A 115,343-nucleotide genomic window follows, 5' to 3' on the forward strand; every position below is an offset into this window, starting at 1 on the left:
CCGGGCGGGGTGCCGGGATAGCCTCGGGGACACGGTATCTCTGACTCAGTCAACCATCGGGGTCCAGCCATGACCGTCCAGGACATCCGCGCCTTCAACCGCTTCTACACCAACCTCATCGGCGCCCTCGACTACGGCCGCCACCTCTACGCCCCGTACACCCTCACCGAGGCCCGGGTGCTCTACGAGCTGGCGCACGCCGCCGACACCGACGCGGCCGACCTGCGGTCCGATCTCGCGCTGGACGCCGGGTACTTGAGCCGGATCCTCAACAAATTCGAGGAGGCCGGACTGATCGAGCGCGCGCCCTCGGACAAGGACCCGCGGCGGCGGCGCGTGTCCCTCACCACGGGCGGCCGGGCCGCCGCCGAGCTGCTGGACGAGCGGGCCCGCGAATCGGTCGGCTCGCTGCTGGGCGCCGTCGACCCGGGCGCGCGGGCCCGCCTCGCCGAGGCCATGGGCACCATCCGCACGATCCTCGGCGACGGGCACGCCCCCGAGGGCTCCGGCGAGGTCGTGCTGCGCGAGCCGCGCCCCGGCGACCTGGGCTGGATCGTGCAGCGCAACGCGGCCCTGTACGCGGCCGAGTACGGCTTCAACGCCGACTACGAGGGGCTCGTCGCCCGGATCGTCGCCGACTACGCCGAGGACCACGACCCGCACCTGGAGCGGACCTGGATCGCCGAGCGGGCCGGGCGGCCGGTGGGCTGCGTGATGTGCGTACGGGACGACGCCCCGGGCACCGCGCGGCTGCGGCTGCTGCTCGTCGAACCGGAGGCCCGCGGGCTCGGCGTCGGCGACCGGCTGGTCACCGCCGTCACCGACTTCGCGCGCGGGGTCGGCTACCGGGAGCTCGTCCTGTGGACCAACGACGTGCTGTCCGCCGCCCGCCGCATCTACCGGCGGCACGGCTTCGTCCTCACCGCCGAGAAACCGCACCGCTCCTTCGGCAAGGACCTGGTCGGCCAGGACTGGCGGCTGGACCTGCACGCGACCGGTGAGTGAGAAGTAGGTTGGTGAGCATGAAGTTCGCCTTCTCCACCCTCGGGGTCCCCGGTCTGCCGGTGCCCGACGTGCTGGCGCTCGCCACGGCCCACGGCTACCACGGCGTGGAGCTGCGCGCCCACCCCGAGGAGCCGGTGCATCCCGGCCTCGGCCCGGCCGCGCGCGCCGACGTGGCCGCCGACTTCGAGGCGGCCGGGGTGGAGGTGCTGGGTGTCGCCGGGTACGCGCGCCTCGCGGCGCCCGGCGAGGACGCCCCGGTCCTCGACGAGACGCGCCAACTCCTCCAGCTCGCCCACGACCTGGGCGCCTCCTGCGTGCGGGTCTTCCCGGGCGCCGACCCGGACCTGCCGGCCGCCGAGTCCGACGCGATCGCCGCCCGGCGGCTCGGCACCCTCGCCGAGGACGCCTCCGCGCTCGGTGTACGGGTCCTCCTGGAGACCCACGACTCGCACCGCACCGGCGCCGCCGCGATCCGGATCCTCGGTCCCGTCGGCCACCGCATGGTCGGCTCGCTCTGGGACGTCATGCACACCTGGCTGGGCGGCGAGCAGCCCGCCGAGAGCTACGCGGCGCTCGCCCCGCACCTCGGCTACGTCCAGGTCAAGGACATCGCCTCGGCCGAGGACACCACCCCGCTGCCGCTCGGCGCCGGGGTCCTGCCTCTGTCCGAGTGCGTCGAGGTGCTCTCCCGGCACGGCTGGGACGGTTGGCTGTGCTGGGAGTACGAGAAGCGCTGGTACGAGGCGGCGGCCCCGCTGCCCGGACTGCTGGCGGCGGGGCGCGACCACCTGGCGCGGCTGCTCAACGAGTCGGCCTGAGCCCGGGTCCCGCCGCCGCGCTCACGCGCCGGCGGCCGGGATCCCCCACCCCGCTGCCAGCTCCCCGAACGCCTGGTGGAAGCCCGGGAAGGTCTTCTTCACGCACCCCGGGTCGTCGAAGGAGACGCCGGGCGTGCGCAGGCCGGTCACCGCGAAGGACATCACGACGCGGTGGTCGCCGAAGGTCTTGATCTCGGCCGGGGCGGGCGTGCCGGGCCGGATCTCGATCCAGTCGTCCCCCGTGACGGCCTCGATCCCCAGCCGGCGCAGGTTCTCCGCGCAGGCGTCCAGCCGGTCGCACTCCTTCACCCGGGTGTTGGCCACGTCCTCGATGCGGACGGGGCCGTCGGCGAAGGGGGCGATGGCCGCGAGGGTCGGCATGGTGTCGGAGATGTCCCGCATGGCGACGGTGAGACCGCGGAGCGTGCCGGTGCCGCGCACGGTCGTCCGGTCCTCGGCGATCTCGACGTCCGCGCCCATCCGCCGCAGCACGTCCACGAAGCCCAGGTCGCCCTGGAGGGCGCCCCGGCCGAGCCCCGGCACGGTGACCTCGCGGCCCGTCGCGGCCGCCGCGGCGAAGAAGTAGCTCGCGGTGGAGGCGTCGGGCTCGATCGCGTAGGTGGTGGCCCGGTAGCCGCCGGACGGGACGACGAAGACCTCGCCCTCGCGCGCCACCTCCACCCCGAACGAGCGCATCATCGCGATCGTGATCTCCACGTAGGGCGCGGACACCAGGTCCGTCACCCGGATCCGCAGGCCCCTGCGGGTGAGCGGGCCGAGCAGCAGCAGCGCGGTCAGGTACTGCGAGGACTGCCCGGCGTCGAGCGTCACCTCGCCGCCCTCGACCCCGGCCGCCTCGATGCGCAGCGGGTGGTGGCCCTCCGCCTCTTCGTGGCGCAGGTCGACACCGAGGTCGCGCAGGGCGCGGGTGAGCGGGGCGAGGGGGCGGCGGCGCATCTGCTCGGAGGCGTCGAAGCGGTAGCTGCCGTGGCCGGCCGCGGCGAGGGTGGGCAGGAAGCGGGCGGTGGTGGCGCCGTCCCGGCAGTAGACCTCGGCCTCCGGCAGCGCGGGGCCCTGCGGGCGGCCGTCCACCTGCCAGGTCTCGGGAGTACGGCCGACGCGGTAGCCGAGCCGGGCGAGGCCCTCGGCGAAGCCCTCGGTGTCGTCGGAGCGGAGGGGGCGGACGAGGGTGGTGACTCCGTCGGCGGCGGCCGCGAGGAAGAGGGCGCGGGCGGTGACGGATTTGGAACCGGGGATCGCGACGAGGGGCATGCCGCCATGATCGCCGGTCGGCGGTCTCGGGTGGGGTGTGTTTCCAATGGGTGGAACAGGTGGTTCGGTGCGCGCGGGCCGGTGGGGGCTTGTCGCGCAGTTCCCCGCGCCCCTGAAGGGGCGCTTCAGCTGGGCGGCGTCACATTCGTCGCGTCAGTCCGTCTTCTCCCGACTTCCGGGAAATACCGGCCGTCCGGGAACCCGCCCCCTCCCCCGCCCGTCCAACCCGCAGGCTGCCGGAAGAGTCTCCGTGGTGTGGTGTCGGTCCTCGCTGCTGGCTGCGAGAGCCGGCCTACCCTCTCCGCCGCACCACGGCCGTCGGCCCGCCGCCATCGACGTGCCCCCCTCCAATGCGCCGATGGCGGCCCCTTTCCGGTTACCGTGCATTCCCCACCAAAAGGAGCGCACGTGCCCTCCAGACGCACCGTTCTCGCCGCTACCGCGGGCGTCACCGCGGGACTGGCCGTCGGCACCGGCGCGGACGCCTTCGGCGCCGGCGACACGAACTCCGACGACAGGAGGCTCCAGGCGATCGTCGCGCGGATGACGATCGAGGAGAAGGTCGGGCAGCTGTTCGTGGTGCGGTTCTACGGGCACTCGGCCACCGACCCCGACCAGGCCGACGTCGACGCCAACCTCAAGGAGATCGGCGTCCGCACCGCCGCCGAGCTGATCGGGAAGTACCGCGTCGGCGGGATCATCTACTTCACCTGGACGCACAACACCCGGGACCCGCAACAGATCGCCGAGCTGTCGAACGGGATCCAGCGGGCCTCGCTGACGCAGCCGCGCGGCCTGCCCGTCCTGATCGCCACCGACCAGGAGCACGGCGCCGTCTGCCGGATCGGCAGGCCCGCCACCCTCTTCCCCGGCGCCATGGCGATGGGGGCGGGCGGCTCCCGGACCGACGCCCGCACCCTCGGCCGGATCTCCGGCGCGGAGCTGCGCGCGATGGGCGTCCGGCAGGACTACTCCCCGGACGCCGACGTCAACGTGAACCCGGCCAACCCGATCATCGGCGTACGGTCCTTCGGGGCCGGTCCGGACGCGGTCGGGGACCTGGTCGCCGCCGAGGTGCAGGGGTACCGGGACGCGGGCGTGGCGGCCACCGTCAAGCACTTCCCGGGGCACGGCGACACCGCCGTCGACAGCCACACCGGCTTCCCGGTGATCACGCACAGCCGGGAGCTGTGGGAGAAGCTGGACGCGGTCCCGTTCCGGGCGGCGATCGCGGCCGGGGTGGACTCGGTCATGACCGCGCACATCCAGTTCCCGGCCCTGGACGGCTCCGGCGACCCGGCGACCCTCTCGCAGCCCGTCCTCACCGGCATCCTGCGCGGCGAACTCGGCTACGACGGCGTCGTGGTGACCGACTCCCTCGGCATGGCGGGGGTCCGCACGGAGTACGGCGACGACCGGGTGCCCGTGCTCGCCCTGAAGGCCGGCGTGGACCAGCTCCTCGACCCGCCCCACCTGGACGTCGCCTGGAACGCCGTCCTGAAGGCCGTACGGGACGGCGAGCTGACCGAGGCCCGGCTGGACGAGTCGGTCCTGCGGATCCTGCGGCTGAAGTCCCGGCTGGGGCTGCTCGACCGGCCGTACGTCAACACGAAGGACGTCGGCCGGGTGGTCGGCGCGGCCCGGCACCTCGCCGCCGCCGACCGGATCGCCGAGCGCACCACCACGCTGCTGGTCAACGAGGGCGGGCTGCTTCCGCTCTCGCCCCGCACGCACGGCACGGTGCTGGTCGTCGGCGCCGACCCGGCCTCCCCGTCCGGTACGACGGGACCGCCGACCGGAGTGCTCGCCGCCGCCCTCACCGAACTGGGCTTCGCCGCGACCGCGTCGGCCACGGGCCTGGACCCGTCCGCCGCCGACGTCGACAGGGCGGTCGCGGCGGCGCGGGGAGCGGACGCGGTGGTCGTCGGGACGTACAACGTGACGGCGGGCGGCGGACAGCAGCGGCTGGTGGAACGGCTGGTCGCGACCGGCGTCCCGGTGGTGGCGGTGGCGGTGCGCAATCCCTACGATGTCGCCCGACTCCCCTCCCTGAAGGCCTGCTTGGCGACCTACTCGTGGACCGACGTCGAACTGCGGGCCGCGGCACGGGTGATCGCGGGCCGGGTGGCACCGCACGGCAGGCTGCCGGTGCCGGTGCAGCGGGCGGACGATCCGGCGCAGGTGCTGTATCCGATCGGCCACGGGCTGACGTATTAGACGTACGCCACAGAACCGGGCGTAACGCCCCCAACAGGCGGAAAGCCTCCCGTACAGCTGACGCGAACCGTGATCGCGGGCCACGCTGGCAGGGGGGTCGCTATGCGGAGCAGGCGTTTTGCGGGGGTTCTGGTGACGCTGGCCGTCGTGCTGTTGCCGGCCGGCTGCCGGACGTCGTCGTCCGGGGCGCCGGCGGGCAGCGCGCGGTCGACGGCGAGCCCGACGCCGTCCGGGTACGGCACGCAGTTCCTCGCGGTCGACGAGTGCAGCTCGTTCGGGACCGCCAGCTTCACCGAGGTGCCCTGCTCCGGTGAACGCGCGGCGGCCCGGGTGATCGCCCGGTACGACGGCGCCGTGGCCGACGGGCCGCTGTGCCCGGCCACCACCGACTTCGTGCTGCACATCGGCGCCCAGCGCACGGGCCGCGGCGAGAACGGCGACGGAACGATCCCGCAGGGCTACGCCTGCATGCGCAACCTGGAGCCGCCGCACCCCGGCGACCCCGGCGGGGGCGGCGGGCCGCGCACCATCGTCGGCGACTGCGTCTACAACTCGGGCCGCGGCCAGGTCCGGGAGACCACCTGCGACGGCTCGGGGAAGCGGAAGCCGCAGTACCGGGTGGTGCGGGCGGTGACCTCGCGGGACGCCTGCCCGGCGTCGACCGCCCTGTACGTCCAGCTGGGCGGGGAGCATCCGGTGGGCTGCGCCCGCCGCGTGTGAACGCTCCTTGCCGGCCCCGGGTTCGACCCCGGGCGGCCCCGCCGGATCCTGGCGCCTGGTCAGACGTGCACCGGGAACGCCGCCTGGAAGGCCAGCCGGGGGGCCGCGGCCGCCCCGAGCCGGGTGAGCAGGTCGTCGAGCGCGAGGTACTCCTCCCAGGGCTCCCGCCGCGTCTCGTCCGCCAGCGCCCGGACGACCCGGTCCTCGAGGCCGGGGACGCGCTTGTCCTTCCACACCTTGTCGGCCGTGCTGACCAGGAGGTCCTCCAGCGTCACCGCGGGGTCGTCCCAGTCGGCGTGGGTGGCGGCGAACCGGGCCAGTGCGGGCGGGAAGCCGCGGCTCAGCAGCAGGTCACGGCCGGCCGCCTCGTGGGCCGAGCCGGGTCCGGCGAGTTCCTCGGGGTGGCGGACCTTGCCCACGTCGTGGGTCGCCGCGCCGAAGAGGACGGCGTCGGGGTCCACGGGCAGGTCCGGGTACCGGTCCCGCACCCAGTCCACCAGGTCGGCCGCGACGTCGTGGACCGCACGCAGGTGCGCCGCCAGCCGGGGCGGGGCGCTCAGCGAACGCAGCAGTTCCGCCACCACGGGCGGCAACGGCCGCAGCGGGGGCTCGCCGGGAGCGTCCAGGGCACGTGCCAGGAAATCCGTGGGCGTCGCGGTCATCCCGGAGACGTTACCGGCACCCTGCCCGCATCACCATGACTCGGCCTGCCGGAACAGCGCGACCGCCTCGGCGAGGAACCAGACGCAGAACACCAGGCACGCACCCCACAGCCCCCACAGGACCCGGCGGACCTCTCGCCTCATGCGCACGGCCGGATCATCACCCTCAGCACAGGATCCAGCCCGAGCTCACCGAACTCCGCCCGACCGTGCCCCGTACCCACACGCACCGGTGCCCGGCGTGGACCGTGACCGGGCCCGCGCGGTGGCTGTACCGGCCCTTGTCCACGACCGGGCGGTTGCCGCGGGCCTGGACGCTGACGGACATCGTCCGCCTGCCGCCGGACTCCCTGGGGAGGGTGATCGCGCAGACGTAGCCGCCCTGCCGGTAGACGTGCACGGTACCGGTGGCGAAGGACAGGGTCCGCACCTCGCGTCCGGCGCAGTCCGCGGCCGTCACGGCCTGGGCCTCCGCCGGTGCCACGAGCGCGAGCACCCCGGACGCGGCCAGCACGGCCACGCCGAGCGCCAGCCGCCGGCGTATCGCACCACTGTCCACAGTCGTCCCCTCCCGTACCGCAGCTGTGCACCAACCATGACCGTACTGATGTACGGACGCCCGACATATGTCGGATGGTTGCACGGCCGTCAGGCACGCGAGGTCAGCGGGTCGCGCCCACCGGCTCCTCCGGTTCCTCTTCCTCGGGCCGGCCGATGAAGGTGCGCCACAGTTCGGCGTACCGGCCGCCGAGGGCGAGGAGTTCGTCGTGGGTGCCGTCCTCGGCGACCCGGCCGTGGTCCATGACCACCACCCGGTCGGCGCGGGCCGCGGTGGTCAGCCGATGGGCGACCACCAGGGTCGTACGACGGCCCGTCAGGCGGTCGGTGGCCAGGTTGACCTGGGCCTCGGTGGCCAGGTCCAGGGCCGCCGTCGCCTCGTCGAGGAGCAGCACGTCGGGGTCGACCAGCTCGGCGCGGGCGAGGGCGATCAGCTGGCGCTGGCCCGCGGAGAGGTTGCGGCCCCGCTCGGCCACCTCGTGGAGGTAGCCGTTGTCGAGGGTGGCGATCATCTCGTGGGCGCCGACCGCCCGGGCCGCCGCCTCCACCTGGGCGTCGGTCGCGTCCGGGCGGCCGTAGGCGATGGCGTCCCGGACGGTCCCCGGGAAGAGGTACGCCTCCTGCGGGACGACCCCGAGCCGGTGCCGGTACGAGGTGAGGTCGAGGTCGCGCAGATCGGTGCCGTCGACCGTGACCCGGCCGCCCGTCGGGTCGTAGAACCGCGCGACCAGCTTGACCAGGGTCGACTTGCCGGCGCCGGTCTCGCCGACGAAGGCCACGGTCTGCCCGGCGGGGATGGCCAGGTCGATGCCGTCCAGGGCCGCGTCGCCCTCGTCGGCGGCGCCGTACGCGAAGCGCACGTCCTCGAAGGCGATGTCGCCGTGCAGGGAACCGACGTCCCGAGGCCTGTCCGCCGCCTCCGTGGACGTCGGCTCGCGCAGGAGTTCCTGGATGCGGCCGAGGGAGACGGTCGCCTGCTGGTAGCCGTCGAAGACCTGGGAGAGCTGCTGGACGGGGGCGAAGAACAGGTCGATGTAGAGCAGGTAGGCGACCAGCGCGCCGGTGGTGAGGGTGGCCGCCTCCACCCGGTGGGCGCCCGCCATCAGCACGCTCGCCGCGGCCACCGACGACAGCAGCTGGACGAACGGGAAGTAGACCGATATCAGCAACTGGCCCCGGATACGGGCCTTGCGGTAGCTCTCGCTGCGTTCGGTGAAGCGGCGGCCGCTGTCCCGTTCGCGCCGGAAGGCCTGCACGATCCGCAGGCCCGACACCGACTCCTGGAGGTCGGCGTTGACCACCGACACGCGCTCACGGGCGAGTTCGTACGCCTTCACGCTCGCCCGGCGGAAGAAGAAGGTCGCGACGATCAGCGGGGGCAGGGTGACGAAGACGACCAGCGCGAGCTGTACGTCGATCACCAGCAGGGCGACCATGATGCCGAAGAAGGTGACGACGGAGACGAAGGCGGTGACCAGGCCCGTCTGGAGGAAGGTGGACAGCGCGTCCACGTCCGTGGTCATCCTCGTCATGATCCGGCCGGTCAGCTCCCGCTCGTAGTAGTCGAGTCCGAGCCGCTGGAGCTGGGCGAAGATCTTCAGGCGCAGGGAGTAGAGGACCCGTTCGCCGGTACGGCCGGTCATCCGGGTCTCGCCGATCTGCGCCGCCCACTGGGCGAGCACCGCGAACAGGCCGAGCAGCGCGGCCGCCCAGACCGCGCCGAGCGCCATCCTGCTGACGCCCTGGTCGATGCCGTGCCGGATCAGGACCGGGAGCAGCAGGCCCATGCCGGCGTCCACGGCGACCAGCCCGAGGCTGACCAGCAGGGGCGCGCCGAAGCCGCGGAGCAGTCGGCGCAGGCCGTAGGAGTCCTCGGGGCGTACCGCGCCGGCCTCGTCGATGTCGGGGGTGTCGGTGGCCGGGGGCAGCGCCTCGACCTGGGCGAGGAGTTCGGGGGTGGCGGGGGTGCCGGCCAGGGCGAGGTCGCGGGGCGTGCGGTCGCCGGTCCACAGCCGCGGGGTCACGCCCCGCTCGGCGTCGAACTCGGCGTCCAGCTCGTCCCGTACGGAGGTGTCCTCGCGCGGTTCGAGGGGCAGCGCGTGGCCCGGGGAGACCCCGCCCAGCTCGTCGGGGTCGGTGAGGAGCCGCCGGTACAGGGCGGACCGCTGCTGGAGCTCCTCGTCGGTGCCGATGTCGGCGAGCCGGCCGCCGTCGAGGACGGCGATGCGGTCGGCGAGGTTGAGGGTGGAGCGGCGGTGCGCGATCAGGAGGGTGGTACGGCCCCGCATCACGTGGGCGAGGGCCTCGTGGATCTCGTGCTCCACGCGGGCGTCGACGGCCGAGGTGGCGTCGTCGAGGACGAGCAGGCGGGGGTCGGTGAGCAGGGCGCGGGCGAGGGCGACGCGCTGGCGCTGGCCGCCGGAGAGGGTGAGGCCCTGCTCGCCGACCTTGGTGTCGTAGCCGTCGGGCAGCTCGGCGATGAACCGGTCGGCCTGGGCGGCGCGGGAGGCGGCGCGGATCTCGTCCTCGGTCGCGTCGGGACGGCCGTACGCGATGTTGTTGCGGACCGTGTCCGAGAAGAGGAACGAGTCCTCCGGGACCAGGCCGATCGCGGCCCGCAGCGAGTCGTGGGTCAGCTCGCGGACGTCGTGGCCGCCGATCAGGACGGCGCCGTGGGTGACGTCGTAGAAGCGGGGCAGGAGGAGGGAGACCGTGGACTTGCCGGAGCCGGAGGAGCCGACGACGGCGAGGGTCTCGCCCGGCCGGATCTCGAAGCTGAGCCCGCTCAGGACCGGGCGCTCATGGTCGTAGCCGAAGGACACGTCGTCGAACTCGACGGTCGCGGGCGCGTCGGCCGGGAGGGTCTTCGTGCCCTCCGTCATGGTGGGCCGGGTGTCGATCAGCTCCAGGACGCGCTCGGTGCCGGCGCGGGCCTGCTGGCCGACGGTGAGGACCACGGCGAGCATCCGGACCGGGCCGACCAGCTGGGCGAGGTAGGAGGAGAAGGCGACGAAGGTGCCGAGGGTGATGTGGCCCCGGACGGCGAGCCAGCCGCCGAGCGCCAGCATGGCGACCTGGCCGAGGGCCGGGACGGCCTGCAGGGCCGGGGTGAATCTGCTGTTCAGCCGTATCGTGCGCAGCCGCCCGGCGAAGAGCCGGCGCCCGACCTCCTTCAGCTTCCCGGTCTCCTGCTCCTCCTGCCCGAACCCCTTCACCACGCGGACGCCGCTCACCGCGCCGTCGACCACCCCGGCCACGGCGGCGGCCTGGGCCTGGGCGTACCAGGTGGCGGGGTGCAGCTTGCTGCGGCTGCGCTTGGCGATCCAGTAGAGGGCCGGGGCGACGGCGAGGGCGACCAGGGTGAGCGGCGGCGACAGCCAGGCCATGATCGCGAGGGAGATGACGAAGAGCAGGACGTTGCCGATGGTCATCGGCAGCATGAAGAGGAGGCCCTGGATCAGCTGGAGGTCGCTGGTGGCCCTGCCCACCACCTGGCCCGTGGACAGCTCGTCCTGCCGCCGTCCGTCGAGCCGGGTGAGGGTGTCGTACATCTCGGTCCGCAGGTCGTGCTGGACGTCGAGGGCGAGCCGGCCGCCGTAGTAGCGGCGGACGAAGGTGGCCGCGTAGACGAGGACGGCCGCGCCGATCAGGGCACCGGCCCAGGGCCCCATGGACCGGCTGTGGTCGCCGATCACGTCGTCGATGATCACCTTGGTGATCAGGGGTACGACGGCCAGCACGGCCATGCCGGCCAGCGAGGACGCGAGCGCGAGCACGACGTCCCTGGGATGCCGCCAGGCGTACCCTGCCAGCCTGCGCGCCCAGCCGCCCTGCCGCTGCTCCCCCTGTTGCGCTGCCACGCGGGTGCCCTCCGTTCGCCCTGTTCTTCCGCATGGCCACAACACGGAACGAAGCGGATTTCATCCCTCCGCAACAAATCCGGGGCGGCGGGCAGGACGGCGGGAGGGTTCCGGGACGGCCGTCCCCGTTCGCGGAATCCCGGCGCAGGCACCAGGATGCGTGCTCAGGGGATCGTGGCGGTGCCGGCCACCGCAGGAGGTCCGCATGGCGAGGTTGCTGTCCGTCAACGTGGGCATGCCCGCGGACGTCTCCTGGCAGGGCAGGACCGTCCGCACCGGGGCGTGGAAGTCCCCCGTACCCGGCAGCCGCATGGTGCGGCGGCTGAACGTCGACGGCGACGGTCAGGGCGACCTGGCCGGGCACGGCGGCGAGATCCGGGCCGTCCTCGTCTACCAGCTGGAGTCCTACCGGTACTGGCGCCGGCAGCTCGGCCGCGACGACCTGGCCTTCGGGATGTTCGGGGAGAACTTCACCGTCGAGGGCCTGCCCGACGACGAGGTGTGCATCGGCGACCGGTACCGCATCGGCGAAGCCGAGTTCGAGGTGACCCAGCCCCGCGTCACCTGCTACCGCGTCGGCATGCGCCTGGGCGAGCCCGCCATGGCCTCCCTCCTGGTCGCCCACCACCGTCCGGGCTTCTACCTGCGGGTGATCACCGAGGGGCGGGTCCGGGCCGGTGACGGGATCACCCGTACCCGCCGGGGCCCGGGAGAACTGAGCGTCGCCGACACCGACGCGCTGCTCTACCTGCCCGGCCGCGACCCGGCGAAGCTGCGCACCGCCCTGGACATCCCCGCCCTCAGCCCCGGCTGGCAGCAGTCCTTCCGCGAACTCGCCGCGGCCGGGCAGTCCGGTCCCGGGGCGGGGACAGGGGCAGGGGCGGGGACAGGGGCAGGGGCGGGGACAGGGGTGGGGGCGGGGCCGCCGGGCTTCAGGCCCTTCCGTGTCGCCCGGATCGTCCCCGAGACCCCCGACGTCTCCTCGGTCCACCTCGGCACCACCGACGGCTCGGCCCTGCCCGAGGCCCGCCCCGGCCAGTACCTCTCCCTCCGCCTCGCCGTCGACGGCACCGCCCGCGCCGTACGCAGCTACTCCCTGTCCGCCGCCCCCACGGAGAGCACCTACCGCATCAGCGTCAAGCACGAGCCCCACGGGACGGTCAGCGGCTACATCCACACCCGGCTCCGCGCCGGGGACCTCGTGGACGTCGCCGGCCCGCGCGGAACGTTCGTGCTCGAAGAGGGCAGCGGTCCGGTCGCCCTGCTCTCGGCGGGCATCGGCGTCACTCCGGTGCTCGCCATGCTCCACCGGCTGGCAGCCGTACGGGACCCACGCCCGGTCTGGTGGGTCCACACCGCCCGCGACCGCGCCCACCACGCCTTCGCCGACGAGGCCCACGCCCTCCTGGCGCGGCTCCCGCACGCCCACGAGCACATCCACTACACCGCCGGGACCCCCCGCCCCGACGGCCACCGCGTCACCCCCGGCCGTCCGACCGCCGCCTCGCTGACCGCCCTGGGCATCCCCGCCGACGCCGACGCCTACCTGTGCGGCCCGACCGCCTTCATGGACGACCTCTCCGGCCACCTGCGCGCGCTCGGCCTGCGCCCCGAGCGGATCCGCACGGAGCGGTTCGGCGCGCTCGCCGCGGTCAACCCCGGCGTCGCCCCCACCGCCGCGGTGCACCCGCACCAGCCACCCGGCCCACCGGGCACCGGCCCCCTCGTCACCTTCACCCGCACCGGCGTCACCACCCCGTGGTCCCCGGCCCGCGCCTCGCTCCTCGAACTCGCCGAAGCCTGCGACATCCCCACCCGCTGGTCCTGCCGCACCGGCGTCTGCCACACCTGCGTCACCCCACTCCTGACCGGCGACGTCACCTACACCACCCCACCCCTCGAACTCCCCGAGCCCGGCACGGTCCTGGTCTGCTGCAGCACACCGGTCGGCGAGGTGGTCCTCGATCTCTAGGAGGCGGCTCCCACGGCCGCGACGAACGGGCGCCATGCGGCGGGCGCGAAGATCACGGCGGGGCCGTGGGAGTGCTTGGAGTCCCGGACGGGGATGCCGCAGGGGTGGGCGTCGAGGACTTCCGATACGGCCCGGTGAGTCATGGTGCCTGTACTCCCTCGCCTGGTGGCCCGGATGCGGGAGGCGCCGGCCGACGTGCCGCGGATCGCCGAGAGCCGGCGCCAGGGCGCGTACCGAGTCGCCGGTCAGCCCGTGGGCAGGCCGATCCGGTCGCGTTCGAGCACGGAGCGCAGCTCCGAGAAGACCTGTGCGACGACCGGTCCCGAGGGGCCGCCGAGGACGTCCGCGGTCAGCTCGGCCAGTGTGCGGGTGAAGGTCGCCTCCGCCGCCCCGACGAGTTGCAGGCCTCCGGCGGTCAGGTCCAGCAGTGACGAGCGGCGATCCGACGGATTGGTTCGCCGTACGACCCACGCCTGCTTCTCCAGGCGGTCGATGCCCTTGCTGGTCGCGCCGATCCCGATGGCGAATTCGGTGGCGAGGTCCGCCACCCGGGACCCGGGGTGGTCGCGCAGGAAGCACAGGAACTCGAACTGCGAGGTGAAGATCCCGTGTTCCTCGCGAAGGCGTTCGTTCAGCGCGTTGTAGAGCCGTGTCTCGCAGCGGACGAGATCGGCGAAGAAGCCCGGGAGGTCGATCGGGCCACGGCTCGACTTATATGCCATGGCATGTATTCTAACCTAGATGCCCAGGCATATAGTTCTTTGGCATGTACTTGCGATGGAGGCGACCATGAGCAGGCAACAGCGCGCGGAGATCGACGCGAGGGCCCGACGGCCTCGGCCGGAGAGTCCCCGGTCGGTGGAGGAGCTCCGCGCCGGGTTCAGGGCGATGATGGGGGAAATGACCGTCCCGGCCGGGATCCGCACCCGGACCGCGACGCTCGGCGGTCGGCCCGCGGTGCTCGTCGAGCCGGCCGGCACTCCGAAGGCCGGGACGATCCTCTACTTTCACGGCGGCTCCTACGTGGTCGGTTCACCGGAGACGGCGATGTCGCTGACGGGGAACCTGGTGACCAGAACCGGGTTCAGGGCGCTCTCGCTGGACTACCGGCTTGCACCGGAGCACCCGTTCCCTGCCGCGATCGAGGACGGGCTGAGCGCCTACCGCGCGCTTCTCGACAGCGGCGAGGACCCTTCGGCGATCGCGTTCGCCGGCGACTCGGCCGGCGGCGGCCTCACTGTCACCACCTGCCTCGCCGCCCGCGACGCGGGCCTGCCCATGCCCGCCGCGATCGTGGCGTTCTCCCCGGGACTCGACGGGACCCGGACGGGCGAGAGCATGGACACCAAGGCGGGCGCCGACCCGTTCTTCACGCGTGAGGGCATGGAACACACCGGAGCCATGTACAGCGCGGGACAGGACCCCCACCAGCCCCTGCTCAGCCCCGCCACCCTCGCCGACCTGACCGGCTTCCCCCCGATGCTGCTGCAGGCGGGCACCAACGAAATGCTCCTGGACGACTCCACACGCATGGCCGCGCGCGCGAGGGACGCCGGAGTCGACGTCGTCCTGGACATCACCGCCGACGTCCCGCATGTCTTCCAGGCGTTCACCGGCGTCCTGGACGAAGCCGACCAGGCACTGGACCGCGCCGCACTCTTCCTCAGCCAGCACATCCGCACCGGGGACACGGCACGCACGCCGGCAGCCTGAAGCGGGTCAGGCCGCCGAGGTCCGCCTCGCCGCCGGCCTGTGCGGGCAATCGAGAGGGTGCTCCCTCCCTTTCGGCGCCTTCGTCACCGTCGACGACGGCATCGTCGGACTGGTGCCCTTCGGAGAGGTCCACGGCAGAAGATCCGAGCGGCGGCCGATCAGCTGAGACCGAAGGTCAGGGCGTCCTAGGGCAGGGCCGGAGCCGGGCGGCCGGGCTCGGTGTGCCGGTCCTGCCGGTTCGCCTCGGCGGCGAACGGTCCGCCACGTTCCCGGAACATGGCCACCGCCCGCTCGCGGACTCCCTCGACGGCCCGGTGACCGGCATCGCTCACCACCCCGAGCCGACGGCCGTGGTCGTCCTCGTCCTCGTACTTCCACTCCCACCACGACGGGTCGGGCGTGAGCGGACCCGGTCAGTCGCGGGACACGTCCTGACGTCCGACGGTGATCGCCCACCGGACGCCCGCCGTCGCGGTCACCTGCACCGTGCCCGGCGTGTGGGGGCGCGTCCCGCCGCCGTTCATGTTCGTCTCGTTGTCGATGGTGTTGACCTGGCCGGCGACACAGTCGAACGGGAAGTTGAAGCCGAGCGGTTCGACGGTGACGGTCAGTTTCCCCTTGCCCTCGCAGTTCACCTGGACGGACAGGATGCCGCTGCCGACACCGCCCTTGATGTCCAACTCCCGGCCCCCGGTGGCGTTCGCCGCCCGGGCGACGACCTCACCGTCGGTGAACGGCGGCGCCTTGGTGACGGAGTTGTCCCACGGCTCGGTGACGGAGGCCGGCGTCGCCGACGCGGGTGCGGGCGCGGGCGACGAGGTCGCGGCAGCGGGTGCGGCGTCGGCGGGGTCGCCACTGCAACCGGCGGCGGCGAACAGCGCGGCCATGGCTGCGGCTGTCGCCCCTGCCCGCACACTCGGGTTTCTCATGGGCCCCATCCTCGGACACGGGTGGGAGCGGACGGAGTCCGTCCAGGTGACGGTTCCTTAAAGCCCTGACCGTTCGTACAACCATTCGTGCGAATCCGCGTGTCAACGGGGGTATGACTCACAGACGAAGGAGAGGGCTGGTCGCCACCGCGCTCGGCACCGGGTTTCTCATAGCCGGCGTGGCCGTCGCCGCGCCCGCCTCGGCCGCCGCGCCCGCCGTCAGCTGCACGTCGGCCAAGGCGGCTCTCGCCACGAAGCTGAAGAACGACATCACCGCGGCCATCGCGAACCGCAAGGGGACGATCGCCGTCGGCCTGTACGACCGTTCGACGAAGACGACCTGCACCCTGCGCTCCACCACGCACTACGACTCGGCCAGCACGGTCAAGGTGACCGTCCTCGCCACGCTGCTGTGGGACGCGAAGAAGCACAACCGGTATCTGACCACCACCGAGCAGACGCTCGCCAAGGCCATGATCACCAAGTCGGACAACGACGCGACCACCAAGCTGTGGAAGCAGCTCGGCCTGACGAAGATCAAGGGCTTCCTGAGCGCCGCCGGGATGACGCAGACCACGCCGGGCGCCAACGGCTACTGGGGCCTGACCCAGATCGACGTGCACGACGAGCAGCGGCTGCTCGCGCTCGTCACCACCAAGAACACCGTGCTCAGCGACAATTCGCGGGCCTACATCCTGAAGCTGATGGGGCAGGTCATCTCGTCCCAGCGGTGGGGCACCCCGTACGGCGCCCCGTCCGGTGTCGCCGTGCACGTCAAGAACGGCTGGCTGCAGCGCGCCACGCACGGCTGGCGGGTGCACAGCCTCGGCACGTTCACCGGTGGCGGCCACGACTACCAGATGACCGTGCTGACGCAGGACAACAGCACCATGAGCTACGGCATCAACACCATCCAGGCCGTCGCGAAGGTCGTCCACAAGGACCTCGCGGCCTCCTGAGGCGGTCACCCGGACCCGGGGCGGCGCGGCGGCCCGCGTACCGAAGTGCGGTCCCGGCGGCCGGACATCGACCCTTTCCTTCACGGGGCGGTCTCCACCCCGTCACCGATCCCCCCTACGGTGACCGCCATGCGCCTGCGAACCGTACTCGCCACCTTCACCGCCGGCCTGGCGGCGGCCACCTGCCTGTCCGCCGCCGGGTCCGCCAACGCCGTCGCGAGCGGCACCGACGCGACCAACACCGCTTCCGCACACGCGTGTTCGTCCTCGGTCTCGCTCGACAGCTTCTCCGACGCCCTCGACAAGACGACCTTCGGCGGCTACTTCGTCGGCAACCTCTCCGCGCTCGCCGTGGACAAGGACGGCTCCCTGGCCGCCCTCGCCGACCGGTCGTACCTCTTCGACCTGGACGCGAAGACGCTCGCGCCGAAGAAGGTCGTCGGGCTCGCCGACGAGAACGGTGCCGCACTCGACTCCGAGGGCCTGGTCGTGGACCGGGACGGCACCCGCCTGATCACCTCCGAGACCGAGCCGTCCGTCCGCCGCTACTCGGCGGACGGCAGGATCCTGGACCGCCTCCCGGTGCCGTCGTCGCTGCTCGTGTCCCCGGCCGGACGGGCCACCACCAACCAGACCTTCGAGGGCCTGACCCTGCTCAACGGCGGCCGCACCCTGCTGGCGTCGATGGAGTACGCCATCGCCGGCGACACCGCCGGGATCGTCCGCTTCCAGACCTGGACGCGGACGAAGGACGACCACTTCAGGCTGTCGGCCCAGTACGCCTACCGCACCGACGACCCGATCCTCGGCGTCCCCGAGGTGCAGGCGCTGCCCGACGGCCGGCTCCTCGTCCTGGAGCGCGGCTTCACCTCCGGCGTCGGCAACACCGTCCGCCTGTTCCTGGCCGACCCCCGGCACGCCACGGACACCAGCGGCATCGAGAACCTCACCGGGCAGGCCGGCGTACGGCTGGTGAAGAAGACCCTGCTCACGGACATCGCGAGCTGCCCGTCGCTGGGTGCCACGGCCAAGCAGCCGCAGCCCAACCCGCTCCTCGACAACATCGAGGGCATGGTCGTCACCGGCCGCTCGAAGGGCGCGTACAAGGTCCTCCTGGTCAGCGACGACAACCAGAACGCCGTTCAGACGACGCGGTTCTACTACCTGCGGGTTCGCACCTGACAGAGGCTGCCCGGCCGATCGCACGGCGCGGGCCCGGCACCATACGGGCCCACGCCTGCGAGGCCGTCAGGCACCGGCGATCACGGTGAGGTTGTGCACCAGGATGCCCTTCACCAGGCGAAGCTTCGCGAGCTGGGCGTGACGTACCGCCCTTTCCCGGGCCAGTTCGGCGACACGTTCCTCGAATGCCCTCTGGGCCGCCTGGCTCGGCACATGTACCTCCACATCGAGCAGCCTGGCCGGATTCACCGAGTTCACAAGGCGCAGGCCGCCATCCGACCGTGCCACTGTGTAGACGCGTTCCTGGGCTTCGGGCAGCATCAGCCACGCGACCAGGTAATCGGCGGACAGCCGGTCGGCGTCGGGCCTGATGCACAGGACGCTGGGACCGTAGGTCGCCTGCCCGCGTTCGCCTCGCCATACGGCGGCACGGAAGGTCCGTCCGGTCGCGTCGGCAGGAGCGAACAGGACGTCCCCCGGGCGCAGTGCAGTGGGTGGCCTTTCCTTATCCCGTGCGGGTCCGGATTCAGCGGTTCGCCAGCCGGGCAACGCGACGGCACGTTCGGTCAGGTCGGCCGCACGGAGGACTGGTACCCCAGGGCGGCTCTCCGCGCTGGTGGCGAAGCCGGACCGTACCGAGTCGACCACCTCCCGCAACGGTCTGCGCGGCGCCTGGACCGGTCCGTCGGAGCTGACTGCCGTGAGCAGCGCGAGCAGTTCGTCGACATCCAGTTTGGCGAGTTCCCCTTCGACTTCCTTCTCGGCCTCGATCAGGGAGTGGACCACATCGGCGATCGCGTTCCGGTCGGTGAGGAGGTGTACGCCGTCCGCCATGACCTCCCATGCGCTCCGCCGGGACCAGGGGTAACTCGGGGTCGGAACGGCGTCCGCCGACCCCTTCAGCTGCTGCTCGATCTCCCGGAAGGAGAGCCCGTACTTCTCCCACCAGTTCTCGTAGGCACGGACCAGTTCCCGCCGCCGGTTCCGCAGAAGATCGTCGAGTTTGCTCCGCAGCCCGCCGCGAAGGATGTCGAGTACCGCCCCGCGCTCCTGGTGACCGGCGGCCAGGGCGGTACGGGCACTCGCGAGGCGCGCCTGTGCACTGTCTTCGAGGCCCTTGACCAAGGCGGTGGTCCTCGTACGTTCACGTTTCCACTGAGCCAGTGCCGCTCGCTGTTCCTCCTCCGCAGCCGCCGTCTCAGCGGTGGAAGAGCCACTGCCGCTCTCGCCGTCGTCCTGACCGGCGTCGGCCGGCCGGGCCTTGAGCTCCTGCCGGCGCTCGTCGAGTTCGGTCATCCGCGCGTCCGCCGCCGCCAGTTCCGCCAGGAAGTCCGGGGCGATGGCGGCCACGAGCTTGTGCCGGTAGGCCGCACGCCGCTCCCCCGCCGTCGGCGGGCGTGGCCGACCGGTCCTCGGGTCGAGTTCGGGCGCGAGCTGTGTCTCGACGTCCGCGAGCCAGCCGTCGAGTACCCCCGCGAACCCTCTCTCGGCGAGCGCCAACAGGTCGTATCTGGCCTCGCGCCACCACTCGGTCACTGCGCCCGCAAGGGCAGACCCGTCGACGAGGCCGACATCGCCGAGGTGTGCCACGAAGGACTCGACCAGCGACTCCCGTGCAGCCCACAAGGCCGCCCTGCGCTGAGACGGCAGCTTGCCCGTCGGTCCCCCGGCAGCCGTGGCCAGACCCTCCAGGCGCGGGGCCTCCGCCTCCCACCACTCGGTGAAGGCCACGCCGAACCGGTGCTCGCGGGGGCGGGCCAGGTCAGCGAACCAATCGGTGTCCGGCCGCTGCGTCTTCGGCAAGAAGTCGACGTACTCCGGGTCGGCGGGTATGCGTTCGTCGAAGAGGTCGGCCGGCGCTATCCCATAGGCGTCGAGCAGTTCCCGCTTCGCCTCGATCTCCGCGCGTGGCACACCGCCCGTCAGATGCGCCCGCACGTCCTGCGGCTCCGGAGGCGGCGTGTTGTCCACGTAACGGCGGACGGTGAGGTTGTCGTCGTTCTCCCGCAGTTCCTCGCGACCGACCAGGCGTGAGAAGCCGGGAACCTCCGCGAACTCATGGAAGACAGACGTGATCTTCTCGGACTGCTCGTCCAGCAGCACGTTCTGCGCGCGCTCCGCGAGGAATTCGCGATCCGCGTTGATGAACAGAACCTTGCCCGCCCGCGCCGCGTCCTTCTTTCCGGGCGGGCGCAGCACCAGGACGCAGACGGGAATGCCGGTGCTGTGGAAGAGGTTTGGTGCGAGGCCGATCACCGCCTCGATCGTGTCGTCGTCGAGCAGCTTCGTTCGGATCGCCCGTTCCCCGCCGCCGCGGAACAGCACACCGTGCGGCATGACCGTGACGACCATGCCGCCCCGGCCCTCCCGGCGGGTCTCCCACAGCATGTGCTGGACGAACATCAGGTCCGCCTTGCCGCGCTCGCCCGCCACCCCGTACGTCGTGCGCTCCTCCCGGTACGCCAGATCGCTCAGCGAGTAGTCCATGGAGAACGGCGGGTTGCTGAGCACTCCGTCGAACCGGTCCACGTCCGACACCGGTACATGTGCCGGTGCGGTGAGCGTGTCCCCAGTGCGAAGGTCGAAGCGGTGCACGCCGTGGAGGACCAGGTTCACCGTCGCCGTCGCCGCGGAGCCGCTGTTGGCGTCCTGGCCGGCGAAGAACATGTCCGAGGCGTCACCACCGTGCTCCTCCACGTACTCCTTGGCGGAGACGAGCATGCCGCCCGAGCCGACACACGGGTCGTAGATTCGCGTGCCCGGCTCGGGTCGCAACAGGTCCACCATCATGCGGACCACCGGGCGCGGTGTGTAGAACTCGCCGCCGGAGCGGCCTCCCGAGTCCGCGAACGCCTTGATGAGGTACTCGTACGCGGCACCGATCAGGTCGGGGAACTCGAAGTCACGGGTGCTCAGCCGCACACGGTCGAAGTGTCCGATGAGCGACTTCAGCCGTTGATCGGCACGTTCGGCCGAAGACCCACCGAGGCCGCCGACCCGGCGGAAGTCGAGATGGCTGAACAGGCCGTGGAGTTCGGGGTTCTGGCCCTCCAGCGCCCGCAGAGCCGGACGCAGTCGGCCCTCGGCGATATCGTGCGTGGCCGAGGATATCTCCGGCCAGCGGGCGACCTTCGGTACGAAGAGGACCTCGCGTTCGTGGTACGCCGACTCCTGTTCGAGGAAGTCGGCCAGCGACTCCCCGCTGAGGCCCAGCTCTCCGGCCGCGTACGCCTTGATCTCCTCACGCACCACGTCGAACTCGTCGTTGGCTCCCTTCAGGAACAACAGGCCGACGATGTAGTCCTTGTTCTGGGAGGCGTCCGTCGCATCCCGGACGATGTCGGCGGCGGCGAAGAGGTGCCGCTCCAACTGCGCGAGCGTGAGCTTGGCCACGAACGGCTCCCTACAGCCTGAAGTGATGTCAGTACGAGGTGATTCCGAGTCCCTGTTCCACGAATTCGTGGACATCGGTGTACGGGTCCCGGTTGACGAGCGCCACATGGTCGCCGTGCTGCGCGTTCATCTGAAGGGCGTGTTTCCTGGCCTCCGGATAACGCCCGGTGACCTGGTGAGGCAGCACTAGTTTGATGTCAGCCTTGTCCTTCGGGTCCCTGGCGAAGGGCAGCCGCGCCACAACCTGCCCGCAGGCCCCGCCGAACGTGCCGTTGACCGCTTTGTGGTGCAGCAGACGCCAGACCTCGAAGCACGGATGAGAGAAGGCGACCTTCACCCCTCCGTCGCGCGCCTGCTTCAACGCGGTCTCGATGCCTTCGTGCTGGTCCCGGTCGAAGAGGCACCAGACCTGCGGCCAGTACTTCTTCTCCAGGCCGCTGCGCTTGGCCGCGCGCTGCTCGCGGTCCATCAACTCGACCGCCGCCTCCACCAGTTTGAGAGGCTTGCGCCGGGAGCCGGGGGCGTTGTGATTCGCGATCCGCACGTCGACGTCCGACGCGTACTCCTTGATGACGTCGATGTACGAGGGTTCCGTGACCAGCCCTTCGCAGAAGACGTGGACGATCCTCTTGCGTCGTCCGCGACTCTGTGTGGGCCCCAGCGATTCCTTCCCCCTGGCCTTCCTCATCAGCGCTGCCCCGCCTCGGGCCCGTCCTGTTCCCGGTCGGCGAGCAGACGCCGGGCGATCTGGCCTTCCAGCAGGGACGGAACCGCACCGAAGGCCCCCGCCAGGTACGACTTCATCAGGTCCTCCTCCCTCCCCGGGGACGCCGTTGTCAGTGGATACAGCTGGGTCGACCCATCCGCGCCCTTCTCCGTCAGCCATACCTGGCCGGGATCGAGCAGCCGTCCGCCGCTCGGGGTGGTGAGGACCGTCGGGTCGTGCGACGTGAAGACCAGCTGGGCGCCGTTGGGGTTCGCGTACGGGTCGTGGAAGAGTCGGACGACTTCGGCGGCGAAGCGCGGATGCAGGCTGGCGTCCAGTTCGTCGACGAGCAGGACAGCACCCTCGTCGAGCGCCAGGAGCAGCGGTCCCAGGAGGGCGAACCAGGAGCGGGTGCCGAGGGATTCGGTCTGCCAGTCAAGGGCGGCCTCCCCTGCGGCCGAGCGGTGGACGAGTCTGACGGTCGACCGGCCTCTGCCTTCGTCCACGAGTACCGTACCGGTGATGCCGAGGTCGGCCACGCGCAGGAGGTCCTCGATGCGGCGCGCTCGGGCACCGGAGAGCTGCTCGCGGGTGAACGCTTCACGCTTGTCCCGGTCGACCACCGGATCGATCAGCCACAGGTTGCGGCGGAACCAGTGGAAGAGAGGCGACAGCTGCGAATGGTTGTCGGTGCCCGCGGTGGAGAGCAAGAGTGCGTTGGGGCGGGTGCGCCGGGTGAGCTGTGCACGGTCCTTGACCCGGTTGCCCGGCCAGTCGTACGCCTCGGCGCGGGAGGCGTCCCGGTCCAGCCAGACCTGTCGGTGCCCGCGCGGGTAACTGTGCAGCCATTCCGCTTCGACGCGGCTGCCGCCCAGCTCGAATCCGTATGTCCAGCGGACCCCGTCCAGAAGGAGGTCCACTTCGAAAAAACTCGGTTCCTCGTTCCCTTTGGGGTCCAGTGCGAAGACCGAGCGCGGAACGCCGTCGTACGAGGCCCAGTGAGCATAAGAGTCGAGTACCGCGCTCCGCATGTCCACGAGCGCCGCGAGCACGTTCGACTTGCCCGAGGCGTTGGCGCCGAAGATTCCGATCAACGGGAAGACACCGATTGACCGGCCGCCTGTCAGGCGCACGGGGCGGGCGGGAAACGGCTCCTCGTCGTCGGGCGGCACGGAGTCCTCGGGCGTCACGAAGGACAGCTCCTGCTCGTCGCGCAGGGACCGCACGTTCGCGACACGGAACCTAAGCAGCACATTGTCCTCCTCTCCTGTCTCAGAGTAGTCGCCTTGTCCGACAGACTTCCCCGTCCGACCGTCCCGGCCTCGGGGAACATATCCGGTGCAGCCGGTACCGCGTGGCCGAACGAGTGATCGCGGCGCGACGGAGCGGCCGTTCGCAGCCGACTACGTCGTTGCGCGCACCGGCCGCCCTCTTACCGACATCTCATCCACCCACAGCCTGCGCCCAGGATCGGCACAGCCCTCGCCCATCGGCCGCCCGCATGGTGGGGTGGTGACATCTGCCACCGATCCCACCCCCCACCCGCCCGTGTCCCCCGACTGGGGCCCGCCCACGGCGACCCCCGCGGCGGCCCCTGCGGCCCCCCTGCCGGCCAAGGCGCCGCGCTGGTCGCTCCCCGCGCTGATCGCGATCCTGATCGTGGCGGCGGTGCTCTACTCCTGGAACCTCTCCGGTTCCGACATGAACACCTTCTACAGCGGCGCGATCTGGGCCGGCACGAAGAGCTGGAAGGCCTGGTTCTTCGGCTCGCTGGACCCCGGCAACTTCCTGACCGTCGACAAACCGCCGTTCGCGCTCATGGTCATGGGCCTGTCCTGCCGCATCTTCGGCTTCGGCACCTGGCAGATGATGGCGCCCGAGGTCGTGGTCGCGCTCGCCACGATCTGGATCCTGCACTCCACCGTGAAGCGGGTGTGGGGACACGGCGCGGCGACCGTCGCCGCGCTGGTGCTGGCGCTCACCCCCATCACCGTCGCCATCAACCGCGACAACAACCCGGACACCCTCCTCGTCTTCCTCATGGTGTCGGGCGCGGCGCTCGCGTTCCGCGCCACCCGTGACGAGAAGCTGCTCCCCCTGCTCGGCTCGGCGGCGTGCTTCGGTCTCGCCTTCAACACCAAGCTGCTCGCGGGCTGGATCGCGCTCCCCGCCGTCTTCGCGCTCTACCTGTACGCGTCGAAGGCCACCTGGGCGAAGCGCGCCGTCAACCTGGCCCTCGCCGCGGTCGTGCTGGCCGTCTCCAGCTTCTGGTGGGCGATCGCCGTCTCCCTGGTCCCGGCCTCCGACCGGCCGTACATCGGCGGCTCCACGGACGGCTCCGCCTGGGACCTGATCATGGGGTACGACGGTCTCGGCCGCGTCTTCGGCGGCGAGGGCAACGGCGGGGGCGGAGGCGGCGGGGGCGGCGGCTTCTCCGGCTCCGCGGGCCTCGGCCGGATGTTCAACGACATCCTCGGCGGCCAGATCTCCTGGCTGCTCCCGTTCTCCGCGATCGCGCTGATCGGCGGCCTGGTGCTGTGCGGCCGCGCCCCGCGCACCGACCTGAGGCGGATGGCGCTGGTCCTCTGGGGCGGCTGGACCCTGCTGCACTACGTGATCTTCGCGACCGCGCAGGGCACCATGCACCCGTACTACACGACCGCGCTCGCCCCGGGCATCGCGGTGCTGTGCGGCGGTGGTGGCGCGATGCTGCTGGAGGCGTTCCGCGCCGACAAGCGGTGGATCTGGGTCCTCCCGGCCGCCTTCGGCGTCACCGGCATCTGGGCGATCGTGCTGCTGCGCCGCGCCTCCGGCTGGAACACCTGGCTGTGGCCGGCGATCGGCGTGCTGACCGTGGCCGGCATCGCGGGCATGATCTTCTTCCGCTCCGGCAACAAGGCCCGCCTGCTGGCGGCCTCGCTGGCGGCGGCCGTGGTCGCGGCGCTCGCGGGTCCGACGGCGTACGCGGCGACCCTGCCGTTCGGCAGCGCCAGCGGCGGCGGCATGCGCGGCGGTACGAACCCGACCGCGGGCCCCTCGACGGGCAGCGGCTTCGGCGGCGGGCCGGGCGGTGGCAGCGGCAACCGGGGCGGTTTCCCGGGCGGCGGCGAACTGCCGGGCGGCACCCAGCAGGGCGGCCAGGGCGGGCAGAACACCGAGGCCGGCGGCGGCTTCCCGGGCGGCGCCAACGGCGAGGCGCCGAGCGGCGGTTCGGGCGGCGGCTTCCCCGGCGGCGGCAACGGCCAGATGACGCCGGGCGGCGGCACCGGCGAACTGCCGAGCGGCGGCTTCGGCGGCGGCGAGGCTCCCGGCGGCACGGGCACCGGCACCGGCACCGGCACCGGCTCCGGCTCCGGCACCACTCAGCCCGGCGGCCGCACGGGCGGCGGCGGCTTCGGCGGTGGCGGCATGGGCGGCAGCGTGAGCAGCGACCTGATCGCCTACCTGAAGAAGCACAAGGACGGCGCCACCTGGCTGCTCGCGGTCTCCAACTCCCAGTCCGCCGCGCAGATCGAGCTGAGCTCGAACGAAGCCGTCATCTCCATGTGGGGCTTCACCGGCCAGGACAACGCGATGACCGTCGCCAAGCTCAAGGAGCTGGTGAAGGCGGGCAAGCTGCACTACATCCAGCTCGGCGGCGGCATGGGCGGCGGCCAGGGCGGCACCGACAGCCTCAGCTCCCAGGTCACCTCCTGGGTGGAGAAGAACGGCACGGCGGTGAAGGAGAGCGCGTACAGCAAGAGCTCCGGTTCGAGCTCCTCCTCGACGAGCTCCTCCTCGAACTCGTCGTCGGGCTCGGCCTCTTCGACGCAGTCGACCACGTCGTCCCTCTACCGGCTGGACCCGTCGGACGTCAGCTGACGCACCGGCAGCACCGAGGCCCCCGACCGCACGGTCGGGGGCCTCTTTTTACGTCGCGTTCACCTGCGCGTCCTCATGTTCATGTCACCCTCCTTCTTGCCGCCTCGTCAACCCGCGTAGATGGGAAACTCTTTATGCTGGCGACACACATCCGGCGCTGGAAGTCGGTGGCCCTGGCGACCGCAGCCGTCCTGGTGGGCCTCACCGCCCCCGCGCTGACGGCGACCCCGGCCGCCGCGACCACGACCGCGTACGACTCGACGTACTACAAGAACGCGATCGGCAAGACGGGGACGAGCCTCAAGTCGTCCCTGCACACGATCATCAGCGCGAACGTCACCAAGCTGTCGTACTCGGCCCTCTGGGACGCCCTGAAGAAGACCGACCAGGACCCGAACAACAGCAGCAACGTGATCCTGCTGTACTCGGGCATCTCGCGCAGCAAGTCCCTCAACGGCGGGGACAGCGGCGACTGGAACCGCGAGCACGTGTGGGCGATCTCGCACGGCGACCTCACCACGTCCACCGGCCCCGGCACGGACCTGCACCACATCCGTCCCGAGGACGTGGCGGTCAACGGCAAGCGCGGCAACCTCGACTTCGACGAGGGCGGCTCCACCTTCACCAACAGCGGCGGCAGCAAGGTCGACTCGGACTCCTTCGAGCCGCGCGACGCGGTCAAGGGCGACGTGGCCCGCATGATCCTGTACATGGCCGTCCGCTACGAGGGCGACGACGGGTTCGCGAACCTGGAGCCCGACGACAAGGTCAACAACGGCTCCACCCCGTACATCGGCAAGCTGTCCGTCCTCAAGCAGTGGAACGACGAGGACCCGCCGGACGCCTTCGAGGAGAACCGCAACCAGGTCATCTACGACACCTACCAGCACAACCGGAACCCGTTCATCGACCACCCGGAGTGGGTGGACGCGATCTGGTAAGGGAGCCGGTCGTACTACTTACCTCACACAGGTGAAGTCGATCTTGGGCTCGGGCGTGTCCGCGTGACCGCCCAGCAGCATGGGGACGTCCCGGCAGTTCCGCCGGGGCGTCCCCGACTCCTTTTCCGGAGACTCCCGTGCAGCTTCGTACCTGGTCCCTCGCCGCCGCCCTCGCCCTGACCGCACTCGTCCTCCCCGCCCAGAGCGCCTCCGCACACGCGGCCGCCGCCCCGTCCTGCCCCGACGGCTCGGTCTGCTTCTGGAGCGGCGAGGGCTTCGGCGGCGACTACTGGGAGTGGACTGCCCGCAGCGGCTACCGCGACATGCCGCCCAACCTCCACGACAACGTGGGCTCCTTCGTCGCCTCCACCCGCGCCTGCTTCGTCAACTGGTCACCGACCGAGAAGCGCGACGTCTTCAACGGCGACTGGCGCTCCCAGTACCGCGGCGACTTCGGCGGGCGGATCGACGGGGTGGGGGCGGGGGCCTGTTAGTCCACTAGTCCGCCAGGTGCGTCGGCGCGAACATCCGCAGCAGGGCGGGGAGTACGACGACCGAGGGGCCCGGTGCCGCGAGGGCCTTCGCCAGGTCCGTCTCCAGGGTCTCCGGGGTCGTGCGGATCCCCGGGACGCCGAAGGACTCGGCGAGGGCCACGTAGTCGGGGCGGGTCAGTTCCGTCGCCGTGGGCTCGCCGAAGGCGTCGGTCATGTACTCGCGGAGGATGCCGTAGCCGCCGTCGTCGACGATGAGCCAGGTGACCGGGAGGCCGTGCTGGATCGCGGTCGCCAGTTCGGCGATGGAGTAGAGGGCGCCGCCGTCGCCGGAGACGGCGAGCACCGGGCGGCTCGGGTCGGCGGCGGCCGCGCCGAGGGCCGCCGGGAAGCCGTAGCCGAGACCGCCGGCGCCCTGGGCGGAGTGCATGAGGTTCGGGGCCTGGGCGTCGAACGCCGACCAGGCCCAGTACGCCAGGATCGTCATGTCCCAGAAGGACGGGGAACCGGCGGGCAGGGCGCGGCGGACCGAGGCCAGCACCTCCTGTTCCAGGGTGAGTTCCTGGGCGGCGATGCGGGCGGCGACCCGGTCGAGCACGGTCCGTACCCGCTCCGGGGCCGACGCGTCCTCGCGCGGGGTCACCGTCTCCAGGAGCGCCTGGAGCGCGAGCCGGGCGTCCGCATGGATGCCGAGGGCCGGGTGGTTGGACTCCAGTTTGCCGAGGTCCGCCTCGATCTGGATCACCCGGCCGCGCGGCTCGAACGTGTGGTAGTTGGAGGAGAGTTCGCCCAGGCCCGAGCCGACGACGAGCAGGACGTCGGCGTCCTCCAGGAAGTCCGTGGTGTGGCGGTCCTCCAGCCAGGACTGGAGGGAGAGCGGGTGGTGCCAGGGGAACGCGCCCTTGCCGCCGAAGGTGGTGACGACCGGGGCGTTCAGCGTCTCGGCCAGCTGCCGCAGCTTGCCGGAGGCGTCCGCGCGCACCACCCCGCCGCCCGCGATGACCGCCGGGCGGACGGCGCGCGACAGCAGATCGGCCGCCACCGCGGTCAGTTCGGGGCGTGGCGGGAGTTCGTCGGGGGTCGCGTCGACCGCGGTCACCACGGGCAGCGCGGTCCCCGCGAGGAGCACGTCCTGCGGGATCTCCACCCACACCGGGCCGTGCGGGGCGGTCAGCGCCGACTTCCAGGCGGCCGCGAGCGCGGACGGGATCTGCGACTGGGTGCGGACGGTGTGGACCGACTTCACCACGCCCCGGAACGAGGCCGCCTGGTCCGGGAGTTCGTGCAGGTAGCCGTGGCGGCCGCCGCCGAGGCCCGCGGTCGGGACCTGGCTGCTGATGGCCAGCACCGGGGCGGATGCCGAGGCCGCCTCGTGCAGCGCGGCCAGTGAGGTGAGCGCGCCGGGGCCGGTGGAGAGGAGCAGCGGGGCCGCCTCGCCGGTGATCCTGCCGTAGGCGTCCGCCGCGAAGCCCGCGTTGTTCTCCACCCGCAGGCCGACATAGCGCAGCGAGGAGCGGCGCAGGGCGTCGAACATGCCGAGGGCGTGCTGGCCGGGCAGCCCGAAGACGGTGGTCGCGCCGAGCCCGGCCAGGGTCTCCACGACCAGGTCTCCGCCGTTGCGGCCGGCGGGCGGGTTGAGGGCTGCGGCCGTCTGCGCCTCGGTCGGGCGGAGCACCAGGTCGTGGTCGTGGGTCACTTCGCGCGCGCCTCGGCAATCTGTCGGGTCATGATCGTGGTCAGTTCGTACGCCGTGTGCGAGGCCGCCACCGAGGTGATCTCGGCGTGGTCGTACGCGGGTGCCACCTCGACGACGTCCGCCGAGACGAGGTGGCAGGAGGAGAGTCCGCGCAGGATCTCCAGGAGTTCCCTGGACGTCATACCACCCGCCTCGGGCGTGCCGGTGCCCGGGGCGTGAGCGGGGTCCAGACAGTCGATGTCGATCGAGATGTAGAGGGGCCGGTCGCCGATGCGCTGACGGAGCTGGTCGGCCACCTCGTCGGCGCCCCGGCGGTAGATGTCCGCCGAGGTCACGATGCCGAAGCCCATCTTCTCGTCGTCGGTGAGGTCCTGCTTGCCGTACAGGGGCCCGCGGGTGCCGACGTGCGAGAGGGCGGAGGTGTCCAGGATGCCCTCCTCCACCGCCCGCCGGAACGGGGTGCCGTGCGTGTACTCGGCGCCGAAGTAGGTGTCCCAGGTGTCGAGGTGGGCGTCGAAGTGGAGCAGCGCGACCGGCCCGTGCTTCTTGGCGACGCTCCGCAGCAGCGGCAGCGCGATGGTGTGGTCGCCGCCGAGGGTCATCAGGCGCGCGCCCGTGCCGAGCAGTTCGTCCGCGGCCGCCTCGACGGTCTCGACCGCCTCGTTGATGTTGAACGGGTTGACGGCGATGTCACCGCCGTCCGCGACCTGGGCGAGGGCGAAGGGGGAGGCGTCCTGCGCGGGGTTGTAGGGGCGCAGCAGCCGGGACGCCTCGCGGATGGCATTGCCGCCGAAGCGGGCGCCCGGCCGGTAGGAGACGCCCGAGTCGAACGGCACGCCCACCACGGCCACGTCGGCGCGGCCGACCTCGTCGAGGCGGGGCAGCCGGGCGAAGGTCGCGGGACCGGCGTACCGCGGTATGCGGGAGGAGTCGACGGGGCCGCGGGGCGTCTCGTTGCTGCTCATGGGGGGCTGCCTTCTTTCCTACGCTTCATCGCGTACGTACCGCTATGCACTGCTTCTGTGACGACTCTACTGGTGGGCCGGGACCGGTTCGGACGCGAGTTCGGGGGCACCGCGGCCCGCGAGCCGTTCCCGCCAGGTGGCCAGCACGGCCGCGTCGGTCGGCCTCGTCGCCAGGGAGACGGCGACGTACGCGACGAGGGAGGAGAGCAGGCCGTAGTAGACGGGTTCGTTGGCGAGGATGCCGTAGCCCGCCATCAGGCCGACCACCGCGAGGCCGCCGACGGTCACGGCGGCGAGGGCGCCCTGGACCGTGCCGCGCTTCCAGAGCAGTCCGCCGAGGATCGGGACGAGGAGGCCGCCGACGAGCAGGTTGTAGGCGACGGTCAGCGCCTCCACGACGTCGTTGAGGGCGATGGCCGTGCCGATCACCCCGACCCCCATGACCAGGATGAAGACCCGGTTGCCCCGCACCTCGTCGTGATCACCGGTCCTCGTCCTGCCCCGCAGCCGCGACCAGATGTCGTTGTTGGCGACGGTCGCGCAGGCGATCAGCGCGCCGGAGGAGGTCGACATCACGGCGGCGAGCGCGGCGGCCAGCACCAGCCCCCGCACCCCGACGGGGAGTTCGTCCTTGACGATGGTCGCGAAGGCGTCGTCCGGGCTGCCCAGCTTCGGGTACAGCACCTTGGCCGCCGTCCCGATCACCGCACCCGCGAGGGCGTAGACCAGGCAGTAGGTGCCGGCCACCGTGCCGCCCCACTTCGCCGTCCGGTCGCCGCGCGCCGTGAACACCCGCTGCCAGATGTCCTGTCCGATGAGCATGCCGAAGGTATAGATCAGCACGTACGTGAAGATGGTCTCGCCGCCGATGCCCAGCGGGTCGAAGTAGGAGGTCGGCAGCTTGGCCCTCATCGCGCCGAAGCCGCCCGCCTTCACGACGGCGATGGGCAGCAGGAGCAGCAGCACGCCGATCGTCTTCACCACGAACTGGACCATGTCGGTCAGGGTGATCGACCACATGCCGCCGAGCGTCGAGTAGGCGACGACGATCGAGCCGCCCAGGACGATCGCGACCGTCCGGTTCATGTCGAAGAGGACGTCGAAGATCGTGGCGTACGCGATGGTCGAGGTGACGGCGAGCATGAGCGTGTACGCCCACATCACGACACCCGAGATCACGCCCGCCCGGCCGCCGTACCGGAGGTCCAGCATCTCGGAGACGGTGTACACCCTGAGGCGGGCGATCCGGGCGGAGAAGAAGACGGAGAGGGCGAGCAGGCCCAGGCCGATGGTGAAGACCATCCAGGCGCCGGACAGCCCGTACTGGTACCCCAGTCCGACTCCGCCGATGGTGGACGCGCCGCCGAGGACGATCGCGGCCATGGTGCCGGAGTACATGGCGGGCCCGAGCCGGCGCCCGGCCACCAGGAACTCGCTCTTCGACCTGGCCCGGCGCATGCCCCACCAGCCCATGGCCAGCATTCCGGCGAGATAGAGGACGATCACGGTGTAGTCGACGGCCACAGGGCCCTCCTTCGCTGGGGATCTCGCCGGCGGGTGACGTGCCTCGACACTAGGTGGCCGCAATGCGGCTGCGAAGTGTACGTTTCATCCATTCGAGCCGTACGGGATGGAGGAAGCGCACACCATGCCGGATCCCGCGGTCCCGCCCACGCCCCCTGTGCCCCTCGCCGCCCTCCTGGCCCGTGAGGACCTCGCCCTGCGCCGGATCGCCGGGCCCGCCGACCCCTCCCTCGTCATCCACGCGGCGCACACCTCGGAGATGGCCGACCCGTACCCGTACCTGCTGGGCGGCGAGCTGCTGCTGACGGCGGGCGTGCACATCCCCGACGCGGCGGGGTCGGGCACCTACTTCGACAACTACGTCTCGCGGATCGTCGCGGCGGGCGGCGCCGCCCTCGGCTTCGGACTGGCCCCCGTGCACGACACGGTCCCGCGGGCCCTGATCGAAGCGTGCGACACCTACGGCCTCCCGCTCCTGGAGGTCCCGCCGCAGACCCCCTTCACCGCCGTCGCCCGCGCGGTCTGGCAGCTGCTGGCCCAGGCCCGCCTGGCCGAACTGCGCCGTGTCACGGAGGCCCAGCAGAGCCTGGCCGCCGCCGCGGCCCGCCCCGACCCGGTGCCGTCGGTCCTGCGGCAACTGGCCCAGCGGGTCGGCGGCTGGACCGCGCTGTACGGCCCGGAGGGCACGGAGACCGCGTCGGCGGGCCGGCGGCCGGAGCCACCGGTGACCGCCTCCCTGGCCGAGCTCGCGGAGGTGGTCCGCCCCTCCGGCCCCGGCACCCCCACCTCCGCCACCCACGCCACCGCCGGCACCCACCTCGCGGCCTACACCCTCAGCACCGGCTTCGTCCTCGGCGTGGCCACCCCGGCCCGCGAACCGGGCGACCACACCATCGCCTCGGTGGCCACGGTCCTCCTCACCCTCCTCACCGGCGAACAGCAGAGCGGCTCGGGAGCGGCCAGGACCTCGGCCCTCGTACGGCTCCTGCTGGGCGGCACGGCGGAGGAGGTGGCACCCCTGCTGGGCGGGAGCGACACCTGGTTCGTCGTATACGCCTCGCACAACGGCCAACGTGACCGTGCCGACCTTCTTGCAGGGGCGCGGGGAACTGCGCGACCAGCCACGGTCCACCCGCACCCGCCGGACCTCCTGGCCGCCACCGCACTGGGCGCCGCACTGGGCTCAGCTCTCATCGACCCCGTAGGGGAAAACGTACGCGTCCTCCTCCCCGCCGACCGGGAACCCGATCCACAGCCCGGCTGGACCCTCGGCGTCAGCGCTCCCGTACCCGCACAGCAGCTGGCCCTCGCCGGCACCCAAGCGGCCCGCGCAATGGCCCGCGCCCGGGCGACCCGCACCCCCCTGTCGAGGCACGGCACCCACCCCGGCCTGGCCGAACTGGTCCCGGAGGAAGAGGCGCAGGCCCACGCCCGCGCCCTCCTCGCCCCTCTCGCCGAACACCCCGCCCTCACCGAGACCCTGCGCACCTGGCTCTCCCTGCACGGCAGTTGGGACCGTACGGCGGTCGCCCTGGCCGTGCACCGCAACACCGTGCGGCAGCGCATCGCCCGCTCCGCGGAGCTCCTGCACGCCGAACTCGACGACCCGGACGTCCGGATGGAGCTGTGGTTCGCCCTCCGCCAGGAGTGAGTGACGCACGTCCCAGCGGGCGATACGCAGGGCGAACGCCCAGCGCCCTGCCCCACAATGGAGCCATGCCGATACCCGGGACGCCCAGCCGCGCCGAGCTCGTAGAGCACCTTGTGAAGACCCGTATCGCGGGCGATGTCGCCACCCCCCGCGAGAACAACCTGCTCCACTACCGCAAGCTGGCCAACGGCGAGCGCAACTGGTGGCTGGGACTGGAACTCGGCGACCGCTGGACCGACGAGCAGGACGTGCTGGCCGTGATGGCCGAGCGGGTCGGGGTGAACGACGACCCCGAGTACCGGTACGGCCAGGACACCATCGACCCCGAGCTGACCGTGGACGGCCTGAACCGGCTGGCGGCGCGGCTGCGCAAGGCGGCCGAGGGCAGGCAGCGGGTGCTGTTCGCGACCGGTCACCCGGGCGGCCTGCTGGACGTGCACCGGGCGACCGCGGCCGCGCTGCGCGGCGCCGGCTGCGAGATCGCGGTCATCCCGGACGGGCTGCAGACGGACGAGGGGTACGTCATGCAGTTCGCCGACGTGGCCGTCCTCGAACACGGGGCGACGCTGTGGCACACGCACTCCGGGGAGCCGATGAAGGCGATCCTGGGCGGTCTGGAGCGCGCGGGGCGGCCGCAGCCCGACCTGGTCGTCGCCGACCACGGCTGGGCCGGCTACGCGGCGCAGGTGGGCCTGGACTCGGTCGGGTACGCGGACTGCAACGACCCGGCGCTGTTCCTCGCCGAGTCGGAGGGCACCCTCCAGGTGGCCGTGCCGCTCGACGACCACGTGCTCAGCCCCCGCTACTACGACCCGATGACCGCGTACCTGCTGGCCGAGGCGGGGCTGGCCTGACGGACCGATGTGCGGCCCCCGGAAGCGGGAGCCGCACATCGTGGCCTGGTCCTAGACCCTGAATCCCTGGTGTGTTGACGCTGGTGGCTCAGAACCCCAGCCCGCCGAAGCCGAGGCCTCCGAAGCCACCGATGCCGCCGATGCCGCCGAACCCGGCGGTGTAGCCGACGCCGACGACAGGGACGACCGCGACGGGGACGACCGCGACAGTGGTGGGGTAGTACCCGTACCCGTAGCCGCCGTATCCGTAGCGGCAGTTGTTGAAGCCGCCGCCCCGGAAGCCGCTGCAGCCGCCGAAGCCGCCGCCACCGGTGACGATGGACTGGTGAGTGGAGGCGGGGGCCGCCGAGGCGGTACCCGCGGCGCCGATCGCGGTTCCACCGGCCAGCAGCAGGCCGGCGGCGGATATCGCGGCGATGCGCCTCGCGCGCTGTACTCGCATGGGAAATACCTTTCTGCCGGACTTACGTCCGCTACGCGGCACGTCCGCTATGCGGCACATGCACTGTGCGGCATTTCACTCATAGAGCTTAAATCCGGATGAGAAGGACGGCATGTCAGGGTGGTCACCGTTCGTGATCCCCCCAGCTCACCGGCCCCGAACCCGGCCCCGAACCCGGCTCCGCGGCCGGCTCCGTGGCGGGCCCCGGAGTCGGGTCCAGGTACACCCGGCCGATCGCCGGGAACGCCGCCCGCAGCCGCTGCTCGGCCCGCTCGCAGGCCCACTCGACCTCGGCCGCCGTCGACACGTCCCGGAAGTCCACCTTGGCCGCGACCAGCGCCTCCTCCGGGCCCTGCACCAGCGTGGTCAGCTCCAGTACGGCCACGATGTGCTCGGACTCCAGCAGCTCCGCCCGGATCCGCTCCCGCACGGGCTTCGGCAGCGGCCGCCCGATGAGCAGCTCGGCGTTGGACCGGCCCAGCACCCAGGCGACGTACAGCAGGAGCAGGCCGATGAGGAGGGAGGCGAGGCCGTCCCAGGCGCCGGAGCCGGTGAGCTGGCCGCCGAGCAGGCCGCCGGCCGCGAGCACCAGCCCGACGAGCGCGGCCGAGTCCTCCATCACCACGGCCTTCACGGCGGTGTCGGGGGTGTGCCGCAGGTACAGCTTGAACGGTGCCTTGAAGCGGGCCGCCGCCCCGCGCGCCTGCCTGAGCCCCGTGCGCAGCGAGAAGCCCTCCAGTACGAAGGCGACGGCGAGCACGACGTACGACACCAGCGGGTCGCCGGGCTTCTCCCCCACGGCCAGGGTGTGGATGCCGTCGTAGAGGGAGAAGACCGCGCCGCCGACGAAGGTGGCGACGGCGGCGAGCATGGCCCAGATGTACCGCTCGGGGCCGTAGCCGAGGGGGTGCTCCTCGTCGGCGGGCTTCTCGCTGCGCTTGAGGGCGGTGAGCAGCAGCAGCTCGGTGACGGTGTCGGCGACCGAGTGCGCCGCCTCGGAGAGCATCGCGCTGGAGCCGCTGACGACTCCGGCGACCGCCTTGGCGAGCGCGATCCCGAGGTTGGCGACGGCGGCGACGATCACCGTGACGGTGCTCTCGCCGCCGCCCTGCCCGGTCTGTTCGAGGTGTTCGGCTTGGGCCATGCCCCAGTTCTACCTGGGGACGCGGACCACACCCTCCTGGATCACGGAAATGGCGAGTGAACCGTCCCGGGTGTAGATCCGGGCCTGGCCGAGCCCGCGGCCGCCGTGCGCGGACGGCGACTCCTGGTCGTAGAGCAGCCACTCGTCGGCGCGGAACGGCCGGTGGAACCACATGGCGTGGTCGAGCGAGGCGCCCACCACGTCCCCGACCGCCCAGCCGCCGCGGCCGTGCGCGAGCAGGACGGAGTCGAGGAGGGTCATGTCGGAGACGTAGGTCGCGAGGACGACGTGCAGCAGGGGGTCGTCGTCGAGCTTGCCGTTCGTCCGGAACCACACCTGGCTGTGCGGCTCGCGCGGCTCACCGTACTTGCCGAACGGCGGCTCCTCGACGTAGCGCAGGTCGATCGCCTCGCGGGCCTCGAGGAACTTCTCCACGACGGCCGGGTCGAGGTGTCCGTAGTCGCGGAAGCGGTCCGCCGAGGTGGGCAGGGTCGCCGGGTCGGGCGCGGCGGGCATCGGGGCCTGGTGGTCGAGGCCCTCCTCGTCCAGCTGGAAGGAGGCCGACAGGGCGAAGATCGGGCGGCCGTGCTGGACGGCGACCGCGCGCCGGGTGGTGAAGGAGCGGCCGTCGCGGATGCGCTCGACGGTGTAGACGATGGGCGCGCCCGGGTCGCCGGGGCGCAGGAAGTACGCGTGCAGCGAGTGGGCGTGCCGGTCCGCCGGGACGGTACGCCCGGCGGCGACCAGCGCCTGGGCCGCGACCTGTCCGCCGAAGACGCGCGGGACGACGGCGGACCGGGACTGGCCGCGGAAGATGTTCTCCTCGATCTGCTCCAGGTCGAGCAGGTCGAGGAGATCACTTAGTGCCTGGTTCATGGCACCTTTTCTACTGGCGGGTTGTTGCGGCAGGCCTACAGGCCCATGTCCTTCGCGATGATCGTCTTCATGATCTCGCTGGTGCCACCGTAGATGCGGTTGACGCGGTTGTCCGCGTACAGGCGGGCGATCGGGTACTCGTTCATGAAGCCGTAGCCGCCGTGCAGCTGGAGGCAGCGGTCGATCACGCGGTGCGCGACCTCGGTGGTGAACAGCTTGGCGCTGGCGGCCTCGGCGGGGGTCAGCTCGCCGGCGTCCAGGGCCTCCGTGGCGCGGTCGACGACGGCCTCGGCGGCGTCCACCTCGGCCTGGCAGGCGGCCAGCTCGAACTTGGTGTTCTGGAAGGCGGCGACGGGCTGGCCGAAGACGACGCGCTCCTGCACGTACTGCTTGGCGAACCGGACGGCGGCCTTGGCCTGCGCGTAGGCGCCGAAGGCGATGCCCCAGCGCTCGGAGGCGAGGTTGTGGCCGAGGTAGTAGAAGCCCTTGTTCTCCTCGCCGAGCAGGTCCTCGGCCGGCACCTTCACGTCGACGAACGCCAGCTCGGCGGTGTCGGAGGTCTTGAGCCCCAGCTTGTCGAGCTTGCGCCCGACCGAGTAGCCCTCGGCCTTCGTGTCCACGACGAAGAGGGAGATCCCGTGCCGGCGGTCTTCCTTCGTGGGCGCGGAGGTCCGGGCGCAGACGATCATCCGGTCGGCGTGCACGCCACCCGTGATGAAGGTCTTGGCGCCGTTGAGGACGTAGTGCGTGCCGTCCTCGCTGAGCTTGGCGGTGGTCTTCATGCCCGCGAGGTCGGAGCCGGTGCCCGGCTCGGTCATCGCGATCGCCCACATCTCCTCGCCGGAGACGAACTTCGGCAGGTACCGCTTCTTCTGCTCGTCGGTGGCGAGCAGCTTTATGTAGGGCAGGCCGAGCAGCACGTGCACGCCGGAACCGCCGAAGGCGACGCCCGCACGGGCCGTCTCCTCGTACAGGACGGCCTCGAACTTGTAGGAGTCGATGCCGGCGCCGCCGTACTCCTCGTCGACGCGGATGCCGAAGACGCCGAGCTCGGCGAGCTTGTAGTAGAAGTCACGGGGGGCCTGGCCAGCGGCGAACCACTCGTCGTACACGGGTACGACCTCGGCCTCGATGAAGGCGCGGATGGTCTCCCGGAACGCCTCGTGATCCTCGTCGAACAACGTACGGCGCACGGCCGCCACCTCCACGGACTTCGGCATGTCTAAGCGCTTGCTCAGACACCAAGGTACCGGCGGGTAGGCGACGGGTCCAGGGTGGGAAGGGGAGCGAGGGGGGTAACGCTCGTCACGCCCCCATCCACCCGGGGGGAATCCACCTCACCCCTCACCTCACCGCCCACCAAAAATCCCGCCGCGACGGCGATCGGCCACGACGGCGCGGACCGGCGGCGCCGAACCGACCCCAGGCAGCTCGGCAGGCGCGGCGGGGGCGGGAGCGGCAAGGCGCCGCCGTTCCCCCGCCCCCGCCCTCACTCCTCCCCCGCCGCCGCCCCGAACGCCCCCCTCGCCATCCGGTGGAGCAGGATCGCTGTCGCGCCGCGGCCCGGCAGGGAACCCGGTCGGCCCAAATGCGGGGTGGAGTTCAGGAGGCCGAAGACCGAGTGGACCGCGGAGCGCGCCGCGGGCTCGGGGAGCGCCGGGTAGACGCCGCGGAGGACCTCCACCCAGAGTTCGACGTACTGGCGCTGGAGCTGCCGCACCAGCTTGCGGTCGCTGTCGCGCAAGCGGTCCAGCTCCCGGTCGTGCAGGGTGATCAGTGGACGGTCGTCGAGGGCGAAGTCGATGTGGCCCTCGATGAGGGAGTCCAGGACCGCCGAGGGCCCGGTGTCCCCGTCGGCCTCGGCCAGGCGGCGCTTGGCCCCCGTCAGCAGCTGCCCGCTGATCCCCACCAGCAGCTCCGCGAGCATCGCGTCCTTGCCCGCGAAGTGCCGGTAGAGGCCGGGCCCGCTGATGCCGACCGCGGCCCCTATCTCGTCCACCCCGACACCGTGGAACCCGCGCTCGGCGAACAGCCGGGCGGCCTCCTTGAGGATCTGCTCGCGGCGGGTCGGGGCGTCGGTTCTCGTGACCATGAAGGCAATTCTAGACAGGGAGGTTAGCGCTCGTTAACCTGAAGGCAATGCGTTAACGCTCATTAACAAAGTGAGGGGATCGCGGCATGGACCAGGCACCGGAGCTGACGAGCGCGGCGGACCCCGCGTCGGAGGCCTTTCGGGCCAACGAGGAGGCGCACCGCGTCCTCGTCGAGGAGCTGCGCGCCAAGCTCGCCGCGGCCGCGCTGGGCGGCGGCGAGAAGGCGCGCGCCCGGCACACCGCGCGGGGCAAGCTGCTGCCCCGGGACCGGGTGGACACCCTCCTCGACCCCGGCTCCCCGTTCCTGGAGCTGGCTCCCCTGGCCGCCGAGGGGATGTACGACGGAGCGGCCCCGGCCGCCGGCGTGATCGCCGGGATCGGGCGGGTCAGCGGGCGCGAGTGCGTGATCGTCGCCAACGACGCCACGGTCAAGGGCGGCACGTACTACCCGATGACCGTGAAGAAGCACCTGCGGGCGCAGGAGGTGGCCCTCGACAACCGGCTGCCCTGCGTCTACCTGGTCGACTCCGGCGGCGCCTTCCTGCCCATGCAGGACGAGGTCTTCCCGGACCGCGACCACTTCGGGCGGATCTTCTACAACCAGGCCCGGATGTCGGGGGCGGGGATCCCGCAGATCGCCGCCGTCCTCGGCTCGTGCACCGCGGGCGGCGCGTACGTCCCGGCGATGAGCGACGAGGCGGTCATCGTCCGGAACCAGGGGACGATCTTCCTCGGCGGCCCCCCGCTGGTGAAGGCCGCCACCGGCGAGGTCGTCACCGCCGAGGAGCTGGGCGGCGGCGAGGTCCACTCCCGGGTCTCCGGTGTCACCGACCACCTCGCCGAGGACGACGCGCACGCCCTCAGGATCGTCCGGAACATCGTCGCCACCCTCCCCGCCCGGCGCTCCCTGCCCTGGGAGGTCACCCCGGCCGCCGAGCCCAAGGCCGACCCGTACGGCCTCTACGGCGCCGTCCCCGTCGACTCCCGCACCCCCTACGACGTCCGCGAGATCATCGCCCGGGTCGTCGACGGTTCGCGCTTCGCGGAGTTCAAGAGCGAGTTCGGGCAGACCCTGGTCACCGGCTTCGCCCGGATCCACGGCCACCCGGTCGGCATCGTCGCCAACAACGGCATCCTCTTCTCCGAGTCCGCCCAGAAGGGCGCCCACTTCATCGAGCTGTGCGACCAGCGCGGCATCCCGCTGGTCTTCCTGCAGAACATCTCCGGCTTCATGGTCGGCAAGGACTACGAGGCCGGCGGCATCGCCAAGCACGGCGCGAAGATGGTCACGGCGGTGGCCTGCACACGGGTGCCGAAGCTGACCGTCGTCGTCGGCGGTTCGTACGGCGCGGGCAACTACTCCATGTGCGGCAGGGCCTACTCCCCCCGCTTCCTGTGGATGTGGCCCAACGCCAAGATCTCGGTGATGGGCGGCGAGCAGGCCGCCAGCGTGCTGGCCACGGTCAAACGGGACCAGCTGGAGGCGCGGGGCGAGTCGTGGCCCGCCGACGAGGAAGAGGCCTTCAAGGCGCCCGTCCGCGCCCAGTACGAGCGCCAGGGCAACGCCTACTACGCGACCGCCCGCCTCTGGGACGACGGGGTCATCGACCCGCTCGACACCCGGCAGGTGCTGGGACTGGCCCTGACGGCCTGTGGCAACGCGCCGCTGGGTGACCCCCAGTTCGGCGTCTTCCGGATGTGAGGAGGGGACTCGTGTTCGACACCGTACTCGTGGCCAACCGGGGCGAGATCGCCGTCCGGGTCATCCGTACGCTGCGCTCGCTGGGCGTCCGCTCGGTGGCCGTGTACTCCGACGCCGACGCCGACGCCCGGCATGTCCGGGAGGCCGACACGGCGGTCCGGATCGGTCCGGCGCCGGCGGGCGAGAGCTATCTGTCCGTGGCGCGGCTGCTGGCGGCGGCCGCGGTGAGCGGTGCCCAGGCGGTCCACCCCGGGTACGGCTTCCTCGCCGAGAACGCCGCCTTCGCGCGGGCGTGCGAGGAGGCCGGGCTGGCCTTCATCGGCCCGCCCGCGGACGCGATCGCGCTGATGGGCGACAAGATCCGGGCCAAGGAGACGGTGGCGGCGGCCGGAGTGCCGGTGGTGCCCGGCGGCCGTGACCCCGAACTGGCCGACGCGGCACGCGAACTGGGCGCCCCCGTGCTCCTCAAGCCCTCCGCCGGCGGCGGCGGCAAGGGCATGCGGCTGGTGCGCGACCTGACCCTCCTGGACGAGGAGATCGCGGCCGCCCGCCGCGAGGCCCGCGCCTCCTTCGGCGACGACACCCTCCTCGTCGAGCGGTGGATCGACCGCCCCCGGCACATCGAGATCCAGGTCCTGGCCGACGGCCACGGCAACGTCGTCCACCTCGGCGAGCGCGAGTGCTCGCTCCAGCGCCGGCACCAGAAGGTGATCGAGGAGGCGCCGTCGGTCCTGCTCGACGAGGCGACCCGGGCGGCGATGGGCGAGGCCGCGGTACAGGCGGCGCGCTCGTGCGGGTACGTCGGCGCGGGCACGGTGGAGTTCATCGTGCCGGGCGGCGACCCTTCGTCGTACTACTTCATGGAGATGAACACCCGCCTCCAGGTGGAGCACCCGGTCACCGAGCTGGTGACCGGCCTCGACCTGGTGGAGTGGCAGTTGCGGGTGGCGGCGGGCGAACAACTGCCCTTCGCGCAGGGCGACATCACGCTCACCGGGCACGCGGTCGAGGCCCGGATCTGCGCCGAGGACCCCGCGCGCGGCTTCCTGCCCACCGGCGGCACGGTGCTGCTGCTGCACGAGCCCGCCGGGGACGGCGTCCGCACCGACTCCGGGCTCAGCGAGGGCTCCGAGGTCGGCAGCCTGTACGACCCGATGCTGTCCAAGGTGATCGCGTACGGCCCGGACCGGGAGAGCGCGCTCAGGAAGCTGCGCGCGGCGCTCGCGGAGACGGTCACGCTGGGCGTGCAGACCAACGCCGGGTTCCTGCGCCGGCTGCTCGCCCATCCGGCGGTGGTGGCGGGCGAGTTGGACACGGGCCTGGTCGAGCGGGTGGTGGACGGCCTGGTCGCCACGGACGTACCGGACGAGGTGTACGAGGCGGCGGCGGCCGTACGGCTGGAGGCGCTGACGCCGGCCGCGGCGGACGGGCGCTGGACGGACCCCTTCTCCGTGCCCAGCGGCTGGCGCATCGGCGGTGTTCCCAGGCCCGTCGGCTTCCACCTCCGGGTGCAGGACCCGGTGGAGTACGTCCCGCGCGGCACGCACACCGTCACCGCCGACCGCGTGTCGGTGACGCTGGACGGCGTCCGCCACACCTTCCGCCACACCGCCGACTGGCTCGGCCGGGACGGCGACGCCTGGCAGGTCCGCGACCACGACCCGGTCGCCGCCTCGCTGAACCGCACCGCGCACGCCGGCGCCGACTCCCTCACCGCGCCCATGCCCGGCACGGTGACCGTCGTGAAGGTCGCCGTCGGCGACGAGGTCACCGCCGGGCAGAGCCTGCTGGTGGTGGAGGCGATGAAGATGGAGCACGTCATCGCCGCCCCGCACGCCGGCACGGTCGCCGAACTCGACGTGCAGCCCGGTGCCACGGTCGCCATGGACCAGGTGCTGGCCGTGATCGCCCCGCACGAGGAGGAGACGGCATGACCACCCCCGAGAGCGCCCTCCCCATGGTCGTACCGGCCACCGACCTCCCCGCCCGCGTCCGCATCCACGAGGTCGGCGCCCGCGACGGCCTACAGAACGAGAAGACGGCCGTACCGACGTCGGTGAAGGCGGAGTTCGTGCACCGCCTGGCCGACGCCGGTCTGACGACGATCGAGGCGACCAGCTTCGTGCACCCGAAGTGGGTGCCCCAACTGGCCGACGCGGAGGACCTGTTCCCGCAGCTCGCCGATCTCCGTGGCGTCGCCCTCCCGGTCCTCGTCCCCAACCAGCGCGGCCTGGACCGGGCCCTGGCCCTGGGCGCCCGCCGGGTCGCCGTCTTCGCCAGCGCCACCGAGTCCTTCGCCAAGGCCAACCTCAACCGCTCGCTGGACGAGTCCCTGGCCGTCTTCGACCCGGTCGTCCGGCAGGCGAAGGACGCCGACGTGCACGTCCGCGGCTACGTCTCGATGTGCTTCGGCGACCCCTGGGAAGGCGCGGTGCCCTTCCACCAGGTGGTCCGGGTCTGCAAGGCGCTGCGCGACATGGGCTGCGACGAGCTGAGCCTCGGCGACACCATCGGGGTCGCCACCCCGGGCCACGTCCTCGAACTGCTCTCCCTGCTCAACGAGGAGGGCGTGCCGACGAACGTCATCGGCGTGCACTTCCACGACACCTACGGCCAGGCGCTCGCCAACACCTACGCGGCCCTGGAACACGGCGTGACGACGATCGACGCGTCCGCCGGCGGGCTCGGCGGCTGCCCGTACGCCAAGTCCGCCACCGGCAACCTCGCCACCGAGGACCTGGTCTGGATGCTCCGGGGCCTCGGTATCGAGACCGGAGTAGACCTCGGCAAACTCACCGCCACCAGCGTGTGGATGGCCGAACAACTGGGCCGACCCAGCCCGTCCCGTACCGTCCGCGCCCTCTCCCACCAGGAGTGACGACCATGGACCACCGCCTCTCCCCCGAACTGGAAGAACTCCGCCGCACGGTGGAGGAGTTCGCGCACGACGTCGTGGCGCCGAAGATCGGCGACTTCTACGAACGGCACGAGTTCCCGTACGAGATCGTCCGCGAGATGGGCCGCATGGGCCTGTTCGGACTGCCGTTCCCCGAGGAGTACGGCGGCATGGGCGGCGACTACCTCGCGCTCGGCATCGCCCTGGAGGAACTGGCCCGAGTGGACTCCTCGGTCGCCATCACCCTCGAAGCCGGAGTCTCCCTGGGCGCGATGCCGATCCACCTCTTCGGCACGGACGACCAGAAGCGCGAATGGCTCCCGCGCCTCTGCTCCGGCGAGCTCCTGGGCGCCTTCGGGCTGACGGAGCCGGACGGCGGCAGCGACGCGGGCGCCACGCGTACGACGGCCCGGCTCGACCCTGCCACCGACGAGTGGGTGATCAACGGCAGCAAGTGCTTCATCACCAACTCCGGGACGGACATCACGGGTCTGGTCACCGTCACCGCGGTGACCGGCCGCAAGCCCGACGGCAAGCCGCTGATCTCCTCGATCATCGTCCCGTCCGGCACCCCCGGCTTCACGGTCGCCGCCCCCTACTCCAAGGTCGGCTGGAACGCCTCCGACACCCGCGAGCTGTCCTTCGCCGACGTCCGGGTCCCGGCCGCCAACCTGCTCGGTGAGGAGGGCCGCGGCTACGCCCAGTTCCTCCGCATCCTCGACGAGGGCCGCATCGCCATCGCGGCCCTCGCGACCGGCCTGGCCCAGGGCTGCGTCGACGAGTCGGTGAAGTACGCGAAGGAACGGCACGCCTTCGGCCGCCCGATCGGCGCCAACCAGGCCATCCAGTTCAAGATCGCCGACATGGAGATGAAGGCCCACACCGCCCGCCTCGCCTGGCGCGACGCGGCCTCCCGCCTGGTCGCAGGCGAGCCCTTCAAGAAGGAGGCGGCCCTCGCCAAGCTCTACTCCTCCACTGTCGCCGTCGACAACGCCCGCGACGCCACCCAGGTCCACGGCGGCTACGGCTTCATGAACGAGTACCCGGTGGCCCGGATGTGGCGCGACTCCAAGATCCTGGAGATCGGCGAGGGCACGAGCGAGGTGCAGCGGATGCTGATCGCGCGGGAGTTGGGGCTGGTGAGCTGAGTCCGGCGGACGGCTTCCGCGGCCACGGGCTTCCTGCCGGGCGGCGCATCGGTTCGCGGTGGTGTTGGTGTTGGTGTTGATGCAGCGTCAGCTCGCCGTCGCGGTGATGTGGTGCAGCGTCAGCTCGCCGTCGCGGTGATGTGGTGCAGCGTCAGCTCGCCGTCGCGGTGGTATTGATGTGGCGTCAGCTCGCCGTCGTGGTGATGTGGTGCGGCCGGTTGCGTACCAGCAGGGCCGAGACCAGGGCCGCGCACAGGAACACGGCGACGACGGTCATGCCGGCGTGGACGCCGGAGGTGAAGGCGTCGCCGACCGCGGCGGTCACGTTCGGCGGGGTCGCCCCGTGGCCGCCGGTGCCCGTGGAGACGGCGTGCTCGACGGCCGGCCAGGCGGCCCGGGGGACGTGGTGCGCGTCGAGCCGGTCGGGCAGCCGGGACTGGAGCCGGCTCGCGAGCAGGGCGCCGAGCAGGGCGGAGCCGGTGACCGACCCGATCTGCCGGAAGGCGTTGACGGCTCCGGAGGCCATGCCGGCGTGTTCGTGGGAGACGCTGACCAGGGCGGCGGCCGTGCTCGGCGCGGCCACCATCCCGGAGGCGGCGCCGAAGAGCACGTACAGCCACCACACCCGGGCGTAGGGGGTGGTCGGATCCACCGTGGTGAACCCGGCCGTGGCGGCGGCCCCGACGAGGAAGCCCAGGGTGAGCGGGAGCTTGAAGCCGGTACGGCGGATCACGCGTCCGGTCGCGTAGGCGACGACGACGTAGACGCCGAAGAAGGCCAGCAGCCGCCAGCCCACGTCCAGGGCGGAGAGCCGCTGGACCCGCTCGTAGAAGAGCACCGAGAGGATGGCCACCCCGGTGAAGCCGAACAGCGAGACGGCCGCGACGAACATGACGGCGCTGAACGACGGCGACCGGAACAGGCTCATGTCCAGCATGGGGGTGCGGGCGGTCCGCTCGACGAGGACGAACCCGCCCAGCGCCGCGGCCGCGAGGACCCAGGCGACCAGGATCCGGGGGCTGGTGTAGCCGTCGTGCCCGCATTCGATGAGGGCGTAGACGAGGGCGGCTATGCCGAGGGCGGCCAGCACCTGGCCCGGGATGTCCAGCTTGCCGGCGGGGCCGCGCGACTCGGCGACGAAGCCGGCGGCGGCCATGGTGACGACCGCGAGGGCGGCGGTCGACAGGAAGACGGTGTTCCAGTGGAAGTGGTCCAGCAGGGTGCCCGCGATCAGCGGCCCCGCGGCGAGTCCGATGCCGGAGGCGGCCGCCCAGGCGGTGACGACCTCGGTGCGCCGGTGCGGGTCCGGGAAGGCGGCCCCCAGGATGGCCAGGCTGTTGGGCAGGATGAGGGCGCCGCCGAGGCCGGAGACGAGCTGACCGGCGATGACGCCCCCGGTCGAACCGGCCGCGAAGACGGTGAGCGACCCGACGATCATGACCGCGGCGCCGGCGAGGAAGGCGCGCTTGCGGCCGTAGAGTTTGCCGATGGTGCCCGCGGACATCACCAGGCTGGCCACGAGCAGGGTGTACGCGGAGGGGATCCAGACCAGGCCGGTCGGGGAGACGTGCAGGTCGTCCTGGATGGCCGAGAGGGCCGACACCGATGCGGTGATCAGCAGGAAGGTCGTCATCGCCCCCAGGCACATCGCGACGAGGGTGACGGCCGCCGCGCGCCGGGAGGGCTGGTCGGAGCGGGAGGGGAGCCGGTCGCCCGGTTGCCGGTCGGTCCGCTTGAGCCGACCCGGTGCGGGGGTGGGGGTGGAAGCCATCGTGTCCTCGTCTCGGCCGAGCTGCGGGCAGCGGGCGGCAGCGCGCCCCCGGGGACCCGAGCTGACTTACGATTGCAGAAGTCAGCGGCGACGCTATAGGCTGGCTTCACTTGAGGCAAGTCAGGTGGGGGTGGAGAGATGCGGAGGGCGGAGAGATGACGGATCTGGTGCAGGAACGGGACGCCTGGTCCATGGCCAACTGCTCCGTCGCCCGGACTCTGGAGATCGCCGGCAACAGGACGGCGATGCTGATCATGCGCGAGGCGTTCTTCGGCACCCGTCGCTTCGACGACTTCGCCAGGCGGGTGGGCATCGGCGAACCCGCCGCCGCGGCACGCCTGAAGGAACTGACGGCCGCCGGACTCCTGGAACGCGTGCCGTACCAGGAACCCGGCCAGCGGACCCGGTACGCCTACCGGCTGACCGACAAGGGACGGGACTTCCTGCCCGTCCTCACGGCGTTGCGGCAGTGGGGCGACACCTGGGCCGCGGACGAACAGGGGCCCCCGGTGGTCGTACGCCACCGGGACTGCGGCGCGGCAGTGCACGCGGTGCTGCGCTGCGACGACGGCCACGACGTGCGACGCGGCGAGTCGTTCGTCGACGCGGGCCCGGGCCTCATCCGAGTCGGCCCGGACGGCCCGGACGGCCCCGGAACCGACGGCGACGGCGACGGCGACGGCGACGGCTGAGACACCCGGCAGGACGACCACGGCGTCCGCGATCACCCACCACGAGGAGTTGTCTTGACGCTCGACTTCCAGCCCGGACAGACGTCCAGGTCACGTACGTTCAGCTGGGGAGACCCCACCGTCTCCGCCGGGGCCGTCCCGCACCACAGCGGCCTCGACTTCCTCCGCGAGATCCTGGCCGGGCGCCTGCCCGCCCCGCCGATCGCCGCCACCCTGGGTTTCGCCCTGGAGGAGGCCGAGTACGGCCGGGCGGTCTTCGCCATGGTGCCGGGCGAGGAGCACTACAACCCGATAGGCAGCGTCCACGGCGGCGTCTACGCCACGCTCCTCGACTCGGCGGCCGGCTGCGCGGTGCAGTCCGTACTGCCCCAGGGCACCGGGTACACCTCGATCGACCTGACCCTGAAGTTCCTGCGCCCGATCACCGTCGACACCGGCAAGATCCGCGCCATCGGCACCGTCCTCAACAGCGGCCGGCGCACCGCCCTCGCCCAGGCGGAACTCCGCGACTCCGAGGACCGGTTGCTGGCCCACGCCACGAGCAGCTGCATGCTGTTCCCGGTCGGGGGCCGCCAGGAGAAGTGAGCCTGCCCGGCGGCCTCCTCGTCTGCGTCCCGAACCCGCCGGGACCGTTCCTCAGTCCGGCAGGCAGGAGCGGAATCGGCGGAGCAGCTCCAGTGCAGCAGGGCTCTCCGCGTCGAAGGTCTGGCCTTGTTGCTCGACAGGAAGACCCGGCCCCCAGACGCGGGCACCGTGACAGCGGAAGCAGAAGGCGATCTCGAAGAGCTGGTCGGTGGAGCTGTGCGCCCGGATTCCCCAGCCCGGGAGGAAGCAGCGGTACGGCTCGCTTCCCGGCAGACCGGCGATCAGGGACAGGGCCTGCCGGGCTTGGTCTCCCTCCCAGATCGCGGCAATGTCACCGGCCAGGTCCTCCGAACCGAGGTGCCTGACGGGGTCGGTGATGCGGACGACCTCGATGAGTTCGGTCTTCCCGTGCGTTGGCGGCAGCAGCATGCCCCCAGCCTCTCAACGACAGTGCCTGGAGGTCAGCGGAACAGCTCGGGCACCGGGCATCGGCCATGCCGACCGGACACCTCCGCAGCGCCCCCGCGGCCGTTCTCCCGGAGCGCAGGGATTCCGGCTACTGAACTTGATCGAGTGATGTCGGGAGGGTTCGTCTGACAGCGGCTGCTGACGCCGCTGGGTCCTGGGGAGTGAGATACGCACAGGGTGGTGGGCTGACCGATACCGAGCGGGCCGCGCGCCAGTGGATCCGGTTGCAGGCTGTCGTCCGCTTCGAGGCCGGGGAGAAGAACCGGGAGGTCGCCGTCGCACTGCGGGTGAGCGAGCGGTCGGTGGAGCGGTGGCGCCGGGCCGGGCGCGAGCGTGGCCAGGTCGGGTAGTTCAGCAGCCGTTGAGTGCCGTCGCTGGACGTCGTCGGCCGCATGCCTGACGAGTGCTTCGGACACCCACGGCCGGTCGCGATCCACGACCCGCTCGACCTCGATCGCAGCGAGCCGAGTGCGCGCCTGCCAGAAAAGGTGCCCGGCATCTGGGCGGCATCCCGTCGGACCTGCGGAAACCTGCGCAGGTGTGCCGTACAACCCTGAAGGGGCTTCAGGGGTCTTGTGGGCGTCCTGTCTTCCTAGTGGGGGTTGCATCACTGTGCGTGTGCGCAGCATTTCGGTCGTGACAGCGCTCGCGGTCACTCTCGGTTCTGTCGCCCTGATCGGGTCGGCGGCGGGCTCCGCTGTCGCCGACAGCAGTGCCGCGCTGCCCATCACGTCCAGCGGCGACATCATCGTGGACGGCGTTCACCAGCGGGTCTTCATCAGTGACCCGTCGGGAGGCAAGGTCGTCGCCACCGACTACGACGGCACCGTCATCGGGACGATCACCTCGCTGCCGCAGGCCGACGGCCTGGAGCTCTCCGCCGACTCGGCAACGGTCTACGTCGCCGTGCCGGGAGCCGACGAGATCGTGGCCGTCGACACGGCGACGCTCACCGAGGCCGGGCGGTACGCGACGGGTGACGGCACGGATCCGCAGCACCTGGCGCTCGCCGGCGGCAGACTCTGGTTCGGCTACGGCAGCGCCGGCCACGGCAACATCGGCTCTCTCGACCTGTCCGGCGGGCAGCCGCAGGTTTCCCTCGCCCAGGAGGCCGAGGGGACGTGGCAGGACGCTCCCCTGCTGGACTCGGCACCCGGCGCTCCCGACACCCTGGCGGCCGGCTCGCGCCAGTACTACTTCACCCTCGGCATCTACGACGTGTCGTCCGGCACGGCCGACCGGACCGCGTTCCTCGGCGGGCAGGACGCCGCCATCGGCAACACCGCGGAGGACCTGGCGCTCACCCCGGACGGCACGGAACTCGTGGTGGCCAGCACGGCAGGCGACTACCAGCAGGTCTTCCGGACCTCGGACCTGTCGCAGACCATCAGGTATCCGAGCGGCTACTGGGCACAGCGGTCGGTGGATGTCGCGCCGGACGGTCTCGTCGCGGTGGGCACGGACACCTACGCCAGCTTCACCCCCCATGTGTCCGTCTACGAGCCGGGCGGCACGACCCCGAGGCGGACCGCCAACTTCACCGACGAACGGGGTGGAGTCGCCCAAGAGGCCCTCCTCGACCACGGCGACCTCGCCTTCGCACCCGACAGCAGCCGGCTCTTCGCGGTCACGCACGGTCTCTCCGGCAAGTACAGCCTGCGCGTCGTCACCGACCCCGGCAAGGCCGTCACCACCGTCACGGTGAACGCCCCGGCGACCGCCGCCCGAGCCAGGTCGCTGACCGTGTCCGGCAAGGTCGCGAACACGCTCGGGCTGCCCGCGGGGACCACCGTCGCGGTGACCCGGACGGACCTGGAGTCCCCGAACGGCAAGGCACTCCCCGCCGCGACGGTGAAGGCGGACGGGACCTTCTCCTTCACCGACGTCCCGCCCGCGGGCAGCAAGGTCACGTACAAGGTCTCCTATGCCGGCGACGCCGATCGCACGGCCGCCACCGCCTCCGACACGGTCGAGGTCTCCCGGAACGCGCCGGCCCTGACCGTGAACAGGAACGGCGCCGTCTACGACTACGCCAGTGACGTGACGTTCACCGCCCACCTCGGCACGACGTACAAGAACCGGGCGCTCTCGCTCTACGCGGACACCGCGGGCGACGGCAAGGGCAAGTACCTGGTCAAGACCGGCACGGTCAACAGCGCGGGCAACCTGTCGGTCACCCTGCCCCTGAAGCGCGACACCACGGTGAGCGCGTCCTTCTCCGGCGACGCGCGGACCGCCCCGAAGACGGCCACGAGCCGGGTGGGCGCGAAGGTCAAGGTGTCGCTGAGCCTGAGCCGCTACTACAGGACGGCCAAGGTCGGCGGGCACACCGAGTACTACTTCCGGAAGAAGACCGACCCGCTTCTCACGACCACGATGACGGCCTACCCCGGCCGCGCGCAGAAGCTGGAGTTCCAGATCTACTCCGCCGGAGCCTGGCGGTCGGCGGGGTACGACTACTTCAAGCTCGGCTCCACGGGCAAGTCGGTGGTGACACTGGGCGGCACGCACCAGACCGGCTACTCGATGCGCGTGCGGTCGTCCTACATCGACAACTCCTCGAACGACACCGTGAACTCGACCACGCACGGCTCCTGGAAGTACTTCACCTTCACCAGCTGAGGCCGCCCCCCAGGCCCCCCAGGCCCGGTGCATCCGATGACGCGCCGGGCAGCGGCCCCGCGGCTAAGGAGTCAGCCCCGCCTTCTCGCAAGCCCCCCGCAGCCGCGGTGTGCAGATCTGGGCGACGGTGTACACGCCGTCCTTGACGAGGGTCTGCTCGATGTTGGCGGTTGTCACGGATACCGGGGTGAGGAGCACGGACGGGATGCCGTGGGTGGTGGGGCTGTCGGTCGTCGTCGTGGCGATGGTGTGGAGCTTCTCGCCGCGGCCCAGGGCGACGGCCATGGCGACGGCTGTCTCTGCTTCCGCGCGGAAGGACTTGTACACCGTCATGGACTGCTGACCGTCGATGATGCGCCGCACCGCGTCGAGGTCGGCGTCCTGGCCGGTGACCGGTGGAAGGCGCCTGACGTGGGCGGTCTTGAACGCGGAGATGACGCCTGCGGCCATGGCGTCGTTGGCGGCCAGGACGCCGTCGATCCGGCCCAGGCCCAGCGCCGAGATGGCGGCGGACATGTTGGCGTTCGCGTTGTCCGTGCTCCAGCCCGGGGTGTCGTAGGAACGGCCGATCCGCACCTTGCCCTGCAGGACGGACAGCGCGCCCTCCTTGTACCAGGCGGCGTTGGGGCTGGTGGGGTCGCCGTTCATCATGACGACGGTGGTCCCGCCCCCGGCCGGGGCGTGCATGGCCTTGAGGAGCGCCTGGCCCTGCAGCGTTCCGACCTTGGCGCCGTCGAAGCTGACGTAGCCCGAGACCGGCCCCTCGGCGAGCCTGTCGTAGGCGACGACGGGGACGCCCGCGTTGTGCGCCTCCTGGACGGTGGAGCGCAGCGCCCGGTTGTCGGTGGTGCCGAGGATGAGGACCCTGACCCCCTTGGTGATCATGGCGATCATCTGCTGCCGCTGGACCGTCGAGTCGTCGTTGGCGTTGGCGTAGACGACGTGGCAGTGCGGGCAGAGCTGTTTCACCCGTTGCTCGATCAGCGGCTTGTCGGAGTGCTCCCAGCGCGGCACCGCCCGGCTCGGCAGCAGCAGGCCGACGGTGAAGCTGTCCGTGGTGGTCGTTCCGCCTCCGCTGCAGGCGGCCGACGGCACGGTCAGCAGGCCCGCGACGAGCGCGCCGACGGCACACCGCGTACGGGACGTCATGCGTGGGCTGCGGAACGTCATGGTCGGCCCCCGTCCTCGGTGCCCGGCGCCGCGCCCGCAGCGGCCGGTTCACGGCCCGGTACCGCTATCTCGCTGCACACCTGCTTGCCGCCGGCCACCGGCACCGTGCCGAAGGACTCCGACACCGCCTCGACCAGGAGCAGGCCCCGGCCGCCGGTCGACTCCCAGTCCACGATCACGGGCTTGGCGGGCGCCCGCGGGGAGGAGTCGCTCACGCAGACGCGTACCCGGTCCCCGCGGAGCACCAGTTCGAGACGGACCGCGCCCTGGGTGTGCATCAGCGCGTTGGTGACGAGTTCGGACACCACCAGCAGCACCGGATCGGTGGCCGCCTCGACCTTCCAGCGGCGCAGCGTGCGTGCGGTGAAGCGGCGGGCGTGCATGACGGCGTCGGGCAGCCGCCACACCACCCAGCCCGACCGGATCGGCCGGGTCTTCATGCCGTCGTAGCGCAGCAGCAACAGCGCCACGTCGTCGTCGCGGCGGCCGTAGTCGCCCAGCAGGTCGTCGGCCACCCGCCCGGGATCGGACGGGTCGGCCGTGGCGAGGGTGGCGCGTGCGCGGCGCATGCCCTCGTCCATGGAGAGATCGGCGGCCTCGATCAGCCCGTCGGTGACCAGGGCCAGCATCATCCCGGGTGCCAGTGCCACCGCGGTCATCGGGAAGTCCGCCTCCATGGAGATGCCCAGCGGAAGGCCGCCCTCGACCTCGACCTCCTCGGTGCTGCCGTCGGGATGGCGCAGCAGCGGTGCGACGTGCCCGGCCCGGACGAACAGGATGTCGCCCTCGTCCATGTCCAGTTCGGCGTAGCAGCAGGTGGCGAACACGTCCGTCTCCATGCCGACGAGGAGGCGGTTGGCGTGCGAGACGACCACGTCGGGCGGATGGCCCTCCACCGCGTACGCCCTGACCGCGGTGCGCATCTGTCCCATGACCGTCGCGGCCGCGGCGCTGTGGCCCTGCACGTCGCCGATGACCAGCGCCACCCGGTCCTCGGAGAGGGCGATCACGTCGTACCAGTCGCCGCCCACCTGCAGTCCTCGCCGGGCGGGCAGGTAGCGGGCGACGGCGATCCCGCCGGGAAGCTCGGGCAGGCGTCGCGGCAGCAGGCTGCGCTGCAGCATCGTCGCGAGTTCCTGCTCGGCGTCGTGGGCGTGGGCGCGGGTGAGGGCCTGACCGGCCAGGGCGGCGGTCGCGGTCAGCAGTGGACGTTCCCTGGGGGCGAACTCGTGCGGCCGGTCCCAGCCGATCAGGCACACGCCGGCGGCCCCGCCCTTGGCGGGCAGCGGCAGGACGGCGAGGCCTCCGGGGCCGATGCCGTCGAGTCCCGGTTCGAAGGCGGTGCCCGCCGGCCACAGGTGCATGCGTCCGTCCCGCAGAGCCGTCCGCAGGGTGGGCAGGGCGCCGAGGGGTGTGTCGGGCCACTCGGAACGCCACTGGAGACGCCAGGTCCGCGGCCAGTCGGCGGGCTGCGGCGGGTCGAGCCCGGTGACCTGGAGCCGTTCGTGCCGCAGTTCGGCGAGCGCCACCCGGTCGGCGCCCAGGGATGCGTGCAGGGCGGTGACCACCACGTGGCTGACGTCGCGCACGGTGGTGGCCTCGTCGAGTGCCGCGGTCAGCCACTGGACGCGGGAGACGTCGTCGGCGCCGCGGTGCGGGACCGGGATCGCCGTCACCACACCCAGCACCTGCTCCGGCCGGTCGTCCGCACCCGCCACCACGCGGCAGCTCAGGCTCAGCCAGCGCGTCCCCCCGGTGGGGCACCGGACGCGGAAGTCCAGTTCCCGTCGGCCGGACGTGCCGGCGGACGGCTCCAGCACCGGCATCAGCAAGTGCACGTCTTCCGGCAGGGCGTGCGCGAGCAGGGAGTCCGCCCCGCCGTCGGAGTCGCCCGGCCCGAGGCCGACCAGTTCGCGCAGCGTCTCGTCCGCGTCCAGCACGCCGGTTTCCGGCACCAGGACGAAGGAGCCGACGCGCATCCGGCGCAGTGCGGAACTCAGGAGGGCCGGCGCCGGCCCTTCTGCGGCCCCGGCCTCCAGCACGGCGGCGACCGCGTCCGCGTAGCGCTCCAGGAAGCGCCGCTGCCCGGCTTCGAAGCCGTTCTCGCCTGCGCCCACGACGACGAGGCAGCCGAGCCGTCCGCCCTCGGCGCCCAGGGGCAACGCCCCGAGCGAGGTCCGGGCTCGCGGCGGCGCCGGGCGTCCCTCGGGGCAGGAGGCGAGTGCCGCGGGGGTCAGCCATACGGGGTGGGCGGCGTGGAAGGCGCGGGCCGCGGGCGAGCCGCCGGACAGGGCCAGGCGCTCCGGCAGCCCGTACTCGGCAGGGGCGCGTCCGGCCGTGTCCACCGTCCGGAGGTCGTCGGAACCCGCGTCGGGCACATAGAGCACCGCCGACGCCGCTCCGGCGAACGTCAGGGCGCGGACGCTCACGGTCTGCGGCCCCGGTGGTGCGCCGGTGTCCGCGACGCCGGCCCCGGCCGCTCCCGGCTGCGAGAGTCCGGCCCCGGCACTGCCGTGGTGAGGCATCTCCGCATCCGCCTCCCGTCCGTGCCGGGGTGCCGCTACCGCTGGTGACTCCCCATACCAGAGTCGCACAGAGGGCACATGGAGGGACGAAACAGACAGGATGGTGCCGGTTCGGCCGCGTGACACCGCGTTCGCGGTTCACCAGGGCCGGTGCCAGACTGGCGAGGTGGTCGTCGTGCGGCTTTCGCCTGCTCCGGGCGGGCACCGGCCGGAACCCCGCCCCGCCCTGGCTGCACCGGCCGGAATCCCGCCCCGCCTGCTCCGCCCTCGCCGGCCACGCTGCCGTGCCGCGGTTGCAGCCGCGGCGCTCCCGGGCGGAGGGAGGTCTCGCGCATGAAAGCCCGCGTTCGGGACGTCGCCCTCGCCCTGGCCGCGGTCTCGGCGGTCGGGTCCGTCACCGCCTGCGGACCGGGCTCCGGGAGCACCTCCGGCGCAGGGAACGCACGGAAGATCAGCGTGCTGCTGCCGGACTCCACCACAGCCCGCTGGGAGACACAGGACAAACCCCTGCTGGAGCAGCGGATCCGGCAGCTGTGCGGCGGCTGCTCGACCGAGCACGCCAACGCCAAGGGTGACGTGGCCATCCAGCAGGAGCAGATGGACTCGTCGATCGCCGACGGGGTCGATGCCATCGTGCTGACGGCCGTCGATGCCAGAGCCATGGGCGCCTCGGTCGGAAAGGCAGCTGCCGCGCACATCCCGGTCATCGCCTACGACCGCCTCGTCGAGGGCCCGATCGCGGGCTACGTCTCCTTCGACGGCCAGGAGGTCGGCCGGCTCCAGGGCAGGGCGCTGCTGACGGCCATGGGCGCCAGGGCACACGGCGGCCGGATCGTGATGATGAACGGCGACCCCGGCGACCCCAACGCGCTGTCGTTCAAGCAGGGCGCGCTGTCCGTACTCCGGGGGAAGGTGACGATCGCCAAGGAGTACGACACCCCCCAGTGGGCCGCGGAGGCGGCGAACCGGAACATGTCCGGAGCCCTCTCCGCCCTGGGGGCCGACAGCATCGACGGCGTCTACGCCGCCAACGACGGCCTCGCCGCCGGCAGCATCGCCGCGCTCAAGGCCGACAAGGTCACCCCGTTGCCCCCTGTCACCGGGCAGGACGCCGAACTCGCAGCCGTACGGCGCATCGTCAGCGGCGATCAGTACATGACCGTCTACAAGCCGTTCGGGCCCGAGGCCGCTGCCGGCGGCGCCATGGCCGTGGCCGCCGCCCGTGGCCGGAGCCTCGACGGGGTGGCCACCAGGCGGGTGAAAACCCGCAGCGGCGCGGAGGTTCCGGCCGTGCTGCTCACTCCGGTGCCCGTGATCCTTGCCACCATCGAGAGCACCTTGGTGCGGGACGGCGTGTACACGCTCGAACAACTCTGCCCCCCGCCGCTCGCGGGCGACTGCCGCAAGGCCGGGCTGACCTGACAGGCGGGAGCGGCCGGCCCCAGGCCCGGGAAGGAGATGGTTCTCTTGCCGCCCCCCTTGCTCGCCCTGCGCGGCGTGTGCAAGCGCTTCGGCGTCGTCGAGGTCCTCCGGGACATCGAGCTGGAGATCTACGCCGGCGAGGTGCTTGCCCTGCTCGGCGACAACGGAGCCGGCAAGTCCACCCTGGTCAAGGTGATCTCCGGGGTCGCTCCCGCGGACCAGGGGAGCATCGAGTGGGAGGGCCGGCCCGTGCACATCCGGCGTCCCCAGGAAGCCCGGGACCTCGGTATCGCCACCGTCTACCAGGACCTGGCCCTGTGCGGAAACCTGGACGTCGTCGGCAACCTCTTCCTGGGGCGGGAGATCCGCAGGTTCGGCTTCCTCGACGAGGTGGAGATGGAGCTCCGCAGCACGCACCTGCTGAAGCGCCTGACCCGGAGCGTCCCCGATCTGCGCGGTCCCCTGGTGTCACTGTCCAGCGGCCAGCGGCAGACCGTCGCCATCGCCCGCTCGCTTCTCGGCGACCCGCGCGTCCTTCTCCTGGACGAGCCGACCGCGGCGCTGGGGTTCGAGCAGACCACCGAGGTCCTCGACCTCGTCGACCGTCTCCGCGACCACGGCCTGGGGATCCTGCTCATCAGCCACAACATGGGCGACGTGAAGGCCCTCGCGGACCGGGCCGCCGTGCTGCGGCTCGGCTGCAACAACGGCTTCTTCGACGTGAGCACCACCTCCCAGGAGCAGATCATCTCCTCCATCACGGGCGCCACGGACAACGTGCCCCGCCGGCCGGCCCACCACGAGGACGGGAGTGGGGACAGGGATGCGTGACATGCCGGACGAGACGCGGACCGATCCCGCGGCAGCCACCACGAAAGCCCGTCACGGTAGTACCGGGCGGGCCGTCACCCGTGCCGTGGCGGGCTGGCTCGCCGTCCGACGGCGCGGGCTGACCGCCGGCGAGCTCGGCTACCTTCCCGTCTCCCTCGTCCTCGCCGCGGTCTGGATCATCTTCCAGGGCCTGAACTCCGCCTTCCTCTCGCCCCGCAACCTGTCCAACCTCAGCGTGGACATCGTGGGCACGGGCCTCATCGCGGTCGGCATCGTCTTCGTGCTGCTGCTCGGTGAACTCGACCTGTCGGTCGGCTCGATCAGCGGGCTCGCCGCCGCGGTCTTCGCGGTGCTCAACGTCAACAACGGCGTGCCGGAGTGGCTCGCCCTGATCGCCGCCGTGCTGACCGGCACCGTGGCGGGAACCGTCCAGGGATACTCCATCGCCAGGACCCGGGTACCGGCCTTCGTGGTCACCCTCGCCGGGCTGCTGACGTGGAACGGCCTGATGCTCGCCATCCTCGGCACCAGCGGCACCGTCAACCTCGACGAGAACGGGCTCGTCGCCCACCTGACCAGCTACTACTTCACCGACGCGGGCGTCGCCTACGCGGTGGCGGCACTCGCCACCGCCCTGGTCTTCCTCACCTCCTACCTGAACAGGCGCCGTCGCAGGGCCGTCGGCATGCCGCACCGCCCGCTGCGCACCGTCGCGGTGCGCACCGGAGTGGTCGCGGTGATCGCGTTCGGCTCCGCCTATCTGCTGAACCAGTTCCAGGGCCTGCCGCTGGCCCTGCTGATCTTCCTCGCCACGGTGGCAGGCCTGGACGTCGTGCTCCGGCGCACGTCCTACGGGCGGCAGGTCTACGCGCTGGGGAGCAGTGTCGAGGCAGCCCGCCGCGCCAGCCTCAGCGTGACCGGCGTGCAGACGGCCGTGCTCGCGGTCTCCGGCACCCTGGCGGCGGCCGGCGGCCTGTTCCTGGCCTCGCGCATCACGTCGGTGAGCCAGAACTCCGGCTCCGGCGTCCTGCTGCTCAACGCCATCGCCGCCGCCGTCATCGGCGGCACCAGCCTGTTCGGAGGACGGGGCACGACCTGGTGCGCGGTGCTCGGCATCCTGGTCATCCAGTCGATCGCCTCGGGCATGGCCCTCACCGACACGCCCACCGCCGCCCAGCTGGTGATCACGGGCGGGGTGCTCTTCGCCGCCGTGGTCATCGACTCACTGTCCCGGCATACGCAGCAGGCGCACGGACGCGCCTGACACTTCCCCGGGCGCCGGGGGCGCCGGACGCGGGCCGAACCGGAAGGGAATTCCGTCCAGGCGGTCCGGATAGTCCAGATAGCCCAGGTGATCCAGGTATATTGACTGATGAGATGCTTCGTGTCGGCCGGGTGACATGTCTCTGTCGGTCAGGTGAGCCCGGGGGGGCGGCAGGCGCTTCGGGACCACCGCGAGGAAGTACCGATGAGGTCCAGACCCGTCCTCCGCTCCGCCGCTTTCGCCCTCTCCGCACTCGTGCTGGCCGGCGCCTGCGGCGGCACGGCCACGTCGGGCGACGGCAAGCCCCTGGTCGGCGTCGACTACCCGCGCTCCGACACCGACTTCTGGAACGCGTACATCAAGTACACGCCCGAGTACGCCGAACAACTCGGCCTCTCGCTCAGGACCACCAACTCGCAGAACGACGTCGCCAAGCTCGCCGCCAACACGCAGACACTCATCCTCAAGGGCGCCGAGGGCATCGCGATGGCCCCGCAGAGCACCTTCGCCATCGCGCCGATCCTGGCGCAGCTGCAGGCGGCGCAGATCCCGGTCGTCACCATCGACACCCGCCCCGACAGGGGCAGGGTCTACATGGTGGTCCGCGCCGACAACCGCGCCTACGGCGAGAAGGCATGCAGGTACCTGGGCACCAAGCTGGGCGGCAGGGGCAAGGTCGTGATGCTCCAGGGCGACCTCTCGTCGATCAACGGCCGTGATCGCACCGAGGGGTTCAACGCGTGCATGAAGGCGAACTACCCGGACATCAAGGTGTTCGGAGAGGTCACCAACTGGGACGAGGACGTCGCCGCGCAGAAGCTCCAGACCGACCTGACCGCCCACCCGGACATCAAGGGCATCTACATGCAGGCCAGCTTCGCCCTCTCCAGCACGCTCCACGTGCTCAGGCAGCAGGGGCTGCTGGTCGGCCCGGGGGACCCGAAGCACGTGTCCGTCGTCTCCAACGACGGCATCCCCAGGGAGCTCAAGTACATCTCGGACGGCACCATCGACGCCACCGTGTCCCAGCCGGTCGACCTCTACGCCAAGTACGCCCTGAGCTACCTGAAGGCCGCGATCGACGGGCAGACGTTCAAGCCGGGCAGGACCGACCACGACAGCACCATCGTGCGGATCCGCGACGGACTCCTGGAGGACCAGCTCTCCGCCCCGCTCGTCACCGCCGACGGCGGCACGTACGGCGGCGTCCCCAGCCTCAAGAGCACCGACGCGTCCCTCTGGGGCAACAGTCTCGACCGACAGTGAGAATCGGGAGCGGCAAGGGTCAACCAGCGCCGCCCACCCGGGAGTTGGCCTCGGTGAGCCATCCCCCGGACGGAAGCCGCAGGGCCCGGACCTGGACAAGATCTGAGGTTAGGCTAACCTAATCTCCATCCCGTCCGGCGGTGTTCCCGCACGTCCGAAAGCAGCCACACCTATGTCCAACGTCAGAGCAGCCCACCTCACCCGCCGTGGCATCCTCGCCGCCGGCGGCGCCCTCGGTCTCGGCGCCGCGCTCGCGGCCTGCGGTGACGACGACGCGAAAAGCGGCTCCTCCGGCAAGGAGACGACGGCTGCCGAGTCCGGCCCCTGGACGTTCAAGGACGACCGCGGCACCACGGTGAAGCTGGACAAGGTCCCGGCGAACATCGTCGCGTTCGTCGGGGTCGCCGCCGCGCTGTACGACTACGGCGTCAGCGTGAAGGGCGTCTTCGGCCCGACCAGGACCAAGGACGGCAAGGCCGACGTCCAGGCCGGCGACATGGACGTCAGCAAGCTGACCGTCCTCGGCAACGAGTGGGGCCAGTTCAACGTCGAGAAGTACGCGGCGCTCGCCCCCGACGTCCTCGTCACCACGCTCTTCGACGCCGCCGGCACCCTCTGGTACGTCCCGGACGAGTCCAAGGACAAGATCGCCAAGCTCGCCCCGAGCGTCGGCATCTCCGCCTACGACCGCCAGCTCACCGTCCCGCTCCAGCGGGTCTGGGCCCTTGCGGAGTCGCTCGGCGCGGACATGACGGCGAGCAAGGTGACCGACGCGAAGAAGCGGTTCGAGGACGCGTCCTCCCGGCTGCGCGCCGCCGCCAAGGCACACCCCGACATCACGGTGCTGGCCGGATCCGCCGCCCAGGACCTGTTCTACGTCTCCGGCTCCAACCTCTCCGTGGACCTGGAGTACTTCAAGGCCCTCGGCGTGAACTTCGTCGAGCCCTCGGCTTCCGTACTGAAGGCGAGCGGCGGCTGGTACGAGTCGCTGAGCTGGGAGAACGTCGACAAGTACAAGGCCGACATCATCATGATGGACGACCGTACGGCGACCATCCAGCCCGCCGACATCACCCAGGCCACCTGGAAGAAGCTCCCCGCGGTCAAGGCCGGCCAGGTCATCGCCCGCTCCCCCGAGCCGATCTTCTCCTACGACAAGTGCGTCGCGATGGTGGAGAACCTCGCCAAGGCGATCGAGACCGCGAAGAAGGTCAGCTGACCCGCGGTCGACCGACCCGCAGGACGCCGCACATCCATACAACTTCCTGAATCTCAGGAGCACATATGACGACGGCCGTAGCCGCCCCGTTCCGTTTCTTCTCCCTCCAGGTCGTACGGACGAGGCGGCTCGGTCCGTCTCTGGTCCGGGTCACCTTCGCCGGCGCCGACCTGGCGCACTTCCACTCCCACGGGCGCGACCAGTCGCTCTCCCTGTTCATCCCGGCCGAGGGGCACACCGAGCCGGCCGTGCCCGTCGAGCTGGGCGACAGATGGTGGCAGGGCTGGCGTGAACTCCCGGACGACGTACGGGCCGTGATGCGGTCGTACACGCTGCGGGCGCTGCGCCGGGACCCCGACGAGATCGACATCGACTTCGTGCTGCACGGGGTCGGGCCGGAGGCCGCCGCCCCGGCCGGGCCCGCCTCCCGCTGGGCTTCGCGGGCCGCCGCCGGTGACCGGGTGGTCCTGCTCGGGCCGGCGGTCGCCGACAACCGGGCGATCCGTTTCCGGCCGCCCGAGGACACCGACCTCGTGGTGATCTGGGGCGACGAGACGGCCGTTCCCGCCGCGACCGCCGTCCTCGAATCGCTGCCCGCCGGCACCCGTGCCCGCGCCTGGCTTGAGGTGCCGTGCGCCGGGGACGTCCAGGACGTGGCCACCGCGGCGGACGCGGAGATCACCTGGCTGGTGGGCGGCCGCGACGCCACGGCGGAGATCCGCGCCGCACGACTCCCCTCCCACAGCCGCCCGTACGCCTGGATCGCCGGGGAGTCGGGGCGGGTGAAGGAGCTGCGCCGGCACCTCGTCGGCGAGCGCGGGATCGACCGGCGCCGGGTCACCTTCGTCGGGTACTGGCGGCAGGGCCTGACGGAGGAGCAGCTCCGGGAGTCCGGCGAGTAGTTGCGGCCGCTGGTCACAACCGTCGGTTACGGCCGTCGACGTGACGGCTGTCACGGGAGGGGCAGCGTTTCACTCGCGTTACTTAGGTTAGGCTAACCTAAGTGGAGCCGATCGCTCCCCTCCCCCGCACGGAACGTCCCGGAGGCCCCCCTCATGCGCTCGCACCTGCTCAATGACCTCACCGCGGAGCAGTACCGCCGCTCCGTGACCGAAGGAGTAGAGCGGGTGGCGGCCAAACTCGCCACCACCGACCGTCCGTTCACCGGCGTCACCGTCGACGCCCTCGCCCCGCGCATCGACGGCATCGACCTCGACCGGCCGCTGCACGACACCGCCGCGGTCCTGGACGAGCTGGAGGACGTCTACCTCCGGGACGCCGTCTACTTCCATCACCCCCGCTACCTCGCCCACCTCAACTGCCCGGTGGTCATCCCGGCGGTGCTCGGCGAGGCGGTGCTGTCCGCCGTCAACTCCTCCCTGGACACCTGGGACCAGTCGGCCGGCGGCACCCTCATCGAGCGGAAACTGATCGACTGGACGGCCGAGCGGATCGGCTTCGGTGCCGCGGCCGACGGCGTGTTCACCTCCGGCGGCTCGCAGTCCAACCTCCAGGCGCTGCTGCTGGCGCGGGAGGAGGCCAAGCCGGGGCCGGGTGGGTGGGAAGGATCTGCTTCACTCGCCGACCTGCGGATCTTCGCCTCCGAGGCCAGCCACTTCAGCGTGAAGAAGTCGGCGAAACTGCTCGGCCTCGGCCCGGACGCGGTGGTCTCCGTCCCCGTCGGCGCCGACAAGCGGATGCAGACCGTCGCCCTCGCCCGCGAGCTGGAGCGCTGCAAGGCGGACGGCCTGGTGCCCATGGCGGTCGTCGCCACCGCCGGCACCACCGACTTCGGCTCCATCGACCCGCTGCCGGAGATCGCCGAGCTGTGCGAGCAGTACGGGGTGTGGATGCACGTCGACGCGGCCTACGGCTGCGGGCTGCTCGCCTCCCTGAAGCACCGGGACCGGCTCGCCGGCATCGAGCGCGCCGACTCGGTCACCGTGGACTACCACAAGTCCTTCTTCCAGCCGGTGAGTTCGTCGGCGGTGCTGGTCCGGGACGCCGCGACCCTGTGCCATGTCACATATCACGCGGACTACCTCAACCCCCGCCGCATGGTCACCGAACGCATCCCCAACCAGGTCGACAAGTCCCTCCAGACCACCCGCCGATTCGACGCCCTCAAGCTGTGGATGACCCTGCGCACCATGGGCGCCGACGGCATCGGCGAACTCTTCGACGAGGTGTGCGAACTGGCGGCGGAGGGCTGGAAGCTGCTCGTGGCCGACCCGCGCTACGACGTCGTCGTCGAGCCGTCCCTGTCCACCCTCGTCTTCCGTTACATCCCGGCGGCCGTCACCGACCCGGCCGAGATCGACCGCGCCAACCTGTACGCCCGCAAGGCCCTGTTCGCCTCCGGCGACGCCGTGGTCGCGGGCACCAAGGTCGGCGGCCGCCACTACCTGAAGTTCACCCTGCTCAACCCCGAGACCACGGCGGCCGACATCGCCGCCGTCCTCGACCTGATCGCCGGCCACGCCGAGCAGTACCTGGGAGAGTCCCTTGACCGCGCGTCCTGACAACCCGACCAAGACCTATGACTTCGTGGGGATCGGGCTCGGGCCCTTCAACCTCGGCCTCGCCTGCCTGACCGAGCCGATCGCCGGACTGGACGGCGTCTTCCTCGACTCGAAGCCCGACTTCGAGTGGCACGCCGGGATGTTCCTGGACGGCGCCCACCTCCAGACCCCGTTCATGTCGGACCTGGTCACCCTCGCCGACCCCACCTCGCCGTACTCCTTCCTCAACTACCTGAAGGAGAGGGGCCGCCTGTACTCGTTCTACATCCGGGAGAACTTCTACCCCCTCCGGGTCGAGTACGACGACTACTGCCGCTGGGCCGCGCACCGGCTGACCAACGTCCGCTTCAACACGACGGTGACGGAGGTCCGGTACGACGACACGGACGAGGTCTACGTCGTCACGGCGGCCGTCGGCGAGACGCGCGAGACTCGCGAGACGTACCGCGCGCGCCGTCTGGTCCTCGGCACCGGCACCCCGCCCCACATCCCCGAGGCCTGCCAGGGGCTGGGCGGCGACTTCATCCACAACTCGCGCTACCTGCGGCACAAGCAGGAACTCCAGTCGAAGGAGTCGATCACGCTGGTCGGCAGCGGCCAGTCCGCCGCCGAGATCTACCTCGACCTGCTCGGCGAGATCGACGTGCACGGCTACCGCCTGAACTGGGTGACCCGCTCCCCGCGCTTCTTCCCGCTCGAATACACCAAGCTCACGCTGGAGATGACCAGCCCCGAGTACATCGACTACTACCACGCCCTGCCCGAGGCGACCCGCTACCGGCTCACCGCCGAGCAGAAGGGCCTCTTCAAGGGCATCGACGGCGACCTGATCAACGAGATCTTCGACCTGCTCTACCAGAAGAACCTCGGCGGCCCGGTGCCGACCAGGCTGCTGACCAACTCCGCCCTGAACGCGGCCGCCTACGACAACGGCACGTACACCCTCTCCCTCCGCCAGGAGGAGCAGGGCAAGGAGTACGAGATCGAGACCCAGGGCCTGGTCCTGGCCACCGGCTACAGGTACGCCGAGCCCGAGTTCCTGAAGCCCGTCCGCGACCGGCTGCGCTACGACACGCACGGCAACTTCGACATCGCCCGCAACTACGCGATCGACGTCACCGGCCGGGGCGTCTTCCTGCAGAACGCCGGCGTCCACGCCCACAGCATCACCAGCCCCGACCTGGGCATGGGCCCGTACCGGAACGCGTACATCATCCGCGAGCTGCTCGGCTCCGAGTACTACCCGGTGGAGAAGACGATCGCCTTCCAGGAGTTCGCGGTATGAGCACGATGACGACGACGTTCACCTTCCGGCCGCTGGACCCGCTGCAGGACGGCGAACTCCTCCACTCCTGGGTCACCCACCCCAAGGCGGCCTACTGGATGATGCAGGACGCCCGGCTGGAGGACGTCGAGCGGGCGTACATGGAGATCGCGGCCGACGCGCACCACCACGCGCTCCTCGGCCTCGGCGAGGACGGCGGGCCCGCCTTCCTCATGGAGTACTACGACCCGGCCCACCGGGAACTGGTCGGGCTGTACGAGCCCGAACCCGGCGACGTCGGGATGCACTTCCTCACCCCCGCCACCGACACCCCCGTGCACGGCTTCACGAAGGCCGTCATCACGGCCGTGGTGGCCCGCCTCTTCGAGGACCCGGCGGCCCGCCGGATCGTCGTCGAGCCGGACGTCGGCAACACGGCCGTGCACGCGCTGAACGAGGCCGTCGGGTTCGTGCCCGTACGGGAGATCCAGAAGCCGGAGAAGAAGGCGTTGCTGAGCTACTGCACCCGGGAGCGGTTCGAGCAGGCGGTGGCCGCCGTATGACCCTCGCCGACTCCGTGGCCCACCTGTCCCCCGAGCGCTGGGAGAAGGCCAACCGCCTGCTCATACGCAAGGCCCTCGCCGAGTTCGCCCACGAGCGCCTGATCACCCCGGAGCCGGACGGGCCGTCGTACGTCGTCCGCAGCGACGACGGCCTCACCCGCTACCGCTTCACCGCCGTCCGCCGCGCCCTGGACCACTGGCAGGTGGACGCCGAGTCCATCACGCGCACCCGGGACGGCGCCGAACTCCCGCTCGCCGCCCTGGACTTCTTCATCGAGCTGAAGGAGGCCCTGGGGCTCGGCGACGAGGTCCTGCCGGTCTACCTGGAGGAGATCTCCTCCACCCTCTCCGGCACCTGCTACAAGCTCACCAAGCCGCAGATCCCCGTCGCCGAACTCGTCCGCGCCGGCTTCCAGGCGATCGAGACCGGCATGACCGAGGGCCACCCCTGCTTCGTCGCCAACAACGGGCGGCTCGGCTTCGGCGTCCACGAGTACCTGTCGTACGCCCCCGAGACCGCGAGCCCGGTCCGGCTGGTGTGGCTGGCGGCGCACCGGTCGCGGGCCGCGTTCACGGCGGGGGTGGGGATCGAGTACGAGTCCTTCGTACGGGACGAGTTGGGCGAGGCGACCGTCGACCGCTTCGACGGCGTCCTGCGCGACCGGGGCCTGGACCCCGCCGACTACCTCCTCATCCCGGTCCACCCCTGGCAGTGGTGGAACAAGCTCACCGTCACCTTCGCCGCCGAGGTCGCCCGCGGGTACCTCGTCTGCCTGGGCGAGGGCGACGACGAGTACCTGGCCCAGCAGTCCATCCGGACCTTCTTCAACAGCTCCAGCCCCGAGAAGCACTACGTGAAGACCGCGCTCTCGGTCCTCAACATGGGCTTCATGCGCGGGCTTTCGGCCGCCTACATGGAGGCCACCCCGGCCATCAACGACTGGCTGGCGCAGCTCATCGACAACGACCCGGTGCTCAAGTCCACCGGCCTGTCGATCATCCGCGAGCGGGCGGCCGTCGGCTACCGGCACCTGGAGTACGAGAAGGCGACCGACCGCTACTCGCCATACCGGAAGATGCTGGCCGCACTGTGGCGGGAGAGCCCGGTGCCGTCCCTCCGGGAGGGCGAGTCCCTGGCGACCATGGCCTCCCTCCTCCACGTGGACCACGAGGGCGCGTCCTTCGCGGCCGCGCTGGTCGAGCGCAGCGGACTGCCGGCGCGGGAGTGGCTGCGCGGCTACCTCCGGGCCTACTTCACGCCCCTCCTGCACAGCTTCTACGCCTACGACCTGGTCTTCATGCCGCACGGCGAGAACGTCATCCTGGTGCTGGAGGACGGGGTCGTACGGCGGGCGGTCTACAAGGACATCGCCGAGGAGATCGCGGTCATGGACCCGGACGCGGTGCTGCCGCCGACGGTGGAACGGCTGCGCGTCGACGTCCCGGAGGAGATGAAACTCCTCTCCCTCTTCACGGACGTCTTCGACTGCTTCTTCCGCTTCCTCGCCGCGAACCTCGCGACCGAGGGGGTCCTGACGGAGGACGACTTCTGGCGGACGGTCGCCGAGGTCACCCGTGAGTACCAGCAGTCGGCGCCCGAACTCGCCGACAAGTTCGCGCAGTACGACCTGTTCGCGCCGGAGTTCGCGCTGTCCTGCCTCAACCGGCTCCAGCTGCGCGACAACCGGCAGATGGTGGACCTGGCGGACCCGTCGGGCGCCCTCCAGCTGGTCGGAACCCTGAAAAATCCCGTCGCGGGGTTCTGATCCGGGCAGGCGGGCTTCCCCGAGTACGGTCCTCGGGGAAGCCCGTCCGTCGTTTCACCTCACCCTAGTGCGCGGGCCAGGGCACCTGCGGCGAGCGGTAGTAGGCGATGCCGAGGGCGTCCCAGCGCGGGGCCTGGGCGGCGAGCCGCACCCTGTAGGCCTCCCAGGAGTGGGTGGCGGCCGGGGACCAGCCGAGCTCGGCCACGCCGGGCAGCCGCGGGAAGGCCATGTAGTCGATGTCGGCGCCGGTCACGATCGTCTCGGTCCACAGCGGCGCCTCGACGCCCCTGACCGCCGAACCGGGCACACCGTCCAGGTAGTGGCCCGGGTCCCAGTCGTACGACCGCCGCACCTCCACCAGGCCCGCCCAGTCCTGGCCCAGCGGGGTGTCCTCGGTGTACTTCATGTCCAGGTAGACCCGGTCGGCGGGCGAGAGGATCAGCCCGGTGCCGTTCCGGGCGGCCGCGGCCACCTGGGCCTTCTCGTCGGCGCCCGTGTCGTCGAGCCCCCAGTACTGCGCGATCGCCCCCTTGGCCGGATGGGCGCCGGTCAGCTGGTGCCAGCCGATCACCGTCTTGCCGTACTTCGCGACCATCGGCTGCACCCGGTCCATGAACGTGACGTAGTCCGCGTGGCTGGTGGAGTGCGCCTCGTCGCCGCCGATGTGGAGGTAGCGGCCGGGGGTGAGCGCGGCCAGTTCGCGGATGACGTCCTCGGCGAAGTCGTACGTCACCTGCTTCCCGGCGCACAGCGAGCTGAAGCCGACCTCCGTGCCCGTGTACAGCGGTGGCGCGGTGCCGTCGCAGTTGAGGTCGGCGTAGGAGGCGAGGGCGGCGTTGGTGTGGCCGGGCATGTCGATCTCGGGGACGACCTCCAGGTAGCGGGCGGCGGCGTACCGGACGATCTCCTCGTACTGGGCCTTGGTGTAGTGGCCGCCCGGGCCGCCGCCCACCTGGGTCGAGCCGCCGTAGCTCGCCAGCCGCGGCCAGGAGTCGACGGCGATGCGCCAGCCCTGGTCGTCGCTGAGGTGCAGATGCAGCTCGTTGATCTTGTAGAGGGCCAGCTGGTCGATGTACCGCTCGACCTGGGCCACGGTGAAGAAGTGCCGGGAGACGTCGAGCATCGCGCCGCGGTAGGCGTAGCGCGGGCGGTCGGTGATCGTACCGCCCGCGACCAGCCAGGGGCCGGGCTGCGCGGTGTCCTTCTCGACGGCCGCGGGGAGCAGCTGGCGCAGGGTCTGGACACCGTGGAAGAGGCCGGCGGGTGCGGCGGCGGTGAGGGTGACGCCGTCGCGGCCGCTGTCGAGCCGGTAGCCCTCGGCGCCGAACGGGCCGGGGGCCAGGCGCAGCCGGATACCGGCGGTGCCGTGGGTGGTCAGGGGCAGCCGGTAGCCGGTCGACGGGCGCAGCAGGTCCGCGAGGTACCCGGCGACCCGGCGGGCCTGACCGGAGCCGTCGACGCGGATGACGGTGTCCCGGGTGATGCGGTACGGCGCTCCGCCGGGCGTGACCGAGGCGGGCGCCGGGACGATACGGCCGAGCGGGACCGGCGCGGGCGCGGCCGCCGTCGGGGCGGCACCGACCGTGAAGGCACCGGCCGCCGCGACGAGCAGCAGGGATCCGAGGACACGGCCCAGACGGGGGGCCCGGGACGTTCGGGAAGTCCGGAGAGTCCGGGGAATTCGGTGAGTTCGGTGAGTTCGGGGAGTCGTTCTGTGGTGCGTTCGCACGTGCGCTCCCTTCAGCGGGGGGTGGTACCGAACCAGGATTGGTCGAGACCACTCTCCCGCACTTCCGGTGGAACAATCCCCGCGTGGCGGAAATCATCCAGAAGGACGGCATCTGGGCCTTCGACGGAGACGCCCTGCGGCTGACTCCCGGGCGGGACCGGAACGTCGGTGTGCTGCGCCGGGCACTGGGTGAACTGGTCGTGCCGCTGGGCGCGTTGGCGGGGATCTCGTTCGAACAGGGCCGCAGGCAGGGGCGGCTGAGGCTGCGGCTGCGGGACGGCGCCGATCCGCTGCTGCACGCCACGGGGGGCCGCCTCGCCGAACCGCACGACCCCTACCGGCTGACCGTCGAGTCGGACCGGTACGGGGTCGCCGAGTACTTCACGGACGAGGTGCGCGACGCGCTGCTCCTCGAACAGGTCCCGGGCACGCCGGTGCGCGAGTTCCTGCTGCCGGGGCCGCCGCTGCCGCTGTCGGTCTCCGCCGGGGACGCCACGGCGTCCTTCGACGGGGAGCGGGTGCGCCTGGAGTGGAACTGGAAGACGGAGGACGTCAAGGCCGCCGCGGGCCCGCGCACACTCGCCCTGGCGGACATCCTCGGCGTGGAGTGGCAGCCGTCCGCCGGTCTCGAGAACGGCCATCTGCGGTTCCGGGTCGCCGGTGCGCCGGTCCGGGAGCGGGCCAAGTACGACCCGCACGCGGTGGAGCTGTGGGGGTTCAAGCGGGATCCGCTGATGGCGCTGGTCGCGGCGGCGGTCCAGGCGCGGCTGCCGCATCCGTCGGCGGCCGAGGTGCCGGAGGCGGCCCCGGTGCCGGAGGCCGCCGGGTCCGATCACGACGCGCTGCTGCGCCGGCTCCGCGAGCTGGGCGAGCTGTACCGCGCGGGGGTGCTCACGGACGAAGAGTTCACGATGGCCAAACAGGCGGTCCTCAAACGCTTGTGAGGACCGCCTGCGGGTGCCCTGCGCCCTGCCTTGCGGGCGTGCGGCCTTACTTGGCCTTGCGCGCCACCGTGAAGTGGTCGATGCGGTCGCCGGTCTCGGCGATGCCCGACACCTTCAGCTTGGCGTACTGGCCGCGCGGGGCGGGCTCGACGTCCACGCGCAGGAAGGAGTAGTTGAGGTAGCGCACCCGGGACCAGGTGACGGTCTCGTTGACCTTGCCGTCCTTGGTGTTGATGAAGGAGGCGACGGAGTCGACCTCGTTCAGGTGGCCCTCGTAGGAGTCCGGGGCGGTGAACGCGTAGAGGCTGCGGCCGGCCGCGCCCGCGGTGACGTAGACGACACCCTCGGTCTCGGAGTAGGCCGTCTCGCCGATCGGGAGCTTCTTGACGACGGTGTTGCCCTTGATGACGTCGGTGCGCTCGTACTGGTGGTTGTGGCCGTTGATGACCAGGTCCACCGTGTACTTCTCGAACAGCGGCACCCACTCCTGTCGCACGCCCCCCTCCGAGGCGTGCGCCGTGGAGGTGCAGTAGGCGCAGTGGTGGAAGAACACGACGATGAAGTCGATGTCCTTCGAGGCGCGGAACTTCTTCAGCTGCGCCTCGAACCACTTGGTCTGGGTGCCGCCCGAGATGCCGAGGTTGGCCGGGATCTCGAAGGAGACGTCGTTCGGGTCGAGCGAGATGATCGCCGTGTTGCCGTGGACGAAGGAGTAGACGCCCGGCAGGTTCTTCTTGTCCGGCCCGTTGTCGGGCAGGGAGAAGCGGGCCTCCTCGCCGCCGTAGCCGTTCGGCGAGTACCAGGCCTCCATGTCGTGGTTGCCGTACGACACCATCCACGGCACGGACTTGGCGACCGACTCGGTCTGGGCCAGGAACTGGTCCCAGGTCCGGGAGTCGAAGACCGTGTCCGAGGTCTTGCCCTGGCCGGCCGGGTCGGCGTAGGCGATGTCGCCGGCGTGCAGGTGGAAGCTGGGGTTCTGGCCGAGGATCAGGCTGTCGTTGGCCAGGGCGTGGTAGCTGACGCCCTGGTCGCCGAAGGCCGTGAAGGTGAACGGCTGCTTGTGCGAGGGCGCGGTGGTGAAGGTGCCGATGGTGCTGGCGAACTGCGGCGAGGCCGGGTCGAAACCGTCGTGGCCGACGCCGTAGAAGTAGGTGCGGCCGGGCTTGAGGTTGGCCAGCTTGGCGTGCACGTAGTACTGGGTGTGGTCGCCGCTGGCACCGATGCCGGCCGGGGTGTAGAGGGAGCGGATCTCGGCGTCGATCTTGACCGAGAGGTGCGAGGCGTGGGTGCCGATGCGGACGAAGGGCTTCTTGACCGCGACCGGGACCTGCCAGGAGATCGTCATCTCCGTGCTGGCGTCGTTGCCGAAGGCCAGGTGGCGGCCGAACGGCGCCACGTAGGCACCGTCGACGTACTGGGTGGCGGGGGCGGAGGACTGGGTGGGGACGGCGGCCTGGGCGGTGCCGCCCATGACCAGCGAGCCGCCCGTGACGGCGCCGAGGGTCACGGCACCGCCTCTGATCATCGAGCGCCGGGAGAACTTGGCGCGGAGGTACTCGTGCTGCTCCGCCATGCTCATGCGGTCGGCGAGCTCATCGGGTACGCCCATACGAGGAATGTCCATGGCGTCTGAAAATCGTCTCCACAAGCGACGTGGCGCAAGACACAGGATGGACAGGCTGCGAACAGCACCCCATAAGAGATTCAACAGTCCGTTGCCCGGAATCGGGCAGGATTCTTGCGAAACCGGCGCCGGTACCCGAGGATCTACCGGGTGCACGACGAACTCGTTGATCATCTGATGCGGTCCTCGCCCCTGAGCCGGGGCGAGGCGCTGCGGGTGATCCAGGACGTGCTCGCCTACTTCGACGAGACGACCGCAGACTACGTCCGTCGCCGCCACCGCGAGCTCCAGGCGGAAGGCCTGGTCAACGTGGAGATCTTCGACCGGATCGCGGCGGATCTGAAGTACAGGGCGGTCGCCCCGCCGGACCTCACCCTCCGGCAACTGCGCCGCATGGTCTACGGATGACCACGACTTAGGGATACGGAACACCCATATATGTGCGGAATTGTCGGATACATCGGTAGGCGCGACGTCGCCCCCCTCCTCCTCGAAGGTCTCCAGCGGCTGGAATACCGCGGTTACGACTCGGCGGGCATCGTCGTCTCGGCCCCGAAGACGGCCGGTCTGAAGATGGTGAAGGCCAAGGGCCGGGTCCGCGACCTGGAGGCCAAGGTCCCGGCGCGCTTCAAGGGCACCACCGGCATCGCCCACACCCGCTGGGCCACCCACGGCGCCCCCTCCGACGTGAACGCCCACCCGCACATGTCGGCCGACCAGAAGGTCGCCGTCGTCCACAACGGCATCATCGACAACGCCGCCGAGCTGCGCCGCAAGCTGGAGGCGGACGGTGTGGTGTTCCTCTCCGAGACCGACACCGAGGTCCTCACCCACCTGATCGCCCGCTCCCAGGCGGAGACGCTGGAGGAGAAGGTCCGCCAGGCGCTGCGCGTGATCGAGGGCACCTACGGCATCGCGGTCATGCACGCCGACTTCCCCGAGCGGATCGTCGTCGCCCGCAACGGCTCCCCGGTCGTCCTCGGCATCGGCGACAAGGAGATGTTCGTCGCATCCGACATCGCGGCCCTGGTCACCCACACCCGCCAGATAGTCACCCTCGACGACGGCGAGATGGCCACCCTCAAGGCCGACGACTTCCGCACCTACACCACCGAGGGCACCCGCACGACGGCCGAGCCGACCACCGTGGAGTGGGAGGCCGAGTCGTACGACATGGGCGGCCACGACACCTACATGCACAAGGAGATCTTCGAGCAGCCCGACGCGGTCGACCGCGTGCTGCGCGGCCGGATCGACGACCGCTTCTCCACCGTGCACCTCGGCGGCCTCAACCTGGACGCCCGGGACGCGCGTGCCGTGCGCCGCGTGAAGATCCTCGGCTGCGGCACGTCGTACCACGCGGGCATGATCGGCGCCCAGCTGATCGAGGAGCTGGCCCGCATCCCGGCCGACGCCGAGCCCGCGTCGGAGTTCCGCTACCGCAACCCGGTGGTCGACCCGGACACCCTCTACATCGCCGTCTCCCAGTCCGGTGAGACGTACGACGTCCTCGCCGCGGTCCAGGAGCTGAAGCGCAAGGGCGCGCGGGTGCTGGGCGTGGTGAACGTGGTGGGCTCGGCGATCGCGCGGGAGGCGGACGGCGGCACGTACGTGCACGCGGGCCCGGAGGTCTGCGTGGTCTCGACGAAGTGCTTCACGAACACGACGGTCGCCTTCGCGCTGCTCGCCCTGCACCTGGGCCGCATCCGGGACCTCTCGGTCCGCGACGGCAAGCGGATCATCGACGGTCTGCGCAAGCTGCCGGCCCAGATCTCGGAGATCCTCGCGCAGGAGGCGGAGATCGAGAAGATGGCCGCGGAGTACGCCGAGGCCCGCTCGATGCTCTTCATCGGCCGCGTGCGGGGCTACCCGGTGGCCCGTGAGGCTTCCCTGAAGCTCAAGGAGGTCTCCTACATCCACGCGGAGGCGTACCCGGCGTCCGAACTCAAGCACGGCCCGCTGGCGTTGATCGAGCCGGCCCTGCCCACGGTGGCGATCGTCCCCGACGACGACCTCCTGGAGAAGAACCGCGCGGCCCTGGAGGAGATCAAGGCCCGCAGCGGCAGGATCCTGGCGGTGGCCCACCAGCACCAGGAGAAGGCGGACCGCACGATCGTCGTCCCGAAGAACGAGGACGAACTCGACCCGATCCTGATGGGCATCCCCCTCCAACTCCTCGCCTACCACACGGCGAAGGCCCTGGGCCGCGACATCGACAAGCCGCGGAACCTCGCCAAGTCGGTGACGGTGGAGTAGGACGGTTCGGTTGTGGGGCCGGTGCGGGCCGGTGGGGGCTTGTCGCGCAGTTCCCCGCGCCCCTTTGGGGGGCGTTGAGGCCGGCGCTGGATTCAGCGCCCCGTCAGGGGCGCGGGGAACTGCGCGAGCAACCCCCAGGCGCCCGCACGGGCCGACGAAACCGAGCGGACCCCCACGTGTGCCGCAAGGCCACGCGAGGGTCCGCTCATTGGATCGCCGGGGACGCCCAACTCCCCGGCGTCGGCTGCCATATCAGCCGTGGGCCGTCACCCCCCGACCGGCAGCCCGTCCCGGCAGCACCGTCGGCCAGTGCGCGAGCGCGGCCGTCGCGGCGTACCAGGCCACCGCCCCCGCCGCCACCGCAACCCAGCCGCCGACCTTGGTCAGTGACGAGCTGTCGGCGAACTGCGCGACGGCGAGCACGAGCATCGCCAGGAACAGCAGTCCGTGCATGCCCTGTCCGAGCTGGTCGCCGCCCGCGAGGGTCAACGACAGGGCCACGAGGGCGAAGAGGAGCAGGAAGAGCCCGGCGCCGTTGGCCGAGGCGTTGCCGCCGGCGGAGACGGCCCAGGTGAACCAGAGGGCGCCGAGGGCCACATAGCCCGTGCCGTTCGCGGTGTCACGGTCACGGAAGGCCAGCAGGCCGACGAGGAAGAGGGCGACTCCGCCCACGTAGTGGGCGATTGACACGGCGTCGGAGGTGGTGACGTCGTCGATGACACCGGTGGTACCGAGTCCGAACGCCAACAGGGTGATACCCAGGGCGAGTCGGCCGGCCACGGTGGTGGTTCCGCTTCCCGCAGAGACGTCGTTGTCCACGGCGGGCTCCCTTCATGCTTTGTGCAGTTGTGCGCGGTGACCGATATATGCCCTTCACAAGGGCACAAACACCTCTGCACGCCAGGAATTTCAGGCGCTGCACGAAGAGAGCCGGACCGTTCCCACGGCGCATCTCACCTGGGAGAACGTGGAGTTACGGAATGACAACGACAGGGCGCTTGGCCCGCTTGGCGAGCCGCCCGGCGACGGAGCCGAAGATCCGCCCGACGATCCCGTGGGTCGACCCCACGACGATCGCGTCGGCCTCGTACTCCCGCCCCACCTCTTCGAGTTCGTGGCAGATGTCACCGCCGCGCTCGACGAGGATCCAGGGCACTTCGGCCAGGTACTCGGCACAGGCGAGTTCCAGACCGAGCACCTCGGTGCGGTGGTCGGGAACGTCGACGAAGACGGGTGGCTCACAGCCGGCCCACACGGTGGTCGGCAGTCTGTTGGCGACGTGGACGATGATCAGCCCTGCGCGGGAGCGGTGCGCCATCCCGATCGCATAGGCGAGGGCGCGCTCACTGGAAGTGGAGCCGTCGAAGCCGACGACCACTCCGTGCTTGAAGGCGGGATCGCAGGAAGGGCGTGACTCTTCCGCCGCCAGCGCATCGGCCGCCGTGGGTTCGGCGACCGGCCGCTTGCGGTCCGCTGGATCGAAGAATTCGTGACCGGCCATGGCTGTCTCGGCGTAATGATCCTTGTGTGGGAGGAACGACAGTGTGCGGCGAGCTTGTGTCCGGGAAACATCTTCCCAACCCCATACCCCCAAGGGTACGGCGGCACGCCTCCTCAGCCCAGATCCCGCGCACTCTCCGTAGGGGACCGTCCCCGGAGTCGGTTAGGGGTTCCAGGGAGCATGCACGAGCCGCGCCCGTAACGCAATGGTTGCTGCCCCGTACAGGCGGTTTGCACAGGATTCGGACAGCAGCGGAAGTCCCACGCACGGTGACCGACCGCTCGAACGCGCGTTGATCCCGGTACGAGTGCGTCACGAGGGAGTACCACCATGTCCGGACCGCGCCGCACCACCCCCGCCCCACGCCGTTCCACTGCCCCACGCCGTTCCACTGCTCCACGCCGCTCCCCCGACCCGCGCCGCGCCCCCGACCCGCGCCGCGCTCCGGACCCGGCCGGCGACGTGGTCCGCTGGGCCGTGTTCTCCTGCGCGCTCGTCCCCCTGGTACTGCTCTGGTACGGCACCCCGGCGGCCGGCGCGGCCGGTACCGCCCTCGGTCTCGCCGCCGTCACCGCCGCGTGCCGCTTCCTGCTGCGCCGCTCGGAGCTCGGTGCGAGGCTCGGCGCCGAGCGTGCGGCGGCACCCCGGGGAGGCGGACGTCACACCCGCAGCACGACACCGGTCGACTGACCGGTTTCCGTGCACACCAACGCTTCTTTTCAGCCAACTTGGCGGACCTGTGCAGGAGGGGCACCAACCACCCCCCAACCCCCGTTCCACCTGCACGGAAAGGGTCTGTGGGACCCTCCGCACCCTACGCGGTTTGGCCACTGCCACGAGGCGCACTTCCCTGCACGGCCCGTGAGTGCAACCCTTCGTGATCGAATGCTTCACGCCAAGTTGTCATGTCGACAATCGACGGCGTGTCGAACTGGTCAACGTGACACCGCGGAAACCAGTAGATTCGATCTTGACGTCTTACGGCGGGGGACTCGTGCAGGACCGAGGGGAAACGTGCAGGAGCGACACAACCGAGGAGCCGCGACCACCGAGGGGGGCTTAGCAGGATGAGCCACGACTCCACCGCCGCGCCGGAAGCCGCGGCCCGGAAACTGTCCGGGCGACGCCGCAAGGAGATCGTCGCGGTGCTGCTGTTCAGCGGCGGCCCCATCTTCGAGAGTTCCATACCGCTTTCGGTGTTCGGGATAGACCGCCAGGACGCCGGCGTACCGCGCTACCGACTGCTGGTGTGCGGTGGCGAGGAAGGCCCGCTGCGGACCACAGGGGGCCTGGAACTCACCGCGCCGCATGGCCTGGAAGCGATCTCACGCGCCGGCACGGTCGTCGTACCGGCCTGGCGTTCGATCACCGCGCCGCCACCGGAAGAGGCACTGGACGCGCTGCGCCGCGCCCACGAAGAAGGGGCCCGCATAGTCGGGCTGTGCACGGGCGCGTTCGTGCTGGCCGCCGCAGGCCTGCTGGACGGCCGCCCGGCCACCACCCACTGGATGTACGCGCCGACGCTGGCCAAGCGCTATCCGTCGGTACACGTCGACCCGCGAGAACTCTTCGTGGACGACGGCGACGTCCTCACGTCCGCCGGTACGGCGGCCGGAATCGACCTCTGTCTCCACATCGTGCGGACGGACCACGGCAACGAGGCGGCCGGCGCGCTCGCCCGCCGCCTGGTGGTCCCGCCGCGCCGCTCGGGCGGTCAGGAGCGCTACCTCGATCGATCTTTACCAGAGGAGATCGGCGCCGACCCGCTCGCCGAGGTCGTCGCCTGGGCGCTGGAGCACCTCCACGAGCAGTTCGACGTGGAGACGCTGGCGGCGCGCGCGTACATGTCGCGCCGCACCTTCGACCGCCGCTTCCGTTCACTGACGGGGTCGGCCCCGCTCCAGTGGCTGATCACGCAACGGGTCCTCCAGGCGCAGCGCCTCCTGGAGACGTCGGACTACTCGGTGGACGAGGTGGCGGGCCGCTGCGGCTTCCGCTCCCCCGTCGCCCTGCGCGGCCACTTCCGCCGCCAGCTGGGTTCGTCCCCGGCGGCGTACCGGGCCGCGTACCGGGCGAGGCGGCCGCAGTCCGACCGCCCCGACACCCCGGAACCGGCCCCGCTGCCGCCCGCGGGTCCGCTCGCGGTCCCGTATCCCGAGGGCGTACTGCCGATGCAGACCCGCAGGACAGCCACGGTAGGCCTCTCGGCCAGCCTCCCTGGCCCCCGCACCGGCAGCTGACCTCCCGCTCCGCCCACCCGAACCCTCGGGTGGGCGGACCTCGGCCCTCCCTCGCCCACCCGCCACCCGACTCGGCAGGTCAGGAGGCGAGGCAAGAGAGGGCGCATAAAGGAGAGGGAGCACAAAAAAGGGAGCGGGGCCGGAAGCCGACGCCACCCGGCCACACCCGCCGCCTCCGCCCACCGAGAACCTGCCCCGGCGGACACGGCACACCCTTGCCCACCCCGACGGGACACGGCGCCGAGCCGAAGACAACGGGGCCAGCCACCCCCTCCCGACCACCGGCCTCCTGGCCCTCTCCCGACCACCGGCCCCCTCCCAACCACCGGCCGCAAGCACGACGGCGCGCTCCAGCGCCGACGCGCCCAGCCACCCCCACCCAGCCCGTCCGGCGCTTGAGGACGAGGCCGTAGGCCGACGATGCGGGGGTGCGGGGGCGGCAGCTCCCGGAGACGTCGGGGTCGTACCAGGGGCACCCAAACGCCGACGTCAGCTTTAGGGTGGTCGCATGAACGATCGCATGGTGTGGATCGACTGCGAGATGACCGGCCTCTCGCTGTCCGACGACGCGCTCATCGAGGTGGCCGCACTGGTCACCGACTCCGAGCTGAACGTGCTCGGCGAGGGCGTGGACATCGTCATCCGTCCGCCGGCCAAGGCACTGGAGACGATGCCGGAGGTGGTGCGGCAGATGCACACCACGTCCGGCCTGCTCGACGAGCTGGCCGGCGGCACGACGCTCGCCGAGGCCGAGGAGCAGGTCCTGGCCTATGTACGGGAGCACGTGAAGGAACCCGGCAAGGCCCCGCTGTGCGGAAACTCCGTCGGCACCGACCGCGGCTTCCTCGCCAGGGACATGGCAGACCTGGAGGGATACCTCCACTACCGGATCGTCGACGTGTCCAGTGTCAAGGAGCTGGCCCGGCGCTGGTACCCGCGGGCCTACTTCAACAGCCCGGAGAAGAACGGCAACCACCGCGCCCTCGCCGACATCCGCGAGTCGATCGCCGAACTGCGCTACTACCGCGAGGCCATCTTCGTACCGCAGCCCGGCCCGGACTCGGACACCGCGCGGACGATCGCGGCCCGGCACGTCCTGCCTGCGGAATAGCCACCCGGGAGGCCCCGGAAACGGCTCCCGGAAAGCCGTGCGCGAGCACCCCTTCGGACCCTGTACACTTTTTCTCGGCCGGTCGGAGAAACCACAAAGTCACCGCCGGTCGTGGTGGGTGTAGCTCAGCTGGTAGAGCACCTGGTTGTGGTCCAGGATGTCGCGGGTTCGAGTCCCGTCACTCACCCTTAGGGACAGGCCCGTGATCTGCGGAAAGCAGATCACGGGCCTGTCCGCCGTTTGGCCACGGCCGAACCGCTGCCGATCCACCCGCGACTCGAACCGTCCGGGAAGGAGCGGCAGCCGCAAGTCCGCCACAGAACCTCACTTTCCGTACCGGCGGAAGCCCGGCAACTCTGCCCCGGTACGAGCGGTCGGGCCGGGGTCCGCGCCCCCGGACCCTGACCCACGCGTCCGCAGGACGTCCTTGCCTCCAGGCACCCGTCGGCGCAGGCGATCCGGGCATTCGGGCCGGGCAGCGGGCGCCGGACGACCAAGGCGTCATTTTGATCCGGCCCTTACGGCGCCCCGGTTAACCTTCCGAAGCTCGTATCATTGGATTCCACCTGACGCAAGGGTGCCCATGGAACTCCGAGTTGTCATGAGCACGCAAGAAGGAGAGATGTCGTCATGCACATTCTGCTGGTCGACACCGGAAAGCAGGCCATCGCATGAGTGCACTCTCTCCCACCCCGCAGCCCACGGCCGCAGCAGACGGCCTCGGCACGGCAGCGGAGACCGCTGCGACGCTTCACCATGAAATCGCGCGCACGCTCGACGAATTACCCGAGCCGAGTCTGCGTCTGCTGGCGGCGATGGCCGTGGTGGATCAGGAGACCCCGCTGCCGATCCTCTCCGTCATCGCGGACGTGGCCGATCCCAGCGCCGCGCTCCACGACCTGATCGAGGCCGGGTTCGTCACCTGGTTCCCGCGCGGCCTCGCCCAACCGGTCGGCATCAGCTCCCCGTCCTTGCACGGCGTCGTGTACTGGAACCTGCCCGCACCCCTGCGTCGGGCGATGCACCTCGCCTCGGCCCAGCAGGTCAGCGGCGTCCACGGGCTCCAGCACGCGCTGCTCGGCACCGGCCGGAGCGACCCCGAACTCGCCACGCGGCTGGAGAACGAGGCAACGCGCTACCACCAGGCCGGGGACACGGAACGGGCCGGAACCCTCCTGCTGTGGTCCGCCGACGTCTCGGTGGACAGGGGCGAGCAGGAACGAAGGCTGCTCATCGCGGCCATGTGGGGTCAGCTCATGCCCACCGCCGGATGGGCGGCGGCGCTCGGACAACGGCTCGCCCTTCTGAAGCCCAGTGTGGAGCGCAACCTGTTCCTCGGTCAGCTGGCCGCGCGTGAGGCGCGGTTCGAAGCCGCACAGTCGCTCTTCGACCAGGCGAGGAGACTCGTCGACGGCCGGCCTCTTGCGGAGCGCGCGGCCCTGGAGCTCGCGGCCGCGACCCTGCACGCGGACAGCGGGGACCACGAGGCCGAGCAGCGGGTCGCGTTGGCCCTGCTGGCGCAGGAAGGGCTCCCGGAGGAGTTCAGGGAATGGTCGGTGTGGTTCGCGGCGGACGCGCACGGCAGGATCCACCGTTCGGCGGACGCTTCGCTTCGCCGACTGGAGCTGCTCGCGCCTGAGCTCGGTGCGTCGGATGCCGACGGGCCCGGGCACGGGATCTTACGGTGGGCTCGCGGCATGTGGTTGCTGCAGAGCGGCAGGCCCAGCGAGGCCATGAACGATCTCCAATGGGTGGTGCGCTCGTACGACGGCCCGGTCGGACCGGTCCTTCCGCTGTCGTACGCCCTGCTCGGCTTCGCCCAGTTCCAACTCGGCGACTGGGAAGCGGCGTTGCGCGACGCCCACGAGGGCATCCGGGTGGCCGAGGCTCGCAACGACCGGCGCCACGCCATCCCGGCGGCCGCGCTTACGGCGAGTATCTCCGCTCTGCGCGGCGATTGGCAGGTGGCCGCGGAGCGGGTGGACTCCCTGGCCAGGGACCAGCACACACTGGGTCCGGCGCGCTACGCGGTGTTTCCGGCACTGGCCGCGGCGACACTGGCCCATGCACGCGGGGAGCCCGGCCGCGTACTGGCTGCGCTCACCCCCCTGGCCGCCCAGCTGGGGTTGTTCTCGACCGAGCAGTTGTTGTGGCGCCCCTTGTACATCGCGGCGTTGATCGACGCCGGTCGGCTCGCCGCGGCGCGCGCCGCGCTCGCCCCGTTGCGCGCCGCCGTCGAGCCCGGTGCCCGCCAGACGACGGCCATGGCCCGGCTCGAAGCCATGCTCGAAGCTGCCGAGGGTCACCTGGCCGCCGCGGCCGAGCGGCTGGCCGCGGCGGTCGAGCAGCCGGCCGACGAGGACTCGCCGTTCACCCTCGCTCAGCTCGAACACGACTACGGCAGGCTGCTGCTGGGCACGCGGCGACGAAGGTCGGCCATCAGGTGGTTGCTGTCCGCACACGGCCGCTACGTCGAGCTCGGTGCGCGTCCGTTCGCGGAGCAGTGTCTCCGACAGCTGCAGGATGTCGGCGCGCACATCCCCTGGGCCGGAACCGGTGGTGTGGAGGGGGGCGTCGAGACGGCCGGCCGCTCGCCCGTCTCCCTGACTCCACAGGAGTACCGCATCGCACAGCTGGCCGCACAGGGCTTGACGAACCCGCAGATCGCACGGGCCCTGTTCGTGAGTGCCAAGACGATCGAGTACCACCTGGGCAACGTCTTCGCCAAGCTGGGCATCACCTCGCGCCGCCGACTCCGCGCCGAACTCGACGCGTTGACCGAAGGTGACGGCGCGAAGGGGCCCGCGACGGAGCCGACCGCTCGGCCACGGCAGTGAGGCAGCGGGGTCGGCCGGCCCGCGCCGCGGTACCGGGCCGTTGGCACACTCGGGTCGCGGGCTCGCCCGGGCGGCGCACCGGCGTCGTTCTCCGGTCGGCCGACGCACCGGGAATCAGGAGTTCGTCGACGCCGCTGCGCAGGGCTGAGGCGGTGATCTGCTCACCGGTCGTCAGGGGGAAGCGCACTACCGGGCGCATCATGGTGGAGGAGTTCGTCACTCTCCTCGTCTGCGGTCGACACAAGTCGGTCACCGAGGTGTTGACCCGCACGACCTCTCCGGTCACCGGCACGCCGCTGCGTAGCCCTGAATCCTTCAGCCGCAGTCCTCAGATCAGACCTTCGCGGATGGCGAATGCGACCGCGTGTGTGCGGTTGCGCAGCCGGTAACGGACCGTCACGTCATGCAGCACACTGGCCACGGTGCGTTTGGAGTAGGCGAGCTCGCCCGCGATCTCGTCGGTGCCGAAGCCGTCTGCCACCAGGCGCAGCACCCGGCGTTCGCGGTCGGAGAGTCCGGTCAGGCTCAGGCCTTGGGGACGCAGCACGTGCTGCTGGAGCCGTCCCACCTGCTTCAGCAGACGGGTCAGCAGATCGGAGGGCAGGGCCGCGTTGCCCGAAGCGGCCCTGATCACCGCCTCGGTGAGCGAGGTGGCGGTGGCTTCCCACCGCCACAGCACCGCGTAGGCTCCCGACTCGACGACCGCCAGCAGTTCGTCGTCCGACAGGGCGGAGAGGACGAGCACGACCTGCGCCCCGTCGCGCGAGCGCACCGCCCTGATCAGTTCCAGGGCCGACGCCGACAGCGCGTCGAGTGCGAACACCACCACTCTGGCCGGTCCGCCCAGGGGCGATAAGTCGACGAGCTCGACCTCGGCGCGCTGGCGCAGCTCGGTCGTCAGCCCCGCCCGCGTGATGGGGTCGTCCGCGTGGATCGACACCGGTATCCGACGTTCCAAAACGACCTCCCAGGGTCAGATGGCCGGCCGAGGCGGATACGCCGGCCGCTGCGGCCGGATCCGGTGCCACTCCAGGAGGCTGGTTCGCCGTGAAGTGCGCGCTACGTGTGCGGCCTCTTCACAAAATGACCACATCCCGGCTGGGGGTGTCGACTAGGGAAGCTCCTAGGCGGTGCCTAATCGCGCACCGGGTGTCGCGGAGAGCGGCAGTACCGCGCTCTCCGCGAGCAGCCGGCGCCCGCGTCCAGGCTGCGCTTTTTGCTGCACGTTCACGCAGGCGCCGGGCCGCGCCCGATGCCACTCTGTTCCGGCACGCCGGGACGCTTCGCGCCGCGTGCCGTACTGACGCGCGCTCTCCTCCGAACGGCCCGGGGTGCGCAGAACGGCCGGCAGCGCGATTCCCGAGGAACGTGGACGAGGAACGAGGAAGGGGGGACCGGGCCGATGGGAGTTTCCGTCGTCTTCGCGGACGACAACGACGCGGTCGAGGTCGTGCCGGGCGAGGAAGCCGTGTGCGTCCTACGCGTGGAGAACACGGGGATGGTGGTCGACCGGATCCTGCTCGACGTGCTCGGCGAGGCCGCCGAGTGGACCGACGTCGAACCCGCGCAGGCCAATCTCCTGCCGGGCGCGGTCGAGCAGGTCCGGGTCCGCTTCCGGCCGCCGCGCACGGCCTCCCAGGCCCCGGGCGAGGTCCGGTTCGGGCTGCGCGCGATGTCGACCGAGGACTCCGCGGGCTCGTGCATCGAAGAAGGCACCGTCAGGGTCGGGGAGTTCGGCGACCTCAGCGCACAGTTGGTGCCCAAGAGCTCGACGGGACGGCGTTCGGCACGCTTCAAGCTTGTCGTGGAGAACCGCGGCAACCGGCCGGAGCAGGTGCGGGTCGAGGCGCTCGACCCGGAGGTCAAGCTGGGCTTCAGGACGAAGCCCGCCCTGTTCGTGGCCAGACCGGGCACGGCGACCTTCGTACGCCTGAAGGCCGTGCCCCGCAAGACGTTCCTGAAGGGGCCCAACCGCACGCTGCCGTTCGAGGTCTCCGCGTTGCCGGAGCGGGGCGAGGCCGCGAGGGCCGAGGGCGTGATGCTGGAGAAGCAGACGCTGCCCGAATGGCTGCTGCCGGTGCTCGGGATCACGGTGGTGGCCTGTGGCCTGCTGTTCGCGCTGTGGATGACCGTGCTCCAGCCCGTCGCGCACTCCGCCGCGTCGGCGGCCGCCGACGCGCAGGACGCGGCCGGCGCCGCGAAGTCGGCCGCGGCCAAGGCCATGGCGAGCGGCAAGCCCACCAAGGCCGCCAAAGCCGCCGAGCCCGCGCCGCCCACCGTGCTGACCGTCAAGCTGGCCTCGCCGACCGTCCTCACGGGGGCGACCGTCCCGGCGACCGGCGACTTCTCCGGCGGCACCGGCGCACACCCCAAGCTCGTGTGGACCTCGTCCGCCCCGCATGTCGCCACGGTCTCGTCGAGCGGCGTGGTGACCGCGCACAACCCGGGCACGGCGATCATCACCGCGACCGGCGCCACCGACACGGCGTCCCCCGCCGCCGGTACGCACTCCCCCGACGCCGCCACGTCCGGGTCCCCGTCCACCGCCGGCGCGACGCCCGATCCGACGGCGGCCACCGCGAGTCCGAGCCCCACGAGCCCGGCGATCCTGACCGGTTCCGTGACCGTCAACGTGGTGAGCCCGGTGTCGGTCACCAGCACCTCGCTGTCCCAGGCGGCGCGCGGCAAGCCCTACTCCGAGTCCTTCGGCGCCACCGGCGGCACCGGCTCGTACACCTGGCAGGTCAAGTCCGGGGCGCTCCCGATGGGCCTCTCGCTCTCGCCCCAGACGGGAGCCGTCACCGGAACCCCGGCCATGGCCGGGACGAGCACGTTCACCGTGCGGGTGACGGATGCCGGGCCGCCCGCCCAGTTCGCCACCAGGACGTTCAAGGTGACCGTCCACAACTCGCTGGCCGTGAACAGTTCCACGCTGCCCGGAGGGACCACGCGCAGCCCGTACTCGCAGACACTCGAGGCGATCGGCGGCACCGCCCCCTACCGATGGACGCTCGCCGCGGGCAAGGGGGTGCTCCCGAACGGGCTGCGCCTGGACCCGGGCTCCGGGGCGATCACCGGTACCCCGACCACGGCCGGCGTCTTCGACTTCACCGTCCAGGTCACGGATTCGGCCAGGCCGAACCAGTCGGCCACCCAGGCACTGTCCCTGACGGTCTCCAACCCGCTGGGGATCGGCACCCTGTCCCTGCCGGACGGGGTCACCAAGGCGCTGTACTCGCAGCCGCTGAGCGCCTCCGGCGGCGTCGAGCCGTACACGTGGTCGATCTCCCGTGCGCCCCGTTCGGCGCCCGCGGGGCTGACGCTCAACCCGAAGACCGGTGTGATCGGCGGAACGCCGCAGGCGGCCGGCTCCTCGACGTTCACCGTGTACGTCACCGACTCCGCCATGCCCGCCCACACCAAGTCCCAGACGTTCACCCTGGAGGTGGTGTCCGGGTTCGCCGCCACGACGTCGAGCCTGCCCCAGGCGACGTTCGGCAAGGACTACGGGGCGCAGCTGACCGCGGCGGGCGGCACCGCGCCGTACGTGTGGACGCTGACGGGTACGCTGCCGGACGATCTCACGCTCGGGTCGAACGGCTCGATCACCGGCCGGCCGCAGGCGACGGGCAGCTTCCCGTTCAGTGTGCAGGCGACGGATTCGAGCAAGCCCCCGCTGACCACCACCAAGACCCTGACGTTGACGGTGGTGGCCTCGCTGGGGATCATCACGACCTCACCGCTGCCCCACGCGCTGACCGGGAAACCGTACGCGCAGACCCTCAAGGCGGTCGGCGGCACGGCCCCGTACACCTGGGCCCTGTCCAAGGACACTCCGCTGCCGGACGGCCTGAGCCTGGACCCCGTCACCGGTGTCATCAGCGGTACACCGGAGTCGACCGGCGATGTCACGCTCGATGTCACCGTGACCGACTCGGGTTCCACGCCCCAGACGGACACCAAGTCGGGTCTGTCGCTGACGGTCGTGCTGCCGCTGGGCTTCCAGGAGCCCTCGACGATTCCGGAGGCGGCCCTGGGATTCCCGTACAAGGGATTCGCGCCGACCAACGTGACCGGCGGCTCCGGCAAGCGGAGTTGGTCGGTGACCGAGGGAGCGCTGCCGGACGGCCTCGGGCTCGACTCCACCACCGGGGCGGTCACCGGCACCGTGCGGTCGCCCGCCAGCGCCGGGACGTACCAGTTCACGGTCACGGTGAGCGATACCACGGACTACACGGTGACCGCGAAGACCAGCATCTCCATCACCGTCGTCAACCCCCTGACCGTACAGACCCCGGACCCGTGGAACGGTACGGTCGGGACGCGCTTCCAGGGCAGAACCGTCCAGCCGGCCGACGGTCTGGCGCCTTACAGGTTCACCCTGGTCCCCGGCCCGGGATCGGCATGGATGTCGATCGACGCGTCGACGGGTGAGGTCACCGGAACCCCGAGCGGGACGTGCGCGAACCCCGCCGCCACGGACGGACCGCCCACCGGAACCATGACGGTCAGCTGTGCCGCGACCGACTACACGGGGCAGGTGACGGTCAAGGACGCCCTGGGCGAGTCCGTGACCACGGCGGTGCACGTGAAGGCCGCCGTGCCGGCGCTGACCGTGCAGTTCAACAGGAGCACGCACACCCAGACCGGCGGTACCCCGCTGACGGACTTCGACGTGACCGTCGGCAGCCCGAGCGGCGGCTACGGCGCCGGCACGTACTCGTACGACGTCAGCCCCGCGGTGTGCGACGAATCCGGCCTCGACTGCGACTATTTCGACACCTCCACCGGGACGATGAGCGGAGAGATCGACGATCTCATTGACGGGACGGCGACCTTCACCGTGACGGTCACCTCCACCGACCCCCACGACAGCGGCAACAAGGTCACGGCCACCTACTCGGAGTCGATCGGGACCCTGCCCGCCCCCACGCCGCCGGCTTCCGGCGGCGGTGCGACCGGTGGAGGCTCCCAGTGACCGGATCACCGAGCGGGTCACCCGACAGCCCGCCCACCGGGTCGTCTGCCGGGTCGTCTGCCGCGATGGCCCCGCCGGTGCCCCCGCTGGCCGTGCTGGTGCTCCAGACCGCCGCGTCCTTGGAGAACCTCGCCGTCCAGTCCTACTCGACCGCGGCCGAACTGCCCTTCGTGGTCCGGGGAAGCGCTCGGCTGCGGGCTCTGGTGGCCCGCAACCGGGCCCACCACCTGGCGCACGCGCAGGCGTTCAACCAGGCGGTGGTCAGGGCCGGCGGGGCCCCGCAGCATGCCGCGGACCCCCTGTACGCCACGACGGTGCGCCGGCGGCTGGCCGCCATGGCCGATCCGGACACCCTGGTCAGCCTGCTCACCGAACTCGAAGGCAACAACGCGGGGACCTGCACCCGCTACGCGAGCCTGGCCGAGCGCGGTGGCCTGCGCTCGCTGTTCGTGAACGTCGCCTCGGTCGAGGCGCAGCACGGTGCGGAGCTGCTGATCCTCCGGATGCTGCCGGAGAACGGCACCACGGCGGCGCACACGAGGGGGGCCACGGCGCGAGCAGTCCCGGCGGCGGCGGGCACGGTCGGCGTCCCGCACGCCGTCTATCCCACCACGGCCGCGTCCGCGATCAACGAAGGAGCGGTGCGGTGACCGGCACCGAGCATGTGCCCGACGTGGACGGCGAGCAGCCCCCCGACCCGGGGCAGGAGGCACTCGACGCGGAAGAGGCACCACCCGGCGCGGAGAACACGAAGAGGGCGCCGTCCCGCCGGTCCCTGATCCTGGGGGCCGGGGGTGTCGTCCTGGGCGCCGCGGGGATCGGGGTGGGCCTCGCGATGGACGGGGGCGGCAGCCGCCGGCACGCGTCGTCGCCGTACTCCGGAGACCTGCGGACCGTGGCCCTGGCCGCCGCGCTGGAGAACCAGGCGGTGAGCGCCTACCGGGCGGTCGACGCGGTGCTGCGCGCCGGGCGGCTCGGCCCGGAGGTACCCGCGCTCGCGGCGTTCGTACGGACCGCGGCGGCCCATCACACCCAGCACGCCGCGACCTGGAACGCGATCCTGCGCGAGGCGCGCAAGCCGGTCGTCACCGGGGTCCCGCTCTCGGGCCACACACGGTTGCTGGACCGGATCAAAGCGGCGTCGAACGTGGACGAGGTCGTGTCCGCGGTGCAGGACCTGGAGTACCAGGCGGCGCAGACCCACATGGCCGCGGCCGGCAGCCTGGCGGGCGTCGGGCCGGCCGTGACCGCCGCCGCCACGATCGCGCCCGTCGAGGCGATGCACGCCGCGACGCTCGGCTATGTGCTCGGCGGACAGCCCTGGACCGCGAACTTCCTCGGTACCAACGAGGTCCTGCGGACCACGGAACTGACGGCATGAAGGCTCGCCGCGAACGCGCACGAGCGATCTCCCCAGGAGGATTCTTTGCAGCAGACAATCCCTTTGATGCCGATGTTCAAGGCGCTCCTGGCTCCCGCGCAGGCCGTCCCGGAGGAGGAGGCGGAGAGCCCGGTCCAGCTGGCGAACGGCGCGAAACGCGGTGACGTCGACTGGCTCAACGAGGTCCTGGTGCCGCTGGTCTTCTACCAGGACCGTGCGTGGTTCGAGCAGGAGGACAGCTGGGTCGCCGAGTGCCTCGCCGAATGGGCGGACCCGGACACCGAGGGCCTGTTCCACTCCTCGCTGCGGGAGGACGCCGGGCAGAGCGAACTGGAGATGTTCGTCGACACTTTCGGGGGCGTCGTCGAGCAGTGGCGGGTCCAGAACGAGCAGGCCCAGCCGCAGCCGAATCCGGACTTCGATCCCGCGGAGCCCGTCGAGGGCACTCAGTTCTACAAGTACGCCAAGCTCCCGGGAACGCATGAGTTCCAGTGGCTCTACGCCTCGGAGCCGGACTCGGCCGACTGGCAGGTCCTGCAGGTCCGGTACGACCAGTACGAGCAGGACGCGGCCGACACCGCTGAGCACGCGGAGATCATCGAACCCTACGGCGACCACTTCATGAAGGCCGTCGACGGGCGCTGGGTGTTCGGCGCCTCCCGGGACGCGGCCGTCTGGCACGACGAGTACGAGCAGTTGCTGGCGCAGGAGGGCCTGCTCGCGGCCCAGCCAGAACCGGCCCAGCCAGAACCGGCCGAGGCGGTGGTCGAGGAGCCCGCACCGCATGCCCAGAAGGTGGCCATCCTGGAGGCCGTAGCGGACGGGCTGGACGCGCGGGTCTTCGACCCGGAGGCCGAACTCACGGCTGAAGAGGCCGAGGAGATCCTGAGCAGCCAGGCCGGGGAGATGTTCTTCGGGACTGTCACGCAGTTGATGGCCGACGCACAGAAAGCGCAGCTCGAAGAACTGCTCGCGGCGCCCGAGGACTTGAGCGCGGAAGAGCTGAGCGAGCTGCTGGAGCTGGTCCTTTCCCATCAGGCGTGACGCACGGCGCCGGATCCGGCGATGAATTCCCCAGCTGTTCCAAGGAGTGTGCATTATGCCGTTCGACGGCGCGATCGAAGGCCCGAAGAAACCCCTGACCGACCGGGAGAACATGGTCGAGAGCTTCGAGCGCACGATCGGTGCGCTCGACAGACTGATCGACCAGGAGGTCCTCAAGGACGACATCGCGACACTCGGCGAGCGGGTCGTCCAACTGCAGGACAAGAGCCAGGGACTGGTCATCCACCCCAAGATCTGGGACGTACTCAGCAAGAAGTGCGCCGCGATCATGCTCGACACGCACGCCAGCCGGATCTCCGAGCAGCTCACCGGTCAGATCGCGGTCGAGGTGAGCAAGAAGGCAGCGGAGCAGGCGCAGTTGGAGGTCGCCGAGCTGTTCGACAAGCGAATCCTCAGAGCCAAGGACGACTACACCGGCGAGAACTTGCGGAAGAAGGCTCGCGAGCTCTGCGATTCGATCGGTGTCCTCATCGACGGCATCCCCCAGCAGGTCAATGCCATCGACAGCATCCTGGCCGAGGTCGACAAGTTCAAGGAACTCGAATTCGTCAAGGGCGCCCTGAACACCGGGGGCCTGTCCGTGACAGGGGAAGGCGAACTGCGACGGCTGAAGCCGACGTTCGAGAAGTACGGCCTCGCGCTCGACAAGGCCCGCACCGCCGTCGAGGATGCTCTTGACGCCGACGAAAAGAAGATCCTCAAGGCCATGCGTGAGGCCCACCAGGTCATCGCCGGGTATTTCCCCGACATGGCGCGCAAGTCCATGGCGACGGCCGCCGCCTACAAGGGCATGACGCTCACGATCGACACGAAAATGCTCGACGCCTATATATATGCGAACAGTTTCACCGCCCAGAACCTCGAGGGTCTCCAGACGCTGGCGGGAGCCGGTACGAGCGTCGTCGGGACGGTCCTCGAAGAGACCAACCTCTCGGGATTCTTCCTGCGGGTCGCCGACCTTTTCAACATCGTGAGCAACAAACTGGCTACCGAGGCGGCGGTGAAGGCGGGGGCCGCCAAGTTCAAGCGGGTGGACGTGAAGGGCAGTCTCTTCACGGCGTACAACGAAAATCCTGACATGTTGTTCAAGAGGCTGCAGGACAACCAGAAGGTGGCGCTCGACATCTTCCTCGGCACACTGCAGGTGGCGGTCGCCGGGGGACTGCTCGCCGCTCCCCCCGGGGCGGGCGAGCTGGTCATGGCGGTGTTCGACCCGGTCGCCGACTTCGTCAAGGACGTTGTCGGAAAGGTCCTCGACCAGCGCGCCGAGCTGGCCGGGAAGAAGATCGAGGAGGCAAGGAGTCAGGGGAAGCTTCCGCTGCCGCAGGAGGGCGGCGAGAAGGCGTTCTGGACGAAGGTCGAAGGTTGCTATGAAAACGGCGCCGACTGGGTCCGGGAAAAGCTCGAACCCCCGCTGAACAAGGCGATCGGCGAGAAGGCCACGGAATTCGCGAAGGGGGTGGCCGACGAGTTGGCCGCCCTGAGCACCCCCACGGAGATTCTCGGGTTCCTCTACTCTCCGGGGTCGGCCGAGGAGGAGGGCGAGGACGGGCCGATCGACCCGGGCGACCTCGCCCATGTCCTGCAGCGCATGATCGTCCAGCCGATCGTGGGCGTGGTGGTCAAACACTGCGAGATCACACCTGCGGAGTTCTTCTCCGGAGACGAGCTCGCCGGCAAGCTGACCGCCGTCAACCTCGCCCAACTGCCCCTCGGCTTCGTGTTGAAGCAGTCCTGGAAGAAGAGCCCGCCGCCGCTTCCGGTCGACCGGACGGCGCACCCCGGCGTGGTTCCCGACGAGATCAACGGCCACCGGGTGACGACGACGGACCGCACCCGGAGCAGGCTGGACGGCCCTGCGGAGTCCCATCTCGTGTACGTCGCACTGGACTTCGGAGGAATCCAGGTCTGGGGAGACTGGAACCCCGGGAAACGGACATGGCAGGCACGCGACATCCACCGGGACTCGTTCACCGGATGGAGCGGGATCTCCATGGAGAGCACCGTGGACAACGCCCTGGAGAACGCCATGCGCATCAGGGAGAACGACACCGTTCTGCGCGGCACATGGCACGCCATCGTGAGCCCGGAACGGGCCACCACGTACATCGGGTTCCAGGCAGAGGACGGTAAGTGGCGGATCGGCCACTTCATGGATCTGCCGAAGGGGGCCCGCACCCCGGAGTACGGACTCGGCCGGCAGACGGAGAACGTCACCCGGACTCGGACGCGGGACATCGGAGACGTCTTCCGGGCCTGAGTCCGCGTGACCGACAGCCGGAGCGGCACACGAGGAGACCGATGAGCACGCTGCGGGACGCGGACCTCTCACTCGCCAACTGGCTGGAGAGCGTTCTGCCGCCGGGTACCGGCGTCAGGTTCGACACGCCGCGCGCCGACTGGGAGCGGCCGGTGTCCGGCGCTCCTTTCGTCAGCCTGTTCCTCAGCGACGTCCGCAGGGGCGGGCAGGACCTGCCGCCCTCCGGATGGTCGGAGGTTCGCGACGCCGACGGGCGGCTGGTGGGCAGGCAGCCCGCGGTTCGCCACTACCGGATCTCCTACACGGTCACCGTGTGGTCCGGTGCGGCGGGCGCCGGCCAGGAGGCGTCCGAGGAGGCGTCCCGGCGGGCGATCGAGGAGCACGACCTGCTCGGCCTGCTGATCGACGCCTGCACGAACACCGACACCCTCGCGGACGACCATCTGACGGGAGCCCTGGCCGAGGCCGGGCTCCCGTCCTTCGTGCGCTGCGGGGGCGACGAGCCGGGGCGCTCGACGCAGGGCCTGTGGCCGGGCCTCGGGATCGCGCCGCGCGCGCATCTCGTACTGGAACTGGTGGCGCCCGTGGTGCCGCCGATGGTGACCGACCTCGCGCCGCCGGCCCGCGGGATCGTGCTCGGCGCGGCCCGGTTGCCCGCCCCCGGCCCGACCGGCGAGGCCGCGGCGACGGCCGGTTCAGCCCCGTCCGGCCCGGCACCGGCCGGGGCCGCGGGAACCGTGCGGCGCTGGGAGCGGCGCACGATCACCGAGTCCCGCCGGGCCGCGCCCCGGCCGGGAGACGAGCCGTAGCGCCGCGGTCGCGGCGCGTACGCCTGTCCTGCCTCGCCGGACCGGCCGTGCTGCCCGCGCCCTCAGCCCGCGGTCACCGAGATGTTGGTGGTGATGAACCGCGCGGTGCCCGGCTTCGCCAGCAGCGGGTCGGGCAGAGCGGTCGGAGGCGGCTGAGTGGCGGGCGTCTCCACCGTGAACACGGCCGTGAACGTGCCGCCCCTGATCAGGATCGGCTTGCCGCCGTTGGTGGTTTTCCGCGTCAGGTTCTCCGGCAGCAGGGTGAGTACCAGCTTGCCCGTGCCGGGCTGGGTGAAGGGCGGTGCCGTGTACGCCAGCGGCGCGCGCAGCACCATCGGCAGTTCGTCTCCCTGGAGGCAGACGGGCGTTCCGCCGACGGTCACGTTCGAGCTCGAACCGGTCAGCGGCAGCGGCGCCGCCAGTGCCGGTACCACCGTGGGCACCGGGATGGTCACTTCGAGCAGGTCCCCGGTTCTGATGACGAAATCCGCCACGCGTCCTCCTGTGCCGTGTCGTGCCCTGTCAGGTCGTGAAGCCGAACAGCTCGATCTCGGAGACGGCGACGGTGGACCCGCTGCTGCCCGGATACACCGCGCCGACCTGTATCCGCACGCTGCTGACGAGTTCCGCGTGGCGGATGGAGAACTCCTGCTCCTGCGAGGTGTCCTTCGGGACGATCGTGAAGGACTCGCCGTTGGAGTACGTCAGCCGCAGTTGGCTGGGCCTGCCGTCCCGGACGTAGGCGGTGCTCGCGCCCGAGTGCAGGATGATCTTCATCAGCGTCACGCGGTGTGCGAACTTGAAGGTGAGGGCCGGTTCGGCCGAGGTCGACCAGGGTGCCAGCCAGTACGTGTCGAGCAGTTCGTCCGCGGCGTTCAGCGCGGGATGTCCGTGCTGCGACGCGTTCGCCGTCACGTTGACGGCGTGGATCGGCGAGAGGTCGTGGGCGACCGCCCCGGTGACCCTGGCCTTCAGGCTCCGCGCCCTGCTGTCGACCGTGTCGCGGAACGGCGGGTACGTGCCGTAGAGCATGCCGCCGAAGAGCAGCGCCACCGCGACGACGATGCGGCCCTTGCGGTAGATCTGCCGGAGCGCCGACTTCGGATCGAAGCCGGGTCGCGCGAGGTGCGCGGCCGACGTGCCGTCCGCCTGGCCGCCGCCCGCGGCCTGCGCGAGCTGGACGACGCGTGGTCCGCGCCTGGGCACGAACCTTCGCCACCACGGTGGCCTGACCTTCACCGCCTCGACCAGCGAGGCGCCGCACCGGCTGCAGAAGCTGCGAGTGCTCGGATTGCCCTCGCCGCACGCCCCGCACACCAGGTCGCCCGGGTGCAGCCGACGGGTCGGCGCGGTCCTCGTCACTGCGACCGCCCGAGCCCGCGCGATCTGCGGCGCCTGTTCGCGGATCTCCCCGGGCGACCGTACCGGGGCGGTGTCGACTCCGGCGGACGCCGGACCGGTGGGCCGCGCATCCGGCGCGTCGGCCCCGGGGGCGGACGCGGACGCGGACTCGGGGTGCTCGACGGGCGCGACCAGGGCCGCGGCGTCATTCCGCCGGGCCGCGGGTGCCGGCGGCCGGGGTGTCTGCGCAGGTGATGGAGCAGCGGCCGCGCTCCTCCGGGGCGGGGACGGAGGAGGCGGAGGGGGCGGAGGGGGCGTAGCCGTGCCCGTCCGAGCCGCCGACGGTGGGGGCGGAGGGGGCGGCGGAGGCGGCGCGGCAGAGGACCTCCGGGCCGGCGGCGGGGGCGGAGGAGGCGGCGGAGGCGGCGCGGCAGAAGCCCTCCGGGCCGGCGGCGGGGGTGGGGGTGGAGGAGCGACGGCCGCACTCTTCCTTGCCGGAGCCGGCGGGGCGGGCGGCGGAGGCGTGGTCGCGCCCGCCCTCGGCCTCGGCGGCGGGGGAGGCGGGGGCGCGCCGGCTCCGGGACGCGGCGCCGCGGGCGCGCCGGGACGCGGGGAAGGCGCCCCCGCAGGGGGTCGTGGCCCGGCCGGCGGTGCCTGCTGCTCCCCCACGGTGGCCTCGGAGGCTTCCGGCCTGGGCCCGGCGATGAAGGTGTTCGCCCCCTGGAGCACGCGCTGGAGCACGCCGACCCGCGGTTCGGAGGCCGTCTGCTCCTGCTCGATCTCCTGGACCACCTCCTGCGCGACCTGCGACGTCTGTTTCTCCCCCGTCCATTCGAGGAAACCGCCGCAGGAGCCGCAGAAGGCGTCGTCCTCCCCGTTGCGGAACCCGCACTTACGACAAACGATCATCTCTCCACGACCTCCAGCCCGTGCGGGACATGCGCGGGTTTCTCGGCGGCGATCAGTTCCTCCAGCGCGGTGACGTCCACCGACGCGCTCCTCGGCAGCGTCACCCGGACGGACAGCCGGGGCACCGCCTCGCCGGGTAGCGGGGTGTTCGGAACCGTCGACCAGCCGACCCCGCCGCTCTCGGCGAGTTCCACCTCCCCGCCGGTCACCAGCTCGACCAGCGTGCGCAGACCTTCGGCGGTGCCTCGCAGCCGGTGGAGCAGCACGGAGTGCGCCACGGCCGCCCGCTGCCGGTCGAGAGGCCAGTTCTCGTCCAGGACCGTGCCCAGCCAGCCGGCGAGCCACCGCACGAAGTCACCGGGCGCGAGCATCGGGTCGGTATAGGCCGCCAGACAGTCCAGGGTCGAGACGGCCGGGGAGAGCACCTCGTCCAGGGCTCCGGTCCACCGCATCGCCACCGGGTCCTCCTGGAAGACCGCGGGCAGCAGCGTGCCGATCGGATACGGCGTGTCCAGCCCCACCACGGCCGCGCGCATCAGTGTGCCTCCACTCTGACCTGGTGCTCGTACGAGAACACCAGGCTGTTGGCGTCGAGATCGATCCGGCGGGCCTCCTTGCCGCGCACGCCGGTGACCGGGTCGGCGGAGAACAGCCGTACGTCCTCGACCAGTTCGACCCCGGGTATCTGTTGCAGTCGGCCGAAGATCTCGCCGGCCTGCACCGGACGGCCGAACGGCCAGCCGGCACCCTCGGGCCCGCCGCCGGGCAGCGGATTGAGATAGCGGTGGAGGGCTTCGAGCGAGTCCTCGCGCACCCGCTCGGCGTTCACCCGTGGTCGGGCCACCAGCCGGGCGACCACGGTGACGCCGCGGTAGAGCGGCGGTTCGAGCATGACGCGGGTGCCCACGACCCGCGCGCGGTCGAGCCGTTCGGCGATCCGGCGCAGCGTCGGCTCCGGCGGGACGAGGTTCTCGAACAGGATCCGGCCGTCCTGCATGGCCGCGGCCGGGACGACCAGCACCCGGACTCCCCCGGCCTCGGCGGGGTCCTCGCCGGTCGGCACGCAGCGCACCCGGGCGATCTCCGGCGCCGCCTCGCGGGTCAGGATCTCGTAGTCCTCCGCCGTCACCGCGCGGCTGCGGGTACGCAGCAGCAGCGGCCCGCGGTCCTTCGCCTCGCCGAGGGTCTCCCCGTCCACCCCGCCATGAGCCGGGCGCCGGTTCTCCACGGCGGAGACCGCCGGGACCGAGGACTTGAGCCGGCAGACCGACCCGGCCGCGACGTTCCCACGGGCGCCGCCTCCGGTCGCGTACCCGCGGATGCGCACCTCGGCGCCCTTCTCGGGTACGGCACCGTACCGGCGCAGGCTCCCATCGGTCTCGCGTACCGCCGGGCCGAACAGGACGAGTCCCGAGACCGCGTCGAGGGCGAAGTGCCGGTCCTCCGGCCGGCTGTCCGCGAAGTGCTCGACCTCGGTCCACTCCAGCCAGCCGTCCGGTGAGCTGGTCTCCACGACCGGCGGGCCGTAACCGGCCAGCACCGGAGAGTGCCGGAGCGGGAACTGCTGCCCGGGCACGCCCTCCGCCCGGTCCAGCTTCTCGAGAGCGACCGGTTCGGCGTGCATGGCCTCGACCGTGCCGCCGATCGTGCAGACGGTCAGTCCGTCGACCACGGGCGAGTCCGTGTACGGGGGTTGTCCCTCCTCGGGCTCGGTGACCCGGGCCCTGATCCACCCGGCGCGGTCGCCGTCGACCACGCTCGCCCGATGCGCGGTCGGCACGTGCAGGACGATCGCGCCCGAGGTGTTCAGGCCCCCGGTCTCGTCGAGCCCCGTCTCGCACTCCGTCCAGCCGTCGCCCGTCCATGCCTCCCAGATCAGCGGGGCGTGTTTCGGGTTGACCCCCACCCCCTCGACCCGGCCGCGGAATCCCAGTCGGATCGCGCACCCGGGCACCGGGTCGGTGAGACCGATCATCAGCGCGTCCCCGATCCCGGGGCGTCGGCGGAACGCGGGGAACGGCCTGCCGTCCGAGAGCAGCCGGGAGCGGTCCGCGGTCCCGGCCGGCCGGCCGTCCCCGGTGGCCGTGCCGGTCTGTCCGCCCTCGGACTCCGAGCCGGTCTGTCCGCCCTCGGACTCCGATTCGACCGCGGTCCTGATCCTGGCGAGCGAACAGGGCACGACGGCCAGGTCCGCCCGGGTGGTGAAGACGACCGACTCGGTGGTGGCCGTACGAAGTGTCCCCACGCGGGTGCCCGCGGCGATCGTCAGCCGCGCGCGTGCGGGACTGGAGAGCCAGAAGGTGACGGGTACGCGCGCCGGGGTGGGCGGGAGGATGCGCAGGCCGATCAGGTTCAGGAAGGTGACATAAAGCCGGTCGGGCACCTGGTTGAGCCGGAAGAGCAGCTGGTCGGTCATATGGGCGAAGGTCTCGATCAGGGTGATGCCCGGGTCGGAGACGTTGTGGTCGGTCCACTCCGGGCAGCGCTGCATCACCAGGTGTTTGGCCTCGTAGACGAGGTCCTGGAACCGGCGGTCGTCGAGATCGGGGGCCGGCAGGGGCATCAGTACTCGCCTTCTTCGTGCTCGGGGATGGTGTAGAAGGGGAAGACGAGGTTGCGCGGGCTGTTGGTGCCGGGCACGACGTAGCGGATGTCGATGTAGAGCAGGCCCGGCTGCTCCTCGTCGGGGTACACGTCCACCTCGGCCACGTCGACGCGTGGCTCCCACTGCTCGATCGCGTCCTTGACCACGTCGGCTATCTCGGCGGCCTTGTGGACGCCGGCCCCGTCGAAGATGTAGTCCCGCAGGGTGCTGCCGAACCGCGGCCGCATCGGGCGCTCTCCGGGATAGGTCTCCAGGATCAGCCGCATCGACTGCTCCAGTTTGGCGGTCCCGGAAACCATGGTCGGCGCCCCGGTGGGTTCGAAGCCGAACGGGAACGACCAGCCGGTGCCGGTGAAGTCGGTCATCGCCGTCCCTCATCCGCCCAGCGAGACGGACGCGCCGGAGAGGGAGACGGTGCCCTGACTCTGGATGGTGAGCGAGCCGGCGGACTTCAGGGTCAGCGAGTTCCCTCCGTCGATGGTCACCGTTCCGCCCTCGCCGGTCACGATGTTGACCGTCCCGGCCCGGCCGCACCTGATGGTGAGCTGCCCCGCCGGGTCGGTGGGCGCGCAGGTGAGCTCCACCGCCCCCCGCACCACGTCGACGCCGAGCCCCAGCCCGCCGTCGCCGGTGCCCAGCGCGATCCGCGACTGCTCCGGCTTCGGCCCCTCGCCCATCTCGTCCTGGAACACCAGCCGGTTGCCCGAGGCCGAGACGAACCCGCGGCGCGCGACCGACGAGTCCGCGCCGCCCGGCCCCTGCCGGACGGCGCTGCCGCCGAGGCTGTAGGCGCTGTGCTCGGTGACGAGGCCGCCGAGCACGTAGGGACGGCGCGGATCGCCGAACTCGAACCCGACCAGGACCTCGTCGCCGACCTCGGGCAGGAACATCGCGCCGCTGCGCCGGCCGGCGCCGAACTGCACGACCGGGGCCCAGTCGGTGCGCACGTCCGGGGACAACCACGGCAGCGTCAGCCGCACCCGGGCGTGGTCGCCGCCGATGTCGTCGACGATGGCGCAGACGAGACCGGGGATCCGCACCGGGTCGGTGCCGTCGGCCGCGGTCAGGCCGAGCAGGGAGCGGTCGTGCGCGCCGCCCGCGGCGAACTCGGTGTGGTAGCCGTTCTCCGCCAGGTCGAACACGTGCCGGGCACGGGTGACCAGCCAGACGGCGGGAAAGTGTCCGGGAATTCCGGAGACCTTGACGGAGGCGCCGGCGCGGATCGCGGGGTCGCCCATCGCGTCCCCCTCCGCCTCGGCGAAGGTCCCGCCGACGGACGCGGCCAGAGCCGCGGACGCGGCCTCGACGTCCGCGACCGGCAAGGTGCCCACGACATGGGCGGTCGGGCTCGGCGGGGGGCCGAGGCCCTCCCCGGCCCCGAGGCCGTCCCCGGGCTCCAGGCCCTGCCCGCCCGCCGCGACGGCGCCCAGCGGACCTTCGGCGGCCGCGCTGAAGAGCGCCGTGACCTCGGTCAGGCCCCGCGGGCGCTCGGTGGGGGCGGTGGCGGAGGGCGCCGGTGCCGAGGGCGCGGCGGAGAGCGTCGCCCGCAGCGGGTCCCAGACCCGCACCTCGACCTCGGGGGCCAGGTTCCCCGCTGTGACGCGCGGTTCGAAGCGCAGCAGCGGGCCGGGTATGGCCAGCTCCGGCAGACCTTTGTGGGAGTCTGCGAGCGTGGAGGCCTTCCGGAAGTAGAAGTCCCCCTCGGACATGCCGAATTCGAAGCCGATCTCGCGTGCCCGTTGGGCCAGGAACTCCCAGTCGCTCTGGTTGCACTGCAGCAGGTGCTCGTGGACGGTCTGCGTCGCAGAGATCCTGCCGACCGGCAGTCCCGCCTCCTCGGCGATCCGCCGGGCGATGTCCGAGTCGGTCGCGTCGTCGAACGACCTTGTCCTGCGCGCCCGTTGCAGCCGGTGGCACAGGTCGTAACCGCGTACCACGGTCCGCCCCACCGTGCCCTGGTAGTACCCCTCGATCGCGGTGACCTCGCCGACGACCAGCCGGCCGCCCGGCCCGGACCCGACGCGCACCTCGATGCGCGTCCCGATCCGGAGACCGGCCTGGTCCAGCGCGGCACCGGTGAGGTCCGCGAAGCCGAGCGCGAACATCGACGGCAGCAGCAGGTGGGTGCTGACCTCGGTGCGCACCAGGGACCTCGCGGCGGCGCCGGACAGCTCCCGGCCCGGACCGGCGCCGACCAGTACCGTCGGCCACACGGTGGCGCCGAGGTCCGACGACACGGTCATCGCTCACTCTCCTGCGTGCTCGGCAGGTACACGCGCGTCCCGGGCCGCACGCGCAGCGGGTCGTCGAACCGGTTCGCCGCGGCGATCTCCCGCCAGTGCTCCGGCCCGCCGTAGCACCGCGTGGCGAGTTCGGGCAGGGACTCGGCACCGGAGAGCAGGTGGGTGCGGCGCCCCGCGAGGCCGCCCGAGCTCGGATTGGTCGGCCCCGGGATGTCGGGGATCGAATGGAGCGTCAGGTCGACGGTGGCCCGTACGGGCGTCCCGGACGGACTGAACCGGGTGTACGTGACCGTCACCTGGTTGAGGTGGACGAGGTAGACCTGAGAGCCCCAGATGAACTTCAGCCGGGGCAGCTCGCTCCGCTGCGTGGACGTCTTGTCTCTGCTGTCCACGAAGTGGGACCAGGTGAGCAGGCGCAGGCAGGTGCGCGCCACGTTCGTGCCGTCGAAGGTCAGCGAGCGCAGGTTGATGCTCGTGGTGCCTTTCGCCTTCTCGACCTCTTCGACGGATATGGCGGACAGTTCGACCTTCGCCCTCGGGTCGGAGATCCCGGCGGGTTTCTCGCCCTTCTTCTGCAGACCGGCGGTCGGTGCCACCGGCGCCGAGTGCGAGATCACGATGGTCGCCGGGTTGAAGTCGAACTCGACGTAGTCGGCGGCGGCGGTGGACTTCGCCGGGCCGAGTTTGGCGTTGCCGTCCGGGGCCAGCGGGGGTGCCGGGGCCCGTGGGATGCGCCGCGCGGCCATGGCCGCACGCTGCTTCTGCACCATCTCGGGGGTGACGCTCATGAGTCCGGCTCCTATGTGTGGACGGCGGCGGAGGCCGGCAGGAAGCCCTCGTGTTCGAGGGTCAGCGTCTCGATCGCGACCGCGTTCTGCTTCGCGTCCAGGACGGGGCCGCTCCACGACACCGGGTACGCGTTGCGCAGGCTCCAGGAGGCGACGACGTTCTGGTGCACGTCCTGGAGGGCGATGTCCACGGTCCCCTTCGGCGCCCTGGCGCTCTTCTCGTCGCAGTTCATCCAGGTCGTGACCAGCTTGCCGAGCCAGCCCTGCAACGCCTGTGACGGCTGCCTCTCCATCGCCCTTTCCAGGACGACCGGGGAGTAGGACACCTGGGCGGGCAGCTTCACCTCGCCGCTGTAGTCACCGCCGACCTTGATCGTCTCGGTCCGGAAGTCGACCTTCAGGCCCTTGCACGAGGACCATTCACCGAGTCGGTCGATACCGTCGCCGTTGGAGAAGGCGACGGTGAAGCGCATGGACAGGCCGTAGTACCGGAACGCGCTGTCGGCGGCCGCGCTGCGCGCCGCCGAGGCCGCGGTGGACGCGGCTGTGCCGCCGGCCTGGGCGAGGGGGAGGCCGAGTCGGCCGCCGCCCTGCCCGGCTGCGGAGGCGAAGGACGCGATGCTCACTGACGGGATGCCTTTCTGGTGCGTGGGTCCTGGTGGTCAGAACGGCGAGATCATCGGCGAAGTCGGGGACAGCGCCGAGGAGTTCAGGTCGTCCTCGAGAAAGCCGGTGTGGGCGAGCCTGAGCGTCTCGACCGCGGGCTTGGCACCGGCCGCGTCGAAGGAATCGACGGACCAGGCGATGGGGAAGAACTCGCTCAGGCGCCACTGGACCATCGGGATCCCGGCGAAGTCGACGAGCTGGATCGTGCCGCTCTGCGGCTGCGGGTTCTTCGAGGTCTGCGTCAGCCAGTGCTGCACGACTCGCGAGTAGGGCCCGGCCGCCCGGCTGAGCGTGATCGGCTCGTACCTGGTGGCTCCGGGGAAGAGCCAGACCTGGTTGCCGCTGTCTCCGACCCGGTGCTCGACCTGTTGCCAGGACACCGACAGGCCCGTCACCCTGGACCAGTCGCCGAAGTGGTAGGCGACGTTGTCGATCAGCACCGAGTACCGGTGGCTCATGCCGACCGTCAGTGGACCGGCGATGTTCTGGGCCTGCTCGGCCGCGCCGCGCAGCGATCCCATCATGCTCATGGTTCCCCTGACTCCTGTCCGTCTCGTCCGTCTCGTCCGTTGGATCTCGTCTATCTCGCCCAGCCGAACGGCCCGGCCGCACCGAGCCGGCCCGCGCGTTCGCGGTCGACCAGGAGCTCGCGCCGGAGCCGTCTGTGGATCTTTTCGTAGACCTGGACGGCCACTTCCTCGATGTCGCCCGGGTCGTCGAGGTCGAGCGGACGGCGACCGCTCAGCTCGATGAGCCTGTCCCTGACCGAGAGCAGCTCCTCGTCGAGGGGCACCGGCGTCCGGGCCGTCCGTGCCCCGGTCACCGGTGCCTGGGACGCCGGGGACCCGGACGGCGTCCCGTCCCCGGGCGCGGTCGTCGCCGTCGGCGGCTGCGGGGGCTCGACCGCGCGTGGCCCGACCATGGCCGTCACGTCACCGGGCTGCCGCTGCACCCTGCTCGCGGGCGCCGTATGCCACGGTGCGGTCCACGATGCCGCGGGTGCCGCGCCGGCTTCCGCCGGTTCCGCCTCCAGGCCGCGCGCCCACCGCTCGGTCGCCACGGCCTGCGCCTCCAGAGCGCTGCCGCTGTCGGAGTCCTCAGGAGGAAGAGCAGGGCCGAGGGTGCGCTGCTGGGCGGCGTGGGTGAGTTCGTGCGCGAGCAGTCCGCGCGCGACCGGCTGGTCGAACGGCCCCTCGTCCGCGGGCAGGAACACCTCGCCGTTCCGGGTGAAGGCACGGGCACCGAGTGACCGTGCCTCGGCCGCCACCTCGGGACCGCGGTGGATGGGCACGTCGGAGACGTCCACGCCGTGCGCCCGCCGCACGGCGTGGACGAGTTCGCTCGGGGCCGTCCGGTCCGGCGGCGGGAAGGGTGCGGGCGGTTGCGGCTCGGGCTCGGGGCGGACGCCGTCCGGCCGACGCCGCGCACGCGGACGTACCAGGGGTCTGCCCATGGGAGTGGTCGCGGGGGTGGTCGGCGTCGGTGCGGCGCCGGTCGGGCGGGATGTCCCGGCCACCGGTGGAGTCGACCGCTCGCCGGGAACGAAACGGTAGACCGGACGGGCCGGAAGCGGCGTCGACGGGCGCACGTCCTCCTCGTCGACGGCCCCGCCCTGAACCTCTGTCCCGCTGCCGGCCGGGGTCTGCGCGTGCGGTTCCGGTTCCCTCGGCTCCGGCGACGTGCGCTCGCGCGGCGACCGGGCACCGGACGCCGCGCCGTGCGAAGGCCACTGCGGTCTGTCGATCGGGGCCGCGAGGCCGAGCACGGGCGCCTCGGGGTCGGCGGTACCACGCCGCGCATCCGGGGCGACGTCTGACGCGAGGTGTGGCGTCGGACCGCCGTCCGCGAGGCGTGGCGACCGGTCCGCGTCGGCGACCGCGTCCGCGCTGGTTTCCGCGTCGGCGTCCGCATCGGCGTCGGCGTCCGCATCCGCATCCGCGTCGACGTCGGCGACCGGAGTGGGCGACGAGCCGGCCTCGGCGGCACGAGTGCGCCCGGGCCGCTCGTCCTGGACTTCGGACTCGGGAGCATCGAGGGAGTCGGCGGGTGACTCCACCGGCATCCGCGCGTCCGGAGAGACCGGCCGACGCAGCGGGTTGCCGAGGCCGAGCCGTCGGCTCTCGGCGAGGGAGGCGCGGCGCACCGCCTTCGGCCCTCCCGTACGCGGCTCCCGCGACGGCCGGGGCGGTGCGGCCGTCGCCTCGCTCGACCACGAGGTGCCGCCCCCGGGCATCGGCGGCTCAGCACCCTGCCGCGGAGGTGAGGCGGCTCCGGCCTCGGCCGCCCACGGCGGACGGTAGGACTCAAGCATGCGCAGCCAGTCCGAGGGGGCGTGGGGCACGTCGTCGGGCGCAGGAGCCGCGGACACCTTGGGTGCCTCGTCGGACGTGGGATCGCCCACGTACGCGTCGGCGGCCGCCACCAGGTTCGGCCGGGGCCCGGCGGACGCGAGTACCCGCGGGGCGAACCGAGGCCCCGCAGGCGGCGTCCTCGGGCTGGGGTCGCGTTCCGGTACGGGCGCCCACCGCCGACCACGTGCCGAGGGCAGCACGACCGTCTCCTGCCCGGGCGGCGCTTCGGCGCGGACGGCGACCAGTCCCGTCACCCGTCCGGCGACCGGCTCCACAGCGGGAACCACACCCCGGTGAGAGGGGGCCAGATGCCCCGGGGTGCCCGTAGCCCGACGGCTTGCCGGACGAGTGCGAAGCGGCGCGTGGAGCAGAGGCCTGGACCGGTCGGCCGCGGCCACGCCCATCGAGGCGGCCGCGGTCAGCGGCGGCCGTCCGAGGGTCGGGACGAGAGGCGGCAGCCGTCGCCAGTGGGTGTTGCCGGGCGGCAGACCGAGGCCGGGCCGCGCATCGCGGGTCTCGCGGGTCTCGCGGGTCTCGCGGCGCCACCGTCGAGGCAGCCAACGCATCTCGTTTCCTCTCCGTACACCGAGGCCGGGACCAGGGCTAGAAGGTCTGGGCAGGTCCCGCCTCGCCGCTGTCGAGGCGGCCGTGGATCCGGCCGATCTCCTCGATCACCCGGGCCCTCACCGGGTGTTCGAGATCGAGAATCTCCCGCAGCGGCCAGTGCAGGTAGTAAGCGAGGTACACGGCCTCCTCCCAGAGCCGGTCGGCCGTGTACATCAGGATTCCCCCGGGACATCACCGGCGATGTCCACCGCGAATCCGTGCCCGCAGGCGGGACAGTCGACGTCGGCCTCGGTGTGCCCCTCCTGGTTGATCCGCCGGTACAGGTCCTGGAGGAAGGCGAGATCGGAGGCGAACAGGTTCTCGATCACCAGGTTGTCCACTCCGGGGACCGAGCCGAGCAGGGTCACCGTACGTGCGAGAAGCAGCACGCTGAGGTAGGCGGGGTTCTGCCTGACCCGCGGATCGCTCTGGCTCGCTATCTCGTCGCGTGCCGTGGCCAGGCGCATCACGCCCTCCCGGTGCAATGTGCCCTGCTCGTCCACGTAGCCACGGGGCAGCACGAACGGGTAACGGGTCGTCAGCCCGGCCGCCGCGCCGGGCGGTACGCCCTCGACGCCGGCGGCGGACGGTTGCGTCAGCATGACCTCTCCTCGGTCATCCGGCCGGCTGCATCAGGATCTGGTCGCAGTGCAGCACCACGGTCTCGGTCACGATTTCGGTCGCGCCGGCCTTCATCCCGCCGATCTCCAGCTTCGACGGCCAGGCGTTCTCCAGGAGGTAGGTGATGATCGGCTGACCCGACTTCGGGGACGAAGCCGCCGCGAACAACTGCAGCGAGCAGGTCTTGCGGGCCAGGGGATCGCCCTGCAGCACCGCCTGGTGCCACAACCACATGTACGTCTCCGGATCGAGGCCGCGCTTGAGCGTGACCGTCGGCGGCTTGGTCTTGCCGTACTGCTTCGTGTGCAGGACTCCCTCCGGGCCGCTGGAGATGTACTCGACCGATTCGACCTCGGTGTTGATTCCGGACAGTTCACTGAACGTGGCGACCTTGATCCCGTCCACCTGGATCACGAAGGTCGACGCGCTCATCACCGCCGGGTTGCCGCTGGCGATCGCCATGTGACTGTCCTCCCTTCGACTCGAAATTCACTGTCGTGCTCGTCCGCGCCGCGCCGGGCGGCTCACCCGCCGTCGCCCTGTGTGATCACGTCGCAGGCGATGGTGACGTCCTCGGTGACGACGCCCTCCCCGGCCTTGGCCGAGGAGATGTTGATCTTGGCGCACCAGGCGTTGATGAGCGTGTAGCTCATCAGCGGCTCCTGGTCCTTCATGCCGGCGAGCCCGCCGCCGAAGATGTCCAGGCTCAGGTACTGGGCGCGGGCCGCGGGATTGCCGTTGAGGGCCATCTGATGCCACGCCCAGAGCGCCAGACTGTTGTCCAGGCCGCGCTTGAGCGTGACCGTCGGCGGCTTGGTCTGGCCGAACTGCTTGGTGTGGTTGATGAACCCGGCCGTGTCCACCGAGATGTACTGCTCGATGCCGATCTCGCTGCTGATGCCGGCGAGTTCCTGGAACGCTATGTTCTGCAGCTGGAATCCACCGGTGATCTGGATGTTCGAGGAGACCACGAAGATCGGTGCGGACGCGACGGTGGAAAACGGTCGCGAGGTCGGTGCGGGCTGGAAACTCTGTGCCACGGTGTGCGGTCTCCTCTCGGCGCGGGCAGGCTCTGACTCACTCCTCCAGGGCCGCGCCCTGCGCGTACTGCGAGACCCGGAAGACGATGAACTCCGCCGGCTTGACCGGGGCGATCCCGATGTCGACGGTGAGGATCCCGGCGTCCCGGTTCTCCGGGGGGTTGTTCTCCTCGTCGCACTTGACGAAGAACGCCTCCTCCGGGGTACGGCCGAACAGCGCCCCGCTGCGCCAGACCCGGCGCAGGAACATCGTGATGGTGCGGCGTACCGAACCCCACAGGAAGCGGTCGTTGGGCTCGAACACGACCCAGTTGGTGCCGTCGAGGATGGACTTCTCCACGAAGTTGAACAGCCTGCGCACATTCAGGTAGCGCCACTCGGGGTCACTGGAGAGCGTCCGCGCGCCCCACACCCGGATACCCTGACCGGGGAAGGACCTGACGCAGTTGACGGCCACCGGGTTGAGCTGGTCGTGCTCGCCCCGGGTGATGTTGGTCTCCAGGTCGATCACGCCGCGGACCACCTCGTTCGCCGGGGCCTTGTGCACACCGCGGGTCTCGTCACTGCGCGCCCACACCCCGGCGATGTAGCCGCTGGGAGGAATGAGCGTCGGACTGCCCGTGACCGGGTCCACGACCTTGAACCAGGGCCAGTACAGTGCCGCGTACTTGGAGTCGTAGCCGGCGGCGTCCATCCGCCAGTCCCTGACCTGCTGGGCGCCGAGCCCCGGCGGCGGGTCGAGGATCGCCACCCGGTCCGCCATCAGCTCGCAGTGCGCGATCATGGCGAGTTGCACGGCCTTGACCCCGTCGAGGTCCACAGCCCCGTGCTGGTAGGCGGCCATCAGGTCGGGGACGCAGAGCATGGTGACGTCCTCGATCGCCTCAAGCCCGGCGAAGCCCGTGCGGTCGGCGGTGTCCCCGACATAGTCGGCCGGGGTGATCCGGGCCGGGATCGGCCCCTGCGGCACGACGGCCGCCGCCGAGGACGCTCCCCCGCTCAGCACGACCCGTGCGCCCTTCGCCGGTACCAGTGCCGACGCGCCCTTGACCTCGTCCAGGGCGATGAGTTCCGAGGACTCCTTGACGACCGTGGCGGCGTTCCGCGGTCCGCGCCGCAGTGAGAGGTTGTCGAAGACCTCCGCCTCGCGGTCTTCCCTGCGGACGACCAGCTTGAACAGTTCCTCGCCGGGTTCGCTCGCGTCGGCGATCTCCACGCTCAGCCCGTTGCCCGCTTCCCCGAGGGCCAGCGCCCTGGCCTGGAGGGCCGGACGCTCGCCGCTTCCCGCCGCGGGCACTTCCCCCCGGGCGACGGAGTCGAGCGCCCCCGCGCTCCCAGCCGCTCGGCCGTTCGGGGACGCCTGCTCCTCGTCGTGCGTGTCGGTGGCGCCGATGCGCACGACGTACGCGGCCCCGCCGCCGTTCAGGAAGTACCCGTAGACCGACTGCGGAAGGTGCGCACCGTCGACGAAGCCGCCGAAAGCCTTGGTGTACTGCGTCCAGTTGGTCACCAGCGTGGGCTGGTTGGAGACCCCGCGCTCGGTGAACCCCACGAAGGCGCACAACGCGGAGCCCACGCCCTCGATGGGCCGCGAGCCCGAGGAGACCTCCTCCACGTAGACGCCAGGGGAATGGTAGGTAGGCACTGCCCCTCTGCCCCTCTTTCAGAACCGCCGGGAACGAACACTGAGGTGTCGGACGAACACCGAGATGTCAGGTGCGGCCGAGGGCACCGCGCATGGTCCACGAGGTGATCACTCGGCCGTCGACGATCAGTATTCGTCCCGCCGGCTCCGGTCGGCGTGCGCGCGAGAGCGGGCAACGGAGCAGGTTCCGGTGCGCGATGATGCAACACGACGAGCGCAGTCGAGGACCGGTCCCTTCCGTCAGCTGACGACCGAGCCGGTCAGCGTCCTGTGCGGGGGCTCCGACACCATGAAACCCGCGTGTGTCCCGGAGCCGTGCCGAAGGCGGCGGCGGTGAGCGCATCCGCGCACTCCCGTTCCCAGCGGGTTCGAGAGGCAGGTTCACACCCGACATGTACCGGGAACCCTGTGAACTCCGGGAACCGGGCGAGCAGGTCGTGTCCGAGGACGACACCGGACGACGTCTGCCGGCCGCGGACAGCCTGTGCCAGGACGGCAACGCGTTCCTGGAGGCGCTGTGCGTGCTGGCCGGGGAGTACCCGCTGGCCACGGTGGCCCGCGTTGCCGCGGTTCCGGCGGCCGCCCAGATCTTCGACCTGCTGCTCGGCCTCGGACTCGTCGTGTCGGTCGGTGGCCCGCAGGGCTCGGGCCGGATAGCGTTCGCACGAGAGAGCGACTACCGCCGGGTGCGCGCGCGGCTGACCCCGACGAGATGGCGGGCCCTGCACCGGGCCGCCGCGGAGGCGCTCGACGCGCGTCCGGCGTTGGCCCACCGTGCTCGGGCGGCCGACCGCCCCGATCCCGCGCTGGCCGCCGCCCTGGAGGAGGCCGCCTTCGGCGGAAGCGCGCTGGCGGACGAGGTCGGCGTGCCAAGTCGGCAACTGCTGCTGTGGGCGGCAGATCTGACCGCGGACCGGGGAGAGCGGGAGCGGCGACTGCTCCTGGCCGCGATGCACGAGGTGTATGCCGAGGAGTCCGGGAACGACGGTCTGTGGACGCGGGTCGAGGCGCTGCCTCCTTCGCCGCTGCGGTACTGCGCGCTGGCGGGCCGGGCCTTGCTCGAACACCGTCTCGGTACCGCCGTCGACCACCTGCGAGCCGCGTCCCGCGCCCTCGCCGCCGAGAACGCCCGTGCGAACACGGATACGAATGCGGATACGAATGCGGGCACGGACTCGGGCACGGATGCGGATGCGGACCATGTGCCTTCCGCACGCTCGCGCGGGGACCGGGACCTGTCGGCCGCCGCGGCGATCGAGACCATGGAGGCCGCTGTGGCATGCCGCACGGCACGGGGCGCGATCGCCGTCAACGCGGCGACCAGAGCGCTGGACGCCGCGAGCGGTGACGCGGTCCAGATCCACACGGCTCGGCGTCTGCTGCTGGTGGGCCGGTCTTACAAGTACGGCCCGCACGGGGTACTGCGCTCCCTCGACGCATCCGCACCGGCCGCCGGGACGAACACCACGTCGCCGGGGCACCGGACTCCCCTACCGGAGATCCGGGACTCCGGACTGCTGCTGTTGCGCGGTGAGTGCCGCATGCTGGCGGGCGATCTGGAAGCGGGTGCCCGTGACCTGGATTCCCTTGTCCGACGGCACGACACGCCTCTCGGGCATCCGGACCGGCTGCGAGCGCTGGAGCGGCTGGCGATCGCACACTTCCTGCTGGGAAGCTGGCAGGAGGCCGATTCCGCGGTGGACGGCATCGACAGGACCCTCGGCGATACGGCGGGGCCGGCGCTCCGGGCCATGCTCTCGGCCGTTCGCGCGGCGGGCGCGGCACCGCGGCCCGGAACGCCTGCGTCGGCGATCGGAAGGGGGCCCGGCTGGGCGGAACCCGACCGTCTCACCATCGCCACGTGTGCGGACGCCGTCGCCATGCTGGCGCATGGTCGCCACGCGGACATCCTGACCGCGATCACTCGGCTGACCTCCGACTCCGCCGGCTTGGAGGACGCGCCGGCCAAGTTCGCCCCGCTGTGGCTGCCGGTGTACGTGGAAGCGGCGATCGAGACCGCGGCGAGCACCGCGTCCGAGGCAGGCCTGGCACAGCTGCGCGCACACGCGCCGCACAGCCCGTACCTGATGGTCACCTTCCATCGGCTCGCGGGTCGGGCGGCCGAACTCCGGGGCGACCCGACCACGGCCCAGGACGAGTACGAGGCGGGCTTGCTGGCCGCGGAGGACCGCGCCCAGGTGCCGCCCGTGCATCGCGCGCAACTGGACCATGCGTACGGCCGGTTCCTGTGCACCCTCGGGCGGACGGCGACCGGCCTCGGTCGGCTCCAGCGGGCCCAGGACGACTTCGCTTCGCTCGGCGCCCGCGCGTTCGTCCGGAACTGCGTCCAGGACCGGGAGGCCGTCACCCGAGGAACGTCGCCGCGCCCCGACGTCGCCTTGACAGAACGTGAGGTGACGGTGGCCGGGCTGGTCGCGTCCGGGCTGACCAACCGCCAGGTCGCGGAGAAGCTGCTGATCAGTGCGAAGGCAGTGGAGTACCACCTGGGAAAGATCTATCGGAAACTCGGAGTGCGCACGCGCGGGGATCTCGCGAGCAGATGGCGCAGATGAGGTCCTCGATGCGGCCTGCTGCCGGCGCCGCGACGCCCGTCGCCCACCGGCGGAGCGTCGCACGAGTGGTAACGGGGGTGTTTGGCCATGGCCGAACCGGATGCCGCACAGCGTCATCCAGCGGCATCACCCGTCACCTGTATGCCCTGATTTACCTACCTGCCCAGTAAAGCCGCAGGTCACGATAGCGATAGGAGACAGGTTCGAGTCCCGTCACTCACCCTTGCATGACAGGCCCCTGCCCTGCGGAAACGCAGATCAGGGGCCTGTTTGTCGTTTGGTCACGGCCGAACTGCGGCGCATACACCCGGAATTCGAGTCGCCCAGGAAGGGGCGACAGCCGTAAGCCCGTATAGAATCTCACTCAACGCATGCATCCAGTCACAGACTGTGCGGCTTCTGTGCATCGATCCGCCGGTGAGTGACGGGATCCTGAGAGGAGGGCAGTCGTGCTGCGGATGCGGAGTAAACCGTCGCGGCACTGACGCCGAAGCCAGCCTGCAGCTGTTCCCGCGTCTGCGCCCGTCCGTGCATGGTTAAGAAGTGCGCCGTTTTGTCGGGGGCTGGCAGCCAAGCCACCAAAGCTGCGGTCGACAGCAATGTCGGTGGCCCGCGCTGACCGAGGCGCTCGGAGGCCCGTCGGCTCGTTGCAGGCCGTTTGCCGCAACGGCTGAATTTGGGTTCTGGCTCACTTTTGGCGCTGGAGTGACGGAGGGTCACGTTGGTGTCGGCGGCGGTCCGAGGTCACGCGGCAGCCCAGCCGTCACCGCCACCTGATCACCAACAACCCCATTCACGAACGAAAGCAGTTCAGGCAGGCCCTCGGCCTGGTCAGATGTGGGTGGTGGCTCGTTGCCCCGTGGCGGCGGAGCGCTGAATCGCGTCCAGGAGCCGGTGGCGCCTGACGGCGTGGGCGAAGTCCGGAGCCAGGGCCGTGCCGTGGATGAGGTCGTGGCGGATGGCGGCGTAGGCGCGTCTCACTCGACTTTGCATCTCCGCAGGTCAGTCCGTCACCTGACGGCAAGATCGAATGAAACGCGACACCGGCTGCTCCGTGCGCCTGCTCTCCCTGACCGAGCGTCCCTTTGACGACGAAGAGCCCTTGCCACTTCGCCGAACTGGGACGGCGGCGGGCCATTGCCGGCCGCCGTCCGTCGTGGCGTCTTTAGTCCCAGGGCTCGACCAAGTTGTTCCGATAGGCGTAGCCGACGGCCTGGGCACGGTCGGCTGCGCCGATCTTGGTGAAGATGCGGTTGATGTGTGTCTTCACCGTGGCCGGGCTGACGACGAGCCGGGCACAGATCTCCGCGTTGGACAGGCCCCGGGCGATGAGGGTGAGTACCTGGGTCTCGCGCGGGGTCAGAACGTGCGAACGTTCGGGAGTTTGCGGCGTGTGGGCCTGTTTTCGCTGCGCGGCGGGCGGTGCGACCTCGCTGGTCTGCACGGCCGCGACCAGGCGGGCCTGTACCTCAGGATCGAGCCAGATACGGCCATCGTGGACGCTGCGGATGGCGTCCTCGATCGCGTCGTCGTCGGCGTCCTTGGTGAGATAGCCCCGCGCTCCCGCCTGCAGTGCCGGGAAGACGGAGTCGTCGTCGGCGTAGGTGGTCAGCACGAGTACCTTGCAGCCGGGCACCTGCTCACGCAGTGTCGCAGTGGCCGCGACACCGTTGAGGATCGGCATGTTCAGGTCCATCAGTACTACGTCCGGGGCCAGTTGTCCGGCGAGCAGCACCGCTTCCGCACCGTCACGGGCTGCGCCGACCACCTCGATGCCGTCCAGCATGTCGATCAGCAGGACCAGGCCCTTGCGTACGATCTGCTGATCGTCCGCGACCAGTACTCTGATCTTCTCGCCGTCAGGTGCCGTCTCGCCGGGCTCCGTCACGCGGGTATCTCCATCCGTACTTCCCACCCATGCGCTGTCGGCCCCGCGTGCAGGGTGCCGCCGACCCCGGTCACGCGTTCGCGCATGCCGGTCAGCCCCAGGCCGGAGCCTTCGGCCAGTGCCGCCCGGACCGGTCCCGGCCCGGTGCGGCGGTCTTCGACGGTCAGGACTGTGGCCCTGGGCTCATGGACGAGCGTCACCGTGGCCTGCGCATCGCGTGCGTAACGGACCGTATTGGTCAACGCCTCCTGCACACCGCGGTACAGGGCTTCACCAACGTCGGGCTGCAGCTCCCGGTGCGGCCCGATCACGGACAGCGTCACGTCGAGCTCCAGGTCCACCCGATAGCGTTCGACCAGTTCGGGCAGCCGCTCGAGAGAGGGCACGCGCTCGCCGCGCAACGCCCGCACAGCCCGGCGCGCATCGGCCACACCCTCCTTGACCAGCTCACCGGCCCGGTCCAGCAGCCCCCGCAGATCCCCGCTCGCCTCGTCGCGCCGGGCCATCCGCCGGGCGGCCTGTATCTGCACGGCCAGTCCGGACAGAGTATGGGCGAGCACGTCGTGCAGATCCTGGGCGATACGGGTGCGTTCGGCCAGCGCCGCCGCCTCGGTCTCCGCCTCCCTGGCGTCCTCGAGCTGGGCCAGCAGCACGGTGACGGCCACCTCGTTGATGATCGACTGCCGCACCACGATGCCCACGACGGCCAGGAGGACGCCGAACAGGACCTGATGCAGGAAGTTGTCGGTACCGCCGTCCAACCCGGCGGCCGCCGCGCCGGTCAGACAGCCCATGACGACGACCGCGAGCACGGTGGCCGTCCGCCGCTCCAGGATGAGGAAGGCCGTCAGGACCACGACGGACGGTGGCAGGGTGGACATCGAGCCGGGCTGCAGGATGCCCAGAGCAAACCCGAAGCCGCCCACCAGCACGCAGAACACCAGGCAGCGGGCAGGACGACCGGTGAGGGGCCACAGGTTCGACGCGACCGTGGCCATGGGCAGCAGACAGCCGACGAGCACCAGGGTGACTGCCAGGTGCCTGCCTCTGACGCCGGGGGCGGGGGAAGCGTGCAGGGACTGGACGGCGATGGCGGCCATGACTCCCCACAACACGGGCTGCATACGCCGGCCCCTGCCTTCGCGTCGCTCCCGGGCGCTGGCGAGAGCCACGGCCAGCCGTGGACTGACCGGGCCCGTCGGCTGAAGTATGTCCGTCACTTCTGAAGAATAGATGCACGCTGCGCCGCTGATCGCAAAGCCCGGCCCGGGCCAGCGAACGCGGAACCGGACCGGGGCGGAGTGTGTTGCGAGCGGCGGTCCGCCGGGTGCCACGCTTCAGGCCACGGCGGGGGTGACAAGGGGGGAGGTGAGCCGGTGGGCCCGGACGCGCACCACCACCAGGCGGCACACCACCTGAGTGACGGCCATCAGCAGCAGCGCGGCGGTCCAGGCGGCGGTGCCGGTGATCAGGTTGTCGCGGCTGAACTGCGCAATGGTGTGAGCGCCGCTGTGCTCGGCCCAGTACACGAAGGCCGAGCGCGCGCCCATGCCCAGCACCCACAGAAGGGCGGCCAGCCACCCGGCTTTGGAGTACGCGGCGCCGTCCTCGGTCAGGCTGACGCGGGTGGCCAGTCCACTGGCCAGTCCGAGCACTATGCCCAGCGTGACGCCGAAGAGGTCCAGCTGGACGTCGTGGCCCTCGGTCGGGAAGGAATGAAGGTAGTGCGCGGCCGCGGCGCTGACGGACACCAGCGGCAGCAGGAGCGTGCGGGGCGTCAGACGGCCGCCGCGCATCTGCGGAATCACCAGAAGGATCAGGGCGGCGGAGATGAGGTAGTCGGTCGTCGTCATGGGGAAGAGATTGCCGCCCGCGGCGCCGCACGGCCTCGGCCCGTGGGTTGACTCCTGGTTTGATACCTGGCGTCAACCCACGGGTTGACGCACGAGACCGCCCGGGTCACGTCGGCCCGTGGCCGAGCGGGTAGGGCTCGCGGGCCGGGTCGTCCGCCCGTGGCACCGGCACCGGCACCGGGAACCGTCCCCGCGGCCGTACCGTCCCGCGATCACCCGTGCGGAGTCGCGCAGTTCGGCCTCTGGACCATGAATGAGTGACTCTGTCGGGAATCTTGAGGACGGGCGTCACTTCCCTTGGCGCCACCACAGCGGCCGGGGTAAGTCGCGTGCGTCGAGGTACTGCTGGAATGCTGTGGGAGGGCGGGGCCGGTACAAGCCGTCGGCGGGTTCTTGAAGGCTCAGCCGCTCGACGTCGATCGCGAGTGCGGTCAGGACGTGCTGGACGTGCGTCTTGGCCAGGCCTCGGTAGCGGCACCGGCGTCCGCGGTGGCCGTCCGCGAACTCCTCGATGGTGCCTCGGCCCCCGAGCGTCGCCCGTGGAGTCTCCGCCAGTCCGCATCCTTCTGGTCGGCGCGGTTCTTGGTTTGGAGTTCGTGCAGGCGGCGGGTCGGAAAGTACAGGCTGCGAAACGGACCTGGAGTGCACTTGGCCCGCTCGGGGCAGCGGCCGCACTGGCGGGCGTCGAACCGGACCGTGACCTTGGTCGGCTCGGCCACCGGCAGGTCCTGCCAGTTGCCGCTGACCTGCCCGTTGGGGCGGGTTACCTCGCGCTGGTCGAAGTCGATGATGAAGTTCTCCCGGCCGAATCCGTCGTTGGCCCGGTGCTGCGGGGTGGTGCTGGGCGGAAGCGGCCCGATCACAGTGACGCGGCGCAGGCGGGCGGCTTCGTCCATGCCGGCCACGGAGGTGTAACCGCCGTCGACCAGGTGCTGACTGGGCAGCAGGCGCAGCCGCCTGAGGCGGGCGTGGATGCCGGGCAGTGCCTGGCTGTCCGCGCTGGAGACGGCGGTGGCCACGTCGGTGATGACGTTGATCCGCTTGTCGTCGCAGGTCTCGGTCACGTGCACGAGGTAGCCGGTCCAGCGGGTGTCGCCGCGCCGCATCCAGCGCGCCTCGGTGTCATACGGCGACTCGGTCTGAATCCGGGAGGGCGGCCGGCCGTCGCGCTTCGTACGCGGCCTGAACCGCCCCTTGGCATCCACCAGGAAGTGCTGCACCAGGATCGTCCGGAGCACCTTCGCCTGTGCCGGAGCGCCGCCGGGGAACCGGCCGTCACGATGTTGCAGCAGTTCGCGAGTGTCGTTGCCCACCTGCTCCAGGCGGGCGACGGGGTGGCTGGGCTGGGAGCACAGGCGAACCGGCCGGGCCGTAGCGTTGGGCCCATTCGGCGGTGACCAGCTCATCCAGCACCTCTGGCGCGTCGCGGGCCACCTCTTCCAGCACGGCGCGGACCGCCTCGGTCACCAGCTCCAGGCTGGTCAGCTCCCGTGCGGCGGACAGGACGTGAGTGGATTCGGTGCGCTGCGTGACGCGCCCCTTGAGCAGGCCGGCCCGTCGGATCCGGGTGAGTGCGAGGCACAGTAGCCGGTCGGCGTGGTCGCCTTCGGCGAGCCGGTCGCGGAAGTCGGACAGGACGCTGTGCTGGAAGCCGGGATCGTCCAGGTCCAGTCCTAGGGCGTACTTGAAGTCGATTCGGCAGCGCACCGCCTCGGCGGCCTGGCGGTCGGAGAGGTTCATCGCGTACTGCAGCAGGCAGACGGTGGCGAGCTGGGCAGGTGAACCGTCACGCGGGTACCAGGCGGTGAAGTCCACGTCACTCCAGAGGCCATCGAGGCGGTCGCGGATCCACATCGCGGTGGTGCCCTTGGGGTTGGCCGCGCGGGCAACCCGGGCGGTCAGCGGCGGGATCTCGGCTCCGGAGCGAGGCTGGAGGGACACATCGGGCTCCTGGGGAACGAGGGCAGGACGTTCCAACAAGCCTGACGCAACGTCACGATCGTCAACTGCCGTCCTCAAGATTCCCGACAGAGTCCCGAACTGATCCGGCAGGCTTGGGACCGATGCCCGGTCGACGAACGCTACGTACTCGGCCTGGCCTTCGTCCGGGAGCCCGAACCGGACGACGAGGAAACTGTGCTTGACGCATGCGGAGACAGAGCCAACGGTCAGGGTTCCGGTGCCCGCTGTCACTGCCCGAGTTGAGGGGCCAGCAACACCGTCGCCACCGGGGAGCGGACCGCATACGGTGCTCATGCGCTCCCGTCTTGTCAGATGACGATCGTGACCAGAGAGAGTCTTCAGCGAATTCCGCTGAGGCCACGCCGCTGAAGTGGCGCCTCGACCGCTCACCGGCAGTCGTGCTGGGCAGCGCCCGCCCGCCGCCAGGAAAGCAGGACCGCCCTGTCCGGGCCACCATCAGTACGGTGCGCAGCCGGTGCTTGCGGCGGCCCGTCAGGCGAAGAAGTATCGGTGGCAGGATGGCCGCCATGTCCAACTCATATGCGCAGCCCATCCTTAGAACCCCTGATCTCTCAGAAGGATTGCGAATTGTCGACCGGCTGCTCGGGATCGCCGATCTCCGGGATCTCGAAGTCGATTTCGAGGTGCTGATCTCCTCGGCGCACATCCTGTCAGCACTGCTGGAGTTGTTGCCGAACGCGGAATGGTGGTCCGAACGCGACGGGGGTGGCTCGTCAGCAAAGGGCGACAACCCGTCGGCACACCTCCCCGTCCGATTGAAGAGCTGGGCCATGCCGACGGGAACGGTGGACGCATTCCTCGACGCACTGGGCGGCAGTCCGGCCACGGTGCGGTGGGACTTCGCCGGCTGGCCCGCGGCTCCTGAGGTGGGCTTGGGCGTCGGGGGGGCCAGGGGCGCATTCGTGACGCTGTGCGTGCACGCCCGCGATCTCGAACTGGAGGAACCCGCGGCCGACCACACGGTCTTCGTTCACGTCAAACAGGTCGAGGCCGAACGCGCGCCGTGGCTGGCCGCGCAAGTCGGGCTGTCGGTGATCGGCGACTTGGTGATGGCTACGTACTGAGCACCCGTCGTGCACGAAGGTGTGCCCCACCGGAACTCTCCGGCAGGGCACACCGATCGGATCGGGGCGCGCTCAGGCGCAGTTCCTCGGATCGCAGGCGCCGTTGTACGTGGATGTCTCCACGGCCTCATGGAATCCGAACGGGTCGAAGAAGTCCTTGCCCATCTCCCAGAGGCCACCCCAGACACCGAAACTCCGCACATAGCTGTTGCTCTGGGCGAACGGCATC

Annotated in this window: 96 protein-coding genes and 1 tRNA gene (1 of these 97 only partly in view); 47 read left to right on the plus strand and 50 right to left on the minus strand. The window is 71.2% G+C overall.

Annotated features, from left to right (window positions below; all coding sequences use genetic code 11):
- Positions 1-69 precede the first annotated feature (69 nt).
- Both ACFZB3_RS15270 and ACFZB3_RS15275 read left to right on the plus strand, forming a co-directional pair.
- Positions 70-1,005: a GNAT family N-acetyltransferase gene (locus ACFZB3_RS15270; RefSeq protein WP_391375168.1), complete on the plus strand. Its 936-nt coding sequence runs from the start codon at positions 70-72 to the stop codon at positions 1,003-1,005.
- 17 nt (positions 1,006-1,022) lie between these two features.
- Positions 1,023-1,823: a TIM barrel protein gene (locus ACFZB3_RS15275; protein ID WP_391375171.1), complete on the plus strand. Its 801-nt coding sequence runs from the start codon at positions 1,023-1,025 to the stop codon at positions 1,821-1,823.
- A gap of 21 nt (positions 1,824-1,844) precedes the next feature.
- Here the strand turns inward: ACFZB3_RS15275 and aroA are convergent, their stop codons facing one another.
- A complete protein-coding gene (gene aroA / locus ACFZB3_RS15280; RefSeq protein WP_391375174.1) occupies positions 1,845-3,095 on the minus strand; it encodes a 3-phosphoshikimate 1-carboxyvinyltransferase in 1,251 nt (416 codons plus the stop codon).
- A gap of 408 nt (positions 3,096-3,503) precedes the next feature.
- Between aroA and ACFZB3_RS15285 the strand changes: the two genes are divergently transcribed.
- Positions 3,504-5,312, plus strand: coding sequence for a glycoside hydrolase family 3 N-terminal domain-containing protein (locus tag ACFZB3_RS15285; RefSeq protein ID WP_391375177.1), 1,809 nt, complete (start codon positions 3,504-3,506; stop codon positions 5,310-5,312).
- 102 nt (positions 5,313-5,414) lie between these two features.
- Entirely contained in the window at positions 5,415-6,032 is a 618-nt protein-coding gene (locus tag ACFZB3_RS15290) for a hypothetical protein (protein WP_391375179.1), read from the plus strand.
- Between the two features lie 59 nt (positions 6,033-6,091).
- On the opposite strand, the gene ACFZB3_RS15295 is transcribed toward ACFZB3_RS15290, so the two are convergent.
- The 3 genes from ACFZB3_RS15295 to ACFZB3_RS15305 all read right to left on the minus strand — a co-directional run bounded on the left by ACFZB3_RS15295 (position 6,092) and on the right by ACFZB3_RS15305 (position 11,112).
- Positions 6,092-6,694 (minus strand): HD domain-containing protein, encoded by a 603-nt coding sequence (locus ACFZB3_RS15295; RefSeq protein WP_391375182.1) that lies wholly within the window; start codon positions 6,692-6,694, stop codon positions 6,092-6,094.
- Positions 6,695-6,860: 166 nt separating this feature from the next.
- A complete protein-coding gene (locus tag ACFZB3_RS15300; protein ID WP_391375185.1) occupies positions 6,861-7,253 on the minus strand; it encodes a hypothetical protein in 393 nt (130 codons plus the stop codon).
- 103 nt (positions 7,254-7,356) lie between these two features.
- Positions 7,357-11,112, minus strand: a complete 3,756-nt coding sequence (locus tag ACFZB3_RS15305; protein WP_391375188.1) for an ABC transporter transmembrane domain-containing protein — start codon at positions 11,110-11,112, stop codon at positions 7,357-7,359.
- Positions 11,113-11,317: 205 nt separating this feature from the next.
- Here ACFZB3_RS15305 and ACFZB3_RS15310 point away from each other — a divergent pair, with 205 nt between their 5' ends.
- Positions 11,318-13,084 (plus strand): MOSC domain-containing protein, encoded by a 1,767-nt coding sequence (locus tag ACFZB3_RS15310; RefSeq protein WP_391375191.1) that lies wholly within the window; start codon positions 11,318-11,320, stop codon positions 13,082-13,084.
- Here ACFZB3_RS15310 and ACFZB3_RS15315 read toward each other — a convergent pair.
- Together ACFZB3_RS15315 and ACFZB3_RS15320 are read right to left on the minus strand one after the other, a co-directional pair.
- Positions 13,081-13,227: a DUF397 domain-containing protein gene (locus tag ACFZB3_RS15315; protein ID WP_391375194.1), complete on the minus strand. Its 147-nt coding sequence runs from the start codon at positions 13,225-13,227 to the stop codon at positions 13,081-13,083. The genes ACFZB3_RS15310 and ACFZB3_RS15315 overlap by 4 nt on opposite strands.
- A gap of 102 nt (positions 13,228-13,329) precedes the next feature.
- Positions 13,330-13,806: a MarR family transcriptional regulator gene (locus ACFZB3_RS15320; RefSeq protein WP_391375197.1), complete on the minus strand. Its 477-nt coding sequence runs from the start codon at positions 13,804-13,806 to the stop codon at positions 13,330-13,332.
- Between the two features lie 67 nt (positions 13,807-13,873).
- Between ACFZB3_RS15320 and ACFZB3_RS15325 the strand changes: the two genes are divergently transcribed.
- Complete coding sequence (locus ACFZB3_RS15325) at positions 13,874-14,797, plus strand: alpha/beta hydrolase fold domain-containing protein (protein WP_391375200.1); 924 nt, start codon at positions 13,874-13,876, stop codon at positions 14,795-14,797.
- 185 nt (positions 14,798-14,982) lie between these two features.
- Here ACFZB3_RS15325 and ACFZB3_RS15330 read toward each other — a convergent pair whose 3' ends face one another.
- Complete coding sequence (locus tag ACFZB3_RS15330) at positions 14,983-15,129, minus strand: hypothetical protein (RefSeq protein WP_391375202.1); 147 nt, start codon at positions 15,127-15,129, stop codon at positions 14,983-14,985.
- A gap of 81 nt (positions 15,130-15,210) precedes the next feature.
- Positions 15,211-15,726: a hypothetical protein gene (locus ACFZB3_RS15335; RefSeq protein ID WP_391375204.1), complete on the minus strand. Its 516-nt coding sequence runs from the start codon at positions 15,724-15,726 to the stop codon at positions 15,211-15,213.
- A 113-nt stretch (positions 15,727-15,839) separates the two neighbouring features.
- Between ACFZB3_RS15335 and ACFZB3_RS15340 the strand changes: the two genes are divergently transcribed.
- A complete protein-coding gene (locus ACFZB3_RS15340) occupies positions 15,840-16,685 on the plus strand; it encodes a serine hydrolase (protein ID WP_391375207.1) in 846 nt (281 codons plus the stop codon).
- A gap of 129 nt (positions 16,686-16,814) precedes the next feature.
- Positions 16,815-17,867, plus strand: coding sequence for an esterase-like activity of phytase family protein (locus ACFZB3_RS15345; protein ID WP_391375210.1), 1,053 nt, complete (start codon positions 16,815-16,817; stop codon positions 17,865-17,867).
- 66 nt (positions 17,868-17,933) lie between these two features.
- Here the strand turns inward: ACFZB3_RS15345 and ACFZB3_RS15350 are convergent, their stop codons facing one another.
- From ACFZB3_RS15350 to ACFZB3_RS15360, 3 genes are read right to left on the minus strand one after another with little or no spacing between them, the layout of a single operon-like run.
- Positions 17,934-21,335 carry an N-6 DNA methylase gene (locus ACFZB3_RS15350; protein WP_391375212.1) on the minus strand — a complete coding sequence of 1,134 codons (3,402 nt, stop codon included), beginning with the start codon at positions 21,333-21,335 and terminating at the stop codon, positions 17,934-17,936.
- Positions 21,289-21,948, minus strand: a complete 660-nt coding sequence (locus ACFZB3_RS15355; protein ID WP_391375215.1) for an RloB domain-containing protein — start codon at positions 21,946-21,948, stop codon at positions 21,289-21,291. Before ACFZB3_RS15355 ends, ACFZB3_RS15350 begins: the two co-directional genes overlap by 47 nt.
- Complete coding sequence (locus ACFZB3_RS15360; RefSeq protein ID WP_391375218.1) at positions 21,948-23,219, minus strand: AAA family ATPase; 1,272 nt, start codon at positions 23,217-23,219, stop codon at positions 21,948-21,950. The genes ACFZB3_RS15355 and ACFZB3_RS15360 overlap by 1 nt, the downstream gene beginning before the upstream one ends.
- A gap of 259 nt (positions 23,220-23,478) precedes the next feature.
- Here ACFZB3_RS15360 and ACFZB3_RS15365 point away from each other — a divergent pair, with 259 nt between their 5' ends.
- From ACFZB3_RS15365 to ACFZB3_RS15375, 3 genes are all read left to right on the plus strand, one after another.
- Entirely contained in the window at positions 23,479-25,827 is a 2,349-nt protein-coding gene (locus ACFZB3_RS15365; protein ID WP_391375220.1) for a glycosyltransferase family 39 protein, read from the plus strand.
- Positions 25,828-25,961: 134 nt separating this feature from the next.
- Positions 25,962-26,768, plus strand: coding sequence for an endonuclease (locus tag ACFZB3_RS15370; RefSeq protein WP_391375223.1), 807 nt, complete (start codon positions 25,962-25,964; stop codon positions 26,766-26,768).
- Between the two features lie 137 nt (positions 26,769-26,905).
- Positions 26,906-27,262, plus strand: coding sequence for a peptidase inhibitor family I36 protein (locus tag ACFZB3_RS15375; RefSeq protein WP_391375226.1), 357 nt, complete (start codon positions 26,906-26,908; stop codon positions 27,260-27,262).
- A gap of 4 nt (positions 27,263-27,266) precedes the next feature.
- On the opposite strand, the gene ACFZB3_RS15380 is transcribed toward ACFZB3_RS15375, so the two are convergent.
- The 3 genes from ACFZB3_RS15380 to ACFZB3_RS15390 all read right to left on the minus strand — a co-directional run bounded on the left by ACFZB3_RS15380 (position 27,267) and on the right by ACFZB3_RS15390 (position 31,444).
- Complete coding sequence (locus ACFZB3_RS15380; protein ID WP_391375229.1) at positions 27,267-28,955, minus strand: thiamine pyrophosphate-dependent enzyme; 1,689 nt, start codon at positions 28,953-28,955, stop codon at positions 27,267-27,269.
- Positions 28,952-29,920: an agmatinase gene (speB, locus tag ACFZB3_RS15385; protein ID WP_391375232.1), complete on the minus strand. Its 969-nt coding sequence runs from the start codon at positions 29,918-29,920 to the stop codon at positions 28,952-28,954. The genes ACFZB3_RS15380 and speB overlap by 4 nt, the downstream gene beginning before the upstream one ends.
- Positions 29,921-29,986: 66 nt before the next feature.
- Positions 29,987-31,444: a sodium:solute symporter gene (locus tag ACFZB3_RS15390; protein WP_391375235.1), complete on the minus strand. Its 1,458-nt coding sequence runs from the start codon at positions 31,442-31,444 to the stop codon at positions 29,987-29,989.
- Positions 31,445-31,568: 124 nt separating this feature from the next.
- Here ACFZB3_RS15390 and ACFZB3_RS15395 point away from each other — a divergent pair, with 124 nt between their 5' ends.
- Together ACFZB3_RS15395 and ACFZB3_RS15400 are read left to right on the plus strand one after the other, a co-directional pair.
- Complete coding sequence (locus ACFZB3_RS15395; protein WP_391375238.1) at positions 31,569-33,095, plus strand: PucR family transcriptional regulator ligand-binding domain-containing protein; 1,527 nt, start codon at positions 31,569-31,571, stop codon at positions 33,093-33,095.
- A 65-nt stretch (positions 33,096-33,160) separates the two neighbouring features.
- Positions 33,161-33,949 (plus strand): phosphatase, encoded by a 789-nt coding sequence (locus tag ACFZB3_RS15400; protein ID WP_391375240.1) that lies wholly within the window; start codon positions 33,161-33,163, stop codon positions 33,947-33,949.
- Between the two features lie 88 nt (positions 33,950-34,037).
- Here ACFZB3_RS15400 and ACFZB3_RS15405 read toward each other — a convergent pair whose 3' ends face one another.
- The 5 genes from ACFZB3_RS15405 to ACFZB3_RS15425 all read right to left on the minus strand — a co-directional run bounded on the left by ACFZB3_RS15405 (position 34,038) and on the right by ACFZB3_RS15425 (position 38,503).
- The gene (locus ACFZB3_RS15405; RefSeq protein WP_391375242.1) at positions 34,038-34,391 is read right to left on the minus strand and encodes a hypothetical protein; all 354 of its coding nucleotides are present in this window, start codon (positions 34,389-34,391) and stop codon (positions 34,038-34,040) included.
- A 124-nt stretch (positions 34,392-34,515) separates the two neighbouring features.
- The gene (locus ACFZB3_RS15410) at positions 34,516-35,535 is read right to left on the minus strand and encodes a cation diffusion facilitator family transporter (protein ID WP_391375244.1); all 1,020 of its coding nucleotides are present in this window, start codon (positions 35,533-35,535) and stop codon (positions 34,516-34,518) included.
- Positions 35,536-35,544: 9 nt separating this feature from the next.
- The gene (locus ACFZB3_RS15415) at positions 35,545-36,411 is read right to left on the minus strand and encodes an acyl-CoA thioesterase domain-containing protein (RefSeq protein ID WP_391375247.1); all 867 of its coding nucleotides are present in this window, start codon (positions 36,409-36,411) and stop codon (positions 35,545-35,547) included.
- 35 nt (positions 36,412-36,446) lie between these two features.
- Complete coding sequence (locus ACFZB3_RS15420; RefSeq protein WP_351712970.1) at positions 36,447-37,604, minus strand: acyl-CoA dehydrogenase family protein; 1,158 nt, start codon at positions 37,602-37,604, stop codon at positions 36,447-36,449.
- 296 nt (positions 37,605-37,900) lie between these two features.
- Positions 37,901-38,503, minus strand: a complete 603-nt coding sequence (locus tag ACFZB3_RS15425) for a TetR family transcriptional regulator (protein ID WP_391375250.1) — start codon at positions 38,501-38,503, stop codon at positions 37,901-37,903.
- Between the two features lie 86 nt (positions 38,504-38,589).
- On the opposite strand from ACFZB3_RS15425, the gene ACFZB3_RS15430 reads away from it, so the two are divergent.
- From ACFZB3_RS15430 to ACFZB3_RS15445, 4 genes are read left to right on the plus strand one after another with little or no spacing between them, the layout of a single operon-like run.
- A complete protein-coding gene (locus ACFZB3_RS15430; RefSeq protein ID WP_391375253.1) occupies positions 38,590-40,206 on the plus strand; it encodes a carboxyl transferase domain-containing protein in 1,617 nt (538 codons plus the stop codon).
- A gap of 11 nt (positions 40,207-40,217) precedes the next feature.
- Positions 40,218-42,140 (plus strand): biotin carboxylase N-terminal domain-containing protein, encoded by a 1,923-nt coding sequence (locus tag ACFZB3_RS15435; RefSeq protein ID WP_391375256.1) that lies wholly within the window; start codon positions 40,218-40,220, stop codon positions 42,138-42,140.
- On the plus strand, positions 42,137-43,084 hold the full coding sequence (locus tag ACFZB3_RS15440) for a hydroxymethylglutaryl-CoA lyase (protein WP_391375258.1): 948 nt from the start codon (positions 42,137-42,139) through the stop codon (positions 43,082-43,084). The genes ACFZB3_RS15435 and ACFZB3_RS15440 overlap by 4 nt, the downstream gene beginning before the upstream one ends.
- Positions 43,085-43,089: 5 nt before the next feature.
- On the plus strand, positions 43,090-44,250 hold the full coding sequence (locus ACFZB3_RS15445) for an acyl-CoA dehydrogenase family protein (RefSeq protein WP_391375261.1): 1,161 nt from the start codon (positions 43,090-43,092) through the stop codon (positions 44,248-44,250).
- A gap of 184 nt (positions 44,251-44,434) precedes the next feature.
- On the opposite strand, the gene ACFZB3_RS15450 is transcribed toward ACFZB3_RS15445, so the two are convergent.
- Positions 44,435-46,021: an MFS transporter gene (locus ACFZB3_RS15450; protein WP_391375264.1), complete on the minus strand. Its 1,587-nt coding sequence runs from the start codon at positions 46,019-46,021 to the stop codon at positions 44,435-44,437.
- A gap of 155 nt (positions 46,022-46,176) precedes the next feature.
- On the opposite strand from ACFZB3_RS15450, the gene ACFZB3_RS15455 reads away from it, so the two are divergent.
- On the plus strand, positions 46,177-46,713 hold the full coding sequence (locus tag ACFZB3_RS15455) for a winged helix-turn-helix transcriptional regulator (RefSeq protein WP_391375266.1): 537 nt from the start codon (positions 46,177-46,179) through the stop codon (positions 46,711-46,713).
- A 54-nt stretch (positions 46,714-46,767) separates the two neighbouring features.
- Positions 46,768-47,298: a hotdog fold thioesterase gene (locus ACFZB3_RS15460; RefSeq protein ID WP_391375269.1), complete on the plus strand. Its 531-nt coding sequence runs from the start codon at positions 46,768-46,770 to the stop codon at positions 47,296-47,298.
- A 51-nt stretch (positions 47,299-47,349) separates the two neighbouring features.
- Here the strand turns inward: ACFZB3_RS15460 and ACFZB3_RS15465 are convergent, their stop codons facing one another.
- A complete protein-coding gene (locus tag ACFZB3_RS15465; protein WP_391375272.1) occupies positions 47,350-47,727 on the minus strand; it encodes a hypothetical protein in 378 nt (125 codons plus the stop codon).
- 200 nt (positions 47,728-47,927) lie between these two features.
- Between ACFZB3_RS15465 and ACFZB3_RS15470 the strand changes: the two genes are divergently transcribed.
- Together ACFZB3_RS15470 and ACFZB3_RS15475 are read left to right on the plus strand one after the other, a co-directional pair.
- Positions 47,928-48,116 carry a helix-turn-helix domain-containing protein gene (locus ACFZB3_RS15470; RefSeq protein ID WP_391375275.1) on the plus strand — a complete coding sequence of 63 codons (189 nt, stop codon included), beginning with the start codon at positions 47,928-47,930 and terminating at the stop codon, positions 48,114-48,116.
- Positions 48,117-48,402: 286 nt separating this feature from the next.
- Positions 48,403-50,388: a YncE family protein gene (locus ACFZB3_RS15475; RefSeq protein ID WP_391375278.1), complete on the plus strand. Its 1,986-nt coding sequence runs from the start codon at positions 48,403-48,405 to the stop codon at positions 50,386-50,388.
- A 63-nt stretch (positions 50,389-50,451) separates the two neighbouring features.
- On the opposite strand, the gene ACFZB3_RS15480 is transcribed toward ACFZB3_RS15475, so the two are convergent.
- Both ACFZB3_RS15480 and ACFZB3_RS15485 read right to left on the minus strand, forming a co-directional pair.
- Positions 50,452-51,558 (minus strand): substrate-binding domain-containing protein, encoded by a 1,107-nt coding sequence (locus ACFZB3_RS15480; RefSeq protein ID WP_391375281.1) that lies wholly within the window; start codon positions 51,556-51,558, stop codon positions 50,452-50,454.
- Positions 51,555-54,083 (minus strand): SpoIIE family protein phosphatase, encoded by a 2,529-nt coding sequence (locus ACFZB3_RS15485; protein ID WP_391375283.1) that lies wholly within the window; start codon positions 54,081-54,083, stop codon positions 51,555-51,557. Before ACFZB3_RS15485 ends, ACFZB3_RS15480 begins: the two co-directional genes overlap by 4 nt.
- Positions 54,084-54,416: 333 nt before the next feature.
- Between ACFZB3_RS15485 and ACFZB3_RS15490 the strand changes: the two genes are divergently transcribed.
- The 10 genes from ACFZB3_RS15490 to ACFZB3_RS15535 all read left to right on the plus strand — a co-directional run bounded on the left by ACFZB3_RS15490 (position 54,417) and on the right by ACFZB3_RS15535 (position 66,200).
- Positions 54,417-55,505 carry a substrate-binding domain-containing protein gene (locus tag ACFZB3_RS15490; protein ID WP_391375286.1) on the plus strand — a complete coding sequence of 363 codons (1,089 nt, stop codon included), beginning with the start codon at positions 54,417-54,419 and terminating at the stop codon, positions 55,503-55,505.
- A gap of 36 nt (positions 55,506-55,541) precedes the next feature.
- Positions 55,542-56,336 carry an ATP-binding cassette domain-containing protein gene (locus ACFZB3_RS15495; RefSeq protein WP_391375289.1) on the plus strand — a complete coding sequence of 265 codons (795 nt, stop codon included), beginning with the start codon at positions 55,542-55,544 and terminating at the stop codon, positions 56,334-56,336.
- Positions 56,329-57,600 carry a sugar ABC transporter permease gene (locus ACFZB3_RS15500; protein WP_391375291.1) on the plus strand — a complete coding sequence of 424 codons (1,272 nt, stop codon included), beginning with the start codon at positions 56,329-56,331 and terminating at the stop codon, positions 57,598-57,600. Before ACFZB3_RS15495 ends, ACFZB3_RS15500 begins: the two co-directional genes overlap by 8 nt.
- 204 nt (positions 57,601-57,804) lie before the next feature.
- On the plus strand, positions 57,805-58,866 hold the full coding sequence (locus ACFZB3_RS15505; RefSeq protein WP_391375294.1) for a substrate-binding domain-containing protein: 1,062 nt from the start codon (positions 57,805-57,807) through the stop codon (positions 58,864-58,866).
- 172 nt (positions 58,867-59,038) lie between these two features.
- Complete coding sequence (locus ACFZB3_RS15510; RefSeq protein WP_391375297.1) at positions 59,039-60,085, plus strand: ABC transporter substrate-binding protein; 1,047 nt, start codon at positions 59,039-59,041, stop codon at positions 60,083-60,085.
- 65 nt (positions 60,086-60,150) lie between these two features.
- Entirely contained in the window at positions 60,151-60,987 is an 837-nt protein-coding gene (locus ACFZB3_RS15515) for a siderophore-interacting protein (RefSeq protein ID WP_391375300.1), read from the plus strand.
- Between the two features lie 153 nt (positions 60,988-61,140).
- Complete coding sequence (desA, locus tag ACFZB3_RS15520) at positions 61,141-62,607, plus strand: lysine decarboxylase DesA (protein WP_391375302.1); 1,467 nt, start codon at positions 61,141-61,143, stop codon at positions 62,605-62,607.
- On the plus strand, positions 62,591-63,892 hold the full coding sequence (locus tag ACFZB3_RS15525; protein WP_391375305.1) for a SidA/IucD/PvdA family monooxygenase: 1,302 nt from the start codon (positions 62,591-62,593) through the stop codon (positions 63,890-63,892). Before desA ends, ACFZB3_RS15525 begins: the two co-directional genes overlap by 17 nt.
- Positions 63,889-64,434 (plus strand): GNAT family N-acetyltransferase, encoded by a 546-nt coding sequence (locus tag ACFZB3_RS15530; RefSeq protein ID WP_391375308.1) that lies wholly within the window; start codon positions 63,889-63,891, stop codon positions 64,432-64,434. The genes ACFZB3_RS15525 and ACFZB3_RS15530 overlap by 4 nt, the downstream gene beginning before the upstream one ends.
- Complete coding sequence (locus tag ACFZB3_RS15535; protein ID WP_391375310.1) at positions 64,431-66,200, plus strand: IucA/IucC family protein; 1,770 nt, start codon at positions 64,431-64,433, stop codon at positions 66,198-66,200. Before ACFZB3_RS15530 ends, ACFZB3_RS15535 begins: the two co-directional genes overlap by 4 nt.
- Before the next feature lie 64 nt (positions 66,201-66,264).
- Here ACFZB3_RS15535 and ACFZB3_RS15540 read toward each other — a convergent pair whose 3' ends face one another.
- Positions 66,265-67,881 (minus strand): family 20 glycosylhydrolase, encoded by a 1,617-nt coding sequence (locus tag ACFZB3_RS15540; protein ID WP_391375818.1) that lies wholly within the window; start codon positions 67,879-67,881, stop codon positions 66,265-66,267.
- 131 nt (positions 67,882-68,012) lie between these two features.
- Between ACFZB3_RS15540 and ACFZB3_RS15545 the strand changes: the two genes are divergently transcribed.
- The gene (locus ACFZB3_RS15545; protein WP_391375313.1) at positions 68,013-68,873 is read left to right on the plus strand and encodes a DUF4429 domain-containing protein; all 861 of its coding nucleotides are present in this window, start codon (positions 68,013-68,015) and stop codon (positions 68,871-68,873) included.
- A 46-nt stretch (positions 68,874-68,919) separates the two neighbouring features.
- Here the strand turns inward: ACFZB3_RS15545 and ACFZB3_RS15550 are convergent, their stop codons facing one another.
- Entirely contained in the window at positions 68,920-70,485 is a 1,566-nt protein-coding gene (locus ACFZB3_RS15550; protein ID WP_391375316.1) for a fibronectin type III domain-containing protein, read from the minus strand.
- A 165-nt stretch (positions 70,486-70,650) separates the two neighbouring features.
- On the opposite strand from ACFZB3_RS15550, the gene ACFZB3_RS15555 reads away from it, so the two are divergent.
- Both ACFZB3_RS15555 and glmS read left to right on the plus strand, forming a co-directional pair.
- Positions 70,651-70,908, plus strand: a complete 258-nt coding sequence (locus ACFZB3_RS15555; RefSeq protein ID WP_391375318.1) for a hypothetical protein — start codon at positions 70,651-70,653, stop codon at positions 70,906-70,908.
- Positions 70,909-70,938: 30 nt separating this feature from the next.
- A complete protein-coding gene (gene glmS, locus ACFZB3_RS15560) occupies positions 70,939-72,756 on the plus strand; it encodes a glutamine--fructose-6-phosphate transaminase (isomerizing) (protein ID WP_391375321.1) in 1,818 nt (605 codons plus the stop codon).
- Between the two features lie 252 nt (positions 72,757-73,008).
- Here glmS and ACFZB3_RS15565 read toward each other — a convergent pair whose 3' ends face one another.
- Both ACFZB3_RS15565 and ACFZB3_RS15570 read right to left on the minus strand, forming a co-directional pair.
- Positions 73,009-73,575 (minus strand): GPR1/FUN34/YaaH family transporter, encoded by a 567-nt coding sequence (locus ACFZB3_RS15565; RefSeq protein ID WP_391375323.1) that lies wholly within the window; start codon positions 73,573-73,575, stop codon positions 73,009-73,011.
- 154 nt (positions 73,576-73,729) lie between these two features.
- Entirely contained in the window at positions 73,730-74,257 is a 528-nt protein-coding gene (locus tag ACFZB3_RS15570; protein WP_391375326.1) for a universal stress protein, read from the minus strand.
- 330 nt (positions 74,258-74,587) lie between these two features.
- Here ACFZB3_RS15570 and ACFZB3_RS15575 point away from each other — a divergent pair, with 330 nt between their 5' ends.
- From ACFZB3_RS15575 to ACFZB3_RS15595, 5 genes are all read left to right on the plus strand, one after another.
- Entirely contained in the window at positions 74,588-74,947 is a 360-nt protein-coding gene (locus ACFZB3_RS15575) for a hypothetical protein (RefSeq protein WP_391375330.1), read from the plus strand.
- Between the two features lie 377 nt (positions 74,948-75,324).
- Positions 75,325-76,497, plus strand: a complete 1,173-nt coding sequence (locus tag ACFZB3_RS15580; RefSeq protein ID WP_391375333.1) for a helix-turn-helix domain-containing protein — start codon at positions 75,325-75,327, stop codon at positions 76,495-76,497.
- Between the two features lie 508 nt (positions 76,498-77,005).
- Positions 77,006-77,608 carry an oligoribonuclease gene (gene orn / locus ACFZB3_RS15585; RefSeq protein ID WP_391375336.1) on the plus strand — a complete coding sequence of 201 codons (603 nt, stop codon included), beginning with the start codon at positions 77,006-77,008 and terminating at the stop codon, positions 77,606-77,608.
- A gap of 114 nt (positions 77,609-77,722) precedes the next feature.
- Positions 77,723-77,795: transfer RNA gene (locus ACFZB3_RS15590), tRNA-His, on the plus strand.
- 484 nt (positions 77,796-78,279) lie between these two features.
- Entirely contained in the window at positions 78,280-80,445 is a 2,166-nt protein-coding gene (locus tag ACFZB3_RS15595) for a LuxR C-terminal-related transcriptional regulator (protein ID WP_391375339.1), read from the plus strand.
- 328 nt (positions 80,446-80,773) lie between these two features.
- On the opposite strand, the gene ACFZB3_RS15600 is transcribed toward ACFZB3_RS15595, so the two are convergent.
- Positions 80,774-81,403, minus strand: coding sequence for a response regulator transcription factor (locus tag ACFZB3_RS15600; protein ID WP_384031128.1), 630 nt, complete (start codon positions 81,401-81,403; stop codon positions 80,774-80,776).
- A gap of 444 nt (positions 81,404-81,847) precedes the next feature.
- Between ACFZB3_RS15600 and ACFZB3_RS15605 the strand changes: the two genes are divergently transcribed.
- The 6 genes from ACFZB3_RS15605 (at position 81,848) to ACFZB3_RS15630 (ending at position 90,938) form a co-directional block, all read left to right on the plus strand.
- Complete coding sequence (locus ACFZB3_RS15605) at positions 81,848-85,423, plus strand: putative Ig domain-containing protein (RefSeq protein ID WP_391375342.1); 3,576 nt, start codon at positions 81,848-81,850, stop codon at positions 85,421-85,423.
- Between the two features lie 65 nt (positions 85,424-85,488).
- Complete coding sequence (locus ACFZB3_RS15610) at positions 85,489-86,073, plus strand: ferritin-like domain-containing protein (RefSeq protein ID WP_391375345.1); 585 nt, start codon at positions 85,489-85,491, stop codon at positions 86,071-86,073.
- Positions 86,070-86,804, plus strand: coding sequence for a ferritin-like domain-containing protein (locus tag ACFZB3_RS15615; protein ID WP_391375348.1), 735 nt, complete (start codon positions 86,070-86,072; stop codon positions 86,802-86,804). The genes ACFZB3_RS15610 and ACFZB3_RS15615 overlap by 4 nt, the downstream gene beginning before the upstream one ends.
- Positions 86,805-86,870: 66 nt before the next feature.
- Complete coding sequence (locus ACFZB3_RS15620; protein WP_391375351.1) at positions 86,871-87,848, plus strand: hypothetical protein; 978 nt, start codon at positions 86,871-86,873, stop codon at positions 87,846-87,848.
- Between the two features lie 55 nt (positions 87,849-87,903).
- Positions 87,904-90,129 (plus strand): hypothetical protein, encoded by a 2,226-nt coding sequence (locus ACFZB3_RS15625; protein WP_391375354.1) that lies wholly within the window; start codon positions 87,904-87,906, stop codon positions 90,127-90,129.
- 41 nt (positions 90,130-90,170) lie between these two features.
- Complete coding sequence (locus ACFZB3_RS15630; RefSeq protein ID WP_391375357.1) at positions 90,171-90,938, plus strand: Pvc16 family protein; 768 nt, start codon at positions 90,171-90,173, stop codon at positions 90,936-90,938.
- A gap of 62 nt (positions 90,939-91,000) precedes the next feature.
- On the opposite strand, the gene ACFZB3_RS15635 is transcribed toward ACFZB3_RS15630, so the two are convergent.
- The 15 genes from ACFZB3_RS15635 to ACFZB3_RS15705 form a co-directional block, all read right to left on the minus strand.
- On the minus strand, positions 91,001-91,432 hold the full coding sequence (locus ACFZB3_RS15635; protein ID WP_384031115.1) for a hypothetical protein: 432 nt from the start codon (positions 91,430-91,432) through the stop codon (positions 91,001-91,003).
- A 28-nt stretch (positions 91,433-91,460) separates the two neighbouring features.
- The gene (locus tag ACFZB3_RS15640; RefSeq protein WP_391375361.1) at positions 91,461-92,144 is read right to left on the minus strand and encodes an NADase-type glycan-binding domain-containing protein; all 684 of its coding nucleotides are present in this window, start codon (positions 92,142-92,144) and stop codon (positions 91,461-91,463) included.
- Between the two features lie 1,040 nt (positions 92,145-93,184).
- Entirely contained in the window at positions 93,185-93,724 is a 540-nt protein-coding gene (locus ACFZB3_RS15645) for a phage tail protein (protein ID WP_391375364.1), read from the minus strand.
- Positions 93,724-95,751 (minus strand): putative baseplate assembly protein, encoded by a 2,028-nt coding sequence (locus ACFZB3_RS15650; RefSeq protein WP_391375367.1) that lies wholly within the window; start codon positions 95,749-95,751, stop codon positions 93,724-93,726. Before ACFZB3_RS15650 ends, ACFZB3_RS15645 begins: the two co-directional genes overlap by 1 nt.
- On the minus strand, positions 95,751-96,158 hold the full coding sequence (locus tag ACFZB3_RS15655; RefSeq protein WP_385679839.1) for a GPW/gp25 family protein: 408 nt from the start codon (positions 96,156-96,158) through the stop codon (positions 95,751-95,753). Before ACFZB3_RS15655 ends, ACFZB3_RS15650 begins: the two co-directional genes overlap by 1 nt.
- A 9-nt stretch (positions 96,159-96,167) precedes the next feature.
- Positions 96,168-98,036 carry a phage baseplate assembly protein V gene (locus ACFZB3_RS15660; protein WP_391375372.1) on the minus strand — a complete coding sequence of 623 codons (1,869 nt, stop codon included), beginning with the start codon at positions 98,034-98,036 and terminating at the stop codon, positions 96,168-96,170.
- Positions 98,033-98,824: a hypothetical protein gene (locus ACFZB3_RS15665; RefSeq protein WP_384031103.1), complete on the minus strand. Its 792-nt coding sequence runs from the start codon at positions 98,822-98,824 to the stop codon at positions 98,033-98,035. Before ACFZB3_RS15665 ends, ACFZB3_RS15660 begins: the two co-directional genes overlap by 4 nt.
- An 11-nt stretch (positions 98,825-98,835) precedes the next feature.
- Positions 98,836-99,450, minus strand: a complete 615-nt coding sequence (locus ACFZB3_RS15670) for a phage tail protein (protein ID WP_384031101.1) — start codon at positions 99,448-99,450, stop codon at positions 98,836-98,838.
- Between the two features lie 36 nt (positions 99,451-99,486).
- Positions 99,487-100,020 carry a phage tail protein gene (locus ACFZB3_RS15675; protein WP_384031099.1) on the minus strand — a complete coding sequence of 178 codons (534 nt, stop codon included), beginning with the start codon at positions 100,018-100,020 and terminating at the stop codon, positions 99,487-99,489.
- Positions 100,021-100,070: 50 nt separating this feature from the next.
- A complete protein-coding gene (locus ACFZB3_RS15680) occupies positions 100,071-102,116 on the minus strand; it encodes a DUF4157 domain-containing protein (RefSeq protein WP_391375377.1) in 2,046 nt (681 codons plus the stop codon).
- 328 nt (positions 102,117-102,444) lie between these two features.
- On the minus strand, positions 102,445-102,621 hold the full coding sequence (locus ACFZB3_RS15685; RefSeq protein WP_391375380.1) for a DUF6760 family protein: 177 nt from the start codon (positions 102,619-102,621) through the stop codon (positions 102,445-102,447).
- A complete protein-coding gene (locus ACFZB3_RS15690; protein ID WP_391375383.1) occupies positions 102,621-103,049 on the minus strand; it encodes a hypothetical protein in 429 nt (142 codons plus the stop codon). The genes ACFZB3_RS15685 and ACFZB3_RS15690 overlap by 1 nt, the downstream gene beginning before the upstream one ends.
- A 13-nt stretch (positions 103,050-103,062) precedes the next feature.
- Positions 103,063-103,530, minus strand: coding sequence for a phage tail protein (locus ACFZB3_RS15695; protein WP_384031091.1), 468 nt, complete (start codon positions 103,528-103,530; stop codon positions 103,063-103,065).
- Between the two features lie 62 nt (positions 103,531-103,592).
- Positions 103,593-104,108 (minus strand): phage tail protein, encoded by a 516-nt coding sequence (locus ACFZB3_RS15700; RefSeq protein WP_384031089.1) that lies wholly within the window; start codon positions 104,106-104,108, stop codon positions 103,593-103,595.
- Positions 104,109-104,145: 37 nt separating this feature from the next.
- A complete protein-coding gene (locus ACFZB3_RS15705) occupies positions 104,146-105,753 on the minus strand; it encodes a phage tail sheath subtilisin-like domain-containing protein (RefSeq protein WP_391375388.1) in 1,608 nt (535 codons plus the stop codon).
- A gap of 392 nt (positions 105,754-106,145) precedes the next feature.
- Here ACFZB3_RS15705 and ACFZB3_RS15710 point away from each other — a divergent pair, with 392 nt between their 5' ends.
- Positions 106,146-108,326: a LuxR C-terminal-related transcriptional regulator gene (locus tag ACFZB3_RS15710; protein WP_391375391.1), complete on the plus strand. Its 2,181-nt coding sequence runs from the start codon at positions 106,146-106,148 to the stop codon at positions 108,324-108,326.
- 831 nt (positions 108,327-109,157) lie between these two features.
- Here ACFZB3_RS15710 and ACFZB3_RS15715 read toward each other — a convergent pair.
- The 6 genes from ACFZB3_RS15715 to ACFZB3_RS15740 form a co-directional block, all read right to left on the minus strand.
- A complete protein-coding gene (locus ACFZB3_RS15715) occupies positions 109,158-109,307 on the minus strand; it encodes a hypothetical protein (RefSeq protein WP_391375394.1) in 150 nt (49 codons plus the stop codon).
- Between the two features lie 184 nt (positions 109,308-109,491).
- A complete protein-coding gene (locus ACFZB3_RS15720) occupies positions 109,492-110,214 on the minus strand; it encodes a response regulator (protein ID WP_391375396.1) in 723 nt (240 codons plus the stop codon).
- Positions 110,211-111,314: a histidine kinase gene (locus ACFZB3_RS15725; protein ID WP_391375398.1), complete on the minus strand. Its 1,104-nt coding sequence runs from the start codon at positions 111,312-111,314 to the stop codon at positions 110,211-110,213. The genes ACFZB3_RS15720 and ACFZB3_RS15725 overlap by 4 nt, the downstream gene beginning before the upstream one ends.
- Positions 111,315-111,551: 237 nt before the next feature.
- The gene (locus ACFZB3_RS15730; protein ID WP_391375401.1) at positions 111,552-112,067 is read right to left on the minus strand and encodes a hypothetical protein; all 516 of its coding nucleotides are present in this window, start codon (positions 112,065-112,067) and stop codon (positions 111,552-111,554) included.
- 431 nt (positions 112,068-112,498) lie between these two features.
- Positions 112,499-113,380 carry a transposase gene (locus ACFZB3_RS15735; protein ID WP_391375404.1) on the minus strand — a complete coding sequence of 294 codons (882 nt, stop codon included), beginning with the start codon at positions 113,378-113,380 and terminating at the stop codon, positions 112,499-112,501.
- Positions 113,343-114,008, minus strand: coding sequence for a transposase (locus tag ACFZB3_RS15740; protein ID WP_391375407.1), 666 nt, complete (start codon positions 114,006-114,008; stop codon positions 113,343-113,345). Before ACFZB3_RS15740 ends, ACFZB3_RS15735 begins: the two co-directional genes overlap by 38 nt.
- Before the next feature lie 548 nt (positions 114,009-114,556).
- On the opposite strand from ACFZB3_RS15740, the gene ACFZB3_RS15745 reads away from it, so the two are divergent.
- Complete coding sequence (locus ACFZB3_RS15745; RefSeq protein ID WP_391375410.1) at positions 114,557-115,114, plus strand: hypothetical protein; 558 nt, start codon at positions 114,557-114,559, stop codon at positions 115,112-115,114.
- 72 nt (positions 115,115-115,186) lie between these two features.
- Here ACFZB3_RS15745 and ACFZB3_RS15750 read toward each other — a convergent pair whose 3' ends face one another.
- Positions 115,187-115,343, minus strand: the 3' portion of a protein-coding gene (locus ACFZB3_RS15750) for a hypothetical protein (RefSeq protein ID WP_391375412.1). 407 nt of this gene lie beyond the right edge of the window; 157 of the gene's 564 nt are visible here — the last part of the coding sequence; its start codon lies beyond the right edge, outside the window; the stop codon is at positions 115,187-115,189.

It is taken from the genome of Streptomyces sp. NPDC008092 (genome assembly GCF_042957285.1).
GTDB lineage: Bacteria > Actinomycetota > Actinomycetes > Streptomycetales > Streptomycetaceae > Streptomyces.

Bases quoted from the DNA above. Each gene is read 5' to 3' on its own strand.
- ACFZB3_RS15485 (WP_391375283.1), bottom strand. From the start codon at position 54,083: ATGCCTCACCACGGCAGTGCCGGGGCCGGACTCTCGCAGCCGGGAGCG.
- ACFZB3_RS15650 (WP_391375367.1), bottom strand. From the start codon at position 95,751: ATGCCCCTGCCGGCCCCCGATCTCGACGACCGCCGGTTCCAGGACCTC.
- ACFZB3_RS15410 (WP_391375244.1), bottom strand. From the start codon at position 35,535: ATGGCCCAAGCCGAACACCTCGAACAGACCGGGCAGGGCGGCGGCGAG.
- ACFZB3_RS15440 (WP_391375258.1), top strand. From the start codon at position 42,137: ATGACCACCCCCGAGAGCGCCCTCCCCATGGTCGTACCGGCCACCGAC.
- ACFZB3_RS15500 (WP_391375291.1), top strand. From the start codon at position 56,329: ATGCGTGACATGCCGGACGAGACGCGGACCGATCCCGCGGCAGCCACC.
- ACFZB3_RS15530 (WP_391375308.1), top strand. From the start codon at position 63,889: ATGAGCACGATGACGACGACGTTCACCTTCCGGCCGCTGGACCCGCTG.
- ACFZB3_RS15495 (WP_391375289.1), top strand. From the start codon at position 55,542: ATGGTTCTCTTGCCGCCCCCCTTGCTCGCCCTGCGCGGCGTGTGCAAG.
- ACFZB3_RS15415 (WP_391375247.1), bottom strand. From the start codon at position 36,411: ATGAACCAGGCACTAAGTGATCTCCTCGACCTGCTCGACCTGGAGCAG.
- glmS (WP_391375321.1), top strand. From the start codon at position 70,939: ATGTGCGGAATTGTCGGATACATCGGTAGGCGCGACGTCGCCCCCCTC.
- speB (WP_391375232.1), bottom strand. From the start codon at position 29,920: ATGAGCAGCAACGAGACGCCCCGCGGCCCCGTCGACTCCTCCCGCATA.
- aroA (WP_391375174.1), bottom strand. From the start codon at position 3,095: ATGCCCCTCGTCGCGATCCCCGGTTCCAAATCCGTCACCGCCCGCGCC.
- ACFZB3_RS15430 (WP_391375253.1), top strand. From the start codon at position 38,590: ATGGACCAGGCACCGGAGCTGACGAGCGCGGCGGACCCCGCGTCGGAG.
- ACFZB3_RS15270 (WP_391375168.1), top strand. From the start codon at position 70: ATGACCGTCCAGGACATCCGCGCCTTCAACCGCTTCTACACCAACCTC.
- ACFZB3_RS15465 (WP_391375272.1), bottom strand. From the start codon at position 47,727: ATGCTGCTGCCGCCAACGCACGGGAAGACCGAACTCATCGAGGTCGTC.
- ACFZB3_RS15725 (WP_391375398.1), bottom strand. From the start codon at position 111,314: ATGGCCGCCATCGCCGTCCAGTCCCTGCACGCTTCCCCCGCCCCCGGC.
- ACFZB3_RS15675 (WP_384031099.1), bottom strand. From the start codon at position 100,020: ATGAGCATGATGGGATCGCTGCGCGGCGCGGCCGAGCAGGCCCAGAAC.
- ACFZB3_RS15630 (WP_391375357.1), top strand. From the start codon at position 90,171: ATGAGCACGCTGCGGGACGCGGACCTCTCACTCGCCAACTGGCTGGAG.
- ACFZB3_RS15610 (WP_391375345.1), top strand. From the start codon at position 85,489: ATGGCCCCGCCGGTGCCCCCGCTGGCCGTGCTGGTGCTCCAGACCGCC.
- ACFZB3_RS15605 (WP_391375342.1), top strand. From the start codon at position 81,848: ATGGGAGTTTCCGTCGTCTTCGCGGACGACAACGACGCGGTCGAGGTC.
- ACFZB3_RS15690 (WP_391375383.1), bottom strand. From the start codon at position 103,049: ATGCTGACGCAACCGTCCGCCGCCGGCGTCGAGGGCGTACCGCCCGGC.
- ACFZB3_RS15445 (WP_391375261.1), top strand. From the start codon at position 43,090: ATGGACCACCGCCTCTCCCCCGAACTGGAAGAACTCCGCCGCACGGTG.
- ACFZB3_RS15625 (WP_391375354.1), top strand. From the start codon at position 87,904: ATGCCGTTCGACGGCGCGATCGAAGGCCCGAAGAAACCCCTGACCGAC.
- ACFZB3_RS15490 (WP_391375286.1), top strand. From the start codon at position 54,417: ATGAAAGCCCGCGTTCGGGACGTCGCCCTCGCCCTGGCCGCGGTCTCG.
- ACFZB3_RS15480 (WP_391375281.1), bottom strand. From the start codon at position 51,558: ATGACGTTCCGCAGCCCACGCATGACGTCCCGTACGCGGTGTGCCGTC.
- ACFZB3_RS15315 (WP_391375194.1), bottom strand. From the start codon at position 13,227: ATGACTCACCGGGCCGTATCGGAAGTCCTCGACGCCCACCCCTGCGGC.
- ACFZB3_RS15310 (WP_391375191.1), top strand. From the start codon at position 11,318: ATGGCGAGGTTGCTGTCCGTCAACGTGGGCATGCCCGCGGACGTCTCC.
- ACFZB3_RS15455 (WP_391375266.1), top strand. From the start codon at position 46,177: ATGACGGATCTGGTGCAGGAACGGGACGCCTGGTCCATGGCCAACTGC.
- ACFZB3_RS15655 (WP_385679839.1), bottom strand. From the start codon at position 96,158: ATGACCGACTTCACCGGCACCGGCTGGTCGTTCCCGTTCGGCTTCGAA.
- ACFZB3_RS15345 (WP_391375210.1), top strand. From the start codon at position 16,815: ATGCGCCTGCGAACCGTACTCGCCACCTTCACCGCCGGCCTGGCGGCG.
- ACFZB3_RS15325 (WP_391375200.1), top strand. From the start codon at position 13,874: ATGAGCAGGCAACAGCGCGCGGAGATCGACGCGAGGGCCCGACGGCCT.
- ACFZB3_RS15695 (WP_384031091.1), bottom strand. From the start codon at position 103,530: ATGGCGATCGCCAGCGGCAACCCGGCGGTGATGAGCGCGTCGACCTTC.
- ACFZB3_RS15645 (WP_391375364.1), bottom strand. From the start codon at position 93,724: ATGCGCGCGGCCGTGGTGGGGCTGGACACGCCGTATCCGATCGGCACG.
- desA (WP_391375302.1), top strand. From the start codon at position 61,141: ATGCGCTCGCACCTGCTCAATGACCTCACCGCGGAGCAGTACCGCCGC.
- ACFZB3_RS15425 (WP_391375250.1), bottom strand. From the start codon at position 38,503: ATGGTCACGAGAACCGACGCCCCGACCCGCCGCGAGCAGATCCTCAAG.
- ACFZB3_RS15660 (WP_391375372.1), bottom strand. From the start codon at position 98,036: ATGACCGTGTCGTCGGACCTCGGCGCCACCGTGTGGCCGACGGTACTG.
- ACFZB3_RS15685 (WP_391375380.1), bottom strand. From the start codon at position 102,621: ATGTACACGGCCGACCGGCTCTGGGAGGAGGCCGTGTACCTCGCTTAC.
- ACFZB3_RS15320 (WP_391375197.1), bottom strand. From the start codon at position 13,806: ATGGCATATAAGTCGAGCCGTGGCCCGATCGACCTCCCGGGCTTCTTC.
- ACFZB3_RS15710 (WP_391375391.1), top strand. From the start codon at position 106,146: ATGTACCGGGAACCCTGTGAACTCCGGGAACCGGGCGAGCAGGTCGTG.
- ACFZB3_RS15355 (WP_391375215.1), bottom strand. From the start codon at position 21,948: ATGAGGAAGGCCAGGGGGAAGGAATCGCTGGGGCCCACACAGAGTCGC.
- ACFZB3_RS15665 (WP_384031103.1), bottom strand. From the start codon at position 98,824: ATGAGCGTCACCCCCGAGATGGTGCAGAAGCAGCGTGCGGCCATGGCC.
- ACFZB3_RS15505 (WP_391375294.1), top strand. From the start codon at position 57,805: ATGAGGTCCAGACCCGTCCTCCGCTCCGCCGCTTTCGCCCTCTCCGCA.
- ACFZB3_RS15550 (WP_391375316.1), bottom strand. From the start codon at position 70,485: ATGGGCGTACCCGATGAGCTCGCCGACCGCATGAGCATGGCGGAGCAG.
- ACFZB3_RS15570 (WP_391375326.1), bottom strand. From the start codon at position 74,257: ATGGCCGGTCACGAATTCTTCGATCCAGCGGACCGCAAGCGGCCGGTC.
- ACFZB3_RS15450 (WP_391375264.1), bottom strand. From the start codon at position 46,021: ATGGCTTCCACCCCCACCCCCGCACCGGGTCGGCTCAAGCGGACCGAC.
- ACFZB3_RS15395 (WP_391375238.1), top strand. From the start codon at position 31,569: ATGCCGGATCCCGCGGTCCCGCCCACGCCCCCTGTGCCCCTCGCCGCC.
- ACFZB3_RS15340 (WP_391375207.1), top strand. From the start codon at position 15,840: ATGACTCACAGACGAAGGAGAGGGCTGGTCGCCACCGCGCTCGGCACC.
- orn (WP_391375336.1), top strand. From the start codon at position 77,006: ATGAACGATCGCATGGTGTGGATCGACTGCGAGATGACCGGCCTCTCG.
- ACFZB3_RS15620 (WP_391375351.1), top strand. From the start codon at position 86,871: ATGCCGATGTTCAAGGCGCTCCTGGCTCCCGCGCAGGCCGTCCCGGAG.
- ACFZB3_RS15595 (WP_391375339.1), top strand. From the start codon at position 78,280: ATGAGTGCACTCTCTCCCACCCCGCAGCCCACGGCCGCAGCAGACGGC.
- ACFZB3_RS15515 (WP_391375300.1), top strand. From the start codon at position 60,151: ATGACGACGGCCGTAGCCGCCCCGTTCCGTTTCTTCTCCCTCCAGGTC.
- ACFZB3_RS15745 (WP_391375410.1), top strand. From the start codon at position 114,557: ATGTCCAACTCATATGCGCAGCCCATCCTTAGAACCCCTGATCTCTCA.
- ACFZB3_RS15580 (WP_391375333.1), top strand. From the start codon at position 75,325: ATGAGCCACGACTCCACCGCCGCGCCGGAAGCCGCGGCCCGGAAACTG.
- ACFZB3_RS15370 (WP_391375223.1), top strand. From the start codon at position 25,962: ATGCTGGCGACACACATCCGGCGCTGGAAGTCGGTGGCCCTGGCGACC.
- ACFZB3_RS15405 (WP_391375242.1), bottom strand. From the start codon at position 34,391: ATGCGAGTACAGCGCGCGAGGCGCATCGCCGCGATATCCGCCGCCGGC.
- ACFZB3_RS15575 (WP_391375330.1), top strand. From the start codon at position 74,588: ATGTCCGGACCGCGCCGCACCACCCCCGCCCCACGCCGTTCCACTGCC.
- ACFZB3_RS15335 (WP_391375204.1), bottom strand. From the start codon at position 15,726: ATGAGAAACCCGAGTGTGCGGGCAGGGGCGACAGCCGCAGCCATGGCC.
- ACFZB3_RS15350 (WP_391375212.1), bottom strand. From the start codon at position 21,335: ATGTCCACGAATTCGTGGAACAGGGACTCGGAATCACCTCGTACTGAC.
- ACFZB3_RS15510 (WP_391375297.1), top strand. From the start codon at position 59,039: ATGTCCAACGTCAGAGCAGCCCACCTCACCCGCCGTGGCATCCTCGCC.
- ACFZB3_RS15290 (WP_391375179.1), top strand. From the start codon at position 5,415: ATGCGGAGCAGGCGTTTTGCGGGGGTTCTGGTGACGCTGGCCGTCGTG.
- ACFZB3_RS15295 (WP_391375182.1), bottom strand. From the start codon at position 6,694: ATGACCGCGACGCCCACGGATTTCCTGGCACGTGCCCTGGACGCTCCC.
- ACFZB3_RS15400 (WP_391375240.1), top strand. From the start codon at position 33,161: ATGCCGATACCCGGGACGCCCAGCCGCGCCGAGCTCGTAGAGCACCTT.
- ACFZB3_RS15730 (WP_391375401.1), bottom strand. From the start codon at position 112,067: ATGACGACGACCGACTACCTCATCTCCGCCGCCCTGATCCTTCTGGTG.
- ACFZB3_RS15275 (WP_391375171.1), top strand. From the start codon at position 1,023: ATGAAGTTCGCCTTCTCCACCCTCGGGGTCCCCGGTCTGCCGGTGCCC.
- ACFZB3_RS15535 (WP_391375310.1), top strand. From the start codon at position 64,431: ATGACCCTCGCCGACTCCGTGGCCCACCTGTCCCCCGAGCGCTGGGAG.